The 104,442-nt window shown below is 28.9% G+C and carries 95 protein-coding genes, 1 other RNA gene and 1 pseudogene (1 of these 97 cut by a window edge); 87 read left to right on the top strand and 10 right to left on the bottom strand.

The window, feature by feature from the left end; translation table 11 throughout:
• The first annotated feature begins 403 nt into the window (after positions 1–403).
• The 3 genes from BUB83_RS03535 (at position 404) to BUB83_RS03525 (ending at position 3,420) form a co-directional block, all read left to right on the top strand.
• Positions 404–586, top strand: coding sequence for a hypothetical protein (locus BUB83_RS03535; protein ID WP_073337059.1), 183 nt, complete (start codon positions 404–406; stop codon positions 584–586).
• 156 nt (positions 587–742) lie between these two features.
• The gene (locus BUB83_RS03530; protein ID WP_073337058.1) at positions 743–2,410 is read left to right on the top strand and encodes a glutamine--tRNA ligase/YqeY domain fusion protein; all 1,668 of its coding nucleotides are present in this window, start codon (positions 743–745) and stop codon (positions 2,408–2,410) included.
• Between the two features lie 365 nt (positions 2,411–2,775).
• Positions 2,776–3,420: a CBS and ACT domain-containing protein gene (locus tag BUB83_RS03525; RefSeq protein ID WP_073337057.1), complete on the top strand. Its 645-nt coding sequence runs from the start codon at positions 2,776–2,778 to the stop codon at positions 3,418–3,420.
• Positions 3,421–3,442: 22 nt separating this feature from the next.
• On the opposite strand, the gene BUB83_RS03520 is transcribed toward BUB83_RS03525, so the two are convergent.
• The 3 genes from BUB83_RS03520 to BUB83_RS03510 form a co-directional block, all read right to left on the bottom strand.
• Positions 3,443–3,676: a hypothetical protein gene (locus tag BUB83_RS03520; RefSeq protein WP_073337056.1), complete on the bottom strand. Its 234-nt coding sequence runs from the start codon at positions 3,674–3,676 to the stop codon at positions 3,443–3,445.
• 297 nt (positions 3,677–3,973) lie between these two features.
• Entirely contained in the window at positions 3,974–4,450 is a 477-nt protein-coding gene (locus BUB83_RS03515; RefSeq protein WP_073337055.1) for a ferritin family protein, read from the bottom strand.
• A 69-nt stretch (positions 4,451–4,519) separates the two neighbouring features.
• On the bottom strand, positions 4,520–4,960 hold the full coding sequence (locus tag BUB83_RS03510; protein WP_073337054.1) for a CBS domain-containing protein: 441 nt from the start codon (positions 4,958–4,960) through the stop codon (positions 4,520–4,522).
• Between the two features lie 233 nt (positions 4,961–5,193).
• Between BUB83_RS03510 and BUB83_RS03505 the strand changes: the two genes are divergently transcribed.
• The 5 genes from BUB83_RS03505 (at position 5,194) to BUB83_RS03480 (ending at position 10,820) form a co-directional block, all read left to right on the top strand.
• Positions 5,194–5,655, top strand: coding sequence for an LURP-one-related/scramblase family protein (locus tag BUB83_RS03505; protein ID WP_073337053.1), 462 nt, complete (start codon positions 5,194–5,196; stop codon positions 5,653–5,655).
• A gap of 151 nt (positions 5,656–5,806) precedes the next feature.
• Positions 5,807–8,038, top strand: coding sequence for an EAL domain-containing protein (locus BUB83_RS03495; RefSeq protein WP_084133381.1), 2,232 nt, complete (start codon positions 5,807–5,809; stop codon positions 8,036–8,038).
• A gap of 104 nt (positions 8,039–8,142) precedes the next feature.
• The gene (locus BUB83_RS03490) at positions 8,143–9,303 is read left to right on the top strand and encodes a CapA family protein (RefSeq protein ID WP_242950622.1); all 1,161 of its coding nucleotides are present in this window, start codon (positions 8,143–8,145) and stop codon (positions 9,301–9,303) included.
• Positions 9,304–9,529: 226 nt separating this feature from the next.
• Positions 9,530–10,237: a radical SAM protein gene (locus BUB83_RS03485; RefSeq protein ID WP_073337052.1), complete on the top strand. Its 708-nt coding sequence runs from the start codon at positions 9,530–9,532 to the stop codon at positions 10,235–10,237.
• Entirely contained in the window at positions 10,230–10,820 is a 591-nt protein-coding gene (locus BUB83_RS03480; protein WP_084133380.1) for a QueT transporter family protein, read from the top strand. Before BUB83_RS03485 ends, BUB83_RS03480 begins: the two co-directional genes overlap by 8 nt.
• Before the next feature lie 39 nt (positions 10,821–10,859).
• Here the strand turns inward: BUB83_RS03480 and BUB83_RS03475 are convergent, their stop codons facing one another.
• A complete protein-coding gene (locus BUB83_RS03475; protein ID WP_073337051.1) occupies positions 10,860–11,330 on the bottom strand; it encodes a 4Fe-4S binding protein in 471 nt (156 codons plus the stop codon).
• Between the two features lie 355 nt (positions 11,331–11,685).
• Here BUB83_RS03475 and BUB83_RS03470 point away from each other — a divergent pair, with 355 nt between their 5' ends.
• From BUB83_RS03470 to rfbG, 9 genes are all read left to right on the top strand, one after another.
• A complete protein-coding gene (locus tag BUB83_RS03470) occupies positions 11,686–12,606 on the top strand; it encodes a DMT family transporter (RefSeq protein ID WP_073337050.1) in 921 nt (306 codons plus the stop codon).
• A 17-nt stretch (positions 12,607–12,623) separates the two neighbouring features.
• Entirely contained in the window at positions 12,624–13,319 is a 696-nt protein-coding gene (locus BUB83_RS03465; protein WP_073337049.1) for a lysoplasmalogenase family protein, read from the top strand.
• A gap of 104 nt (positions 13,320–13,423) precedes the next feature.
• A complete protein-coding gene (locus tag BUB83_RS03460) occupies positions 13,424–13,855 on the top strand; it encodes a hypothetical protein (RefSeq protein ID WP_073337048.1) in 432 nt (143 codons plus the stop codon).
• Between the two features lie 23 nt (positions 13,856–13,878).
• Positions 13,879–15,240 carry an MATE family efflux transporter gene (locus tag BUB83_RS03455; protein ID WP_073337047.1) on the top strand — a complete coding sequence of 454 codons (1,362 nt, stop codon included), beginning with the start codon at positions 13,879–13,881 and terminating at the stop codon, positions 15,238–15,240.
• A gap of 19 nt (positions 15,241–15,259) precedes the next feature.
• A complete protein-coding gene (locus tag BUB83_RS03450) occupies positions 15,260–16,567 on the top strand; it encodes a M18 family aminopeptidase (protein WP_073337046.1) in 1,308 nt (435 codons plus the stop codon).
• 145 nt (positions 16,568–16,712) lie between these two features.
• The gene (locus BUB83_RS03445) at positions 16,713–17,456 is read left to right on the top strand and encodes a sugar phosphate nucleotidyltransferase (RefSeq protein ID WP_073337045.1); all 744 of its coding nucleotides are present in this window, start codon (positions 16,713–16,715) and stop codon (positions 17,454–17,456) included.
• Between the two features lie 46 nt (positions 17,457–17,502).
• On the top strand, positions 17,503–19,761 hold the full coding sequence (locus BUB83_RS03440; RefSeq protein ID WP_073337044.1) for a hypothetical protein: 2,259 nt from the start codon (positions 17,503–17,505) through the stop codon (positions 19,759–19,761).
• 13 nt (positions 19,762–19,774) lie between these two features.
• The gene (locus BUB83_RS03435; RefSeq protein ID WP_073337043.1) at positions 19,775–20,716 is read left to right on the top strand and encodes an NAD-dependent epimerase/dehydratase family protein; all 942 of its coding nucleotides are present in this window, start codon (positions 19,775–19,777) and stop codon (positions 20,714–20,716) included.
• A gap of 19 nt (positions 20,717–20,735) precedes the next feature.
• Positions 20,736–21,812, top strand: a complete 1,077-nt coding sequence (gene rfbG / locus BUB83_RS03430) for a CDP-glucose 4,6-dehydratase (RefSeq protein WP_073337042.1) — start codon at positions 20,736–20,738, stop codon at positions 21,810–21,812.
• 19 nt (positions 21,813–21,831) lie between these two features.
• Here the strand turns inward: rfbG and BUB83_RS03425 are convergent, their stop codons facing one another.
• Complete coding sequence (locus BUB83_RS03425) at positions 21,832–22,380, bottom strand: class IV adenylate cyclase (RefSeq protein ID WP_073337041.1); 549 nt, start codon at positions 22,378–22,380, stop codon at positions 21,832–21,834.
• A gap of 187 nt (positions 22,381–22,567) precedes the next feature.
• On the opposite strand from BUB83_RS03425, the gene BUB83_RS03420 reads away from it, so the two are divergent.
• Positions 22,568–23,065, top strand: coding sequence for a hypothetical protein (locus tag BUB83_RS03420; protein WP_073337040.1), 498 nt, complete (start codon positions 22,568–22,570; stop codon positions 23,063–23,065).
• Between the two features lie 85 nt (positions 23,066–23,150).
• On the top strand, positions 23,151–24,188 hold the full coding sequence (locus BUB83_RS03415) for a nucleoid-associated protein (RefSeq protein WP_073337039.1): 1,038 nt from the start codon (positions 23,151–23,153) through the stop codon (positions 24,186–24,188).
• Positions 24,189–24,248: 60 nt separating this feature from the next.
• Here BUB83_RS03415 and BUB83_RS03410 read toward each other — a convergent pair whose 3' ends face one another.
• Positions 24,249–24,629 carry a DUF4363 family protein gene (locus BUB83_RS03410; RefSeq protein ID WP_073337038.1) on the bottom strand — a complete coding sequence of 127 codons (381 nt, stop codon included), beginning with the start codon at positions 24,627–24,629 and terminating at the stop codon, positions 24,249–24,251.
• Entirely contained in the window at positions 24,626–25,318 is a 693-nt protein-coding gene (locus BUB83_RS03405; protein ID WP_073337037.1) for a DUF421 domain-containing protein, read from the bottom strand. The genes BUB83_RS03410 and BUB83_RS03405 overlap by 4 nt, the downstream gene beginning before the upstream one ends.
• A 171-nt stretch (positions 25,319–25,489) precedes the next feature.
• Between BUB83_RS03405 and BUB83_RS03400 the strand changes: the two genes are divergently transcribed.
• From BUB83_RS03400 to BUB83_RS03195, 45 genes and pseudogenes are all read left to right on the top strand, one after another.
• Positions 25,490–27,145, top strand: coding sequence for a nucleoside kinase (locus BUB83_RS03400; RefSeq protein ID WP_073337036.1), 1,656 nt, complete (start codon positions 25,490–25,492; stop codon positions 27,143–27,145).
• A 30-nt stretch (positions 27,146–27,175) separates the two neighbouring features.
• Positions 27,176–27,856: an L-serine ammonia-lyase, iron-sulfur-dependent subunit beta gene (sdaAB, locus tag BUB83_RS03395; protein ID WP_073337035.1), complete on the top strand. Its 681-nt coding sequence runs from the start codon at positions 27,176–27,178 to the stop codon at positions 27,854–27,856.
• Entirely contained in the window at positions 27,856–28,731 is an 876-nt protein-coding gene (gene sdaAA / locus BUB83_RS03390) for an L-serine ammonia-lyase, iron-sulfur-dependent, subunit alpha (protein WP_073337034.1), read from the top strand. Before sdaAB ends, sdaAA begins: the two co-directional genes overlap by 1 nt.
• 124 nt (positions 28,732–28,855) lie before the next feature.
• Positions 28,856–29,917: a calcium/proton exchanger gene (gene cax / locus BUB83_RS03385; protein ID WP_073337033.1), complete on the top strand. Its 1,062-nt coding sequence runs from the start codon at positions 28,856–28,858 to the stop codon at positions 29,915–29,917.
• 51 nt (positions 29,918–29,968) lie between these two features.
• Complete coding sequence (locus BUB83_RS03380) at positions 29,969–30,298, top strand: hypothetical protein (protein WP_073337032.1); 330 nt, start codon at positions 29,969–29,971, stop codon at positions 30,296–30,298.
• A 56-nt stretch (positions 30,299–30,354) separates the two neighbouring features.
• Positions 30,355–30,786: a CBS domain-containing protein gene (locus BUB83_RS03375; RefSeq protein WP_073337031.1), complete on the top strand. Its 432-nt coding sequence runs from the start codon at positions 30,355–30,357 to the stop codon at positions 30,784–30,786.
• 146 nt (positions 30,787–30,932) lie between these two features.
• Positions 30,933–31,838: a YegS/Rv2252/BmrU family lipid kinase gene (locus BUB83_RS03370; RefSeq protein WP_073337030.1), complete on the top strand. Its 906-nt coding sequence runs from the start codon at positions 30,933–30,935 to the stop codon at positions 31,836–31,838.
• Between the two features lie 49 nt (positions 31,839–31,887).
• Positions 31,888–32,526 carry a hypothetical protein gene (locus BUB83_RS03365; protein WP_073337029.1) on the top strand — a complete coding sequence of 213 codons (639 nt, stop codon included), beginning with the start codon at positions 31,888–31,890 and terminating at the stop codon, positions 32,524–32,526.
• 415 nt (positions 32,527–32,941) lie between these two features.
• Complete coding sequence (locus tag BUB83_RS03360; RefSeq protein WP_073337028.1) at positions 32,942–34,204, top strand: magnesium transporter MgtE N-terminal domain-containing protein; 1,263 nt, start codon at positions 32,942–32,944, stop codon at positions 34,202–34,204.
• Positions 34,205–34,406: 202 nt separating this feature from the next.
• Positions 34,407–35,129 (top strand): spore cortex-lytic enzyme, encoded by a 723-nt coding sequence (gene sleB / locus BUB83_RS03355; protein ID WP_073337026.1) that lies wholly within the window; start codon positions 34,407–34,409, stop codon positions 35,127–35,129.
• A gap of 202 nt (positions 35,130–35,331) precedes the next feature.
• On the top strand, positions 35,332–36,324 hold the full coding sequence (queG, locus tag BUB83_RS03350) for a tRNA epoxyqueuosine(34) reductase QueG (protein ID WP_073337024.1): 993 nt from the start codon (positions 35,332–35,334) through the stop codon (positions 36,322–36,324).
• 53 nt (positions 36,325–36,377) lie between these two features.
• A complete protein-coding gene (locus tag BUB83_RS03345; RefSeq protein WP_073337022.1) occupies positions 36,378–37,097 on the top strand; it encodes a lysophospholipid acyltransferase family protein in 720 nt (239 codons plus the stop codon).
• Between the two features lie 3 nt (positions 37,098–37,100).
• Positions 37,101–37,736 (top strand): endonuclease III, encoded by a 636-nt coding sequence (gene nth / locus BUB83_RS03340; RefSeq protein ID WP_423231136.1) that lies wholly within the window; start codon positions 37,101–37,103, stop codon positions 37,734–37,736.
• Between the two features lie 210 nt (positions 37,737–37,946).
• Positions 37,947–39,443 carry a VanW family protein gene (locus tag BUB83_RS03335; RefSeq protein ID WP_073337018.1) on the top strand — a complete coding sequence of 499 codons (1,497 nt, stop codon included), beginning with the start codon at positions 37,947–37,949 and terminating at the stop codon, positions 39,441–39,443.
• Positions 39,444–39,617: 174 nt separating this feature from the next.
• Positions 39,618–40,445: a Cof-type HAD-IIB family hydrolase gene (locus BUB83_RS03330; RefSeq protein ID WP_073337016.1), complete on the top strand. Its 828-nt coding sequence runs from the start codon at positions 39,618–39,620 to the stop codon at positions 40,443–40,445.
• A gap of 99 nt (positions 40,446–40,544) precedes the next feature.
• Positions 40,545–41,021 carry a tRNA (uridine(34)/cytosine(34)/5-carboxymethylaminomethyluridine(34)-2'-O)-methyltransferase TrmL gene (trmL, locus tag BUB83_RS03325; protein ID WP_073337014.1) on the top strand — a complete coding sequence of 159 codons (477 nt, stop codon included), beginning with the start codon at positions 40,545–40,547 and terminating at the stop codon, positions 41,019–41,021.
• Positions 41,022–41,226: 205 nt separating this feature from the next.
• A complete protein-coding gene (locus BUB83_RS03320; protein ID WP_073337012.1) occupies positions 41,227–42,345 on the top strand; it encodes a BMP family lipoprotein in 1,119 nt (372 codons plus the stop codon).
• A 241-nt stretch (positions 42,346–42,586) separates the two neighbouring features.
• The gene (rpoN, locus tag BUB83_RS03315) at positions 42,587–43,945 is read left to right on the top strand and encodes an RNA polymerase factor sigma-54 (RefSeq protein ID WP_200801424.1); all 1,359 of its coding nucleotides are present in this window, start codon (positions 42,587–42,589) and stop codon (positions 43,943–43,945) included.
• 136 nt (positions 43,946–44,081) lie between these two features.
• Complete coding sequence (locus BUB83_RS03310) at positions 44,082–45,125, top strand: sugar-binding transcriptional regulator (RefSeq protein WP_073337008.1); 1,044 nt, start codon at positions 44,082–44,084, stop codon at positions 45,123–45,125.
• A gap of 56 nt (positions 45,126–45,181) precedes the next feature.
• Positions 45,182–46,180, top strand: a complete 999-nt coding sequence (gap, locus tag BUB83_RS03305) for a type I glyceraldehyde-3-phosphate dehydrogenase (RefSeq protein WP_073337006.1) — start codon at positions 45,182–45,184, stop codon at positions 46,178–46,180.
• A gap of 109 nt (positions 46,181–46,289) precedes the next feature.
• The gene (locus BUB83_RS03300) at positions 46,290–47,468 is read left to right on the top strand and encodes a phosphoglycerate kinase (RefSeq protein ID WP_073337004.1); all 1,179 of its coding nucleotides are present in this window, start codon (positions 46,290–46,292) and stop codon (positions 47,466–47,468) included.
• A gap of 24 nt (positions 47,469–47,492) precedes the next feature.
• Positions 47,493–48,245, top strand: a complete 753-nt coding sequence (gene tpiA / locus BUB83_RS03295; RefSeq protein ID WP_073337002.1) for a triose-phosphate isomerase — start codon at positions 47,493–47,495, stop codon at positions 48,243–48,245.
• An 89-nt stretch (positions 48,246–48,334) separates the two neighbouring features.
• Positions 48,335–49,873, top strand: a complete 1,539-nt coding sequence (gene gpmI / locus BUB83_RS03290) for a 2,3-bisphosphoglycerate-independent phosphoglycerate mutase (protein ID WP_073337000.1) — start codon at positions 48,335–48,337, stop codon at positions 49,871–49,873.
• 34 nt (positions 49,874–49,907) lie between these two features.
• On the top strand, positions 49,908–51,209 hold the full coding sequence (gene eno, locus BUB83_RS03285) for a phosphopyruvate hydratase (RefSeq protein WP_073336998.1): 1,302 nt from the start codon (positions 49,908–49,910) through the stop codon (positions 51,207–51,209).
• A gap of 248 nt (positions 51,210–51,457) precedes the next feature.
• The gene (secG, locus tag BUB83_RS03280; RefSeq protein WP_073336996.1) at positions 51,458–51,685 is read left to right on the top strand and encodes a preprotein translocase subunit SecG; all 228 of its coding nucleotides are present in this window, start codon (positions 51,458–51,460) and stop codon (positions 51,683–51,685) included.
• An 81-nt stretch (positions 51,686–51,766) separates the two neighbouring features.
• Entirely contained in the window at positions 51,767–53,791 is a 2,025-nt protein-coding gene (locus BUB83_RS03275; RefSeq protein WP_073336994.1) for a sodium-translocating pyrophosphatase, read from the top strand.
• A 199-nt stretch (positions 53,792–53,990) separates the two neighbouring features.
• Entirely contained in the window at positions 53,991–56,156 is a 2,166-nt protein-coding gene (rnr, locus tag BUB83_RS03270; protein WP_073336992.1) for a ribonuclease R, read from the top strand.
• Positions 56,157–56,264: 108 nt separating this feature from the next.
• A complete protein-coding gene (locus BUB83_RS03265) occupies positions 56,265–57,290 on the top strand; it encodes a branched-chain amino acid aminotransferase (protein ID WP_073336990.1) in 1,026 nt (341 codons plus the stop codon).
• Between the two features lie 271 nt (positions 57,291–57,561).
• On the top strand, positions 57,562–58,032 hold the full coding sequence (gene smpB / locus BUB83_RS03260; protein WP_073336988.1) for an SsrA-binding protein SmpB: 471 nt from the start codon (positions 57,562–57,564) through the stop codon (positions 58,030–58,032).
• A gap of 121 nt (positions 58,033–58,153) precedes the next feature.
• Positions 58,154–58,485, top strand: a transfer-messenger RNA (tmRNA) gene (gene ssrA, locus BUB83_RS03255).
• Between the two features lie 426 nt (positions 58,486–58,911).
• Positions 58,912–59,067: a hypothetical protein gene (locus tag BUB83_RS03250; RefSeq protein ID WP_207649323.1), complete on the top strand. Its 156-nt coding sequence runs from the start codon at positions 58,912–58,914 to the stop codon at positions 59,065–59,067.
• 306 nt (positions 59,068–59,373) lie between these two features.
• Entirely contained in the window at positions 59,374–65,718 is a 6,345-nt protein-coding gene (locus tag BUB83_RS03245) for a DNRLRE domain-containing protein (protein ID WP_073336983.1), read from the top strand.
• 21 nt (positions 65,719–65,739) lie between these two features.
• Positions 65,740–66,309, top strand: coding sequence for an imm11 family protein (locus tag BUB83_RS03240; protein ID WP_073336981.1), 570 nt, complete (start codon positions 65,740–65,742; stop codon positions 66,307–66,309).
• Positions 66,310–66,387: 78 nt separating this feature from the next.
• Positions 66,388–66,783, top strand: a complete 396-nt coding sequence (locus tag BUB83_RS03235) for a hypothetical protein (RefSeq protein ID WP_073336979.1) — start codon at positions 66,388–66,390, stop codon at positions 66,781–66,783.
• A gap of 218 nt (positions 66,784–67,001) precedes the next feature.
• Entirely contained in the window at positions 67,002–68,096 is a 1,095-nt protein-coding gene (locus BUB83_RS03230; RefSeq protein WP_084133378.1) for an RHS repeat domain-containing protein, read from the top strand.
• The gene (locus BUB83_RS03225; protein WP_073336977.1) at positions 68,093–68,422 is read left to right on the top strand and encodes a hypothetical protein; all 330 of its coding nucleotides are present in this window, start codon (positions 68,093–68,095) and stop codon (positions 68,420–68,422) included. Before BUB83_RS03230 ends, BUB83_RS03225 begins: the two co-directional genes overlap by 4 nt.
• A gap of 217 nt (positions 68,423–68,639) precedes the next feature.
• A pseudogene (locus BUB83_RS22390) lies at positions 68,640–68,774 on the top strand (RHS repeat-associated core domain-containing protein); the annotation flags it as partial.
• 21 nt (positions 68,775–68,795) lie between these two features.
• Positions 68,796–69,068, top strand: coding sequence for a hypothetical protein (locus BUB83_RS22385; RefSeq protein ID WP_242950623.1), 273 nt, complete (start codon positions 68,796–68,798; stop codon positions 69,066–69,068).
• 18 nt (positions 69,069–69,086) lie between these two features.
• Positions 69,087–69,320, top strand: a complete 234-nt coding sequence (locus BUB83_RS21490) for an AHH domain-containing protein (RefSeq protein WP_143160464.1) — start codon at positions 69,087–69,089, stop codon at positions 69,318–69,320.
• 16 nt (positions 69,321–69,336) lie between these two features.
• Positions 69,337–70,287, top strand: coding sequence for a YncE family protein (locus BUB83_RS03215; RefSeq protein WP_073336970.1), 951 nt, complete (start codon positions 69,337–69,339; stop codon positions 70,285–70,287).
• Positions 70,288–70,644: 357 nt separating this feature from the next.
• Entirely contained in the window at positions 70,645–70,791 is a 147-nt protein-coding gene (locus BUB83_RS21835; protein ID WP_159434041.1) for a hypothetical protein, read from the top strand.
• A gap of 26 nt (positions 70,792–70,817) precedes the next feature.
• The gene (locus tag BUB83_RS03210) at positions 70,818–71,084 is read left to right on the top strand and encodes a hypothetical protein (RefSeq protein WP_073336968.1); all 267 of its coding nucleotides are present in this window, start codon (positions 70,818–70,820) and stop codon (positions 71,082–71,084) included.
• 229 nt (positions 71,085–71,313) lie between these two features.
• A complete protein-coding gene (locus tag BUB83_RS03205) occupies positions 71,314–72,867 on the top strand; it encodes a glycoside hydrolase family 32 protein (RefSeq protein ID WP_073336966.1) in 1,554 nt (517 codons plus the stop codon).
• Between the two features lie 72 nt (positions 72,868–72,939).
• Positions 72,940–73,812 carry an ROK family protein gene (locus tag BUB83_RS03200; protein ID WP_073336963.1) on the top strand — a complete coding sequence of 291 codons (873 nt, stop codon included), beginning with the start codon at positions 72,940–72,942 and terminating at the stop codon, positions 73,810–73,812.
• A gap of 184 nt (positions 73,813–73,996) precedes the next feature.
• The gene (locus BUB83_RS03195) at positions 73,997–75,262 is read left to right on the top strand and encodes a sensor histidine kinase (protein ID WP_073336961.1); all 1,266 of its coding nucleotides are present in this window, start codon (positions 73,997–73,999) and stop codon (positions 75,260–75,262) included.
• 109 nt (positions 75,263–75,371) lie between these two features.
• Here BUB83_RS03195 and BUB83_RS03190 read toward each other — a convergent pair whose 3' ends face one another.
• Complete coding sequence (locus BUB83_RS03190) at positions 75,372–75,914, bottom strand: LytR/AlgR family response regulator transcription factor (protein WP_073336959.1); 543 nt, start codon at positions 75,912–75,914, stop codon at positions 75,372–75,374.
• On the opposite strand from BUB83_RS03190, the gene BUB83_RS03185 reads away from it, so the two are divergent.
• Positions 75,895–76,134, top strand: a complete 240-nt coding sequence (locus tag BUB83_RS03185) for a low molecular weight phosphatase family protein (RefSeq protein WP_143160463.1) — start codon at positions 75,895–75,897, stop codon at positions 76,132–76,134. The two genes, BUB83_RS03190 and BUB83_RS03185, sit on opposite strands and share 20 nt — an antisense overlap.
• Positions 76,135–76,329: 195 nt before the next feature.
• On the opposite strand, the gene fba is transcribed toward BUB83_RS03185, so the two are convergent.
• Entirely contained in the window at positions 76,330–77,193 is an 864-nt protein-coding gene (fba, locus tag BUB83_RS03180; RefSeq protein ID WP_073336955.1) for a class II fructose-1,6-bisphosphate aldolase, read from the bottom strand.
• 239 nt (positions 77,194–77,432) lie between these two features.
• Here fba and BUB83_RS03175 point away from each other — a divergent pair, with 239 nt between their 5' ends.
• The 15 genes from BUB83_RS03175 to BUB83_RS03105 all read left to right on the top strand — a co-directional run bounded on the left by BUB83_RS03175 (position 77,433) and on the right by BUB83_RS03105 (position 95,782).
• Positions 77,433–79,115, top strand: a complete 1,683-nt coding sequence (locus tag BUB83_RS03175) for a LytS/YhcK type 5TM receptor domain-containing protein (RefSeq protein ID WP_159434040.1) — start codon at positions 77,433–77,435, stop codon at positions 79,113–79,115.
• A complete protein-coding gene (locus tag BUB83_RS03170) occupies positions 79,112–79,852 on the top strand; it encodes a LytR/AlgR family response regulator transcription factor (RefSeq protein WP_073336951.1) in 741 nt (246 codons plus the stop codon). The genes BUB83_RS03175 and BUB83_RS03170 overlap by 4 nt, the downstream gene beginning before the upstream one ends.
• 154 nt (positions 79,853–80,006) lie before the next feature.
• Positions 80,007–81,398, top strand: a complete 1,392-nt coding sequence (locus BUB83_RS03165) for a carbon starvation CstA family protein (RefSeq protein WP_073336949.1) — start codon at positions 80,007–80,009, stop codon at positions 81,396–81,398.
• Between the two features lie 216 nt (positions 81,399–81,614).
• The gene (locus BUB83_RS03160) at positions 81,615–83,504 is read left to right on the top strand and encodes a sigma-54-dependent Fis family transcriptional regulator (RefSeq protein WP_073336947.1); all 1,890 of its coding nucleotides are present in this window, start codon (positions 81,615–81,617) and stop codon (positions 83,502–83,504) included.
• 256 nt (positions 83,505–83,760) lie between these two features.
• Positions 83,761–85,581 (top strand): aldehyde ferredoxin oxidoreductase family protein, encoded by a 1,821-nt coding sequence (locus BUB83_RS03155; RefSeq protein ID WP_073336944.1) that lies wholly within the window; start codon positions 83,761–83,763, stop codon positions 85,579–85,581.
• Positions 85,572–85,796 (top strand): MoaD/ThiS family protein, encoded by a 225-nt coding sequence (locus tag BUB83_RS03150; protein WP_073336942.1) that lies wholly within the window; start codon positions 85,572–85,574, stop codon positions 85,794–85,796. Before BUB83_RS03155 ends, BUB83_RS03150 begins: the two co-directional genes overlap by 10 nt.
• 6 nt (positions 85,797–85,802) lie before the next feature.
• Positions 85,803–86,483 carry a HesA/MoeB/ThiF family protein gene (locus BUB83_RS03145; protein ID WP_073336940.1) on the top strand — a complete coding sequence of 227 codons (681 nt, stop codon included), beginning with the start codon at positions 85,803–85,805 and terminating at the stop codon, positions 86,481–86,483.
• A 172-nt stretch (positions 86,484–86,655) separates the two neighbouring features.
• The gene (locus BUB83_RS03140; RefSeq protein WP_073336938.1) at positions 86,656–87,525 is read left to right on the top strand and encodes a sensor histidine kinase; all 870 of its coding nucleotides are present in this window, start codon (positions 86,656–86,658) and stop codon (positions 87,523–87,525) included.
• A gap of 74 nt (positions 87,526–87,599) precedes the next feature.
• Positions 87,600–89,210 carry a tetratricopeptide repeat protein gene (locus BUB83_RS03135; protein WP_073336936.1) on the top strand — a complete coding sequence of 537 codons (1,611 nt, stop codon included), beginning with the start codon at positions 87,600–87,602 and terminating at the stop codon, positions 89,208–89,210.
• Between the two features lie 196 nt (positions 89,211–89,406).
• Positions 89,407–89,895, top strand: coding sequence for a hypothetical protein (locus BUB83_RS03130; RefSeq protein WP_073336934.1), 489 nt, complete (start codon positions 89,407–89,409; stop codon positions 89,893–89,895).
• A gap of 145 nt (positions 89,896–90,040) precedes the next feature.
• A complete protein-coding gene (locus tag BUB83_RS03125; RefSeq protein WP_073336932.1) occupies positions 90,041–90,382 on the top strand; it encodes a hypothetical protein in 342 nt (113 codons plus the stop codon).
• 17 nt (positions 90,383–90,399) lie between these two features.
• Positions 90,400–90,720 (top strand): hypothetical protein, encoded by a 321-nt coding sequence (locus BUB83_RS03120; RefSeq protein WP_073336930.1) that lies wholly within the window; start codon positions 90,400–90,402, stop codon positions 90,718–90,720.
• 121 nt (positions 90,721–90,841) lie between these two features.
• Positions 90,842–93,388, top strand: coding sequence for a glycosyltransferase (locus tag BUB83_RS03115; protein ID WP_073336928.1), 2,547 nt, complete (start codon positions 90,842–90,844; stop codon positions 93,386–93,388).
• Entirely contained in the window at positions 93,385–94,608 is a 1,224-nt protein-coding gene (locus BUB83_RS03110; RefSeq protein ID WP_073336926.1) for a polysaccharide pyruvyl transferase family protein, read from the top strand. The genes BUB83_RS03115 and BUB83_RS03110 overlap by 4 nt, the downstream gene beginning before the upstream one ends.
• 82 nt (positions 94,609–94,690) lie before the next feature.
• The gene (locus BUB83_RS03105) at positions 94,691–95,782 is read left to right on the top strand and encodes a tetratricopeptide repeat-containing glycosyltransferase family 2 protein (protein WP_084133377.1); all 1,092 of its coding nucleotides are present in this window, start codon (positions 94,691–94,693) and stop codon (positions 95,780–95,782) included.
• A gap of 71 nt (positions 95,783–95,853) precedes the next feature.
• Here the strand turns inward: BUB83_RS03105 and BUB83_RS03100 are convergent, their stop codons facing one another.
• Positions 95,854–96,216 carry a hypothetical protein gene (locus BUB83_RS03100; RefSeq protein WP_073336924.1) on the bottom strand — a complete coding sequence of 121 codons (363 nt, stop codon included), beginning with the start codon at positions 96,214–96,216 and terminating at the stop codon, positions 95,854–95,856.
• 281 nt (positions 96,217–96,497) lie between these two features.
• On the opposite strand from BUB83_RS03100, the gene hcp reads away from it, so the two are divergent.
• From hcp to BUB83_RS03070, 7 genes are all read left to right on the top strand, one after another.
• Positions 96,498–98,210 carry a hydroxylamine reductase gene (gene hcp / locus BUB83_RS03095; RefSeq protein WP_073336922.1) on the top strand — a complete coding sequence of 571 codons (1,713 nt, stop codon included), beginning with the start codon at positions 96,498–96,500 and terminating at the stop codon, positions 98,208–98,210.
• Positions 98,211–98,359: 149 nt separating this feature from the next.
• Positions 98,360–99,844 carry a GTP pyrophosphokinase gene (locus BUB83_RS03090; RefSeq protein ID WP_073336920.1) on the top strand — a complete coding sequence of 495 codons (1,485 nt, stop codon included), beginning with the start codon at positions 98,360–98,362 and terminating at the stop codon, positions 99,842–99,844.
• A gap of 137 nt (positions 99,845–99,981) precedes the next feature.
• Complete coding sequence (locus tag BUB83_RS03085) at positions 99,982–101,079, top strand: 6-phosphofructokinase (RefSeq protein WP_073337074.1); 1,098 nt, start codon at positions 99,982–99,984, stop codon at positions 101,077–101,079.
• A gap of 303 nt (positions 101,080–101,382) precedes the next feature.
• A complete protein-coding gene (locus BUB83_RS21830; RefSeq protein WP_159434039.1) occupies positions 101,383–101,550 on the top strand; it encodes a hypothetical protein in 168 nt (55 codons plus the stop codon).
• 375 nt (positions 101,551–101,925) lie between these two features.
• Positions 101,926–102,543 carry a hypothetical protein gene (locus BUB83_RS03080; RefSeq protein WP_073336918.1) on the top strand — a complete coding sequence of 206 codons (618 nt, stop codon included), beginning with the start codon at positions 101,926–101,928 and terminating at the stop codon, positions 102,541–102,543.
• A gap of 318 nt (positions 102,544–102,861) precedes the next feature.
• Positions 102,862–104,169, top strand: coding sequence for an HD-GYP domain-containing protein (locus BUB83_RS03075; RefSeq protein WP_073336916.1), 1,308 nt, complete (start codon positions 102,862–102,864; stop codon positions 104,167–104,169).
• A gap of 1 nt (position 104,170) precedes the next feature.
• A protein-coding gene (locus BUB83_RS03070) for a DUF5317 family protein (protein WP_073336914.1) crosses the window boundary here: on the top strand, positions 104,171–104,442 show its 5' portion. It continues 265 nt past the right edge of the window; 272 of the gene's 537 nt are visible here — the first part of the coding sequence; it begins with the start codon at positions 104,171–104,173; the stop codon falls past the right edge of the window.

Below are 104,442 nucleotides of genomic sequence, written 5' to 3'. Positions count from 1 at the left end.
AGTTTTGATAAGATTCATGAGAAACATATTTAGGTTTCATTTGTAACACCCCAATCACAGTTAGTAAAGGAAATAATCCCTTCAATGCGATTATTGGGTTGATTTTCAAAAGTCAAGTGTTTTTTTGAGTTTTAATAATATTTTTTAGAAGTGAAATTTCCAATTTCACTTTAAGAAAATAAAAAACTTCCTACTAAAAGTAGGAGGATTACAACTAAAGTGTTTTGAGGAAACCCTTAAAACATAACACTCGGTTAATTCCGAGAGTCTATTAAAATATGAGGAGGAAATGATTTTGGATATTAAAATTTCTGAAAAAGTTATTAAGTATCTAGAAAAGAAAAATTCTAATGTTATAACAGTAAAATTATTAGAAAGTGGTATTTGCTGAGGAAGTGCAGCTATGCCTGACATAGCTATTACTGAGCCGGTGGCTCAGGAAAAATTTATGTATAATTATTACTTAGTTGATGGAATCCACATATATATTAGAAAAATATTCTCTTTAAAGGAAACTATATCATTTTCATTATCATCTCTAGTATTTTTAAAAGAAATAACGGTTCATGGAATCAAAATACTTTAAAAAGCTGTTTTTTGAAAATTCCATTATCATAAAATACTTTATTTATGGTATAATAAAACTTATGAAAAATAAGGATTTAGTAGCAAAATTAGATGTAATACATACATTGTATAGTTTATTATAATCTATCAATAGTAATGGGTAGGAGGAATAATTATGAAAATAAATGATAATATCATAGAAGAAGTTAAGTCATCCAATTTCGTAGAAAATATTATTGAAGAATATTTAGAAGCAAATCCAGGTGAAAAAGTACATACTCGTTTTCCACCTGAACCAAACGGATATTTACACATAGGCCACGCAAAATCTATTTGTTTGAATTTTGGGGCTGCAGAAAAATATAAAGGCATGTGTAATTTAAGATTCGATGATACCAATCCTACTAAAGAAGATGTGGAATATGTAGATTCTATAAAAACAGATGTTAAATGGTTGGGGTTTGACTGGGAAGATAGAATGTACTATGCATCAAATTATTTTGAAAAAATATATGATAGTGCAGTTCAACTTATAAAAAAAGGCAAGGCTTATATTTGTGACTTGACAGCAGAAGAAATAAGAGAATATAGAGGAACATTGACTATACCAGGTAAAGAAAGTCCTTTTAGAAATAGAAGTATAGAAGAAAATTTAGAACTATTTCAAAAAATGAGAAATGGTGAATTTGAAGATGGTTCAAAAGTACTTAGAGCTAAAATCGATATGGCTTCTCCAAATATGAATATGAGAGATCCAGTATTATATAGAATCGCTCATGCTCATCATCATAAAACAGGAGATGAATGGTGTATTTATCCAATGTACGATTTTGCACATCCTTTATCAGATGCATTTGAAGGGATAACTCACTCTGTTTGTACCTTAGAATTTGAAGATCATAGACCATTATATGATTGGGCCTTGGAAGAGCTTGGATTTGAAAATCCACCTCATCAATATGAGTTTGCAAGATTAAATCTTACTAATACTATAATGAGTAAAAGACATTTAAAAAAATTGGTGGATGATGGCATTGTAACAGGTTGGGATGATGCAAGAATGCCAACTATATCAGGCTTAAGAAGAAGAGGCTTTACACCAGAATCTATTAGAGATTTCTGTGAAAGAATTGGAGTGGCAAAAGCAAATAGTTTAGTAGATGTTGCTTTGCTAGAACATTGTATAAGAGAGGATTTAAAAGAAAAAGTTCCTAGAGTTATGGCTGTTCTTCGTCCTATAAAAGTTATTATAACAAATTATCCAGAAGGAAAAGAAGAATTATTAACAATAGAAAATAATTCTGAGAATCTAGATATGGGGTATAGAGAAGTGCCTTTTTCAAGAGAACTTTATATTGAAGAAGAGGATTTCATGGAAAATCCACCTAAAAAATACTTTAGATTGACTCCGGGTAAAGAAGTGAGATTAAAAGGTGCTTACTTTATTCAATGTAATGATGTCATAAAAGACGAAAATGGTAAAATAGTTGAAATTCACTGTACTTATGACCCAGAAACTAAAAGTGGAACAGGATTTACAGGGCGTAAAGTAAAAGGAACTATTCACTGGGTATCAGCAGCAAATGCAATGAATGCCGAAGTTAGACTTTATGATCATTTAATGATTGAAGATGAAAATCAAGAAGGTGAAATGATTTTAAATCCTAATACTATAGAAGTTTTACCAAATGTAAAAATCGAGCCAATTAAAGATGAGCTTTTAGTAGGAACAAAATTTCAATTTTTAAGAACTGGATTCTTTTCAGTAGATGATGATTCTACTTTAGATAAACCTGTTATTAATAGAATTGTGTCTCTTAGAAGTTCCTTTAAAATCAAGTAAAAAATAAAATGTTGAATATAAAAGCTGCTACTATTTTTAGATAGCAGTTTTTGTTTTTTTAGGGAATTTTAAAAATAAATTAAATAAATATCTAAAAAAAATTGAATTGTACCACCTTAATTTGGTATAATATAAGTACAATATAAAAATAAATATTATAAGATAATAAGTATAGATTACTTCACTTAATACTAAAAAACATTTATAGTTTCAATATAATTTAAATGATGATTTCTAAATATGGAATAGTTATCAATTAATATTAATATGAATATCAATATATAATAAAGTTAGTTTTATTAATTTTGCATTTAATGCTTTAAACATAAAGTAATATGAAATTAATATAAATAGGAGCTGATACTATGTATGTAAAGAATGAAATGACTAAAGATGTTTTAACAGTAACAACGGACACTCCAATACTAAAAACTCTTGAGCTATTTAAAAAAGCTGGATATTCACAAATACCAGTTATCGATGGTGAAAATAAAGTTGTTGGATTAATTACAGAGAGAATTCTTAGAGATGTAACTCCTTCTAAAGCTACAAGCTTGAGCATATTTGAGATAAACTACCTTCTTCAAAAAACTTTGTCTGGGGATGTTATGCAGAAACATGTAGTAACAGCTAGAGAAAATATTTTATTGGAAGAAGCTGCAAAAGTATTAAGGGATAATGATATTGGATCTTTGCCAATTGTAGATGAAGAAAACAAATTAGTAGGTATGATAACAAGAACAGATATTACCAATGCTTTTATTAGATTAATGGGATTTGATAAATCAGGTACAAGGATTTCTGTAGAAGCAGAAGATCACCCAGGTGCACTTCATGATATTACAGGTATTATTAAAGACTTAGGGTTAGATATCAATAGTATTAGTACCTATGAAATTGATAATACAAAATATGAAGTTATATTTAGAATAAAGAGTTATGAAATAGAAGGGCTTGTAGAAAAATTAGATAAAATGGGATATAAAGTTTTAGATGTGATGAAACATTAATAAAAGCAGCCTATGGCTGCTTTTAAATTTTCTTCTCATTTATTTTATTAGTTTGATCACATTTTAAAGCATTCTCAATATAGGTTCCAATTTGATGACCTTTTATATAAGAGTTTAACTGTTTATCAGGAATACTAGCTTTGTTCTCCTCGGAATTTAGTAAACAGTCTATTATACCTTTTTTAGCAGAAGGTACATCACCTACATGAATTTCTTTTAAATTCTCAAATTTAAAGTTAAAATTGTTTTTATCCATAAAAAAACCTCCTTTTTAATCTAGTATTATTTTGTCCAAAATGTATTTTTCAATTCAGATTTAGATTTTTGAACAAAAATAATACCAGTCGGGAAACTGGTATTATTTAAAACTAGTAAGGAGTTTAAAAAATATTAAAGTTCGGGGAACATGAGTTAAAAACTCATTAAAGTGGATTTATAAATATTATGCTAAGGGCTTAGTTAATAATTGTTTACGTTTACTTAACTATATTTATATTATAATAGAAAAATAATACAATGTAAAGGTTTTTTTGGAAAAAAATTAGAGAAATTTTTATAAGCTTAAAGAAAATAAAAATGAATTCTTTTGGGTTTCTAAAACATATTTCAAGTGCTTTTTCTCTTCATTTATTATTAATTCAATTTCTTCTTTAGGAATATCAGGTAGTAATTTTTGAATTTGAGTATAAAAAAGGATACTATCTTTTTCAATTTTTTCTGCTACATTTAAAGCATCACTTTTCTTATATCTATCTCTAACTAGTTCATTAACAAATATATTAGAACTTAATAATAAATCAGTATATTCCGCTTCTTCGTATGGAATTTCAACAAAAGTGTTTTCAGATAAAGAATTAAGAATAGAAGAATACATATCTTTATGTCTAATTTCATCTTGAGACATTTTGAGAAAAAGGTTTTTGGCAGCAGGATCTTTTACTTGCTGAGCGAATATACTATACATTTCAGATACATGTTGCTCAGTTTTGATAACTGCTTTTAATACTTTTGAACAATCATAACTTATCATAGAAAAACCTCCCAATAATTAGTATAAAATTATTATAACATAAAGTAATTTCATAATAAATATTATTATTTAATTTTGATTCACCACTAAAGTATTTAACTCAGAGCTATTATAGATCATGTTAAAGCAATAATTTATAATGTCACTTCTTGTAATGATACCAATAAAGATTTGGTTATCATCAACAACAGGAACAAAGTTTTGAGACTTTGCCAGGTCTATTAAACCCTCTATATCTGAATTGATCTTAACAGGTTCGATTTTTGTGCTTAAAGGTATATCTTTTACAAGTATTTTTTCTACATTCCTAAAACTAAAATCTTCGGAATTTTTAACTTTCCATAACAAGTCTCCTTCAGTAAGAGTGCCCACATAATGTCCTTTGGAATCAATTAAAGGTATAGCTGTATAGCTATGATATTCCATTCTCTCAAGAGCCTGTCTCATTGTAGCAGTATGTTTTTCGTAAATTACCTCACTTTTTGGAGTTAAAAAAAATGCTATATTCATTTATTCACCCATCCTTATTATTTTTCAATAGTTGAACAATTGTATTCATTTAATTATAACATTTTTTTGCTGAAATATCTTTAGTAAAAATAAACAATGTATTAAATATTGTTAAAATTTTAGTAAATTCTAAATTATTTAATTATTATAGTAATTTCTATATACAAATGATAAAATATAAAAAGGTGAAATAAGATAAACTAAAGATTTTAAATGTGAAAAGGAGATTAAAAATGGAGTATAAATTAAAAAAAGAACTTTTTTCAATAGAATCCCTGTATGAGGTAAATAGTGAGGATAATACAAAATATACAGTAAAGGCTATTAATGATGAAAACATAAAAGAAATTCGTATTTCTAGTGTTGAATCTGGGGAAGTAGCTAGAATAAATGAACTTGATGGATTATTTAAAATTTATCTTTATGGAAGAATGGTTTTGAAAATCAATGTTGAGATTAGTGAAGAAAAAAGAATAAACTTAAGAAGTATTTATGGTGAGGAATATGAAGTTGTTGCGCATAAAGGAACTATTGAAAATAGTAGTTTTATTATAAGAAAAAATGGATTAAGAATAGCAAAAGCTTTTAGAAATAGTTTAGAACCTATGAAAGATTATCATATAGATATAATAGATGCAGAGAACCAAGTATTTGTTTTAGCAATTGCAATGGTAGTATCTGAGTGTTATAAATAAAAAGTATTCAACTGAATACTTTTTTGTTATATTTCTTACTATAAAATATAAAAAAATATAGATTTATGTCGATAATCATCAAGAGAGAGATATATCATCAAATAAGCAGTTTAAATAATAGCATAATAAAAAAAATAAAAGTGGTGATAAAATGGACTATAATTTTCTGGAAATATTAGAAACAGAAACGATTAAAAGATTATTGGCAAGCTTGAAAACTTATACAAATATACCTTTAACAATTATAGATGCTAGAGGGAATTTTATATTTGAAACAGGTTGTAGTAAAATTTGCGAAAAATTTTATAAGAATAATGAAGTAACTAGTAATATGTGTATTGAGAGTTATAGTGATTGTTTAAGAAATAGTAATGACAAAAACTATCTAATAACTAAATGTAGAAACGGGCTTAATCAAATAATTATTCCCATTGTTGAAAACAATAAACGTGTAGGTACGGTAATACTTGAACAATTTTTAATTGATGAAAATCAATCAAGTGATATTTTAATAAAAGCAGATGAACATGGATTTTTAATAAAGGAATTTAAAGATGCTTTGAAGGAAGTTCCTTTGTATAAAGAAGAAGAAATTTTTAGTTTGGTTGAACTTATAATAGACATAAAAAATGTTTTAATTGATTTTATCAAAGAAAAACAAAACTCAGAAAATTCATATAAGGAATTAAAATTAAAAAATTATTTGCTTGATAGAGTTGAAAAAACACAAAAACTGCTTTTAGATACTTCGCATGCGGGATTATATGACTTAAATATAGTTACTGGAGAATTGTTTTTATCCTCTACTTGGAAAGAAATATTAGGATATAATAAAGAGTATCACCTCAATCATATAGATGATTGGTTAGAGATGATTCATCCTAATAAAAGACAAGTCATAAAAACAACCATAGATAATAATTTTAAAAGTTGTAAAGAAAATTATTATTCAGAATATATGATAAAAAATAGTAGAGAACAGTTTATTTGGATTAAAGATAAAGGCATTATAGTTAGAGACGACAATGAATTTGCAATTAGAGCCGTGGGTTCTATTATGGATATAACTGAAAATAAAATGTTTGAAAAAGCCTTATATGATGCATCATTTTTCGATTATTTAACTGCACTTCCCAACATAAGTTATTTTAAAAGAACATTAGAACAAAGTTTTGAAAAATTAATAAGCGGGGTTGTATATTATATTGATTTAGATGATTTTAAAAAGGTAAATGATTTAGTAGGACATAAGCTAGGTGACGAATTATTAATATTAGTTAGTGAAAAACTAAAAAGTATTTTTAATAGTTATGATTTTATATGCAGATTTGGGGGAGATGAATTCCTTGTACTACAAGAAAATGTAACAGATAAAAATATGGTGGAAAAAACAGCAGATAAAATTAAAAAAGCATTCAAAGAAAGTATTGAATTAAATGGATTAAAATTTCATGTAACAGCAAGTATAGGGATAACTTTTTTTCCGGAGCAATCATTGGATGTGAATGAGGTTTTAAAAAATGCAGATACAGCGGTTAATAAAGCAAAAAGAAAAGGTAAAAATAATTATGAATTTTATGAAAGTGAAATGTTTAGTGAAATTTTAAACAGAAGCGAAATAGAAAAATATTTAAGAGAAGCATTACATAGAAATGAATTTAATTTAAATTATCAACCTATAGTGGATGTTAAAACTGGTGAAATTAGAAGTTTTGAAGCTTTAATAAGATGGACAAATCCAAAGTTAGGATTTGTTTCTCCTAGTGAATTTATACCTATTGCGGAAGAAACAGGATTAATTATTGATATTGGAAATTGGGTTATGGAAAAAGTATGTTACCAAATAAAAGAATGGGAAAAACAAGGATACGAATTTGAATATGTATCAATTAATGTATCAGAACTTCAATTTCAGCAAGATGATTTTGTTAATATAGTAAGAAAAACTATTGAAAATAATTCAATAGATGCTAAACATTTAGCCCTGGAAATAACAGAAAGTATGATGATTAAGTCTATGGAAAAAAATATTGAGTTATTAAAAGAACTTAATTTTTGGGGAATTAGAACAATGTTAGATGATTTTGGTACAGGTTATTCCTCTTTGAATTATTTGATGAAAATACCTATTAATACTTTGAAAATAGATAAATCATTTATAGACAACATATGTGGCAATTTAAAGCAAGAAGCTATTACAGAAGGAATAATACTATTAGCTCATAAAATAGATCTTGAAGTTATAGCAGAAGGTGTTGAGGAAGAAGACCAAAAAAATATTTTGTTGCAGAAGAAATGCGATAAAATTCAAGGATATTTATATAGTAAACCTGTTTCTGGAGAAGTAGCAGATAATATGTTAAAAGCTAAAAGAGTTATTTGAAAATTAGTTCCCAATTAAGGGAACTTTTTTTCTTATAAACTTGAAAAATATTGAAATATATAATAAGCTTAAGTAGGACAACAATATTGTGTGGAGGGATAATTTTGGATAATTTGAAAGAAAGAAGAGAAAAAAGATTAAAAGAAAAGAAGAAAAAAAGAAAATATTTTTTTGGTATTCTTTTTATTATTGTTGCTTCTATTATGCTATTTAGTATGAAACACTGGTTTTATGGAAATAAAACTGAAGTACCAGTTGTAGCAGAAGTAGAGGCAGAAGTGAAAGAAAACAATTCAGATATTAATGGAACCTCTACACCTAAGCCAGATTCAGAACCAGAAGTAAAGCCAGAACCAATTAAAATAGCTATTACAATTTCTGCAGCAGGAGATTGTACCCTTGGATCAGATATAGATTATATTAGTGGTGGAAGTTTCATGAATGAATTTAAAAAACAAAATAATTATGCTTACTTTTTTGAAAATGTAAAATATATATTTGAAAAGGATGATTTGACTATTGTAAACCTAGAAACTACTCTTACAGAGGCTACTGCAAGAGCAGATAAAAAGTACAAGTTTAAAGGAAGTCCAGAATTTACAAATATATTAACTGAAGGAAGTGTGGAGGCAGTAAATATAGCCAATAATCATTCACATGATTATCTTCAAAAAGGATATGAAGATACTATTAGTAATTTAGAAAAAGCTAATTTGACTTACTTTGGCTATGATAACAAAAGTATACAGGATGTAAATGGAATTATGGTAGGGATGCTTGGCTATGAGGGGTGGAGTGATACTCAAGCTTTAAGAGATGAAATATTTAATAGTATAAATGAATTAAAAGATAATGGAGCTCAACTTGTAATAGTTAGTTTTCATTGGGGCATAGAAAGAGATAATTATCCTAATTCTACTCAAAAAAGTTTAGCACATTATGCAGTTGATGCAGGTGCAGATTTGATACTTGGACATCATCCTCATGTTGTACAAGGTATAGAAGAGTATAATGGTAAAAATATAGTATATAGTTTAAGTAATTTCTGTTTTGGTGGTAATAAAAATCCATCTGACAAAGATACATTTATTTTTCAACAGACATTTAATTTTACAGATGGTGTAAAAATAGAAGATAACCAAAAGAACATAATACCTTGCAGTATATCTTCTGTAACGCATAGAAATGACTATAAACCTACTGTTAGTGAAGGCTCAGAGAAAGAAAGAATTTTAAATAGAATAAATAAATACTCAATTTTTTAATATATTTTTATTGAATTATTATAGATTTTATGTTATTTTATAATAGCTGTATGAATAAACTTTAATAAAATCAAATAAGACAGTTCGTAAGCCTCCTGTCCCAAAACAAAACTAAGGCATCAAAACTTAATCACATTATGAATTTTTATGTGGCTGCTTTTGTTGCAGCCGCATTTTTTGCGTCCAAAAATATTTATAAGATTATTTAAAAGAAAGGAGCGAGAGTTTGGAATTAGAAAGATATAGCATTATAAACAATAAAAATAGTAGAGAAATAGTACTACTTAAAGCTTTTCCCTGTGAATGGGGGAGATGTAGCTTTTGTGATTATATAGAGGATAATTCTACTAAGGAAAAAGAAATGGTGGATTTAAATAAAAAAGTTTTGAGCCAAGTTACTGGAAAGTACAAAGTTTTGGAAGTTATTAATTCAGGAAGTTGCTTTGAATTGCCAAAAGAAACGTTAAGGGATATAAAGCAAGTAATTAAAGAAAAAGCTATAGATAAGCTGTATTTTGAAAGTCATTGGATGTATAGAAATAGATTAAAAGAAATGGAAGAATATTTTGGTATACCAATAATATTTAAATGTGGAATCGAAACCTTTGATAATAATTTTAGAAATAAGATTCTGAAAAAAGGTATAATATTTCAAAATCCGGAAGACGTAGCAAGATATTTTAAATCAATTTGTTTAATGGTGGGAATATATGGACAAACAAAGGAAAGTATAGATAAGGATATTGAATATTTATTGAAATACTTTGAAAAAGGCTGTATCAATATGTATATTGAAAATTCTACATCTTTAAAAAGAGATGAAAACCTAATTAAATGGTTTTGTGAAAAGTATGCTTATCTTGAGAGCAATGACAATATAGAAATTCTATGGAATAACACTGATTTCGGTGTGGGAGGAGAAGCAAATGTTTAGTAATATAGATGCAGTAACGGCTATAGTGTGCATAATTTTAGCAATAATAGTTTTTGGAATTTCATTAATATGGGTAGGTAAAAAGACAGACAGCAAAAATCCTAGAATAAAGACAAGAAAAATAGCTTATATAGGAATGGTGGCAGCACTATATGCTGTAATGACTTGGGCTATTGCACCTATGAGCTATGGACCAATTCAATTGAGACTTTCAGAAATACTTGTTTTATTAGCATTTATAGATGATACTTATGTCCCAGGATTATTTTTAGGATGCATTGTAGCTAATATCGCAAGTCCCTATGGAGTTGTAGATGTAATAGTTGGAAGTTCTGCAACTTTGTTAAGTGTTTACTTGATTAATAAATCTAAAAATTTATTTGTGGCATCTTTATGGCCTACAATAAATTGTGTGTTTATAGGAGCAGAAATTTTCTTTTTATACCATGCTCCATTTTGGGCAACCTCAGCAACTATAGCTTTAGGAGAATTAATAGTTGTAACAGGTATTGGTTATCCATTATTTAAGTATGTTATATTTAAGAATGAAAGATTGGTTGAACTATTAAAGATTAGTGAATAAAATAAAAGAATATTTTAAAATATATGAAAAAAAGCGGTACTATGCCGCTTTTTTTGCTTTTGTAATCAATTCTGCTGCATAACCCATGGGGCAAACCTGACACCAACTTCTTGGTTTAAATATTACACCCATTATAATTCCTAAAGCGAAAGAAGCAGTCATAAATCTAAATAAAGCAAAACCAATTCTGTATATATTAGGGCCAGCATGGTACATTGAAAAACTAAATAATATGATCATTATAGTTATTAATACCTTTTTACCATGTTTTCTAAAGGGAGTGGGTAAAGTATTATTAAAGCTAATTTCTTTTAAGAATTTTTGTAGTATAGAGCCTCTAGGACAATAATGAGAGCAATGAATTTTTCCTCTTCCTTTTATAGCATGATACATTGGCATAGTCATGCATATGAATCCTAATATTCCAAATCTAATATCCAATATTGAAAGTAAAATAAATAAAACCATAAAAATCCATGACCAACTTTGATGTGATTTTCTTTTTTTCATAAATACCTCCTAGGTGTATAATTAATTCTTTATCATTATACCTATAGGGGGTATGGTTGTCAATACAGAATTGAGAAAAATTGCGAACTAACTGGTAGGGGGCGGTTTCCACGCCGCCCCGCTATGCCTATAAATTACATATATAATATTGATAAAAAATACAAAATACAGAAAGTAGTATAATATTTTCATTACGATTTTACTGTAATTGTAATTTTATTAGGAAACAGCAGGCGGGCATGGAAACCCGCCCCTACAAATACTTACTTCGCCTTCTAACCTTATGGTGTTAATAATATATTTATGTGGTATAATTTTGAAAGAAGTAAAATAGCATAGAAAATGAGGATTTTAAATGGATAGTAAAAAGTTTTTAACTAAAAAATCAAATGTAATAATTTTAGCAATTTTTTGTTCGATTTTATGGGGAAGCGCTTTTCCTACTTTAAAAGTAAGTTATATCGAATTGAGTATGAATAGTGCAGATATGATTGGAAAAATAGTTTTAGCAGGAATGAGATTTTTTATTGCTGCAATAATGATTTTTTTATTTTTAATATTTGTATTAAAGAAATCTATAAAAATAAGTAAAAGTGATATTATTAAACTTTTAATTTTAGGACTTATTCAAACTACTTTTCAATATTTTTTCTTTTATACTGGAGTTTCTAATACAACGGGTTCTAAATCTTCTATATTAACATCAGTGGGATCTTTTATAGTTGTTATAATTGCACATTTTTATTACAAAGATGATAGAATCAATAAAGAAAAATCTATAGGATTAATATTGGGCTTTATAGGTATAGTAATTATAAATTTAGGAAATGGTTTTAATGTGGACTTTAATTTTTATGGAGAAGGATTTATCATTATTTCTACTACATTAGGATCTGTAGGAACAATAATGGCTAAAGAGTTATCAAAAACAATTAATCCTTTTGTAATAACAGCTTGGCAAATGCTATTAGGGGCAACTATACTTTTAATATTTGGACTTCCTCAATTGTCGCCAGAGGCTATAACTTTTACTTTAAAAGGATGGATTTTATTAATTTATGCTGCTATTTTATCAGCTACTGCTTTTTCTTTATGGTACTCCCTTTTAAAATACAATAAAGCGGGAGAGATAAGTATATATAAATTTGTTATACCAGTTTCAGGATCTATTTTGTCTATTATGTTTTTAGAAGGAGAAGTTTTTACAATAAATACTTTTATTGCTTTGATTCTTGTTTCATTAGGTATAATGGCAATTAACTATAAAAAAAGTTAAAAAAGAGGCGAGAGTAAGTGTGTTTTTTAAATGTTAAACAAAAAATATATGTTGGAATATTAATGGTAATCTATATAATATTTTTATTAGGTGATTTTTGGAATATTTTTAATACAAATAACTTTAAATTTATAAGTATAATATTATGTTTTTTTATGACTTTTAATTATAAAGAATATATAAGTAAAAAAGATATTCTTTTATTGAGAGTAGCAAAATTTCTTACAATTATTACAGATTATTTACTTTTATTCACTAATTATTTTTTCTATGGAGTATGTATATTCTCTATTATACAAATTATATATATTTACAGGCATAATGGTACAAAAAATAAAAGTAAAGGTGATTATATATTAAAGTCTTTATTAGTAGTAATAATTAGTATATCTATTTTAAATTTCTTGGGATTTTTCAAGAACGAAAATATGTTGATTATCACAAGTATATATTCAATTTTAATAATTGGTGGAACAATTATTGCATATTTAGCACCAGCTTATTATAAAGAAAATTATATAAATAGAAAATTGGTTTTTTATGGTATGTTTTTGTTTTTATTATGTGACATAAACGTTGGAGTAAGTAATTTATCAAATTTTGGATTGTTTAGTGAAATATCAAATAATATAAAAAATTATTCCTTTGATTTGATTTGGTTATTTTATCTTCCTTCACAAATAATACTATCTATGAGTGGAAGAAAATATTAGTATGATTTTATAATAAAATAATTTATAAATTTCAGTAGTTATATTTAATGATACAAAGAACTAATCTTTATGATAAAATAGATAACTATAAGGGGGTTTTAAATATGATAGAGATGCTTAAATTAATGAGCAGTATATTAAATGAAATCCATGATATTTTGATAAGAATTTTTAAACAATTAGGGTTTAGTTTTAATGATAAAGAGCTACATTTCATTATTATAGGAATTATTGGAATGGTATTATATTTAATTGTAAACGCAGCTTTTAAAAAAATAGTTAAATTAAGTGTAGAAGTAATATCCTTTATTTACACAGCAACAGTATTACTGGTTTTAGTTTTTGCAATAGAAATTGCTCAAAAGATAACTGGTGGCGGAGTTATGGAATTTGAAGATGTTGTGGCAGGGGTATGGGGTTTTATTTATATTTTTGCAGTGTATTTAGCTATTCGAATGGGAAAATATTTAACTATAAAAGGATACAAATATTTAATTAGAAAAAAAGATGTTAAAGTTAATAATGAAAACAAATAGTTTAAAGACACCTGGAGGGAAAAATGAAATTCAAAGGCGAAAAACATGAGAATTTTTATGGGAAATTACTATTAATAGCAGTACCGATAGTTATTCAAAATTTTATTTCTTCATCATTGAATATGGTGGATACTGTTATGATTGGTAAACTAGGGGATGAAAGCATTGCAGCAGTTGGTTTAGGAAACAAGATTTTCTTTCTATTTATAGTAATTTTATTTGGAGTATACAGTGGAGCATCTATATTTACAGCTCAATACTGGGGAAAAAATGATATTAAGAATGTAAGAAGAGTTTTAGGGGTTAGTTTGGTTTCGGGTATTTTAATTGCTTTTGTTTTTACTTTGGCAATAATAATTTTCCCAAAAGGGATTTTAAAGATTTTTTCAAAGGATGTAAAAGTTATTGAGCTAGGTGCTCAGTATATTTCAATAGTAGGAATAAGTTATGTTTTCACAGCTGTTAGTTTTGCTTATGGTTTTTCGGCTAGAACAATTGGACAAGGGAAAATACCTATGGCTGTAAGTGCTATATCACTTGGAATAAATACTTTATTCAACTATATGCTTATATTTGGAAAGTTTGGAGCTATGCCATTGGGGGTTAAAGGTGCAGCTTATGCTACATTAATCGCTAGAATAATAGAATTTATATTAATTCTATTTATAGTGTACAATAGTAACATAGCTATTGCTGCAAAGTTATCAGAACTTATGGATTTTTCTAGAAATTTTGTGGTGAAAATATTTAAAACAGCACTTCCAGTAATATTAAATGAGTTTTTTTGGTCTTTAGGAATGACTACTTATGCAGTTTTTTATGCAAGAATGAGTACTGAGGCTATAGCATCTATACAAATTGGGGATACTATAGTGGGATTATTTTTTATCTTATCTATTGGTTTAGGTAATTCCTGTGCAGTTATGTTAGGAAATGAAATTGGAGCTAATAATTACGAAAAAGCCATTAAATATTCTAAGAAATTTTTCCAAGTTGGAATTGTTTTCTCAGTTATATTAACTTTTGTTTTGTTTGTATCAGCACCAGTGATAGTGTCATTTTTCAACGTAAGTGATGGGGTGGCAAATAATACTATATTAATATTAAAAATCATTTCATTGTTTTTAATTGTAAAAACTTGCAATATGATTATAATTGTAGGAATATTGCGAAGTGGTGGAGATACAAAATATGCAATGGTAATAGAAATGGGCTCAGTATGGCTTATTGGAGTGCCATTGGTATGGCTTGGAACTACATATTGGCATTTACCTATATATATAATTGTTTTTCTTGCAAATATAGAGGAAGTAATAAAATTAGCAGTTGGTATTCCAAGGGTTTTATCAAAGAAATGGGTAAAAAATTTAGTTAATCATAGTTAAATTGAAGGGAGATACAATAATGGAAACAAATAAAGAAATAGAGTTAGCAAAAGACCTCATAAATTTTATAGAAGAAAGTCCTACTGCTTTTCATGCAGTAAGTGAGGCAAAAAAACTATTAGAGGCTAATGGTTTTAAAGAATTAAAAGAGGAAGAACAATGGGTAATAAAAGAAAATTCTAAATACTTTACTATAAAAAATAATTCAGCTATGATCGCTTTTGAAATAGGAAATGGCAAAATCAGAAAAAAAGGATTTAAAATAGTAGGTGCGCATACAGATACTCCTTGTTTTAGAATAAAGCCAAATGCAGAAATCATTAAGGAAAATAGCTATTTGAAATTAAACACAGAAGTATATGGTGGGCCTATTCTTAACACTTGGTTTGATAGAACATTATCTTTAGCAGGAAGAGTTATCTTAAAAGGTGAAAATATTATGGAGCCAAAGATAAGTTTTATAAATATAAAAAGACCTCTTATGGTAATACCTAATTTAGCTATTCATATGAATAGAGAAGTTAATAAAGGAATAGAAATTAATCCTCAAAACGATACTTTGCCTTTATTAACAATGGTGAATGAAGAACTAGAAAAAGAAAATGTTCTTTTAAGACTTATAGCACACGAATTAAAGGTAGATTATAAAGAAATTTTAGATTTTGATATATTCTTATATGAATATGAAAAAGGAAGTATAATAGGATTGCAAAATGAATTTATTTCTTCATCAAGACTAGATGATTTGGAGGCAGTTCATGCAGGTTTGAAAGCTTTACTAGAATCGGGAGTTAATGAAGGTGTTAATGTATTAGCACTTTTTGATAATGAAGAAATAGGAAGTGCTACAAAGCAAGGTGCAGACTCAAATTTATTATCAAATACTCTTGAAAGAATTGTATATTCATTAGGTGGAAATAGAGCAGAATTTTTTAGAGCTTTAGCAAATTCTTTTATGATATCAGCGGATGGAGCTCATGCGGTTCATCCTAATAATGTGGATAAAAGTGATCCAACCAGTAGGCCTATTATAAACAAAGGACCAGCTTTAAAAGTAAGCGCAAATCAAAAATATACTTCAGATAGTTATTCATCATCAATATTAATACAGATTTGTGAGAAAGCTGAAATTCCTATGCAAAAATTTGTGAATAGATCAGATGAAAGAGGGGGCTCAACAATTGGACCAATAAGCTCAACACATTTAAACTTAAATGCAGTTGATATAGGAATACCAATGTTAGCCATGCACTCTATAAGAGAAATGGTTGGAGTTAAAGATCATTATTATATGTATAATTTATTGAAAGAATTTTATAGTTTATAATTCAAAAATAAAAAAGGTATGTCATCTATTGATGACATACCTTTTTTATTGATTAATAAGGTACGACCTTACAACAAAATACATATTATAACAGTAGGTATTAAAAATCTATAAACTATACTATAAAAAAATGGGTGTGATAATTTTGAAAGTAGTTATTTTATGTGGAGGAAAAGGGCTTAGAATGAGGTCAGGATATGAGGATTTACCAAAACCTATGGCAATAGTTAATGGAAAACCTTTAATATGGCATGTTATGAAGATATACAGTGAATACGGATTTAATGAATTTATTTTGCCATTAGGATATGGTGGCGAAAAAATTAAAGAATATTTTATGGATTATAAATGGAAAAACTCAAATTTAACTAAAAGTTTCGATAAAAACGAAATAGAGTACTTGGATGAAATTGACATTAGTAAATTTAAAATTACTTTTATAGATACTGGAATAAATACAATGACTGGTGGAAGGATTAAAAAAATTGAACCTTATATTGAAGGTGATACTTTTATGATGACTTATGCTGATGGGTTATCAGATGTAAATATAGCTAAGGTATTAGATTTTCATATGAAAAAAAATACTATAGCAACTTTAACAGCAGTTGATAGAAAAAGTCAGTTTGGAATTTTACAGATAGAAAATGGAATGGCAAAATCTTTTGGAGAAAAATCAACTTTAGATGGTTTGATTAACGGAGGTTTTTTTGTTTTAAATAAGAAAATATTTCATTATCTAAGTGATGATACTTGTATTTTTGAAGAAGAACCATTAAGGAATTTAGTAAAAGAACAACAATTATCTGTTTATGTTCATAATGGATATTGGAAGGCTATTGACACACAAAAGGATTTGAAAGACGTAAATGAACAATGGAAAAATTAGCGGTGGTAAATCAGTTACAAAATATTGAGAAAGGAGAAAAAATCAAGTGAATGAAATGATTTTTTTTATTGAAACTTTAATTAAAGCAGCTGAAAGTGGAAATTTGAGTAATTTTCTTAAGTTGATATTTTTACTAAGTGATTTAGATGAAAATGAAAGGAACGTTTTTTTAGAAAAATTTTATGAAAACATTGAAGAAAGAGAAGAAATAGATAGTGACTTAGATGAAAGTAGGGGTTATTATTCTATAAAAACAGAGGGAAAAGGTCTTTACAATACCCCCGAAAATAACAGGATTAATCCAAAGTATAAAAATGATTTTTATACTACAAGACGATACGAAAATAACAAATATAATGAAAAAAAAGAATTTACGTCTTCATTAGAGAAGAAAAATAGGGTTTGCAAATTTTGTACTCTTGCAGGTAAGGAATATTTGATCAAAGTTTTAACTTTTTATAGATCTGTAATTAGCAGTAATAAAAATGCTAAAGTTTGGATTTGTTGTATGGACGATGAAGTATATAAAGCTTTTAGAAGAATGGATTTAAGAAATTTGATAGCTTTTAGATTGCAAGATTTTGAAACAGAAGAATTAAGAAATGTTAGAAATGGAAGAACGGATAGTGAATATTGTTGGACATTAAAGGGATCTTTGATTGAGTATATAATGGACGAGTATAAGGTGGATTCGATTTTATACTGTGATTCGGATTTGTTCTTTTTTTCAGATCCAATAGTCATTTTTGATGAATGGGGAGATGATTCCATCTTTTTATGTCCTCAAAGAGACCTTCCTAGAATAGAAAAAGATTATGGATCATATCAAGCGGGCATGATAGGATTTAAAAATAATGAAAATGGAAGGCAAGCTTTAACCTGGTGGAAAAGAAAATGTATAGAATGGTGTTTTTATAAAGTAGAAGAAGCCGAAGAACGCTGGGCAGATCAAAAATATTTAGACAAAGTGCCTAAATTATTTAAGGGAGTTAAAATTTCTAAAAATTTAGGGGTAAATGCAGCACCTTGGAATATTATTTATAATAATGATTATAAAGTACAACCTACAGATAAAGGTATTTATATAGAAAAAGATAAATTAGTGGCCTTTCACTTTGCTTTATTTACAATTTTCAACAAAGATGAGTATGATATTTGGAATATAAGCAATTTAGAAATGAACTCTATATTTAAAAAATATTTTTATGCTAGATATGTGGATGAAATAAGAGAATCTATTGATATTTTAAGGGAAAATATTAATGGAGTTGACAATTATATTTTTTCAAAAACTAGTAAAGAAAAGGTGAAAAATTATTATGTTTACAATGATATAAGAAAAATAATGAATGAGCACGATAAATTTTATACTTTTTGCTCAATTGCCTCTAAAGATTATGTTGTAAAAGTTCTTACTTTATATAAATCTTTGCATAGAAGAATTGAGAATTTTAGATTATTTATTTGCTGCACTGATGATATTTCTTATAAGGTTTTGAAAAAGGTGTCTTCAAAAAATATAACTTTGATACCTGTTTATGAAGTAGAAAGAGAAACTCCATTGTTGATCAATGTTAAAAAAGATAGAAATATGAAAGAATATTGTTGGACACTTAAATCTCCAGTTATTAAATATGTAATGGACCACTTTGGAATACAATCTGTTATGTATTTAGATGCTGACCTTTATTTCTTTGATAAGCCAGATAAAATTTTTGATGAATGGAAGGATTATTCTATACTTATGTGTACTCAAAGAGGGTCTTATGAGTTAGAAAGTAATCATGGATGTTATCAAGCAGGCTTATTAGGGTTTAGAAGAGATGGGTACGGAATACCTTGCTTAAATTGGTGGAAAGATAAATGTTTAGATTGGTGTTTCGATGAAATTGATAAAAATAATAATAGGTGGGGCGACCAAAAATATTTAGAAAGATGGCCATATGAATTTAATGCAATAAAAGTAGTAAAAGATTTAGGTATTGATGCTGCACCTTGGAATACGGCTTTCTATAATAATTTTAAAATAGAAAAAACAAATAATGATGTGTATGTAGATAAAAGTAAATTAATATTATATCACTTTGGTAGTTTAGATATTTTTGATAATAATGAATTTGATTTGTGGAGACTCCACCCTGTTGCTTTTGATAGAGAGCTTATAAAAAATGTATATAATCCTTACCTTGAGGATTTAATCCAAACTATTGTGGCATTAAGAAGAAAAGAAATTAATACTAATGAATTAGTTTTCCCTAAAATATCACCACAAAATTTATATAGATTGAGTTATGGAAAGAAGTAAAAGGAGTTTAAATATGGGATGTTTAAAAAATGAAAAAGTTCTTGTGACAGGTGCGGCAGGTTTTATAGGATCACATCTTTTAACAAGATTAATAGTGGAAGAAGCAGATGTAGCTATCATTATTAGAAAAAGTACTGATTTATGGAAAATAAAAGATTTACTCAATAATCTAAAGGTATATTATTGTGATATAAATGATAAAGAACAGATTGAAAAGATAGAATTAAATTGTAAACCAGATTATTTATTTCATTTAGCAGCTTATGGAGTGGATTCAAAAGATAAAGATTATTATAAAGCTATCAATATAAATTTTCTAGGAGGAGTAAATGTTATAAATCCTCTTACTAAAATAGGATGCAAGAAAATAATTAATATTGGTAGTAGTTCAGAGTATGGTAAATCTAAATTTGAGGAAAATGGATGTCTTGAACCATTAAATATATATGGAAGTACAAAAGCGGCATCTACAATAGTAATGCATCAAATCGCTAGAGAAAATAACTTGGATATAATAACTTTAAGACCTTTTGGATTGTTTGGTGAAAGAGAAGAAAAGCATAAAATATTCTCATATATAATTACAGAAGCTTTAAAAAATAAAGATGTAATGCTAACATCTTGTGAACAATTAAGAGAGTATTTATATGTGGAAAACTTAATTGATGCAATTATTCTAGCTACAAAAAGCGATTTAAGAAATGAAATTTTCAATATTGGAACAGGTAATGCAAGAAAACTTAAATACTATGTAGAAAAGATATTTGAAAAAATCAATACAAAAGCCAGTCCAAGATATAATTATTATTCTCAAAGAACAGGAGATATGTGGGGTCCTTGTGCTAATGTGGAAAAGATAAAAGATTATCTACATTGGAAGGAAAGAATTAATTTTGAGGATGGTTTAGAAAAAACTATAAAATGGTTTGAGTCAAATTTAAAATATTATCCATAGTATATTATGAGGTGATAAAATGGATTTTGATTTACTGAAAAGTTATAAAAATAAAAATGTATTGGTAACAGGGCATACAGGATTCAAAGGATCATGGCTAACTATTTGGCTATTAAGTTTAGGTGCAAATGTAATAGGATATTCATTAGATCCAAAAAGAAATGAAGATAATTTTGTAAAAGCTAATATAAAGGATAAAATAGTTGATATTAGAGGAGATATTAGGAATGTAGATAAGTTGAAAAAAGTATTTGAAATATACAAACCAGAAATTGTGTTTCATTTAGCGGCACAACCATTGGTAAGGTATTCTTATGCTAATCCTAAATATACCTATGATGTTAATATATTAGGAACAGTTAATATTTTGGAGTGTATTAGAGAATGTGAAGAAACAAAAATTGGAATAATTATAACTAGTGATAAATGTTATAAAAATAACGAATGGGTTTGGGGATACCGTGAGAATGATAGAATGGGAGGATATGACCCCTATAGTTCTAGTAAAAGTTGTGCAGAACTTATAGTTTCCTCTTATCAAAACTCATTCTTTAATCCGGAAAAATTCGATAAACATGGAAAAGTTATTGCCTCTGTAAGAGCAGGTAATGTTATCGGTGGAGGAGATTGGTCAGAAGATAGATTGATTCCAGATTGCATAAAAGCTCTTCAAAAGGGGAAAAAAATAACTATAAGAAGTCCTTATTCTATAAGACCATGGCAACATGTTTTAGAACCTTTAAGTGGATATTTATTGGTGGGAGCAAAGTTAGCAAGTGATGGTATTCAGTATGCAGATGCATGGAATTTTGGACCAGAGTATAGAAATATGATAAATGTTTTAGAAATAGTAGAAAAGGTTGTAAATGGATGGGGAAGCGGAAGTTATTCAATAGAGAATATTAAAAATAATTTTCATGAAGCAAAATTGTTAAGTTTAGATATAAATAAAGCTAAATACTATTTACAATGGTATCCTAGATGGGGTATCGATAAAACTATTGAAAAAATAATTGAATGGTATAAAAATTATGAAAATGTTGATGTTTATGATATGTGTATCAAACAAATTGAAGAATATTGTGAAAAGAATTAAGGTGTTTGTAAATGTCGACTTAAACAGTGTCGACATTTACAAAATTCTCTATTAGCTCATATATGGTCTTGGAAGTGGTATCTTCAATAGAGTATCCTAAATACTCTACAATTTCTAATAATTCATCTTCCTGTGAAGTTTCTATTTCTATATAAGGAAAAGGGCAAAAGTTTTTATCATTAATATCTATCTCAACTAAGCTATTTTTATATTTATAGCTTTCTCTATATTTTTTTATTGACTCAATACATATAAGACCTAAAGATTCAAATATTTTCTGGCCTTCATCAGCATTAGCTATAAGAGTTTCATTTTCTTCCATAATTTTATATTTTTCTTGACTAATCATTTTTTTTGTAGTCATATAATATTGGGTTTTATTATTTATTAAATCCTCAACAATTCTAATTCGAGCATATCCTTTGTCAGAAAGTAATCTTTTATCAGGAAAGTCGAAAATATTATTTATTTGATTTTCACATTTGACTTTCTGAGCATTTAATTCCTTCATTTTAGTTCTAATAAAATCTACATCGATATTTATGATTCTTGTTTCCATTTCTTTCATTGTAGTAATCTCCTTTTATAAAATAGTAAATAAACTAATTTTTGTGATTTGTTACATTAATGTTTTATTAATTTCAATTATATATTTATCTGTGTTATAATATTTATTGAAGATATAAAACTATTTTTAATAGTTTTATATATATCTTATTGGTAAATGAAATATTTTGCAACAGGAGGAGTATAAAATGGATCAATTTTACGAACAATTAATAGTAGGGAAAAAAACTGGGGTTTATAATTTAGCGAATTTTGGTGTGTACATATTAGGAATACTAGGGTTTTTATTTATTTCTGTAAATCCTATAATAGGATTGATACTTGTCATTGCAGCAGCTGGAAGTTTTTTTTATAAAAAGAATTTATATGTTGAGTATGAATATGATTTTACTAATGGAGAAATAGATATAGATAGAATATTAGAAATGAAAAAAAGAAAAAGAATAATTACTTTTAGCATAAAAGATGTAGAACTTTTGGCTGAGGAAAACAGTACAATTGTAAAAGATTTTGCTAATAAGCCTAAAGATGTAGTAACTTTTCTGCCAAGTGGATATGATGGAAAGATTTTTGTGGCTATGTTAACAAATGGAGCTGAAAGAAAAATGATAAGATTTGCACCTAATGATAAATTTTTAGATTTATGTTTTAAATTAAATCCTAGAGCAGTTAAAAAATTTATGTAGTTTAAAAATCCAATTACTTGTAATTGGATTTGTTTTTTCACAAAAATCATGTAAATTGAAGATTTAAATAAGGAGATAATGGTAAATGGAATATATAACAGAGATAAGTATAAACGAAGCGGTATTGCATATTTTAGATAATAACTCAGATGAACCTATATTAAATGAATTTAAATTAGATATAAATGAGGAATTATACAATTATTTAGATAAGCATATTAACAAATGTTTAAGGGATGAAGAATTAAGATATGCACAATTTAACAAAGAAAGAAATATTGTAAAAGATCTTTCGCAAGAATATTTAAATGGTGTTAATGATATTATGGAAGTTTCTAAAGAACTAGCAAGACAAATGTTTATTATAATGAGGTCAAAAGGGAATATACCTTCTTGTGATTTAATGGTGGTTTCTATAGTTACAGAATTTGGACCTATGTTATGTATATTAAAAATGGATTATATAAAGAATTATATGCATACTGTGGATTTTGTGGATGATAAAATTGGAATTAATATAGTTACTCAATTTACAGGATTACCAGCATCAGGTCAAAGATTACAAAAATGTGCTTTTATTAAGGTTATGAAGGAAGAAAATAAATTTGATTTAATGGTTATAGACAAGGTTAATAAAAAAGATAAGAATCAAGAATACGGTTCAAATTACTTTATCGGGAATTTCTTGGGATGCACTATTGTTGACAATGAAAGAGATTTAACTAAAAGCTTTATAAATGCAGCAGAAAAATGGACTAGAGCAAGTTTTGATGAAAATGCTGATGAACAAGAGAAAATTAGAAGAAAATTAAAAGAACATATAAAAGAATCAGATACTTTGGATATAAAAGAAGTGTCTCAAAGTTTGTTTGAAGAAAACGAAGAAGCACAAAAAAGTTTTGTGGATTATGTAAAAGAACAAGGAGTTACAGAAAATATTGGAATAGATAAACAATGGATTGAAAAAAAATTAAAAAGAGTTCGATTAAAAATTGATAAAGACATTGATATTTATATAAATGAAGAAGCTTATAATGATATATCACGTTTTGAAGTAAAAAGAAATGGTGATGGAACTATAAACATGGTAATCAAACATATTAGCAATTACATGGAAAAATAAATAAAAACAATAAAAATACCACTTTTGGTGGTATTTTTAGTTGGTGAATTTGATATTTTTTTAAAATATATTTTTAACAGTTATTTTTTGAATATAAAGGGCTATTTCTATGTACAGTTTGCTTTCGTTACAAGAAAATAAAGCGGCCTCTTTATTTTCTTGTTTCAAATAGAATAAAGTATTTTCTAAGGAATTCATAATAGTTTCAACCAATTCATTAGTAACAATAAAAGAAACAAAGACTGAGTTTTCTTGGAAATCTGATAAAATATTATTACATATTTCTCGGGAAGTTTCCCAATTATTAATTTGTATAGAGTTTTCAAGAATTCTAAAAGATTCCAAATAGGAATTAAATTTTTTGTTTAATAGATACCTAGAAGTAAAACATAAAAATACAAGTATAATAAAAATAGTTATTGAAACTAAAGTATTCTTCATACAACATCACCCTTTTTATTTTGTTTTAATTGAAAAAAGAATCTATTTTTAGTATCTAATACTCCAATAAAAACATTATTTATATCCATAATTTTATTTTCTTTAAGCTGGTTTTTTAACCATTCATCATCTTTATGTATAATTTCTAAATTTGATTTATTTATTTTGCCATCTAAAATCAAAGTTATGGGCAGGAAATCCTGAGCAATATGAATATTTAAATCTCGTCTAGTTACAGGAATTAATTCAGTTTTTGGAATTATAGATAACTGACCACTAGTTTCAAATATAGCAAATTCAATATCATTAATATTATAAATTCCCTTTAATCTAAGTTCCTCCATCAAATCATCAAAGGTTAATTTTTGTTTTTTTAACTCACAAATATCTAATTTACCGTGTCTAATAATCAAACTAGGAGAACCACTAACAATTTTTCTGAAAGATTCACTTTTTAGTTGAAGAATTGTTATAATTGTTTGAAGAAATAGCAAAGTTAATATAGGTATAATACCATAGAGTATAGGGACTTTTAGATCCTGCATAGGCACGGAAGCTAAATCTGATATCATTATAGCTATAACCAATTCAAAGGGCTGTAATTGACCTATCTGTCTTTTACCCATTAATCTCATTGTGAAAACAACAACAAAATACAATATAATTGTTCTAAACAATACAGTAAACATAAAAACACAACCTCTTTTATAGTATTTGCTCTTATTTAGTATAGTTTTTTCAAAAAACAAAAAAATATAAGTATAGTACACAATTTTTTTTCTATATCGTATAATAGGAGGTGAATAAAAATATTAGTTCATATTACAAAAATATGAACTAAATAAGCTCGGAGGAAACCAATGGAAAAAATCAAGATAACATTAGAAAATAAAAAAGAAATATTAGTGGATAAAGGAATTGAAATAAGTGAGATTATAAAAGAAAATCATAATAAAGACGTTCCAATAACTATGGCAAAATTTAATGGCAAAATAGTTGAATTGTATAAACTAATATTTGAAGATGGAAAATTAGAATTTATAGATATAAGGAATTCTATTGGTATGACAGCTTATATCAGAACGGTACAATTTATTTTTATAAATGCTACCTTAGACCTTTTCCCAAAAGCAAGAATTTCTATAGAACATTCACTAGGTGGAGGACTTTATGGAGAAATATATAAAGAGGAAGATTTAACAGAAAATGATTTGATAAAAATTGAAAAAAGAATGAGAGAGATAATAAATGGGAATCATAGAATAAAAAAAGTGAATGTAACAAAAGAAGAGGCAATAGAGATATTTAGAAATTATGGCATGGAAGATAAATTAACTCTTTTAAAATATTCTAAAAATAAATTTCTCAAGCTATATTATTTATGTGGAAGATATGATTATTTTTATGGACAGATGGCTTATTCAACTGGTATAATTGGTAAGTTTGAAATTATGTATTATAAGCCAGGGTTTATTCTTAGATATCCAACTATTCATGAACCTAGTATAATACCAAAATTTAAGGAACAAAAGAAATTAGCTAAAATCTTCCGTGAAACAGAAGTTTGGGGAAATATTCTTAATGTGGCAAATGTAGGGTCTTTAAATGATATTGTAGTAAGTGGTGAAATAAATGAAATGGTAATGATATCAGAGGCTTTTCAGGAAAAAAAAATCGCTAATATAGCTGATTTGATTTTTGCGGATGAAAAAATTAAAATAGTTTTAATAGCAGGACCATCTTCTTCTGGTAAAACAACTTTTACTAAAAGATTAGGGATTCAATTAAGAGTTAATGGATTGATACCTATTCAAATTTCTCTTGATGATTATTTTGTGAATAGAGATCGTACTCCAAAAGATGAAAATGGGGATTATGATTTTGAGTCTATTTATGCATTAGATTTAGAATTATTTAATGCTAATTTAACTGAGTTGTTAGAAGGAAAAAAAGTTAAATTACCAAGGTACGATTTCTTGACAGGAGAAAGAGTGTGGGGAGATAAAGAAATATATATACCAGAAAATGGAGTGCTATTAATTGAAGGCATTCATGGATTAAATGAAATTCTTACTTCATCTATAAATAAAGAAAATAAATTTAAGATTTATATAAGTGCATTAACTCAATTAAATTTAGACAATCACAATAGAATAGCAACCACAGATGTTAGAATAATTAGAAGAATAGTTAGAGATTATTTGTCTAGAGGCTATAAAGCTGAAGATACTTTGAAAATGTGGCATTCTATAAAAAAAGGGGAAGAAAAGAATATATTTCCTTTCCAAGAAGAAGCAGATGTTATGTTTAATTCTACTTTAGTTTATGAGTTATGTGTTTTAAAGAAATATGCTTTGCCAGAATTAAAAAAAATTAATGAAGAAAGTACCGTATATTATGAAGCAAAAAGATTGATAAGTTTTCTTAACTTCTTTAAAACAGTTGATGCTGAATTAGTTCCGGGAAATTCGATTTTAAAAGAATTTACTGGAGGAAGTGTTTTTTATAAATATTAATCAATATGATTATTTTAGGATGGTGAAAAATTGAAAAGTTATAGTTTGTTTGATATAGTGGGTCCTATTATGATAGGACCCTCTAGTTCACATACTGCAGGTGCTGCAAGACTTGGAAAAATAGCTAGTATTATTGCAGGTGAAGGCATTGAGAAAGTAGATTTTTATTTACATGGATCTTTTGGGAAAACCTATAAAGGTCATGGTACAGATAAAGCTTTAGTGGCAGGGATTCTTGGAATGGAGCCTTGGGATGATGATTTAAAAGAATCATTTAATTTAGCTAACAAAAAAGGTTTAATTTATAATTTTATAGAAGAGGATTTAGGAGATGTTCATCCCAATACTGTGAAATTTAATATTTTAAAAAAAGATGGAAAAATTTTTGAAGTAATAGGATCTTCTGTTGGCGGAGGAAATATTAAAATCATCTCAGTAGATGGATTAAATGTTGATATAACAGGAGATTATCCAACTATAATTATTAATCATATAGATAATCCAGGAGTAATTTCTAAAGTTACTGCTTTGTTATATAATGACCATATTAATATAGCTTTTCTAAAAGTATTTAGAGCGGGTAGGGGATCAAAAGCTACTATGATAATTGAAACAGATTCTAATGTTTCACAACAATTAATAGAGAATATTCAAAACACTAAGGATATATTAAGTGTAAAATATATAAATCCAGTGGGAGAGGGAGAATAATGGCTTTTGTAAATAGTGGTAGTGAATTGATAGACATTTGTAATGAAAAAAAAATAACCATTGCTGAGTATGCAATATTATGCGAAATTGATGAAACAGGACATTCACGTGATGAAATATTTGAGAGAATGAGAAAAAATCTTTTAGTTATGAAAGATTCCGCTGAATTTGGATTACATAATGAAACTAAATCTATAAGTGGATTGATAGGTGGAGATTCTTTAAGAATAAATAATTATGTAGATAAAGGAAATACTTTATGCGGTGATTTCATGGGAAAAGCTATGGCAAGAGCTATATCTTGTTCCGAAGTTAATGCAGCTATGGGTAAGATTGTTGCAGCACCAACAGCGGGGTCCTGTGGAATTCTTCCAGCAACGATAATAAGTGCTGGTGAAAAATTAAACAAAAGTGAAGATGAAATGGTAGAGGCATTAATTACTGCTTCAGGAGTAGGAATAATAATTGCTCAAAATGCTACTTTATCTGGTGCAGAGGGTGGTTGTCAAGCAGAATGTGGTTCTGCTGCTGCAATGGCTTCAGCAGCAGTTGTAGAAATGATGGGCGGAACTGTAGAAATGGCACTTAATGCAGGGGCTATAGTTATAAAAAATATTTTGGGGTTAGTATGTGACCCTATAGCTGGTCTAGTTGAAATTCCTTGTGCAAAGAGAAATGTAGCTGGTACTGTAAGTGCTTTAACAACTGCAGATTTAGCTATGAGTGGAGTTAAAAGTAAAATACCCTTTGATGATTGTGTTGAAGCAATGTATAGAGTGGGTAAAAGCATGCCTTGTGAGCTTAGAGAAACAGCTATGGGAGGACTTGCAACTACAAAAACAGGAAAAGCTCTTAATGCTATGATTTATAAATAAAATATTTATGGCATTAATTATAGCCGAATAGATTAAGGTTACTTAGGTATGTCTATATCTTTGGTAACTTATTAATAAAATAGGCATAGACTATTAGAGAACAAATAGTGTAAATGAGGATGTTATGAAAAAATACTTATTATATATTATATCTATACTAGTAGTCTTGTTTTTTAGCTGTAACAATTATTTAATAAGCGTTATAGTATTTTCAATTTTTATTATACCTATTGCTGCAGTTCTAGGCAGAGGAACTTCAGAAATTGCTGAATATATAGGTGAAAAACTTAGTGGATTGTTAGCTTCTACCACTGGTAATATGCCAGAACTAATGATGGGAATATGGGCAATAAAATTTGGTATGTTGGATTTAGTAAAATCATCAATGATAGGGTCTATTATTTGCAATCTGCTTTTAGTTTTAGGCATAGCTATTTTCGGCGGAGGAATTAAATTTAAAGAGCAAAGCTTTAACAAATTAATTGCCAGAACAAATTTTAATATGTTATTTTTAGCTATTGTGGCTTTTATAGTCATGGCTTATATGAATAACTACAGTTCACTTGATTATCAAAATTTATGCGCTTTAAGTTTAAAAATATCTGTAGTGCTAATAGTAATATATGTTATGGGTTTGATTTTTTCATTGTATACCCATAGAAACTTATTTGGAGTTAGTGAAAATAATGAAGAAATTGCGACAAAACTTTTAGGAAAAAAAGAATTAAAAAAAAGAAATATAATTATCTTTAACATTATAGTATGTTCATTAATACTTTTTTTTATCAGTGAAAAATTAACCTACAATATAAAGCAATTAATTCAAGTATATAATTTGTCAGAAGAATTTATTGGTATTATATTAATTCCTATTTTAGGTAATGTAGGAGAAAATTTTTCGGCTATTATGTGCGCTTATCAAAATAAAATTAATTTGAGTATTGAAATTGCAATTGGATCATCTATTCAAATTGCTTTATTTGTAACCCCTTTATTAATAATATTTGCTTTTTTTACAGGAACAAATATGAGTTTGGTTTTTAATAATTTTCAAATAATTATGAGTTTAATAGCCCTTGCAATTTCTTATTATGTTTTTCAAGATGGTAAAACCTATTGGCTTGAGGGAGCAATTTTATTATCTGTTTATATTATATTAACCATGGCCTATTATTATTTGGCATGAAATCAATATAAACTAATATAATTAACAGAAGAGTATTTTTGAGGTGATAAAGTGGGTAATAGACTTGTAGTTCAAACCTATTATGGAGATATGAATAATCTTGTTACTTATTTAAATCAACTAGTGAATGCTTATAGGCTTTTGATAGGATCAGCAGGAGATTTAAATGGCATAGCATTGGCAAAAAAAAGTGAAGTAAAAGATGCTTTAAAAAGAGCTGAAAAACTTGGAAATATTATTGATGAAGTTATAGAAACTATTGATAAAACTGGTTATTGTTACAGTGATTATTGCAAAACCAAATCTGATATATTAAAAGAGAAAATAGAGTCAGGATTTATAGTTACAGAAATTGAACAGCAGCTTTTTTTTAAGGATTAAAATAAGCTATAAATAAAATATTTAAATATGGATAAAATAAATACGGAGGTGTTTTTATGTTAGTTAAAGAAATAATGACTAAATCCGTAGTTTCAATAGCACCTGATGATACTATTGAAAAAGCAGCAAAATTAATGAAAGAATATGATGTAGGCTCAATTCCAGTTTGTCGAGGAAATGAAATAGTAGGAATTATTACTGATAGAGATATTATAGTAAGGTCCACTGCAAATGGATTAAAATGCAATGAAAAATTAGTTAAGGATATTATGAGCAGTAATCCTGTTCTTGGAAATCCAGATATGGATACAAATGATGCAACGAGAATTATGAGTGAAAGACAAATTAGAAGGTTACCTATTGCAGAAAATAATAATTTAATTGGAATGATTTCCTTAGGAGATTTGGCAGTTGAAGCTAATTTAACAAATGAAGTAGGAAGTACATTAAGTGATATATCAGAACCATGTAGCCCAAAAGTTCATTAAAATTAAAACAATAAAATACTAAACTCTTTATTAAATCTCACTAAATCTTTCAAGTGGGATTTTTTTTAAAGTATAAAAGTAGTAAAATATGTAGTAAAATATAAATTATAGATTATAGATTATACTAAAAAAATGGGGGACTATTTATGAAAAAAGTAAAATTTATATACAATCCTTATTCAGGAGAAAATACAATTTTATCGCAATTAGATACAGTTATAAGAGTGCATCAAAAATATAATTTTGAAATAGTACCATTTAGGATTTCCAGAAATTCTTTATTAGAAAAAGCTTTTGATGATATAGATGATAGTTATGAGTACATACTAGTTGCAGGTGGAGATGGAACAGTAGATAGTGTTGTAAATATAGTGAAAAACATGGGGATAACTCTTCCTTTAGGTATTTTACCAACAGGAACAGCAAATGATTTTGGTAAATTTATTGGAATGCCTCATGATATAGAAAAAGCTATTGAGCAAATTCTTAATTCGGAAGTGCAACAAGTAGATATTGGTAAAGTTAATGATAAATATTTTATTAATGTTGCTAGTGCGGGGTTATTTACTGATATATCTCAAAAAACAGATGATAATTTAAAAAATGCCATAGGAAAATTAGCTTATTATGTAAAAGGAATTGAGCAAATACCTAACTTTAGAAAATTAAAAGTTAAGGTAGAATCAGCAGAAGAAAGCTTTGAAGGACATATGTATTTAATGCTTGTTTTTAATGGAGCTACAGCAGGAAATTTAGATTTAGCATATAAATCTAATATAAGTGATGGTATGTTAGATGTTATTATAATTAAAGCGGATGTTATAAAAGATATAATTCCTTTTTTTATTAAAATGATTAAAAAAGAGCATCTTGAATACGATAAAGGAGTTGTCTATTTCAAAACTGATAAATTATATATTGATTGCCACGAAAATATTGTTACAGATATTGACGGAGAAAAGGGACCAGATTTTCCTTTGATAATTGAATGCGATAAAAAAGGATTGAATTTACTTGGAGTTAAAAATGTGGAAGTAAACAAGCATATTTAGCAAAAAATAAGAGTAAGTATTAGTAAAGCAATTTTAAAGGAAGAGAGAGTTGGCCAACATATATTTAACTTTAATTATTTTTATTTCAATCATGATTTACGAAGGAATTAAAATATGCAACAAAAGAGCTCCCCATAAAATCAAAATTTATTGCAACATAGTATTTACTTTGTTTTTTATGAGATATTGCATTCTAAATATAATGTTTCTTGTAAACGGAATAAAATATTTATATTTAGTAATTCCTTTGATTTTCACTAATTATTTTTGTGTTATTACATCAGCTATAGTTATTATTTATATTCTACAAAGAAATGATAAAAAGAAGTTTACTTACGCTTTGTTTTTGCTTTTGCTATTTCTATTAGCTTATATTCTATTGGTTTTTAAATTTAAAGCAATTATAGGAATAGATAAACTTTACGGTTACATCACTTATTTAAATAATTATAAAATTATAAATTATGTTTACTTTATAATTATTTCTATAATAATGGTATACAGTATTGTTAAATATGAAAAATTTAAAGATAAAATCAGCTTTAATATTTTAATAGGAACAGAATTGGTCTCTTTGATTGAAATAGGTCTTTTTATAGTTAACATAAAGATATTTCCCCAATTAATTTTAACTGATTTATGTTGGATTTTATCTCTTAATTATATATTAAACAAATTCAAAAGGTAGCGTAAGCTACTTTTTTGCTTAAGGGGATAGTTATATGAATAGTGTCCCCAAAGATTGTATTTAGCATAATATAACTATTAGAGAATGATATTTATTTAAACATAGTAATAAAAAGTATTGTAATTTTATTGGGGAGATTTTATAATTAAATAAAGAGTAGTTTCTAATGGTTCCTAAATAGTGCTTAATTCATACGGTTGCCTATTTAGGATTTTTGTTTGTAAAATTAATGGTTATTAAAAAAAATGAGAGGTGAAATAAATGGACGCTGGACCTAATAGTCCGAGTAGTAAGGAAATAAAATTAAATAGTTTCAAAGGAAGACTTTAATTGAATAGTTTATTGAATATATTGTTTAATATTTTGAATAAACCATTCAATTAAAGGGAATTCCTTTGTATAAGGAGGAATATCTATGAATAAAATTAATAGTTTTTATTTAAGTAAACTGCTTCATAGAGATATATATGATGAGTATGGAGATTGCATTGGTAGAGTGTGGGATATATATGCAACTGATAGAAGTGGATACCCTAAAGCCATCGGATATCAAGTGAAAAAAGATGGTGAAATTTTTAATTATGAATTTAGACACGCAGAATTTTTTGAGGATAAAGGTAAGTTAACTGTTAGAATAAGAGGGGCTAAGGATATTATACCAAGAAGGTTTTCTTTTCTTTTGTCTAGAAATTTATTGGACAAACAAATAGTAGATGTGAATGGTAAAAAAGTTGTAAGAGTTAATGATCTTAGATTAGCAGATTTTAATGGAGAACTTCGTGCAATCGCAGTAGAAACTGGTATTCTAGCATTAAGTAGAAGATATAAATTAAATATTTTTCTTGAGACTTTTTATAGAATTATAAGAAAAAAAATCACAGATACAGTTGTCATGTGGGATGATGTTGAATCTCTTGAGGTTTACGGAGATAATTTGAAAATTTCTATTCCTTATAAAAAAATATCAAAATTACATCCAGCAGATATTGCGGATATAATTGAAGGTGTAGATTTGAAATATAGAAATAAAATTTTTGAAAGCTTAGATGAAACTACTGCTGCAGATACATTAGAAGAAATTGAACCAGAATTTCAAGCAAGAATTATTGAATCTTTAAGCGATTCTAAGATTAAGGACGTTGTTGTAAACATGTCTAATGATGAAATAGCAGATTTAATGGAAGAGGTAGATAAAAATACTCAAGAAAAAATATTGTTAAGCTTAGAATCAGAGGATGAAGAAATTGTACGTGGACTTATGAAGTATGAAGATGAAACTGTAGGAAGTATAATGAATACGGATCATATTTCATTCAGTTTAAATATAAAAATTGGAGAAGTAGTAGAAATACTTAGAGAATCAAGGCCAGAAGAAAAAGCACTACACTATATTTATATAATAGATGAGGAAGAAAAAATTCAAGGGGTTATTTCTATAAGAGAGTTGTTGCTATCAGATCCAGAAAAATGGATAAAAGAAGTAATGGATAAAGATGTTATCACCGCTGTAGACCATGAGAAAATTGACAATGCATTGAAAAAATGTATTAAATACGATCTTACTGCAATACCAGTAGTTAATGATGATAAAAAGTTGCAAGGAATAGTTATAATTAATGACATAATAGATGAATTTTATTTTGAAAAAGGTAAAAAGATTTTAAAAAAAGCTATTTAATATATTGATAGTTATTTTATTTATCACAAAAGCATGTGTATTTTAAAGTTATTGTATCCAATTGAAACTTTGTTGGTGGGAACTTTATAATTATATATGCTTTTGTTTTTTTATGAGTAATTTTTGTTTATTTGCATAAAATACTTTTATGAAACCTTGGAAAAATAAATAAGAAACTTAAGAGTAATTTGGAGGTTTTTTTATGATTAAAAGTATTGATAAGAAAAGGAAAATCATTTTAGTTTTAGCATTAATATTTTGCTATAGTGGAACTGAACTTTTAATGATTCCTTACCAAAGGGCTTTAGAAACAGTTGTATATAAATATGGTTCTAGAGGTGATGAGGTAAAACAAATTCAAACTAAATTAAAAAATTGGGGGTATTATTTTGATGGAATAGATGGAATTTATGGATATAAAACTTATACTGCTGTGAAGTATTTTCAAAGCAAAAATGGACTTACTTCAGATGGAATTGCAGGAAATCAAACTTTAGCAGCTATGGGTATTAGTACAGAAACAAGTAATTCAACTGCATCTTCATCAGGAGGTGAAAATAAGTCATCTACATCAAATCAGAATGCGGAATTATTAGCTAGATTAATAAATGGTGAAGCTAGAGGCGAACCTTATGAGGGGCAAGTAGCGGTGGGTGCAGTAGTTTTAAATAGAGTAGGAGATTCAAGGTTTCCATCTACCATTGCAGGAGTAATTTATCAACCAGGAGCTTTTACCGCAATAGCTGATGGGCAGATTAATGCAAAAGTAGTTCAAAGTTCTATCAATGCTGCAGAAGATGCTTTAAATGGATGGGATCCATCCGGCGGGGCGGTATACTATTTTAATCCAGATACGGCAACCAGTGCTTGGATTTGGTCAAGACCATTGATCAAAGTTATTGGAAAACATAGATTTTGTAATTAATAAAGTTGACAATTGAAGTTTATAATAATATAATAAATATAAATCACAGTATTTTACTGTGATTTATATTTATTAAATAAAATTATAGGTATACTTTGTTTCTAAAAGTCAAGAAACAAGGTTTTTTGTTTTTATAAATTGAGGTAAAAATTTTAAGTAAAGATAAGATATTGATTAAACAAATGAATGTGGGGGTTAATAATTGAAATTTAATGTTGAAATTCGTAATTTTTGTGAATCATTAGGATTGGATTTGGTAGGGTTTTCAGAGTGCAGAGAGTTTAGTGAATTGAATAGTTATTTTGAACAAAGAAAAAATAATAATTTGATTAATGAATTTGAAGAAAAGGATACACTTTTAAAAATAAATCCATTTCAAATCATGAAAGATGGTAAAACTATAATTTCTATAGCCTTCCCTTATAAATTCCCCATAGATACAGATAATGATGCTATAAAAGACAAATCTATTTATTTTTCTAGATATACATTAGGACAAGATTATCATAAAGTGGTAAAAAAATATTTAGAAAAAATAGCTTTTTTTATTAACGAAAGATTTGGTGGAAAAACTGAAATTCTTGTGGACAGTAATGCTCTTCCAGAAAGATATATTGCTTACTTAGGGGGAATAGGTTTTATTGGCAAGAATAAGATGTTTATAACTGAAAAATATGGGTCTTATGTGTTTTTAGGTGAAATAATAACTGATTTAAAAATGGAATGGGATAATCCGTTAAAAAATAAATGTGAAGAATGTTTTTTATGTTTAAATGCATGCCCAAGTAAAGCTTTGATTAGTGAAGATTTTAATAAATGCTTATCTTATATAACTCAAAAAAAACAGATAGAAAATAAATGGTTTAGCAAATTGGATAAAAGAATTTTTGGGTGTGATACATGTCAAGAGATTTGTCCTTATAACAAAAATGTTACTTTCTCTAATTTGATAGAATTTAAGCCTTTGGAATTTATGGAGAAATTAGATAAAGATGATTTATTAAACTTAACTGAAAGCTCTTTTAAAGAAAAATACAAAAAATCCTCTTGCGGATGGAGAGGCAAAAATATAATTAAAAGGAATGTTCTTATTAATTTATATAAACAAGGATATATAAATAAAGAGAATTATAAATCAGATTCACCTTATTTGATGGATTATTACAATAGACTTTTAAAAGAAACCAATTTATAATATACTAGAAAGAGTGTTTTGTATAATCGAATATTTGGAAGGGTGGAAATTTTATGATATCTCCATGGATGACAAAAATTATTGGAAAATTACCAGAGGGTTTATTGAAGTATATTTCAAATAAAGTAATGTATGGATACATAAATAAATATGCTGATTTAACTGTTAAAGGTGACGAAAATTTAGATAATATAAAAAAACCAGTAATTTACATATGTAATCATCTTAGCAATGCCGATGGATTAGTTTTAAATAGTATTTTAAGAGAAAAAGATGATGTTACATTTGTAGCTGGAGTTAAACTTAACAACAATTCTCTTACTAATTTAGGGATGCATGTTGTTAAAACTACCCCTGTAAAACCCAATACTCCTGATAAAGATGGTTTGAAAAAAATCATTAATATTGTAAAAGAGGGAGGGAGTATTTTGATTTTCCCGGAAGGTACTAGAAGCAGACAAGGAAAGTTAATAGAAGCTAAAAAAGGAATAACTTTAATAGCCAAATTGACAAAGGTTAATATTGTACCTATTGCTATAACTGGTACAGAAAATCTTCTGCCTATAAGTCAATCAGGAAGGATGGAACGAGAAAAATTCCAACATGCAAAAGTAACTGTAACAGTGGGAAAAGAGTTTGTGTTGCCAAAGATTGAAAAAGATGAGGACAAGAAAGATTTTGAAGAAAGATGTTTAAATACATTTATGTATAAGATTGCAGAAATGCTTCCTGATGAGTACAAAGGAGTTTATAATAAATCAAACTTGGGCTAAAGCTTGGAGGTGAGGACATTTAATAAGAAAACCTTAAACAACATAATAAATATTCTAAGTGAAACATATGAGGGTGCACAATGCGGTTTGGTTTTTAATTCTTCTTTTGAATTATTGGTAGCTACTATGTTATCAGCTCAATGTACAGATGAAAGGGTTAATATAATTACTAAACCTTTGTTCGAAAAATATAACACGCCTCAATCAATGATTCAGTTATCACAATTAGAATTAGGAGAGATTATTAAGAGTTGTGGTTTATATAAAAATAAAAGTAAAAATATAATTTCTACATCTAAAAGCATAATAGAAGAATATAATGGTGAAGTACCAAATACTTTTGAAGAATTAATAAAGCTTTCGGGAGTAGGAAGAAAAACAGCTAATGTTGTTTTAGCCAATGCATTTAATGTACCTACCATTGCTGTTGATACTCATGTTTTTAGATTAGCTAATAGAATTGGTTTATCTAAAGGAAATACTCCAGATAAAGTTGAGCAAGATTTGATGAAAAGTATACCCAAAGAAAAATGGATACAAATGCATCACTATTTGATTTGGCATGGAAGAAAGATTTGTAAAGCTAGAAAACCCCAATGCGAAACTTGTCCAATAGCTTTATATTGCGAATATTTTTAGCTACATGGGAATAAAAAATGCTTAATGATACTATTTTGTAATAACCTCTTTGGAATTTTATGATAAAATATTATTGAAATATAAAAGGCAACTAGGAAATTTGTTTCAAAATAAATAAAATAAAGATGGCTTTTGATTTAGTTAAAAGAATAAATGGAATTTCACTTAAGATTACTTGATAATACAGCATATAGAAAGAGGGGGAGTAGCATGGAAAGCAATACGGAAAAAAGAGGTAGAAGATCAAGCAAAAAAAGTAAGAAAAATAAAAGAAAGAGAATAATTGCAGTAGCTGTTTTAGCTATCGTAGCTATAGCAGCAGGTATATCTGGATATGAGTATTCACAAGTTAAAAAATGGGATACTTTGATGATGCCTAAAGTTATTATACAAGGAGTAGATTATACAGGTAAAACTAAGGAACAGGTATTAGATGATTTAACTGCCGCTTATGGTGATGAAGTGGGTAAAAAGCAGGTTGAAATTAAGGCAGGGGATAAAACCTATACAATTGGTTATTCAGAATTAGATGCTAAGTATAATATAGTTGAAACTTTAGATGAAGCTTTTTCTTATGGGAGAGACTTAGACTTTATGGAAAAGTATAAACTAATCAAAAATCCTGAAGAAAAAGAATTTAATCTAAATTTTACTTACAATGAAGAGCCGATTAAAGATGTAATAGCAACTATAGAATCAGAAATTAACAAGGAATCTGCAGAAGCATCAATTAAATACCTAGGTAATGGTAAATTTGAAGTACAGGACGATATTGAAGGTGCCAAATTAGATTCTGAAAAACTTTCTATGGATATAAATGAAAAAATTCAAAGCGAAACTGACGAGTTAGTTGTTGAAGCTCCAATTGAAGTGTTAACAGCTAAAAAAACAGGGGAAATGCTAAGGTCTATTGATTCAAATGTGGGGTCTTACAGCACAAGCTATACAACTTCTAGTTATGAAAGATCTACTAATATTGCTTTAGCAACTAAAGCAATTGATGGCACTTTATTAATGCCAGGAGAAGAATTTAGTTTCAATGATGTAGTTGGACAAAGGACGGCTGCAAAAGGATACCAAGTAGCTCATGTTATATTAAATGGAGAGTACGTGGATGGTATAGGCGGAGGAATCTGTCAAGTTTCTACAACGCTTTATAATGCAGTTTTAATAGGGGGATTAGAAATTACAACAAGAAGACATCATACTTATCCTTCAACATATGTTCCTGTTGGACGAGATGCTACTGTTGATTATGGAAACTTAGATTTTGAATTTAAAAATAACAAAGAGTATCCTATTTATATTAATGCTTATACAAGTAATAAAAAGGTTTATTTTACAGTATACTCAAATAGTGAACTAACTAAAACAAAATATGAAGTTACTACAGATGTTTATAAAACTTACACAGCAAGTTATAAAATAATAGAAGATCCAACTTTAGAAGTTGGAAAAGAAGTAGTAGATAAAGCGCCACACACTGGATATAAAGTGAACGTATATAGAACCTCATATGTTGATGGTAAAAAAGTTGATTCTGAAACGGTGTCGTCTGATTACTATGTTCCTGTGGATGGAGAAAAAAGAGTTGGCACAAAAGTAGAAGCTCCAGTTGTAGAAGAAACAACAGAACAAGCACCAGCAACACAATCTGTAACCCCGGAAACAACAACAACAGCTCCAGCAGCAACATCAGAACAATAAAAGAACATGCCATAGGGCGTGTTTTTTTTCATTGGAAAATATCAATGGAATATTTTTGATATAATTTATATAATTGTTATGAAATAAATTTTAGTATATAATAATTATAGGATGAATTTTTAAATAGAAAAATTAATTAATCAAACATTATTATAAACGAAGGAGTAAAGAAAAATGAAATATAAATTAATTTGTATAGATATGGATGGAACTTTACTTAATGATGATAAAGTTATAAGTGAAGAAAATAAATTGGTTTTAAAAGAGGCACATGATAAAGGAGTTCATATATCGGTTTGTACAGGAAGATTATTTACTTCAGCAAGAAATTTTTCGGAAATGATAGGGGTTAAAACACCTATAATAGCTTCTAATGGCGCTTATATTAGAGAAAAAGACGAAGAAAAAGTTATTTATAAAAAAATATTACCAAAAGAAACTTGTCGTAAAATATATGAGATTATGAGAAACTTTGATGTATATAAATTTTTTAATACCTTTGATATTGTGGCTTCAGAAGGTGATTTTCCAGATTGGTATACTTACACTAGATTTAACGAAGGTTTATCAGAAGAACAAAAGGTTAAATTGGAAGTTTATTCTGATTTTGATGATTTTATAGAATCACAAGATGAAATGTTAAAATTTGTTGCAGTATCCAAAGATATAGAAGAATTAAATAAAGCAAGAAAAGCATTAAGCGTATTAGATGATATTGAAATAGTTAGTTCAGCACCTTTGAATTTTGAAATAAATGCAAAAGGAGTTTCAAAAGGAGATGCAGCTGAACAATTAGCCAAGATTTATGGCTTAGATAGAAATGAAGTTATATGTATTGGAGATAGTGGTAATGATTTGTCTATGATTAAATATGCTGGACTTGGTATTGCTATGGGCAATGCAGAAGATGGAATTAAATTAAATGCAGATTATATCACAGATACAAATAACAATGATGGAGTAGCAAAAGCCATTAGAAAATTTGTTCTGTTGGATGAATAATAATAGCATTTGTTAAATAAGTTCTTTACCCCAAGAAGTATTTGATGTATTATATTAGTACCATTAAAAGAAAAAATATAAAATTAGGGAGAAAATAAAATGAATGAACCAAATTTAAATATTGTATTATTTCAGCCAGAAATACCTCAAAATACAGGTAATATTGGAAGAACTTGTGTTTTGGTAAATGCAAATTTGCATTTAATAAAACCCTTAGGTTTTAACATAGAAGAAAAAAAAGTTAGAAGAGCTGGGTTGGACTATTGGCCGTATTTAAATTATGAAATTCATGAGTCTTTTGAAGATTTTCTTAGTAAATACCCTAAGGCGAGAATATTTTTGGCCACAACAAAAGGAAGCAAATACTATAGCGAGGCTAAATATGAAAAAGGTGATTTTATTGTGTTTGGAAGAGAATCATCAGGATTACCTAAAGAAATAATGGAGAAATATAAAGAAACAGCTATAAAAATTCCAATGATAGATACAACTACAAGGTCATTAAATTTATCCAATACAGTATCTATATTTGCATATGAAGCTTTAAGGCAAATGAATTTTCCTAATATGAAATAATAAAAGTTTGTTTGAATAATTTGTAAAACATACTTAATATGAGGATAAAGGTATTGATTTTTGGATAAAATTATCGTATATTCAGTTTGTAGTTAAAGATTTAGAATAAAGCTTATCTTAATTAGTAAATTGAATAATTATATAGGAGTTTATTAATAATAACTATATAATTATTTAATTAATAGATTTTAGGGGGTAATATTTTATGAAAAAAAGATTAGTAGCGATTGTTGCTTCAGTAGCTGTAGTTGCTACATTATTAGCTGGTTGTGCAGGTAACAATAATGCAGAAACAGAAAATAATGCAGCTAAAAACAATACTGCAACAGAAGAAAAAGACGAAAGAACAGCAACAGACATTACAGTAGGTTTATCAACTGATGCTGGTGGTAGAGGAGATAAATCATTTAATGATTCTGCTATTGCTGGATTGGATAAAATTGAAACTGAGTATACTGTAAAACCTGTTATTTTAGAATCTCAAAGCCAAGATGATTATGTTCCTTACTTAACTCAACTTGCAGAAGATAATAACTTAGTATTTGGTGTTGGTTTCTTGATGCAATCTTCAGTAGAAGAAGTTGCTACAGCGGCTCCTGATACAAATTTTGGTATAATTGACTCTGTAGTAGAATTACCAAACGTTGTTTCTATTGGATTTAAAGAGCAAGAAGGTTCATTTTTAATGGGCGTTATCGCTGGTAAAATGACAAAAACTAATCAAGTTGGATTTATTGGTGGTATAGATATGCCTTTAATTCAAAGATTTGAAGCTGGATTTATTGCTGGTGTTATGTCTGTAAACCCAGAAGCAGCTGTTAAATTAATGGATAGATCTAATGTTGCTTATACAGGAGCTTTTGATAACCCACAAGCTGGTCAAGAAGCTGCTAAAAAATTATATAGTGCTGGAGCTGATGTAATTTTCCATGCATCAGGTGCATGCGGACTAGGTTTATTACAAGAAGCACATGAGCAAAGAGCTAATGGAAAAGATGTATGGGCAATTGGTGTTGATTCAGACCAAGCAGCTATAGTTCCAGAATATGCAGACGCTATATTATCTTCAATGATGAAAAGAGTAGACACTGCAACTTATGATGTATCAAAAGCTTTAATTGAAGGAAACTTTAAAGGTGGAGAAGTTGTTGTTTACGGTTTAGCAGAAGAAGGTGTTGGTTTAGCGCCAACAACTGATAAAAACACTCCTGCTGATGTAGTAGCTTTATGCGAATCATACAAAGCATCTATAGTTAAAGGCGATATAGTTGTTCCAGAAGATTTAGATGCAGCAAAAGCTTTTGTACCAGTTGAAGTAAAATAATAAATAACAAAAAAAGAGTTAGGTGCATTTGCATCTAGCTCTTTTTTTAGGGGAATAATAATGTAAAAGTCGAAACAAGATGGCTGAGAGTTTTTTTCAAAAATGAACTACTAAGTTTCTTAATTTAATACAAAATCAAAAGATAAAGAGTTACAGTATCAACAATGTTTTTAAATTATGATATAATGTAAGAGGTACGTAAGCGCTAGAAGAAATTATTGAGTGGTGATAATATATGAAGATGGAATTTGATTTACGGATGACTCAAGAACAAAAATTAATAATGACACAACAGATGCAGATGTCTGTGAAAATTCTTCAAATGACTAATATGGAAATGCAATCTTATATAACTAAAGAGATTGAAGAAAATCCTATATTAGAAACCGAAAAAAAATCAAAAGAGAAGAAAGATGATATAGACTATAAAGAACTTATAAAATATTTAGATGATGATTTTAATTATTCCAATAAAAATTATTATGTAAATAATGAAGAAGAAGTATCGCCTTTTACTTTTATAAGTGCTAAGAAATCATTGAAAGAATATTTAATAGAACAAGTAATCGATTTAAATTTAAGTGAATCTTTAAAATATCTATGCATGTATATAGTGGAAGATATTGACTCTAGGGGATATCTTTATACAAATAAAAATATTTTAGCTGAAGAATTAAATGTAGAAATAAGTACAGTTGAGGAAGCTTTAAAGGTAATACATTCTTTGGATCCACCGGGAATAGGTGGGGTTAATTTAATAGAGTGTTTAAAAATACAATTGAACAAAAAGCAAATAACGGATAAGGAAATTTATCTAATTGTAGAAAATTATCTACAATCAATGGCTGATAACAAATATGCAGTAATAGCAAAAGAACTTAATATTTCAATTCAAGAAGCGCAAAGATATGGAGATATAATTAAAACTTTAGAACCAAAACCTTCAAGAGGTTTTTATACAGGGGAAGAGACTAATTATATTTCACCAGAGGCTCACATAAAAAAAATTAATGATGAGTATTTTGTTATTATGAATAATGATGAAATACCTAAATTAAATATTAATAAAACTTATAAAAATATAATTTATAATGATGAAGACGAAAAAACGGTTAAGTATGTTAAAGATAAGATAAATAGTGCTTTGTTTTTAATTAAAAGTATTAATCAAAGAGAAAGCACCATATTTAGAATTCTAACTAAACTTGTGGAAGTTCAAAGAGATTATTTTGATATGGGAGAGAAATATTTAAAACCTTTAACTTTAAAAGAATTAGCGGAAATGCTACAAATTCATGAATCTACAGTTAGTAGAGCTATAAGAGATAAGTATGTATACACTGATAAAGGAACAATAAAAATTAAAGATTTATTTATTACAGGAATAGCTCAAAATAATTATGATGACAATGTTTCTACACTAATTATAAAAAAAGAAATAAAGAATATTGTAGAAAGTGAAGATAGTAAGAAACCTTACTCAGATCAAAAAATCTGTGATTTGTTAAAAGAAAAGAATTTCAATATATCAAGAAGGACTGTAGCTAAATATAGAGAGGAATTAGAAATAAAATCTTCTAGTAAAAGAAAGAGATATTAACAAAAAGAATTCTTTTTGTTAATTTTTTTTTTTTTTTTCAAAAAACTATTTAAAAATTTCTCTTTATAGCTTATAATAATATTCATGGGACATAAATGTATATCCCGGGACAAAAAAAAGCCAGGGAGTGTTTGAAGTGTATGAAATCTTAAGTTTACAGCAAAAAATTATGCCGGAACTTTTAGAAGTTCTTCAAAAAAGATATTCTATACTTAGAACTATTTATTATAATGCTCCTGTAGGAAGAAGAATGTTATCAAATTTATTAGGAATGAGTGAAAGAATAGTTCGTACCGAAATAAATTTTTTGAAAAAACAGAATTTAATAGATATTACTTCAGAAGGTATGAAAGTTACTGAAGAAGGTGAAGAAGTAGTAGATAAATTAAAAGAACTTATACATGACCTTAGAGGATTACATGAAATTGAAGAATTTTTAGAAAAAAATTTAAATGTAAAAAAGGTATTTATAGTTCCAGGAAATGCAGATGATAATGAGATAGTTTTAAATGAAATAGGAAAAACTGCAGCAAGTTACATAAAAGAAAGATTAAAAGATAATAATATAATTGCATTGACAGGAGGGTCATCAGTAAAAAAAATTATTGATAATATACCCCATATTAGGTCAAAAAATGATATAATGGTAGTGCCGGCTAGAGGTGGTATAGGTGGAAATGTTGATGTTCAATCTAATACTATAGCTGCAAAATTAGCTAATAAGCTAGATGCAAGATACAAAATGCTACATGTTCCAGATAATCTAAGTGATTCTGCTTTAAAAACAATACAAAAAGAAAAAAGTATTATGGAAGTATTAGATTTAATTAATAATGCAGATATACTTATATATGGTATTGGAAGAGCTACAAAAATGGCAGAAAAAAGAGGATTAGGTAAGGAAATAGTTGAAAAATTAGAACAATTAGGAGCAGTAGGAGAAGCATTTGGCTGTTACTTTAATATAGAAGGTGAGATAATTTTTTCTACACCAACTATAGGTATCAAAAATGAACAAATGACAAACGTGGAGACTTCCATTGCTATAGCTGGTGGTAAGAGAAAAGCAAAAGCCATAATTGCCACAGAAATGTATAGTAAGAATAGCATATTATTCACCGATGAAGGTGCAGCTATGGAAATTATGAAAATTTTAAGTGAAAGAGAAACATCAAACTAAGTTATGTATAAACATTAACATAAATTTATTAAACAAATATTAGGAGGTAATTGTAAATGGTAAATGTAGCGATTAATGGTTTTGGAAGAATAGGAAGATTGGCATTAAGATTAATGATTAACAACCCTGAGTTTAATGTTGTTGCAATCAATGACTTAACAGATGCTAAAACTTTAGCACACTTATTTAAATATGATTCAGCACAAGGAAGATTTGATGGAGAAATAGAAGTTAAAGAAGGATCTTTCGTAGTTAACGGAAAAGAAATCAAAGTTGTTGCAGATAGAAACCCTGCAAACTTACCATGGGCAGAATTAAAAGTAGACGTAGTTTTAGAGTGTACTGGATTCTTCACATCTCAAGAAAAAGCTGGTCTTCATTTAGAAGCTGGCGCTAAGAAAGTTGTTATTTCAGCTCCTGCAACTGGAGATTTAAAAACAGTTGTATTTAATGTAAACAATGATGTATTAGATGGAACAGAAACTGTTATTTCTGGTGCTTCTTGTACTACAAACTGTTTAGCTCCAATGGCTAAAGTTTTAAATGATCAGTTCGGAATTCAAAAAGGATTTATGACTACTATCCATGCTTACACTAATGACCAAAACACTTTAGATGCTCCTCACGCAAAAAATGATTTAAGAAGAGCTAGAGCAGCTGCTGCATCAATAGTTCCAAACACAACTGGTGCTGCTAAAGCAATAGGATTAGTTATTCCAGAATTAAAAGGAAAATTAGATGGTGGTGCTCAAAGAGTTCCAGTTATAACTGGTTCATTAACTGAATTAGTTGTTACTTTAGATAAAAAAGTAACTGCTGAAGAAATCAATGAAGCTATGAAAGCTGCTAGTAACGAATCATTTGGATATACTGAAGAAGAATTAGTATCTACTGATATAATCGGAATTAGCTTTGGATCATTATTTGATGGAACGCAAACAAGAGTTATGGAAGCAGGCGGAGAGCAATTAGTTAAAGTTGCTGCTTGGTACGACAATGAAATGTCATATACTAACCAATTAATCAGAACTTTAAAATATTTCGTAACAAGATAGTTAAATAAAAGTAATTAATACTTAGTATAGACAATTTTATAGGTCTGGTTTTGTAGTTAAGGCTATAAGGCTAGACCTTTTAAATTTTAATAATGAGGAGTGTATTCTAATGAGTTTTAATAAAAAGACTATTGAAGATGTTCAAGTTAATGGTAAAAAAGTTTTAGTAAGATGTGATTTTAACGTACCATTAAAAGATGGTGTTATAACTGACGAAAATAGATTAGTTGGAGCTATGCCAACAATTAAATATTTAATAGATAATAAAGCAAAAGTTATACTTTGTTCACACTTAGGAAAAGATGCTTCTAAGACTTTAGCACCAGTTGGCGTAAGATTAAGCGAAATGCTTGACCAACAAGTTGTTTTTGCAAGAGATGAAGAAGTAGTTGGAGAAAATGCTAGAAAAGCTGTTGCAGAAATGAAAGACGGAGACGTTGTACTATTAGAAAACACTAGATGTAGAAAAGAAGAAAGTAAAAATGGAGAAGATTTATCTAAAGAATTAGCAAGTCTTTGCGATATTTATGTAAATGATGCTTTTGGAACTGCTCACAGAGCTCATTCATCAACTGAAGGAGTTACTAAATTTGTAGATACTGCTGTATGTGGATATTTAATTCAAAAGGAATTGAAATTTTTAGGAGAAGCAGTAAATACTCCAGTTAGACCTTTTGTTACTATATTAGGTGGAGCTAAGGTTTCAGATAAGATTGCTGTTATAAACAATCTATTAGACAAAGCCGACACTATAATCATAGGTGGAGGAATGGCATATACATTCTTAAAAGCACAAGGATATGAAATAGGAACTTCTTTAGTTGAAGCAGATAGATTAGATTATGCTAAAGAAATGATTGAAAAAGCTGAAGCTAAAGGTGTTAAATTCTTACTACCAGTGGATCATAGAGTTGCTTCTTCATTTTCAGATGTTGAGGCTGTAGTTACTGATAATGAAAATATTGAAGCTGGATTTATGGGATTAGATATTGGTCCTAAGACAGAAGTTTTATATGCTGATGCTATCAAAGATGCTAAAACTGTTATTTGGAATGGTCCTATGGGAGTATTTGAATTTGAAAACTTCAATAAAGGAACAATTGCAGTTGCACAGGCTATGGCTAATGCAGATGCAACAACAGTTATTGGTGGTGGAGATTCAGCTGCTGCAGTTAATATATTAGGATTTGGTGATAAAATGTCTCACATCTCTACTGGTGGTGGAGCTTCACTAGAATTCTTAGAAGGTAAAGACTTACCAGGAATTACAGCTTTAACAGATAAATAATACTAATATTTAGGAGGGTTTAAAATGAGAACACCTATAATTGCAGGAAACTGGAAAATGAATAACACAGTTTCTCAAGGATTAGAATTAATAGAAGCTTTAAAACCATTAGTTAAAGATGCAAATTGTGAAGTAGTAGTTTGTCCTACTGCTGTTAGTTTGGATGCTGTAGTGAAAGCTACTGCTGATTCAAATATAGCTGTTGGAGCTCAAAATATGCATTTTGAAGAAAATGGTGCTTTCACAGGAGAAATTGCTCCATCAATGTTAGCAGAGCTTGGAGTTAAATATGTAGTTTTAGGACATAGTGAAAGAAGAACTTACTTTGGAGAAACAGATGAAGCTTTAAACAAAAAACTTAAAAAAGCTTTTGAACATAAATTAATTCCTATTTTATGTATTGGAGAAACTCTTGAAGAAAGAGAAGGAAACATTACAGAAGAAGTTTTGGGAAAACAAATTAAAATTGATTTAGCAGGTCTAGAAGAAGCACAAGTAGCTGAAATGGTTATTGCATATGAACCAATTTGGGCTATTGGAACAGGAAAAACAGCTACATCTGAGCAAGCTAATGAAACTATTGCTTTTTGTAGAAAAACTGTTGAATCTATGTTTGGTGGAGAAGTTGCTGAAAAAATTAGAATTCAATACGGTGGTTCTGTAAAACCAGATACAATAAAAGAACAAATGACTCAACCACATATAGACGGTGGATTAATTGGTGGAGCTTCTTTAAATGCAAAAGATTTTGCAGCAATAGTTAATTTTGATAAATAAACTGTTAAATTTAGCAGAAAAACGCCAAAAATCTTAAATATATGTTATTATATAAATGAAATAAAACAAAAGAACATGGGGGTGGGAAAATGACTAAAAAGCCAGTAATGCTTATGATATTAGATGGTTACGGATGCTCTAATGAAGAAGAAGGCAATGCAATCAAATTAGCTAACACAAGTAATTTTGATAAACTTTGGAATGAGTATCCTCATACAAGTATCGGAGCTAGTGGACTTTCTGTAGGATTGCCAGATGGTCAAATGGGTAACTCAGAAGTTGGTCACTTAAATATCGGGGCAGGTAGAGTTATATATCAAGCACTTACAAAAGTTACTAAGTCCATAAAAGATGGAGACTTTTTTGAAAACGAAGCTTTATTAAAAGCGGTAAATAATGCAAAAGAAAATAATTCTTCACTACATCTTTTAGGATTACTTTCAGATGGTGGAGTGCATTCACATCTTGAGCATGTTAAAGCACTGCTTAAACTTGCAAAAATCAATAACTTAGAAAAAGTATATCTTCATGCTTTTTTAGATGGAAGAGACACACCACCTTCTTCAGCAGCAGGATTTATTGAAGAAATAGAAGCTTACATGAAGGAAATAGGTGTGGGTAAAGTTGCTACTTTGAGTGGTAGATACTATGCTATGGATAGAGATAATAGATGGGAAAGAGTTGAACTTGCTTATAACGCATTGGTTAATGGAGAAGGAGAGTTCTCAGAAAGTGCAGTAAAAGCAATAAAAGATTCTTATCATGATAATAAAGAAGATGAATTTGTATTGCCTACAGTTATTGTTGAAGATGGTAAGCCACTTGATACAATAAAAGACAAAGATTCTGTTATTTTCTTTAATTTCAGACCAGATAGAGCTAGAGAAATAACTAGAGCAATAAATGATAAAGTTTTTGAAGGCTTTGAAAGAAAAACTTTAGACTTAACTTATGTAACATTAACTCAATATGATAAAACTATGGAAAATGTTTATGTAGCGTATAAACCTGATGATTATACAAATACTTTAGGTGAGTATGTAAGTAAATTAGGATTAAACCAATTAAGAATAGCTGAAACTGAAAAATATGCTCATGTAACTTTCTTCTTCAATGGTGGAGTTGAGGCTCCAAATGCCAATGAAGATAGAGCATTAATAGCTTCTCCAAAAGTTGCAACTTATGACTTGAAGCCTGAAATGAGCGCATATCAAGTAACAGATGAGTTATTAAAGAGAATAGATTCAGACAAATATGACTTAATAATTCTTAATTATGCAAATCCAGATATGGTTGGTCATACTGGAGTAATAGAAGCTGCAGCTAAAGCTATTAGCGTTGTAGATGAGTGTCTTGGAAAAGTAGTTAATAAAATTCTTGAGAAAGATGGAACAGTATTTATTACGGCTGACCATGGTAACTCAGAACAAATGATTGATTATTCTAATGGAAAACCAATGACTGCTCATACAACAAATCCTGTACCATTCATTTATGTATCTAATGATGCAAAAAAGGAAACTTTAAGAGAAGGTGGTATCTTAGCTGATATCGCACCAACATTGCTTCAAGCAATGAAACAAGAAGTACCAGCAGAAATGACTGGAAAATCTTTAATAGCTGAGTAATAAAAAATTAATATAAAAATTAGGAGGAACAAAAATGAAATTACATTTAGAAATTATGGACGTTTATGCTAGACAAATCTTAGACTCAAGAGGGAACCCAACAGTTGAGGTTGAAGTTACTTTAGAAGATAACACAGTAGGAAGAGCAGCAGTTCCATCAGGAGCATCTACTGGTATATTTGAAGCAGTAGAATTAAGAGATGAAGATGATTCTGTATACGTAGGAAAAGGTGTTTTAAAAGCTGTTGAAAATGTAAATACTTTAATTGCTGATGAAATCATCGGAATGAACGTTATGGATCAAGTTGCTATCGATAAAGCTATGATCGCTTTAGATGGTACTCCAAACAAAGCTAAATTAGGTGCTAATGCTATGTTAGGTGTTTCTTTAGCATGTGCTAGAGCAGCAGCTGAATCTTTAGGAATGAGCCTTTACCAATACATAGGTGGAGTAAATGCTAAAGTATTACCAGTTCCAATGATGAACATCATGAATGGTGGATCTCATGCTGATAACAACGTGGATTTACAAGAATTCATGGTTATGCCTGTAGGAGCTGCTTCATTCTCAGAAGCTTTAAGAATGTCTGCAGAAGTTTACCACGCATTAAAATCATTATTAAAGAAAAAAGGATTATCTACAGGAGTAGGCGACGAAGGTGGATTCGCTCCAGACTTAGAAAGCAACGAAGCAGCTATAGCTATAATCATTGAAGCTATCGAAAAAGCTGGATATACTCCAGGAAAAGATATCTATATAGCTCTTGACCCAGCATCTTCTGAGTTCTTCAACACTGAAACTCAAATGTATGAATTAAAAGGAGAAGGTAAAACTTTAACTCCAGAGCAAATGGCTGATTTCTATGTTGATTTAGTAAACAAATATCCAATTATCTCTATTGAAGATGGTATGGCTGAAGAAGATTGGGCTGGCTGGAAGTTCATAACTGAAAAATTAGGTGGAAAAATCCAATTAGTAGGAGACGATTTATTCGTTACTAACACTGAAAGACTTGCAATGGGTATTGAAAGAGAAACAGCTAACTCTATCTTAATCAAATTAAACCAAATCGGTACTTTAACTGAAACTTTAAATTCTATCGAAATGGCTTCTAGAGCTGGATATACTTCAGTAGTATCTCACAGATCTGGTGAAACAGAAGATTCTACAATAGCTGATTTAGTTGTAGCAACAAATGCTGGTCAAATCAAAACTGGTGCTCCATGCAGATCTGAAAGAGTAGCTAAATACAACCAATTACTAAGAATTGAAGAAGAATTAGGCGTTATGGGTGAATATAGAGGAATGGATGCATTCTTCAGCATAAAAAAATAATTTACAATTAATATGAAAGCTAAAGGAAATCACCTTTGATTTTCTTTAGCTTTTTAAACAATAAAAAGTATGATTTTTGATATGTTTTGATATATACGTTGATAAATTAAACAAAGGTATTTATAAGAAAATTGCAATGAAATAAATACATTGTAATTTATTTTTTCGTGTGATAAAATAAAGTTTGATAAATATTAATGTGAGTATAATACTTACTATTTTGCAATTAATTGAGGAGGTGTATATCAATGCATACATTTTTAGTTGTTTTATTAGTAATCGTTTCAGTGCTTTTAATAATTTCAGTGATGCTTCAACCATCTAAAACAGACGGATTTAATTTAGTATCATCAGGTGCAGAAACTTTTCTATCTAAAAATAAAACAAAAACAAAAGAATCAATGTTAGCAAAAGCAACAGTTGTCTTAGCGGTACTATTTATTATTTTAACTAGTCTTATAAGTATAGTAAAATAAAGGTATATAGTAAAAATAATAAGGTTATGTAGTGAATGTAATAAGGTTATAAAATAAGGTTATATATAAGGAGGAATTAGGGTGAATTATTTATTACCATTTGTGTCAGCAATTTGTGCTTTAATTTTTGCTGTTGTATTAAGCAACGGTATTACTAAAGAAAGTGCTGGAAATGAAAGAATGCAAGAAATCGCGGGTTACATACATGAGGGTGCAATGGCTTTCTTAAAAAGAGAGTACAAATACTTAGCGATTTTTGTAGCAGTAGTAGCAATTATTTTAGCTATTTTTATTAATTTAACAACAGCTATATGTTTTATTTTTGGTGCTTTATTCTCAATAGCAGCAGGATACTTCGGTATGCAAGTTGCTACAAAAGCTAATGTAAGAACTGCTGAAGCAGCTAGAAGCGGACAAAGCAAAGCTTTAGAAATTGCTTTTTCTGGTGGTGCTGTAATGGGTATGGCAGTTGTTGGTCTTGGAGTTCTAGGATTAACAGTATTTTATATGTTATTTGGAACAAAAGATATTTCAGTTATAACAGGTTTTGGCTTAGGAGCTAGTTCAATTGCATTATTTGCTCGTGTTGGTGGTGGGATTTATACAAAAGCTGCTGACGTTGGAGCTGACTTAGTTGGTAAGGTTGAAGCTGGAATTCCAGAAGATGACCCAAGAAACCCTGCAGTTATAGCAGATAACGTTGGAGACAATGTTGGAGACGTTGCTGGTATGGGTGCAGACTTATTTGAATCATATGTTGGTTCATTAATATCAGCATTAACTTTAGGATTCTTTTTATTTGAAGGAGATTCAAACAAAATATTATTCCCACTTGTTTTGGCTTCACTTGGAATATTTGCTTCTATAATAGGTATATTTATAGCTAGAAAAAGCAAAAGTGAAAATCCTCAAAAAGCATTAAACTCTGGTACATATATTGGTGGAGTTCTTGTTATAATTGCTGCAGCTGTTTTAAGTATGACTACTTTTAATAGTATGAGAGCTTTTGGTGCTATAGTTGCAGGACTTGCAGTGGGTATGTTAATTGGTAAAGTTACAGAAATGTACACTTCTGACCAATATAAATATGTACAAAAAATTGGAAAACAAACAGAAACAGGAGCTGCCACTACAATAATCTCTGGATTAGGAATAGGTATGTATTCTACAATGTTACCTATCATATTTATTGCTGTAGGAGTTTTAGTTGCTTTCTATATTATGGGTGGCGGAACTGATGCTTCAATGGGTTTATATGGTATAGCTTTAGCGGCTATTGGTATGTTATCAACAACTGGTTTAACAGTTGCGGTTGATGCATATGGTCCGATCGCTGATAATGCTGGTGGTATTGCTGAAATGGCTGAGTTACCTCACTCTGTAAGAGAAGTAACAGACAAACTTGACTCAGTTGGTAACACAACAGCAGCCATTGGTAAAGGATTTGCTATTGGTTCAGCAGCTTTAACAGCATTAGCATTATTTGCTTCTTATGCTCAAGCTACTAAATTAGATAAAATTGATTTATTAACTCCAGTTACTTTAGTTGGATTGTTAATAGGAGCTATGCTTCCATTTTTATTTGGTGCTTTAACTATGGAATCTGTTGGTAAAGCAGCATTTGAAATGATTGAAGAAGTTAGATATCAATTTAAAAACATTCCTGGTTTAATGGAAGGTACTGCAACTCCAGATTACAAGAAATGTGTTGATATTTCAACTACAGCCGCTCTTAAAGAAATGATGTTACCAGGAGTACTTGCAATAGTAGTTCCTATAGCGGTTGGTTTCTTATTAGGAGTTGAAGCACTAGGTGGTTTAATAGCTGGGGCAGTAGCTTCAGGTGTTTTAATGGCTATAATGATGGCTAATGCTGGTGGAGCATGGGACAACGCTAAAAAATACATCGAGGGCGGAGCTCACGGTGGTAAAGGAAGCGATGCTCATAAAGCAGCAGTTGTTGGAGATACAGTAGGTGACCCATTTAAAGATACATCAGGTCCTGCTATGAATATATTAATAAAACTTATGACTATAGTTTCTTTAGTATTCGCACCAGTATTATATCAATACGGCGGAATATTAATAAAATTATTCACTAAATAAGCAGAAGCAGCCCGAAAGGGTTGCTTTTTTAATGTGAAAAAAGACAAAGTGAATAGTGTACTGTGAATGGTGCACTATCTTTTATTGTGGCCGTTTACTAAAAAATGGTGTATACTATAGATATATTTAAAGAAAAATTTGTATATTTATTTTAAATAGGTTAAAAATAAAGAGAGTATGTAAAATAGGAGGAAATATTATGGATATGAAAAAAATCATTTTAGCTTTCATGGAAGAACAGGCTTATAAACCTATGAATCTAAAAGAATTAGCATATATATTTGGTATTAAAAAAGGTGAAATAGAAGATTTTAAATCAACTTTAAGAGAAATGATAGAAGAAGGATTGGTAATAAAAAATAGGAAAAAATTATTTGGATTACCTGAAAAAATGGGCTTAGTTGTTGGAAAACTACAAGGGCATCAAAAGGGTTTTGGATTTGTAATTCCTCAAGATGAAAGTCCGGATGTATTTATAACATCATCATTTATGAATGGTGCTATGAATGGTGATAAAGTAATAGCTAAAGTAACAAGAGAACAAAATAATGGTAAAAAACGCGAAGGTGAGATTGTTAGAGTAATTGAAAGAGCAAATACAAGAATTATTGGAACTTTTGAAGAAAGTCAAAATTTTGGATTTGTAGTGCCAGAAGAAAAAAGAATTTTTCAAGATATTTTTGTGGCTAAAAGTGATACAAAAGGAGCTTCTCATAAGGATATAGTAATTGTTGAGATAACAAGTTGGCCCGATAATAGAAGAAACCCTGAAGGAAAAATTGTTGATATTCTAGGTAAAAAAGGAGAACAAGGTATAGATATACTTACAATAATTAAAAAGTATAGTTTGCCAGAATATTTTCCGGAAAAAGTTCAAAGATTTGCAGAAGAAATACCATCTGAAATACCAGAAAAAGAATATAAAAGAAGAGAAGATTTAAGAGAAGTAAGAATGATAACAATAGATGGGTCAGATGCAAAAGATTTAGATGATGCAGTATCCATCGAAAAATTAAAAAATGGAAATTACTTATTAGGAGTTCATATTGCAGATGTATCTTTTTATGTAAGAGAGAAAAATCCTTTAGATAAGGAAGCTTTAAAAAGAGGAACTTCAGTGTATTTAATAGATAGAGTTATTCCTATGTTACCAAAGGAATTATCAAATGGGATATGTAGTTTAAATCCAAAAGTAGATAGATTGGCACTGACTTGTTTTATGCAGATTAATAATGAAGGTAAAGTAGTTGATTCCAGAATAGCAGAAACAATTATTAGAACTGATGAGAGAATGACTTATTCTGATGTAACAAGCATTTTAAGAGATAAAGATGAAGAACTTATAAAGAAGTACGATTACTTAATAGAAGATTTCAAAACTATGGAAGAATTATGTAAGATTCTTAATGGTAAAAGATTAAAAAGAGGAGCCATTGATTTCGATTTTGAAGAATGTAAAATCATTTTAAATGAAATGGGAAAACCAATTGATATTAAGCCATATGAAAGAGCTATTGCTAACAGAATTATAGAAGAGTTTATGTTAGTATGTAATGAAACTATAGCTGAATATATGTATTGGTCCAATACTCCATTTGTTTATAGAATTCACGAAGAACCTAACGAGGAAAAACTACAAAAATTTAATGAATTCGCATATAACTTAGGCTATTCGGTAAAGTTTAAAAACGAAATTCATCCAAAAGTACTTCAAAGTGTTGTAGAAAAAGTTAGAGGGCAGAAGGAAGAAACTGTTGTAAACACATTATTGCTTAGATCTATGATGAAAGCCAAGTATTCACCACAATCAGTAGGTCACTTTGGTCTTGCAGCAAAGTATTATTGTCACTTTACATCTCCTATTAGAAGATATCCAGATTTAATTATTCATAGAATAATTAAAGAATTTATTAATGGAAGTATAGATGAGAAAAGAACAATAAGTTTGAAGAGTGCAGTGGAATATGCTTCAGTACAATCTTCCGATATGGAGCGTATAGCACAAGAAGCAGAAAGAGAAGTTGATGATTTAAAGAAAGCTGAATATATGAGTGAAAGAGTAAATAATACTTATGAAGGTATAATTTCCTCAGTTACTAATTTTGGTATGTTTGTAGAACTACCTAATACCGTAGAAGGTTTAATTCATATAAGTAGTTTGGAAGATGATTATTATATTTTTGATGAACAACATTTATGTTTAATGGGTGAAAGAACTAAGAACGTCTACAAACTTGGTGATCCAGTTAAAATTATAGTTACAAGAGTAGACTTAGATAATCATGATATTTATTTTGATCTTGTTAAAGAAAAAGATGATTTGATGGATATTATGGAGGATGAAGAATTAGATTTGGAAGAATAATCATAAATATGTTGAAATTATATAATATATGTAATAGTATATATAGTAATAATTTATATTTTTAATTTAGCAGGGGTTATAATTAATAAAAAATGGAGGGGATATTTTATGGCAAAAGAAGTGAATATTGATTGGAGTAATTTGGGGTTTAGTTATATTAAAACTGATTTTCGTTATATTTCAAGATGGAAAGATGGAGAATGGGATGAAGGTCAATTAGTAGAAGATAATAAATTCTATATAGAAGAAGGTGCTACAGCCCTTCATTATGGGCAACAATGTTTTGAAGGTTTAAAAGCCTATAGAACAAAAGAAGGAAAAATTCAACTTTTTAGACCAGATCAAAATGCTAAAAGATTAAATAATTCCTGTGAAAGAGTAATGATGCCAGGAATGTCAGAGGAAAAGTTTATTGACGCTGTAAAACAAGTAGTTAAAGCTAACGAAGCTTATGTACCTCCTTATGGTTCCGGTGCTACATTATATTTAAGACCATTTGTAGTAGGAGTGGGAAACACTATAGGGGTTAGTCCTGCACCAGAATATATATTCTATATATTCTGTATACCAGTTGGACCTTACTTTAAAGGTGGATTAAGCCCAGTTAATTTCACAACAAATGATTATGATAGAGCTGCGCCACATGGTACTGGAGCTGCTAAAGTTGGGGGTAATTATGCTGCTAGTATGATGCCGCATAAAATAGCAGTAGATAAAGGTTTTGCAGATTGTATATACTTAGATCCTAAAACTCATACAAAAATAGAAGAAGTAGGAGCAGCAAATTTCTTTGGAATAACTAAAGATAATAAGTTTATAACTCCAGATTCGCCTTCAATTCTTCCAAGTATAACAAAATATTCTTTATTGTATCTTGCAAAAGAATATTTAGGAATGGAAGTTGAAGAAAGAGATGTACTTATTGATAACTTAGATGAATTTAAAGAAGCAGGGGCATGTGGTACTGCGGCAGTTATTACTCCTATTGGAGGAATAAATCATAATGATAATCTTCATGTATTCCATAGTGAAACAGAAGTTGGCCCTGTAACTAAAAAATTGTATGATACACTTTATGGAATTCAATTTGGGGATGTAGAAGCTCCTGAAGGTTGGATTGTTGAAGTAGAGTAGGGAGAAATAAGTTGACAGTTGAGAGTGTACAATTGACAATAAAGGCGGATTTTCTTCAAAAATCTTCAAATTTATAAAAGATTAAAAGAATATTATTTTTATATTGTATTGAGGATTTGTAGGGGCGGGTTTCCATGCCCGCCCACTATTAATTTATCAATAATATTTACAATATTTTATTTTGTTAGAAATTAAAGTTATAAATATTGACAGTTAAATACTAGAAGTGTATAATTTAATACTGCATACTAAAAGAGAAGTAGGTGATATGATGGATAAGAAAAGTAGTGAAGGAAAAAGGCTAGCTCAAAATAAAAAGGCTTGGCATGATTATTTTATTGAAGAAACTTATGAAGCAGGATTAGTTCTTGTAGGTACGGAAGTAAAATCAATAAGAGCTGGAAAAGTTAATTTAAAAGAAAGTTATGCACAAATTAAAAATGGTGAGCTATTTATATGTGGAATGCATGTTAGTCCATATGAGCAAGGAAACATATTTAATAAAGATCCATTAAGAGAAAGAAAACTTCTTCTTCATAAATCACAAATTGATATGTTGGCAGGATTTACTTCTCGTGATGGATATACTTTGGTGCCTTTGTCTTTATATTTAAAAAAGGGTAAAGTAAAACTAGCGCTTGGAGTAGCTAAAGGTAAGAAAAATTATGATAAGCGTCAAGCTATTGCAGAAAAAGATGCAAAGAGAAATATTGACAGAGAAATGAAAAGTAGGATGCAGTAACATAAAATTACAGTAGACAAAATCATTCTTATGTAGTAAACTAGGTCTTGCAGTAAACTTTTTAAAATTTAATAAAGATTTTTGTTTACAAAAACTCTATTAAACCTAACATGGGGGCGTATATGGCTTTCGACGGGGATTTGTGGAGCTTTGGAAGCGAGCTGAGGGACCTGGTCCCGCATCAAAAAACTAGGAACAATTATAAACGGAAACGATAATTTAGCGTTAGCAGCTTAGCATAGCTGCTCGTCCTACCCGGGAGGCCCACGGCTTGGGATTAGGGCGTCATGAAGTGGGGAACCGAGCCTAAGAAAGCTTTGACTTAGGAACGGAATTCATGAAGCTACTGAAATCTGAATCCTGTCAGTAGGAGTCAGATAGAGGGAATGTCAAATTACTGACTGCGCTCGGAGATGCCAAAGTGGCACTGTTTTCGGACAGGGGTTCGATTCATAAGAGTCGCCTTATGGAGTGATTCATAAGTGAAAATCTGGCTTTATTGGTGAAACCGTAACGTTAAGACGACGGCAATACCAAGTGGTATGTGAGGAAACTCAACAGCTACTTATCGACTTATAGACTTCTAAGTTATCCTTTAAGATAGTAGGGAGTACTAGGATGGAAGTTCAAAACTATAATATAACTTCTATAAGATGCCAGAGCAGTTTCTTTAATTAGAAAGTGAAAGATATAGTCAGCACTATTGGAAACAATAGAATATGTGTCCCCTCGCCTCCACCATAAAAGAACGATAATATTGATACAATGCAAAACCCTTGATTTCAGGGGTTTTCAGTGTTTTTTGGAGAATTTGTAGTAGGAATTTTTAGGATTTTAAGCTTGGATTTTAGGGATTTTATAATTTGGATGCACACCCTTATGGATTTTGAAATAGGGGTGTGCATTTTTATGGTGGGGTGTGCACTTTTTAGCAGAATTATAAAAGCTTTATTTGATACGGATTTACTTTTTAGGATAATAGATAAGATGACAGTTAATGATGGAGGTAGATTTATCGTTAATCTACTTGACTAGGTAGAGGGAGAGGTTTTAATTGAAAAGAGAATTTATAGAGCTAGTTGGAGTGATGGGGAATCACTTTGACTAGCTTTTTTAGATTAAGAAAATAAAATTGTTGTCGTGATATAAAGCTTCGTGTAATTTTTATCTTAAAAAAAGCGTCCAATATAATTTGCTCAGAAAGTCCTATTATATGGAGATAAAATTAAAATACCATGAAATATATTGATATATGTGTAATTATTGGTAATAAGCATTTACCTATATATTATTCTACAATATTTTTATAGAATTCATATATAAAACAAAGGGGGAATTAAATTGAAAAACATCAAGAACAATTTGGCTATAATCCTTCTCAGTATTTTCTTGTGCAATATTTTACCTGTTACAGTATTGGCACAAAATCTGAATAAAGATTATGTTGAGCCGCAATTTAGTAGCGCTGAAACTAATGCAAGTAAAAAAGATGCTAAAATTATTAAGGAGGTTACTGAAAAGCGAGAAAGAAATGTAAAGCACTTTTTTATGGAAAATAATACATATCAAGCTGTGATTTACCCATATTCGGTTCATTATGATAATAATGGTAAATGGGAAGAAGTTGATAATTCATTAGTTGAGACTACTGATGAGGATAATAATAGTGTGCTTCAAAATAAAAGTAACAGCTATAAAGTAAAATTTGGTAAGACAATTGATTCTAATAAATTAGTTAGTATAAAGAAAGATAAGTACGAAGTATATTGGAATTTAATAAATGATTCTAATGAATCTGAAGCAAATAGCCAAAATGAAATAAATACCAGTGAAACTTCTTCTGATGTAGAGAGTATTACCGAAAATAGTGAAGAAACTACTACAGAAAGTACTACAGAAAGTACTACAGAGAATATTACTGAAAATAATGAAGAAATTAATACTGAGAACACTCCAACTGTTGACCAACAGGTTAGTGAAATAAATGAAACTAGCCAACCTAATACAAATGAGCAGGAAGTATTAAATGAAAGTATTGAACCAAATGCAAATGAAGAGCAACAGACAGAGGATATGACAGAAGGGACTACAGAACCTGAAAATAATTCTGGGATAGAAGAAAATTCAGAGATAGAAGATAATAATTTAGTACAGGAAGAAAAAACTAATAAAGCATCTGATAAAAAAGAAAATCCTAAATTTTATGATAACTTAAATAAAAACAGCCAGATAGAAATTGTTGCAAAAGATTTGGGCAAGCTAAATAATCTAAGTGAAAACGAAAAGAAGAGAGCAGTAACTAAAGCTGAGTCTAATGTTATATTCAAAAATATTTATAATAATATTGATTTAACATACAATGTTGAGCCTGATAAATTTAAAGAAACAATAGTTATTAATGAGAAAACAAGTAATCCTGAATTCAGATTTAATTTATATGCAAAGAACTTAATTGCACAAATCAATGAAGACAAAAGTATATCTTTTTATGATAGTAAAGATAAACAGAATATTATATTCGTGATTGATGCACCATTTATGTATGACTCAAATGGAGAAGAAAGCAAGGATATAGATATCAAATTAGAAGAAAATGAGAAGGGCTATGAGCTAATAATAACTCCAAGCAATGAATGGGTAAACAGTGAAGATAGAGTTTATCCAATATATGTAGACCCTACATTAACAACATCTCTTGATGTTAATGATATATATGATGCGCATGTATCTCAAAATTATGCCGGCACGAATTATCAAACTAGTGCAATTTTAAAGACAGGATATGGATCTACTTCTGGAATAAATAGAAGTTATATGTCCTTTCAACTGCCAACGGAACTAACAACTGCTGATTTAATTACAGATGCAGAGCTGGTATTATGGTTAAATAATGATGCGTCTACTACAAGGCAAGTAGATTTGCATAGAGTAACAGGAAGCTGGAGTTCATCCACAATAACATGGAATAATAAAGCAGCTTATGATTCAAAAATTGAAGATTATCAACTTGTAAATGGAACTGCAGGACAATATTTTTCCTGGGATGTTACAGCCATGGTTAAAGAATGGCATTCAACTGGAACCAATTATGGTTATATGCTAAAAAACCATGACGAATCAACAGGTTATACTGAATATAGATCCTCAGATACTACAATACCAGAAGCAAGACCGCAAATTGTAATAAGTTATGTAAACAATTCAGGACTTGAAGATTATTGGACATACCATTCCCAAACTGTAGGGAGAGCAGGTACAGGATTTGTAAATGATTATAATGGTAATTTAATATTTACTCATAATGATTTATCCATGAATGGAAATTTAATGCCTGTAGCTATAAACCATGTATTTAACAGCAACGATAGGGACACAGATATAAAATATGGTCTTGGGTGGAGATTAAATTTAAGTCAAACCATAAAATGGGAAATGATAGAAGGGGTAGAATATTACGTTTATACGGATGAAGATGGCACTAAACATTATTTAAAACGTAATGAAGCAGAGAATAATTATGAAGATGAATCCGGATTAAATATATCACTGACTTATCATTCAGAAAGTACCAATGAGAGATATAGAATAAAAGACAAAGGTGATAATGAAATCACTTTTACAAGTGCTGCACAACTTTATAGAATATATGATAATAATGGAAACTACATTCAACTCAATTACACTAGTGGAGCCTTAACATCAGTAGTAGATGGTGCAGGTAGAACAACCACTTTAACAAGAAATGGGGATGGCTCCCTTAAAGAAATAGTAGATCCAAGTAATAGAAAGACAACCTTCGGTTATACAAGCTCTAAATTGACATCAATAACTTATCCAGACACTAAAGTTACTAATTTCTACTATGACTCAAATAATAATTTAACAGAAACTAAAAATTATGATGGGTACAGAATGACCTACTCATATTATACAGTAAAGCCATATCGTGTAAAAAAAATAGCCGAAAGCAATATAGATGGGACTCTTGGCCAAGAATTAAACATTGATTATGGATATAATACTACAGTGTTTACTGACTATACTGGAGAAAAAAATATTTATCAATTTAATGATGCAGGTAATACTATTTCTATTAGGGATGATGCAGGAAATGCTCAATACTACAAATATGATAATACTGGGTTTAATAACAACAAATTAAGCAATCAATCAAAATTACAAAGATCAGTAATGAATTATGTAAAGAACCATAATGTTGAAGCAGCCGGGGATTGGACTGTGGGTTATTGGACAGGATCTACTGGTTCAGGAGCAATTAGTACTACCCATAGTTATTCAGGAAAACAATCTTTAATGATAAATAAGACGAATACATCTAGTAGACATTTTTATCAGCAAATAATGTACCCTGACAAAGGGAAAACTTATACTCTATCTGCTTATGTGGAAACTGAGAACATCTCCAGTGGAAAAGGTGCTGCTTTATTTGTAAATTATCAAGATAGCACAGGAGCATGGAAAACCATAGAATCTAACTATATAAGTGGAACAAATGACTGGCAAAGGCTTCAAGTTACATTTGACTTACCAGCAGATGCTCTTACTGGTGCAGTATATGCAAGATTAGGGGTAATAGAAGAAACAGGTATAGCTTATTTTGATGCTATACAATTAGAAGAAGGTACTGTTGCAAATAGATATAATCTGCTAGAAAACCCAAATTTAATATATGGTACAACAACTCCAACTTTCTGGAACAAAAATGCGGCTACTGATAGTGGAGATACGCTAGTAACTTCTAGTGATTCCACATATCCAACAAAGCTAGATTCTCAAAAGAAAGTTTTTAAAATCAACGGTAACTCAGGATTAAGCAAAAATGTTTATCAAACCTTAAATATGTCAGGTAAAGCAGGTGATGTATTTGTAGTAGCAGGTTGGGCAAAAGGAGATTCTGTAAAACTTAGCGCTGGTAGATACTTTGCTATGGATGTAGGGATTGAAAAAAATGATGGTACATGGCAATGGGAAGTAGTTACATTTAATCAGGATTCAAATGATTGGCAGTATGTAGCAGATAGAATAGTTGCAGATGCAGATTATAAAAGCATAAAATTCTATTGCTTATACTACAAAAATGAAAATACAGCTTATTTTGATGGATTGCAACTATATAAAGAAGAATTTGGACAAAGCTATGTATATGACGCTGATGGAAATTTAACTTCAGTAAGTGATTTAGCTAAAGAAAATAGTACATTTGAATATAATACAAATAATGATTTAGTAAAAGCTACAAATGCATCAGGAAATAATTTTAATTATAATTATGATGATAATCATAATATTTTAGATGCAACATCAGCAGAAAATATAGTTTATTCCTTTACTTATGATAGTAATGGTAACCCGCTTACTTCAAAAATAGGGAATGACACATTATTTATAAAATCTACTGCAACCTATACTGCAAATAAAAACTATATAGACACATTAACTGATTCATCAGGAAACACTGTAGACTATAATTACAATGAAACAAAAGGCACTTTGGATAATGTTGTAGATGCTAAAGGAAATACAACTTCCTATGGTTATGATCCTAACCTAGACCGCCTTGATTCAGTTTCAAAAACAGTGGATGGGCAAGTTATAACAAACAGTTATGGATATAAAAATGATGAACTTGAAACAATAACCCATAACGGATTCAATTATAAATTTGAATATGATTCTCTTGGGAACAACACTTATGTAAAAGTAGGAACTCAGAATCTAATCCAAAATATATATGAAGCTAGAACAAGTAAATTTCTAAAATCAATCTATGGTAACGGGGATTATAAAGAACCTGTTTATGATGATGAAGACAGAGTAATTGGAGAAAAATACAATGGCGTAGAAGAATTCAAATACCAATACTACGCAGACGGAAATCTTGGGTATCATGAAGATTTAGTCAATGGAATTAATTATAAATACATCTATGACTTATCAGGAAGGCTTGGAAAAGTAGTTGAATCTGATGGAAATAGTGTGAAATATGATTATGACATTGAGGACAATATTAGTAATATAGCAGAAAATATTAATGGAGCTTCATATTCAACAACATATCTTTATGATAAAGATAGTAAATTAAAGAATATCGCTTATGCAGGAAATAACCTTGGCTTTAACTATGATATACTTGGAAGGCTTACCTCAAAAACAATCAATACAGGAACAGCGATCTTTGTTACAGGTTATGCATATGAAGCAGGAACAGTGGCAAACTCAACGACTACAAGAGTGAGTACTATAACAAACAATGGTAATGGAATCACTTATACGTATGATGCCAATGGCAATATTGAAACCATTACCGAAAATAGTAAGGAAATTAAATATACTTACAATGAACTAAATGAATTAAAAAGAGAAGATAATCAAGTTCTCAATAAAACAATAGTTTACACTTATGACGTAGGTGGAAATCTAACAAGCAAAAAAGAATATCCTTATACAACAGGAACACCAGGAACGGCAACTAAAACCTACAGCTATACCTATGGTGAGGCTAACTGGAAAGATAAACTAACAAACTTTGATGGAAATGCTATAACTTATGATGCAATAGGAAATCCATTAACTTATGATAACTGGGTATTTGATTGGGAGCATGGAAGACAACTAAAATCCATGAATGGGAATGGTTATACAATTTCTTATAAATATAATAATGAAGGTATCAGAACAGAAAAAACAATTAATGGAGTTACAACAAAATATCATCTTCAAGGAGATAAAGTAACTTTTGAGTCAAATGGAACGGATTCAATTTATTACACCTACGATTCTGGAGATAACCTTGTATCAATGAATCTTAATGGTGTAGAATATTACTATATTAGAAATACTCAAAGAGATATCATTGGACTATTTGATAAGAACGGAGCAACTGTAGTACAATATACTTACGATTCCTGGGGAAAATTAGTTTCCACTACTGGAAGTTTGGCGAGTACTGTTGGAGCTAAGAATCCTTATAGGTATAGAGGATATCGTTATGATACAGAGACTGCTTTGTATTATTTACAGTCAAGGTACTATAATCCTTCTTGGGGTAGGTTTATTAATGCGGATGCGATAGCTGGAAATATAGGTATATTATTGTCGCATAATGTTTTTGCATATTGCGTTAATGCTCCAGTTAATCAGTCTGATGAAGGCGGATTTATAGCTCCTGCTATAGTATACGCAGCATATATATATGCAACGGCTGTTGCAGCATCACCAGATACACAACTAGATTTACAGCTTGTATCTATGGATTTAGCAAAAGGAGACTATATATCAGCTGCACTAGACTTAATAGGAATTCTTATACCTGGAGGAACTGGATTTGGACAATTGTCAAAACCAGGACAAAAATTAATTGGAAAGCTACTAAGGGGAGTATTTAAGCCTTTACAAATGCACCATTTTGCTACAAATAAAAATAAATTATTCACACCACAGTTTAAAAAAATTGTAGGTAAGTATGGCTTAAATTTAAATGGAGATTGGAATAAAGCATTGATGCCTCATCAGGGAAGACATACTAATGCGTATCATAATTATATTCTCAAAGAAATTAAAAGAATTCATTCAATTGCAAAAGGAGATAAAACTAAATTTTTAAAATTATTTAATAGGTTAAAACAGGATGTTATAAATGATCCAAATATTTTATATAAAAAGTAAGAAATTGGAGGGAAATAATTTATGAAATATTACGAGATACTTTTTGACTATGAAAATCATGAGGATATCATTATTTGTAGTTCTAATGAATTATATGGTTTTGAGCAGTATGATGTTGAAAGTGGAATTCGTATTGAAAAATGGGATGATAGAATTACTTTTACATATGATCCTAATGAAGGGAACAGAGCAACTGATTTTCTATGCAATGATTTAGATTGGTTTCTTGTTTCGAATAGATTTCGGAATATTATGGAGAGTAATAATATTGAGGGAATTCAATATTTGAATATTACTGTAGAAAATCAATTAAATCAAAAGAAATTAAAAGGGTATTCTGTTTTAAATATATGTAACTTATTAGATGCATTGGATTTGGAACATTCCATATATGATGAGTTTGAGATTGATGAGAATGAAAAAGTTATTTTCGTAAAACAACGTACTTTAAAATCAGAGGTAATTAAAGGTAATGACATATTTAAGTTAAAAGGAGATAATTTTGTTAATTTTGTTTCTGAAAAAGTAAAGAATCTTATAGAGAATAATGGATTAACAGGGTTCGATTTTTCAGAAGTTAAGATAATTTAAGATTAACTTTGGTTATTAAATGAATTAAAAACTACTTGAATTATATATTTGAAATTAGTAATAAATAGGAGGTCGAAAATGATTATTACCAAGGAACATGCAAATGATTTTAAAATATTTTCTGATTGGTTAAATAGCATTTTAGGACAGAAATTAGCCAGCGGAATCATTGCTTTTAATTTTAATTTGTATGAAGGAGAAGAAGAAACTTACGATATTCAGTTAATTGGTTCTGATGATTTTGATGAAAACGATGCTGATTGGGCTTGTACAGATTATTTTACAACTGGTGAAGATATCTGTTATATCAAAAGGACTAAAGATATTGAGTCTTGGGAAAAGGGATTGGAGTATATCACTAGTATGGTAATAAGATATCTTAATGAAGGCAAATATGCAAATATCCTTAAAGAGGTATTTGCAATTGGAATTGGATTTGTTGATGGAGGTATTGATATTATTTATCATACATGATGAATAAGTATTAATGGCATAATTAAATAGTACTAAAATGACATTTTGATACTTCTAAGTTGTGCGATACTTTCCGAAATATGTAATGATTTGAGAGGTTGGACTCAGTTAAAAAACAAGAGTTGCAAATAGATTAAAACCTAATTTATTTGCAGTCTTTTTTATATCTTTATAATGGATGGACATTTGATTGGGAGCATGGAAGACAATTAAAATCCATGAATGGAAATGGTTATACAATTTCTTATAAATATAATAATGAAGGCATCAGAACAGAAAAAACAGTTAATGGAGTTACAACAAAATATTATCTTGAAGGAGATAAAGTAACTTTTGAGACAAATGGAACAGATTCAATTCACTATACTTATGATAGTAATGGTAGATTAGTGAGCATGGACCTCAATGGAACAGAATACTATTACATCAGAAATGCTCAAGGAGATATTATTGGGTTATTTGATAAGAATGGGACAACTGTAGTACAATATACTTATGATAGTTGGGGTAAATTAATTTCAACTACTGGAAGTTTGGCTAGTACTGTTGGAGCTAAGAATCCTTATAGGTATAGAGGATATCGTTATGATTCTGAGACAGGTTTATACTATCTTCAATCTAGGTATTATAATCCAGAGTTTTGTCGCATGTTGAATGCGGATGCATTAGCAGGAAATGTTGGAGATTTATTATCTCATAATATATTTATGTATTCTAAAAATAATCCCGTTAATATGAGTGATCCTTCGGGGTTTAGAGAAATGATTAGTGCTACAGTTGCTGAAGAGACCCAAGAAATGAGAGAAGTTTCTTGTGAATTAATGAATCCTGCTATAGCAAGAAATAAAGAGCAGAAAGCATTGAAGAAAAATGTTAAAGTAAATACTGCAGTAGGTACTGGGAATGTAATTGCGGGTTTAGTAAAGGAGTTAAAATATCATAAAATAGAAACATTACCATCAGTGAAATATTATTTAAATAATAAAATGCCGATTAAGGAAGTTTTTAGAAAGTGGGGCAGCAGAGCAGGTTATATTGGTATCGGTTATGGAATATATGATGTGGGTGAAGATCTTGTACAAGGAAAGATAGTGGGGGCATTAATTGATGCTGCTTCTTTTGGAGCATCTGCAGCGGCTGGTTATTATATAGGAGGAATTGGAGCATCTGTTGTTATTGCAACAGGAGCAGTTGGAATAGCAGCAATAGGAATTTCAGGATTAGCTGTTGTGGGTGGTATTGTAGTAGGTGTTGGCATAAGTTATGTTGCTGAAGAAACAAAAAAATGGTGGTATAGGAGGAAAAATACTTGAAGAATTTGAAAAATATAGGCATATTATCAACTATTGTAGGAATGATATTATATAATGTAATGGGTAATTATTTTGGCGTCAGTGGTCAAAAATTAGTAATGTATGTAGGGATGTCAATATGTTTATTGATTCTGCTAGGTTTAGTCTTAATGAAAGAATTTGTAGCAGCATTTTTTAGTTTAATAATTATTTTACCAGTAGTTGTGATGGCTACGGGGATGTACCTTGATAATGCATTGGTAGTTGGTGTTGGAATAATTTTATTATTCATACTGATAGCGGTAGGATATAAAATTTTGCCTAACTTTTCAAATGGTAAAAGATAGAATATAAACAATATATTTATATGAAATGTAAGCCTAGCAGAAACTTGTTTTTTCTACTGGGCTTACTAATATACAAAACAGTCAAGTATATTTTCAAAACATAAAAAATCAGATACTTTTATAGAAGTAAAAATAAATTTAATAGATTGGAGTTACTAATGTGGTTTATAATAATGGAATGAGTTACCATTATTATAAACCATACCTTACATAAAATATGCGACAAGTTGCACCGTACTATAATCCGGAGTGGGGTAGGTTTGTTAATTCTGATGGATTGATTGGTAATACAGGTGAGTTGTTATCACATAATGTTTACGCATATTGTGTGAATAATGCAATAAATAATATTGACTCTGATGGCGAGATGACAATGGCTTTGGCCAGTGCTTATGCTATTGGCGGTTCAAATGCATGGAATCCAATGGGTGTCTTGATACTTGGCGTTGCTACTGTCGCTACTATAGCAGTTCTTGTCCCGTGGGATAAAGTCGGCCGTAGTATATCAGGTGGATGGTCTTGGATAGCTAAGCAAGCAAGAACCGTGGCAAAAAGAGTATCGGATAGCTTCGCAAGGGCTGTACCAAGAAAATATCGTTCGCCAAAGGAGGTACATCATTTAGTTGCTCAGGGAAGAACTAACTAAAGGGCAAGGCAGGCGCAAATTATTTTAGATCGTGTAGGGATTAAATTAAATAGTTTGGCGAATTTGGTTGCGATTAAGACTAGCCTACACAGAAGATTGCATACAAGTGACTACTATGGTTATGCAAATAGCATGGTTATAAGTGCATTTAATAGAGGGAAAACAGTAGTAGAAAGAAGAACCAATGTTTATGCTGCTCTTGCATTATTAAGAGCTTTTGTTAAGACCTTAGATGCTGCTGCCCCATGGTAAAAATTAAGGAGGATTTATGGAGAGTTTTAACTATATAAAAAAGTTCAAAAAATCAAATTATCTTCAATTTTCACCACATGAGGAATTTATCGTAAGTGTATCAGGTAATCAAATCGTTGTTGTAGATGTGAAAGAACTAAGTGAAGTTCATAGTTTTAAAGAAATCAAGCAACCAGGTAAGATAGCTTTTGCATTTAATAATGAGAAATTATTTGCATCAGAAAGTACTATTAAAAAACTTGGAGTTTTTAACATAGAAAGTGAATTTTCATCTATAATTCATAAAGTTACAAATTCTAGTGATTATCAAAACTATAATATCTATTTTACACCTGATAATAGAAAAATTGTTTTGGGAATATACAATTGTTACAATAATACGATATCAACTCTTGATTTAGAAACTTCCGAAGTAAAAGATTTAAAGCTATTAAAAAATAGTTTCGTAAATAAAATTGAATATTGCAATAGCGACAATTCTTACTTATTTTCTATTTTTGAGAGGGACATGCAGGTAATAAATGGAAACAAATACTCTACATCATATATTCTTAAGTGGAAATATCCATTTGAATTGAATGAGCCAATGGAAATAAGGACTGAAATATTATTGGAGTGGTGGGATATAAGCTATAATGCTGTCTCAAAAAAGTATGCTTTATATGATTTGGATAACCAGCACTTAATATTGACAAATGAAAATATGAGTAAAGAGATATCAAGGTACATCTTAGATGATAAAAGGTCGGGATATTTTAGTAATTTCAATTGGTCACATGACGGAGAATATATAGTTATAACTTACTTGAACTCAGTTAAAATAATTAGAGTTAGGGATGCAAAGTGTATTAAAGAATTCAAAGTAGCTAGTGGATTATATTCTGAGTTTTCAAAAGATAGTAAATTATTACTTATAGGAACTGCTAAAAATGGTTATATAGTTGATATTAGTACGTTTTTAATGTAGTTAGCAAGTCAGAACTTGTCCGCTCCACAAGCAAGCTCGTCAGCAAAGATTTCTCACTATAAGAACCGGTCCTGGTAAATAAAATGCTAATTTTAATCTTTTAGTGAATAAATATCTAATAATGGATTTTTACTTGGTGATTTGACTTTATAAATTTTATACCTAGTTATATCAAGAAGAAGTAATATTTATTAAAAGCCTAAGACTGTAAATAGATTTGAAAATCGAATTTATTTGCAGTCTTTTTTATATCTAATAATAAAGAATTATCTGTAAGCGTCAAAAATTAAGTACCTAGATATAATGTGCTCTCATTGATAAAATCATCTCATAAGATTATTGATGGGAGGATAAACTATGGCTAGAAAATTAGATAATGCAACCTGGGAGGAATATATAAATAAATTTGATTCCCTTCAAGGCTCAAAAACAGTAAAAGATTTTTGTATTGAAAATGAGCTTACAAAAAGTCAGTTTTACTATCATAAAAATTTTATAATTTAAATAGAAAATGAAGGAGTTGGAAAGTTGTGAAGTATATAAAACCTAAAATAGCAAAGAAAAAAGTTACTTGGAATATATCAGAAAAAACAATGACTATACTTACATACTATTCTAAATATTCTAAATATAAGGAAGAAGAAGTTGTAGATATGTTCTTAGAAAATTTATTGACTGATCATGGTTTTGTTTACTGGATTAATAAACAAAGGAATAAGAAAAAGATTGAGGCAATTCTTCGAGATTGTGAATTAGTAAATGGATTAGAAGGTTTAAACCAAAATGCTGAGACTTAAGAACATATATTTTATCCATTGAGCTGTAATTTGGTGTTTTTGAGCTCTCCCCAAAATCTCTGAAGAATGAATATTTTACTCGGCTCAATGTAAAGTTTTTACTGCAAAGTATATAGATAAATGATAAGATATAAATAAATTTATATGAGTAATTGGTTTCCGATGTTAAAGAATTTCTTGGTGGGATTTTACTAATATAAAAATATTTCATGAGCAAGTGGAGGACATTATGGGAGAAATTATAATAGAAAAAATTAATGCTAATGATGTAGCAATAGATTATAAAGAAGAATATAGGGGTCAATTTCATTATTCACCTTTAAAAAATTGGATGAATGATCCTAATGGATTAATTTATTATTTAGGTGAATATCATATGTTTTATCAATACTATCCACATGATACGGTTTGGGGTCCTATGCATTGGGGGCATGCGGTTAGTAAAGATTTAATTCGTTGGGAAGAATTACCTATAGCACTTGCCCCAGATAAAAATGGAATGATATTTTCAGGAAGTGCCGTTTGGGATAAAGATAATACATCAGGACTATTTGATGATGTTGGAGAAGGGATTGTTGCAATTTTTACACATGCAGACAATAAAGTTGTTCCAGGTATGGATCAAGCTCAAAGTATTGCTTATAGTAAAGATAAGGGTAGAACATGGACAATGTATGAAAATAACCCAGTTTTACTTCCAACCAATACAACGGATTTTAGAGATCCAAAAGTTTTCTGGCATGAAGAAACATGCAAATGGATTATGCCCTTAGCAGTTCAAGATAGAGTTGAGATTTATACATCACCAAACTTAATAAATTGGACATTTGCAAGTTCTTTTGGAGCTGAAGAAAAGTATATACACAGAGGTGTATTTGAATGTCCAGATTTAGTTCAAGTACCAGTTAAAGGTTATGAAGAAAAGAAAAAATGGGTATTAATGTTGAGTGTTGGAGATAACAATGGAGTAAATAAAAAAGATTACGAAACGCCTGCTGGTGGTTCAGGTATGTTATATTTTATTGGAGATTTTGATGGTATAACTTTTACAAAGGATGATAAAGCAATGAATAAAGAAGAGATTCTTTGGGTTGATTATGGTGCGGATTTTTATGCCGCGGTTACTTGGAGTAATGTTAAAGTTGAAGAAAAACCTATCTGGATTGCTTGGATGAGTAACTGGAGATATGCTAGAGAAACTCCTACTACTAATTGGAAAAGTTCCATGAGCATACCTAGAACTATAGAACTCATTAATACGAAAAAAGGATTAAGGTTATCACAACAGCCTATACAGCAATTAAGCACTTTAAAAGAATCTATCTTTAAGGGTGAGGATATTGAAATTGAAGCAGGTACAGATATTCTAACAGGGATTCAAGGAGAATCATTGGAAATTGTTGCAAGATTTGAAGTGAAAGATGCAATAGAGTTTGGGTTTAAGGTTTTAAAAACAAAAGAAAGTGAAACTGTGATTGGATATAAATCAAGGGAAAATAAATTATTTTTGGATAGAAGAAATTCAGGAAATACTAGTTTTGATCCAGCTTTCCCAGCAGTTCATGAAGTAGAGTTAATGGAAGAATATAATGAAATTGAATTGAAAATATTTGTAGATGCATCTTTGATTGAAGTATTTGGAAATGACGGTATGTATGTTATTTCAGATCAAGTATTCCCCAATTGGGGTAAAGAAAAGAGTGTAGAAGTATTCAGCAAAAACGGAAGTGTAAAATTAAGATCCTTAGAAATCTTTAGAATGAATTCCAGTTGGAACCAATAAAGAGTTGTAAGCCAAGTAATTGATAAAATTTAATTTTAAGTAATAAAACAAATCATGTTTGGAGGTAGTATTATGTTATTTGCAGCAATTGAAGCAGGGGGCACAAAATTTGTTTGTGCTATTGGAAATGAAAAAGGAGAAGTACTTGAAAAGGAATCTTATCCTACAACTACACCAGAAGAAACTATGGCAAAGGTAATAGAGTTTTTTAAAGATAAGGAATTTGTTGCAATGGGAGTAGGGTCCTTTGGACCAATAGATCCAGATAAAAAAAGTCAAACTTATGGTTCTATCACTTCTACACCAAAAGTAGGTTGGTCCAATTATAATATAATTAAAGAGTTGAACAAACATTTTAATGTTCCAAAGGCATTTGATACGGATGTAAATGGAGCGGCATTAGGCGAACTTACTTGGGGAACGGCTAAAGGACTTCAATCGTGCTTATACATAACAGTTGGGACAGGTATAGGTGCAGGAGCGGTGGTAGAAAATAATCTGGTTCACGGATTGCTTCACCCAGAAATGGGACATATATTTGTAAGAAGACATAAAGAGGATACCTATGAAGGAAAATGCCCATTCCACAAAGATTGTTTAGAAGGGTTAGCAGCAGGACCAGCTATTGAAGCTAGATGGGGTGTAAAGGGACATGAAATACCAAGTGATCACCAAGGATGGGATTTTGAAGCTTATTATTTAGCTCAAGCTTTAGTTAATTATATTTTGATCTTATCACCACAAAAAATAATTATGGGTGGAGGAGTTATGCAACAAAAGCATATATTCCCTAAAATAAGAGAGTATGTTGTAGAGCTTTTAAATGGATATGTTCAAAAGAATGAAATATTGAAAAATATTGATGAATATATTGTATATCCAGAACTTGGTCAGTCAGCTGGTACATGTGGTGCTATTGCTCTTGCAATGAAGGCTCTTCAATAGAAAAATACTTTGTTTTTTCTGTAATTCCTTTAATAGTTTGATTTATTCTATAAAATAATATAAAATTATATTAAATTCACCTAAAGGTTGCCTATATTGAAGGTGATATTTAAGAAGTGGTTAAGCATATTAATAACTTGAGAGTTTTATAGAACTAAAATATTAAAGTGAGGTGGAAAGGAGTATGGATTTAATCGGAATTGTACTTACTCTTATTTTTGCGACAATTGTAGTATGTATGCTTATAGACTTTGAAGTTAAACACAAGAAAGACCTTTATTTTATGGGCTTGTTCGTGATTTTAATGATTGTCATTGATTCTTATGTTTGGATAAATTTTGGATATGAAACTTTTATGAAGCTATATACCTTTCTAGCACAGATTCCACTATATATAGCCTTTATTTTTGTATCAAAGTACAAAGGAATAAAGTTAGCATTTGTACATTTGACGGTGATTGCTTTAGTTTCATCAATAGTTTTAATAGCGATTTTGATTTCCAGTTTTTTTGGTTTGAGTTTGGAAATCATGTACGTTATTTCCTTAATACTATATATACCTACTGGTTTTATTACCTACAGGTATTTTAGACCATATATTCTTTATATGTTGCGTAACACAGATAAAGGTTGGTTAGGTTTTTGCGTTCTACCACTAACTTACTCAATACTTACTTATTCCTCTGGTAAGTATAATTTGGGCGATGTGATATCACAAAACACTTTAGTGCCAAGCATACGAGGACTTATATTTACAATTGTATCTTATATTTTGATTTTATGGCTTTTTAAACAAACAAGAGAACAGCTAACTCTACAAAATGAACAAAACTTGCTGCAAATGCAAATAACTGCATCAAAGCAAAACTTGGAAGCATTAAAAGAATCTCAGGAAAAAACTATCATTTACCGACATGATATGAGGCACCATCTTAATCTTATAAATGCTTATCTTGCTGACAACAACAAAGAAGCCGCACAAAAATACATTACAGAGGTTGAAAAAAGTATTGATAGTATTACAGTTGAAACTTATTGCAGTAATTATTCACTTAATTTGATTATGCATTTCTATGTTACAAAAGCAAAGAAAGAGCACATAGAAGTTGAAACTCATATTGAACTTCCAAAGCAATTAGCTATATCAGATATGGATCTTTGCCTTGTGTTTTCAAACGCCATTGAAAATGCTATAAATGCTTTAGTTAATATTGAGAGTACAAATGATAAAATCTTAAAAATTATCTGCAAAACTAAAAAGGATAAGTTATTTATAAAAATAACTAATAGCTTTGAAGGAACAGTCATGTTTGTTGATAAAATACCAATAAATGAGTCCGAAAATCATGGCATTGGTACAAAAAGTATTGCAGCTATAGCAGAAAAATACAATGGGGTATGCTCCTTTACATCAGAAAATGGAATCTTTAAAACAAACATCATCTTATAAATTATTAAGTTTTAACAAATAAAAATAAGCCTCAGCTCTGCTGAGTCTTATTTTTATTTGAAATATACTTTTGATTTTGCTAATAATTTACTTATGTACATTGACCTTATTAATCTTCTTGCTGAAAGGAATAATTTATATATGCCTGCTTTGCCTCTTTAAAAGCATTTCTTGAAATAGGTATAAGATGGTTGTTTGTCATAGTAAAGCCATTCTGTGATAAATTCTTGATATAGTCTAAATTAACAATATATGAACGATGAGGCTTTATAAAACGTTTATCTTTTAATAAAACTACTTCAGCTTTAGAAAGAGTAGCAATGCTTTCTATTACAACTCCGTTTGTTTGATGAAAAAATGTAGTTCTTTTTATAATATCAATATATATTAGCTCATGCATAAATATTTTAAACAAACCCATTTGTGTTTTGACAATGATATATTTTTTTGTTTCGCTATAAATATCATTGATAGCTTTTCCTAAAACAAAAGAGAGTTTGTTCTTTTTAATAGGCTTTAATATATAGTCAAAAGCACTGACAGAATAAGATTCTACTGCAAATTCCGGACTTGAAGTTAAGAATATTATTTTTCTAATGGAATCTTGATTTATTATATCGGCAGCAAGCTCAATGCTGGTTATACCGGGCATGACTACATCCAAAAGAAAAATATCAAAACAATTAAATAAGAATGGAAGTACTTACGAATTTCGTATGGTAGTAAAGAAAGGGCTAGATCAAGACCAAGATACAATAGATTTAATGAAAGAAATTGGGTTAGATTTATCACAAAACGTATTTAATGGCGAAACTGTAGACGTTCATCTTTGTGACGATGCCCTTGAAACATTGAGAGTTGTGGTTTATTAAGATAGAACGATAATAATAAAATAAGGGAAGAAAAAAATTGTATAAATACAAATTTTTCTCCCTTATTATTTATATGTTTAGAAAAGAAAACTTAAAACAAAAACAACCTAAATTTATCTTATAAAGAGAAGATAAATTTAGGTTGTTTAATTTTTAACTAATTTAACTGCTTTTATAATCTAAAAGCTAATTGAATTATGCTTGGTTAGTTGAACCAAATAAATCCATTTTAATTTTAACCATATCTTTTATTGCTTCAAAACCAGGAGCTAATACTTTACGAGGGTCAAATCCTTTTCCTTGTAAGTCTTTTCCAGCTTCGATGTATTTACGAGTAGCTTCTGCAAATACTAATTGTAATTCAGTGTTAACATTTATTTTAGCAACTCCTAAAGAGATAGCTTCTTTGATCATTTCATCTGGAATTCCTGTACCACCGTGTAAAACTAGTGGAGAATTTCCAGTAGCATCTTTGATAGCAGCTAAAGCAGTAAAATCAAGTCCTGCCCAGTTTTCAGGGTATTTTCCGTGAATATTTCCGATACCAGCAGCAAGCATTGTAACGCCTAAATCAGCTATTAATTTACATTCAGCTGCATCAGCGATTTCGCCAGCACCAACAACTCCATCTTCTTCTCCACCAATTGAACCAACTTCTGCTTCTAATGAAATACCTTTAGAAGCTGTTAAAGCTACGAACTCTTTTGTTTTTTCTATATTTTCTTCGATTGAATAGTGAGAACCATCAAACATTACTGAAGAAAATCCAGCTTCGATTGTTTGGAAAACACCTTCATAACTACCATGATCTAAATGTAATGATACTGGAACTGTAATGTTTAATCCTTTAAGTAATCCATTAACCATTCCAACTACAGCATCATATCCACCCATATACTTGCCTGCGCCTTCAGACACACCAAGGATAACTGGTGAATTGTTTTCTTGAGCAGTTAATAAAATTGCCTTAGTCCATTCTAAATTGTTGATATTGAATTGACCCACCGCATACTTACCATCTCTAGCTTTGTTTAACATTTCTTTTGCTGAAACTAACATAAGTAACCTCCATAACCTTAAATTTCAATCAAATCCTGTTGGAAAATAATTGATAAATTTTTTTTACTCCATGCTTATTATAAGCTATAATCATAAAAAAATAAATGGAAATTTTGAATTAGTCAAGTATTTCAAGCTAATTTCTTGTATTTTAAATATAAATACCAAATACTAATAGAATAAGATATAATTATTAATATAAAAAATATATTTACAAAAGAAAAATAGGAGGAATGAAGGTGATACTTACTCTATCAATTAACTTACTTGAAAGACTTGGGCTAATAATAATGTTTGCTTTTTTTATATCTAGAACAAAGTTTTTTAAGAATTATGTGTTAAAAATAAAATATACATTTAAGGAAAATATAATTTTCGCTATACTGTGGGGCTTCATGGGTATATTAATGACAATGCTTGGAACACCAGTCTCAGGAGGGATAGCAAACTCAAGAACAATACCAATTGTGGTATCAGGCTTATTGGGTGGGCCAGTTGTAGGAGCAGTTTCTGGCTTGATTGCGGGGATTCATAGAGCCTTCTTTGCTACAGGAGGGGACCTTACATCAATTTCATGCGGAATTTCTACTTTGCTTGGGGGGATTATAGCAGGGTATGCAAAGGAATATATAGAAAGCAAAGATAAGAAGTGGATTTATGGTATTTTTGTAGGTTTAGTTGTTGAAATATTACAAATGATTATTATATTGATTATTGCAAAACCATATTATGAAGCTTTAAAATTAGTTAAGATAATATTTATTCCAATGACTTTTTTAAATGCATTAGGGATTGGCTTATTTTTTCTTTTTATACAACAAATAATTATGGAAAATGAGAATGCAGCAGCTCTTAAAGCGCAAGTTTCTCTAGAAATAGCCAATCTTACCTTGCCATATTTTAGAACAGGGCTTAATGAACTCACTGCTGAAAAAGCAGCTAATATAATAAAGAATATAACTAAGTATGCAGCAGTATCCATTACAGATACGGAGAAGGTCCTGGCTCACATTGGATTGGGGGCAGATCATCACAAAGCTGGGGGAGACATTTGGACGAATATTACAAGAAAATGTATAGAAACGGGAGAAATAAAATTTGCAGTGAGAAAAAACCAAATTGGATGTGAGAATACTGAATGTTCTTTAAAATCTGTTATTGTTGCTCCGCTTAAAATGAATGATTCAGTAATAGGTGTTTTAAAAATATATAAAAACAAAGAGAATGCTATTTTAAAATCAGATATTGAATTGCTTAAAGGCTTAGGAAATTTATTTTCTACTCAAATTGAATTGGGAAATATAGAAACTCAAAAACAACTTAGAGAACAAGCAGAATTGAAGGCTTTAAGAGCTCAAATAAAACCCCATTTTTTATTCAATTCTTTAAATGCAATAATGTCTATAACTAGAACCAATCCAGAAGAAGCAAGAAGATTATTGCAAGAGTTAAGTATATTTTTGAGAACTAGTTTTAAAAATAGTGATCCCTTTATTCCTATAGAGGAGGAAATTCGTTATATAGAAGCATATCTAAGTATTGAAAAAGCAAGGTTTCCTGATAAATTGTTTATTGAATATGATATTGATCATAATATTAATATGATGATTCCTCCGCTGATTTTCCAACCCTTAGTAGAGAATGCGGTGAAACATGGAATTAGAAATAAAAATGGTAAGGGGTTAGTTAAAATATGTATAAATAAACAGGAAAATCTAATGAAATTTAAGGTTGAAGATGATGGTATAGGTATGGAAAATATAGAAATAATGAATAATAATAGTGCGGATAGAGGAGTAGGACTTATAAATGTAATTTCAAGACTTAAATCAATATATAATGAAGAATTAAAAATCACTACTAATAAAAATGTAGGAACCACAATCACTTTTGAAATTCCAATGAACGGAGGTAGGTTATGATAACAGTAATTTTAGTTGACGATGAAAAGCCATCCCTTGATGAATTAGAATATATAATCTCAAAGTTTGACTATGTGGAGATACTAGGAAAGTATTTAGATTCCCAAGAGGCTTTAGAAAAAATAAAAATTCAGGAGCCGGATTTAGTTTTCTTAGATATAAACATGCCTGTTTTAAGTGGACTAGAGATTGCAGATAAAATCAATAAGCTTAATTTGACTACCTCAGTAATTTTTTCTACAGCTTATGATCAACATGCCCTTAGTGCTTTTGAAAAGAATGCTGTGGATTACATATTGAAGCCTTATGATTGTGACAGAGTACTTCAAGCAATAAGGAAATTCAAAAGAAGATTAGGTGATAAAAATGAAAGAATATCCAATTTAGAAAAAAATCTTAATACAATAAAAAAAATGCCCATATGGAAGGGTGACAAAATAGTATTCGTTAATATTGAAGACATATTATTTTGTAAAGTTGATGAGGGAGAAGTATTTATCAATACTTATACAGATACTTATACTATTAATGAAAGTTTATGTAGTTTAGAGGGCAAGCTACCTAAGGAGGTCTTTTTTAAGACTCATAGAAGCTATATAGTTAATATAAGTAAAATTGAGGAAGTTACCCCATACTTTAACCATACTTTAATGATTAAAGTAACTGGCGCAAAGGAATTGATACCTGTGAGTAGAAGTAATGTAAAAGCCTTTAAAGATTTTCTTAAAATAAGCTGAAAAAAATATATTCAGAATTAAATAGTTATGAAATGCATTTCAAGTTTTAAATAGGGTATTTTAAATTGCAATTTTGGCATTTAAAAGAGAAAACAAACTACTTTTTATTTAAGATGGTACAATTAAATTAATCTTAAATCAGGAGGTAATTTTTATGATAACGTTTTTATTATCAATTCTAGCACTAATTTTAGGTTATATGTTTTATGGTAAGTTTGTTGAAAAAGTATTTGGGGCTGATGAAAATAGACAAACCCCAGCTAAAGAAAAAAGTGATGGTGTAGACTTTGTAGAAATGGATTGGAAAAGAGTATTTTTGATTCAATTTCTTAACATTGCAGGATTAGGACCAATATTCGGTGCCATAGCAGGAGCGCTTTGGGGACCAATAGCATTTTTATGGATTGTTTTAGGGTCAATATTTGCAGGTGCAGTTCATGATTATTTTTCCGGTATGTTATCAGTAAGACATGGTGGAGCAACTGTTGCTGAAATTGTTGGTAAATACTTAGGTATAGGCGCACAAAATGTAATGAGAGTATTCTCAGTAGTCTTATTAGTACTTGTAGGTGTAGTATTTATTAGTGGACCAGCTGGTTTACTTGAAAACATGACTGGGATCAACAAATATATCTTCTTAGCAATTATTATCGTATATTATCTATCAGCTACAGTGCTTCCAGTGGACAAGCTTATCGGTAAAATCTACCCTGTATTTGGAGCAGCTTTACTAATAATGGGTATAGGTATCATGGTTGGTTTATTTACAAAAGGTTATGCAATACCTGAAATGACTCTTACAAATTTACATCCGGCAGGAAAATCAATTTTTCCATTCTTATTTATTACCATAGCTTGTGGTGCAATTAGTGGTTTCCATGCTACTCAATCACCAATTATGGCAAGATGTATGAAGAGTGAAAAAGAAGGTAGAAGAATATTCTATGGAGCGATGATAGCAGAAGGAATATTAGCTTTAATATGGGCAGCAGCAGCAATGAGTTTTTATGGTGGAACAGCGGGACTTGCGGGAGCAGGAGCACCAGCAGTAGTAGTAAATCAAATTTCTTCAACTTTAATGGGTCCTATTGGTGGAATACTTGCAGTTTTAGGAGTTGTAGCAGCACCAATAACTTCAGGAGATACAGCTTTTAGAAGTGCAAGACTTGCAATAGCGGATGCTTTTAATATAAAACAAGAAAAGATAGCAACTAGATTTTTAATAGCAGTTCCATTATTTGCAATAGGAATAGCTTTATGTTTCATAGATTTCACAATTATTTGGAGATACTTCGCTTGGTCTAATCAAACGTTAGCAACTATTATGTTATGGACTTCAGCTGTATATCTTTATAAGAATAAGAGAAATCACTGGATTGCAACTATTCCAGCAACTTTTATGACTTCAGTTATTACTTCTTATATATTAGTAGCAGGAGAAGGTTTTGGACTAGCAGAAAGTATAGGTATCCCAGTAGGAATACTTTGTGCGGTAGTAGCTTTCATAGCTTTCATGAATAAAACAAGAAAAATAAGTCAAGTATAAAAAATTAGAGAAATTAAAGAATAAAAAAAAGGCTTATGTTAATAATTGTTAACATAAGCCTTTTTTTAGTGTAGAAATTTATAATTATTTCTTAGTTTCATCAAGATAATAAATTAAGAACTGAAGATAATATCTATTTATATTATAAGTTGACAATAAAAGATGTGTTAAGTAAACTTTATTATATGAAATAGGTAACATTAAGGGGGGTCTCTTATGCATAAGGATTTTATTTTAAATTCTCATAAAAGGTGTTCAGAATGTGGGGTTAATGGAAATATAGCATATAGTAATAAAATTTTAATAGGTAATGAGTTGAAAAATAAATTGGAAGAGAATAGACAGTTTATTCTAACTGCATATCCTTTTATGGAACATATATATAATTTCGTTAAAGGTTCTCATTTTTTTGCTATCCTTACTGAACATGAAGGATGTATTTTGAATGTATTTGGAGATGAAAAGATAATTGAGGAAGCTTATAATCTAAAAATGATTCCTGGCGCTTATATGGATGAAAAATCTATAGGCACAAATGCTATGAGTTTGGTATTAACAGAAAAAAAACCAATACAAATATCTGGGGAGGAGCATTATATTAATGCATACCACAAATGGACATGTTCAGCCGCACCTATTAAAGATAGCACTGGCAAAATTATTGGTATATTAAATCTAACAGGGTATTGTAAAAATGTACATTTACATACACTGGGTATGGTAGTAGCAGCTTCTTACGCCATTGAGGCAATGCTACAATCTACTAAGGATAATAATAGCCTCACAAAAGCTAAAAAACATATAGAACAAGTATTTGATTCTATTTCAGCAGGTATTATTACAACAGATTTAAAAGGGGATATTCTAAATGTTAATAAAACAGGTTTAGATATGTTTGGCTATGATGAGAAAACCATGAAAAAATTTAAGATATGGCAACTGCTTAATGGGTATCATAGTATTATTGAAGCTATAGAGAAAGGTAAAAAATTTACAGATGAAGATGTAAACGTTAAAACGAAGAAAAATAAACTTCAATATAATTTAAGTGTTTATCCTGTACGTTTAACTAGTGACATTATAAGTGAGTATACCTTTGTATTTGTGGATGTGAAAAGAAGAAGAAAATTAGCAGGAAAAATTTTGAGTAATGGTGCTATTTATACCTTTGATAAGGTAATAGGAAATAATGATAAATTCTTAAAAACTATAGATTATTCTAAAAAAATTGCTGATAGTAGTTCCACAATTTTAATATCAGGAGAAAGCGGTACAGGTAAAGAAGTTTTTGCTCAATCAATACATAATTATAGTAATAGAAAAGAAATGCCTTTTATTGCGGTTAATTGTGGTGCTATACCAAGAACGTTAATAGAATCAGAGTTATTTGGGTATGAAGAGGGTGCTTTTACAGGTGCAAAAAAAGGAGGGAATCTAGGTAAATTTGAATTAGCTGATGGAGGAACCATATTTTTAGATGAAATTGGAGAAATGCCAAGTGATATGCAAATTAAATTGTTAAGAGTAATAGAAGAAGGTATTATTACAAAAATAGGAGGTAGGTCATCTCTACCAGTAGATATAAGAATAATAGCAGCAACTAATAAGAACTTAAAATCAGAGGTAGATAAAGGAAATTTTAGGAAAGATTTATTCTATAGATTGAATGTATTACCTTTGCTTTTGCCACCTTTAAGAGAACGAAAAGATGATATAGCTAACCTTATAGAATACTTTATGAAAAAAACATGTAAAAGATTAAATAAAAGAGAAGTAAAGATTACTGAGGAATATATGAATGCTTTAAGAAATTATCAATGGCCAGGTAATATAAGAGAACTTGAGAACTTAGTAGAACTTATTGTAAATACTGAATGTTTATCTGGAATAGATTTAAGTAAGCAAAGTGATTTAGCAGATATAAAGCTAGTTTCTTTAGATCTTAATGTTGGAGATGAGGAATTATCATTGAAAGAAGCAGAAAAAAAACATATCACCAAGGTACTAAATAAATATGAAGGAAACGTAGCTTTAAGTGCTAAAGCGTTAAAAATAGGAAGAAATACTCTTTATAGAAAGGTGAAGGAGTATAATATAAGATTCTAAATAAAATTGTTCCATTATGGAATTTTGTTCTATAATGGAACAATTTTATTCATTATATGTTCCTTAATGGAACAAATCACTACATAGATATAAATGAATTTTTATTAATTTATGATTTTTATTATAGGTATTCTAGATACATAATATTTTCACTAAACACATAATGTTTTGGCATGATAATTGCTTAATTAATATAGTATAAAGCAACTATAAGGATATATTTAGTTGTAATAAATATATAAATGGAGGGTTATCTATGTACGGATATAATGGTAAAGTTTTAAGAATTAATCTTACAGATAGAACAATAAAAAGAGAAAGTCTAGATTTAAACATGGCAAAAAAATTCATCGGTAGTAGAGGAATAGGTGTAAAAACTATGTTAGACGAAGTTGACCCAATGATAGATGCATTAAGTGAAGAAAATAAGATAATTATTGCAACAGGTCCTTTAACAGCGGCACCGGTACCTACCTCAGGAAGATATATGGTTATAACTAAATCACCTTTAACGGGCACTATTGCAATATCTAATTCGGGTGGTAAATGGGGAGCAGAGTTCAAAAACACAGGTTATGATATGCTTATTTTAGAAGGTAAATCAGAAAAACCAGTTTACATTAGTATTGAAGATGACAAGATAGAATTAAAGGATGCTACTCATGTATGGGGAAAAGTTGTAACAGAAACTGAATCATTATTAAAAGCAGAGAATAATCCTAAATCTAAGGTACTAAGTATAGGCCCAGCAGGTGAGAAACTGTCATTGATTGCTGCCATAATGAATGACCATGATAGAGCGGCAGGAAGAGGTGGAGTTGGAGCTGTAATGGGTTCTAAAAATCTAAAAGCTATAGTTGTTAAAGGTAGTGGAAAAGTAAAGATTAAAGATGCGGAATTAGTTAAAAAAATATCTACAGAAAAAACAACTATTCTTAGAAATGACCCAGTAGCTGGAGGAGGATTACCTTCTTATGGAACAGCTGTTTTAGTTAATATAATAAATGAAAATGGAGTACATCCAGTTAAAAATTTCCAAGAATCCTACACCGATAAAGCAGATTTAATTAGTGGAGAATCTTTGGCAGAACAAATGTTAATTAAGAATACTGCTTGTTATAGGTGCCCAATAGCATGTGCTAGATATGTAAAATTAGATGATGGCACAGAATGTGGTGGACCGGAGTATGAAACTCTTTGGTCTTTTGGATCTGATTGTGATATTTATGATCTTAATGCCATAAATAGAGCTAATATGTTATGTAATGAATATGGCTTAGATACTATATCAGCTGGAGCTACTATTGCAGCTGCTATGGAATTGAAACAAAGAGGAATTATTAAAGACCAAGATATATCAGCAGATGGAGTATCATTAGATTGGGGAGATAGTAAGGCTATAGTTGAATGGACAAAAAAAATGGCACTAAGAGAAGGTTTTGGTGATAAATTAGCAGATGGTTCATACAGGCTATGTGAAAGCTATGGAGCAACTGAATACTCTATGACTGTAAAAAAACAAGAAATACCAGCATATGATCCAAGAGGAATACAAGGCCACGGTATTACTTATGCAGTAAACAACAGAGGAGGATGTCATATAAAAGGATATATGATAAATCCAGAAATATTAGGTTATCCAGAAAAGTTGGATAGACTTGCGTTGGAAGGAAAGCCGGCTTATGCTAAAGTATTCCACGATTTAACTGCTGTAATAGATGCTATGGGTCTTTGTATATTTACTACCTTTGGATTAGGAGGGCAAGATTATGTGGATATGTTTAACTCAGTTGTAGGAGAAGAAGTTTATAATGTAGAAACATTATTAGAAGCAGGAGATAGAATTTGGAATCTTGAAAAAATATTTAATTTAAGGGCTGGAATTGATAGTTCTCAAGATACTTTACCAAAAAGACTTTTAAAGGATGTTATTGTAGATGGCCCATCCAAAGGACATGTTCATAGATTAGACGTTCTTCTTCCAGAGTATTACGAAGTAAGAGGGTGGAGCAAAGAGGGTATACCTACCAAGGAAACTTTAACTAAATTAGGATTAGAAGAGTATATATGCGATTAGAGGTAAGGCTATTTGCTTATTTTAGAGAAGGAAGAGGAAAAAAAATTTTTATTGATGATGATAATATCAGCACAATAAAAGAAGTCTTAGAATTTATAAACCTTGGAGAAGAAGAAATTTCTTTATTATTATTAAATGGCTTTGATGGAACTGTGCATAGACAATTAAAGGATGGAGATGTTTTATCATTATTTCCACCAGTTGGTGGGGGGTGATATTTTATGGAGAGATATAGCCGAAATCTTAACTCTATATCTTTAAATGATAATAAAATACTAAAGAAAAGTAAGGTATGCGTAGTAGGCTGCGGAGGCTTGGGTGGATATATTGTTGAGCATTTAGCAAGAATTGGAGTTGGAAATATAACTGTTGTGGATGGGGATATTTTTCAATGTTCAAACTTAAATAGACAATTATTTAGTGATGAAAAATCTTTAGGTAAAAATAAAGTTTTAAAAGCAAAAGAAAGAATAACTTTAGTTAATTCAGATGTAAAACTTACTCCTATAGCACAAATGTTAAATAAAGAAAATGGGTTAAGTATAATAAAAGATCATCATGTGGTAATAGATGCTTTAGATAATATCAGTACAAGGTTGTTACTTGAGGGGTTGTGTGAACTGCAGGGAATCCCCTTGGTTCATGGAAGTGTTGCAGGATGGTATGGTCAAGTTACTACTATTTTTCCGGGAGAGAAAACCTTAAGTAAAATATACAAAAAAGAAGTAGACAAAGGTGTGGAAAAACAATTAGGAAACTTATCTTTTGTAGTAGCAAATATTGCATCTATTCAAAGTAGTGAAGTAATCAAAATACTGTTATCAAAGGAAAATCCTTTAAGAAACAAAATACTTGTTGTGGATATGATTGCTATGGATTATGAAATTATGGAGATTAAATAAAAAAACAAAAAACAAGTTAGGATATTATCAATAATCTAGCTTGTTTTTTGCTTTTATAAAGAAAACTCAAGTGAAATTTAAGATAAATCTACAAAAAAATAGAAAAATATAGAAAAATAATTTATTTTGCAATATAATAGTATTATATGTGAAAAAAAGTGGGTGTTAATTCTTGAGTAATAATTTAAGCGTATCAAATACGGATAAGGAACAAATGAAAGAATTTATGGTAAATATAAAAGATGATTGTGAAATAGATAAAGTAAAAATGGATTTTTTTGCTAATATATCCCATGAATTTAAAACACCTTTAAACATTTTACTAGGATCTATGCAACTATTAGAGCTTTATTCAAATAATGGTACCATAATAGATCCACAACTAAAATTAGAGAAATATCTAAAAAGCATGAAAAATAACACACTTAAATTAGTGAGGCTTGTTAATAATATAATTGACTTATCTAAAATAGATTCTAACTATTTTTATTTAGAAAAACACAATTATAATATTGTTGAAATGGTAGAAAGTGTTTTAAAATCAATAACAACATATTCAGAAATGAAAAAAATTAGTATAGTACTTGATAAAAAAATTCATAGAAAAATAATAGCTTTTGATATAGGTAAGATAGAAAGAGCTTTATTAAACTTATTATCAAATGCTTTGAAATTTACGGATGAAAGTGGATGTATTCAAGTTAGCGTAGACGCAGATGAAAAATGGGTATATATATCAGTTAAAGACGATGGTATAGGAATGCATGAAGAAAAGATGCATATAATATTTAACAGATTTTCTCAAGCTGAAAAATCTTTTATAAGAAATAATGAGGGAAGCGGTATAGGCTTATCTTTGGTTAAATCAATTGTAAAAATGCATGGAGGGAATATAAAGGTTTATAGTGAATATGGAAAAGGAAGTGAATTTATTATAGAACTTCCTATAAACATAGTGGAAAATGATGAGGGTAACCAATATTATTCACAGTATGAAGATAGTAGAGTGGAGAGATTAAGAGCGGAACTTTCAGATCTTTAAAAATATGAATAATTAATACAAATGATTTTATATTGAAAAGGGAGCATACAATTAAAAAAATTGTATAAATAGATATGAATAAAGATTATATGATAGATAGGTATATAAAAGAAGCGGATGCTATGGAAAAAAGAAATCAAATTAATTTAGCCATAGAAACGCTTGAAAAGGCAATAGATGTTTATAATAATGAAAAAATGGATGAAAGACTTTTTAATATAAATATGAAGTTAGGAGAATTGAATGGAATTATTGGACAAACTGATTATAGCTTACAGTTTTATAATAAAGCCTATGAAAATTCCATTATTTTAGAAAATAAATTGTATATGGTGGATGCTTTGGTTAAAATATCTCAGATATATTTTCATATGAGAATGATAGATAAAAGTATTGAAATTACAGAAAAAGCTGAAAATATTTTAGAAGATATAGATTATATTCAGGGTAAGTTAGAAGTTTACTTGCAATGGATTAGTGTTTATTATGTAAAAAATGAATACTTTAAAGCTAGAGAAATAGGAAATATAGCTTTAAAGCTTTGTGGAGAAGATTCTCTGATTTATAAAGGAAGAATACTAAATTATTTAGCAAGATTATATTCTGATATAAGTAGTTTAGATGAGCATTTGAATTTGTTAAATCAAGCTTTAGAATGTTTTGAAAAGCTAGGTTTAGAAATGGGTATTTTAGGGATAATAAATAATTTAGGAACTGTGTATTCTGAAAAAGTACAAGATAATGATAAAGCACTTGAATACTTTTATAGTTTAAAAGAAAAAAGTGAAAATACTAATTATAAAGTTTTAAATATATATGCTTATAATAACAGTGCTGAAATTTATCTAAGAACTTTTAAATATGAAAAATCCATTTTATATGGTAGTGTAGGTAGAGAGAGAGCAGAAAAATCTAATGCAACTTATGCTGAAATTTATGCTTATGCTCTTTTAGTAAATGCAAATATAAAGATTTTTGATTACGAGAAAGCGTATTTTAATTTACAACAAGTAGATGAAAAGGTAAAAAAGTATCCTAATCAAGCAACAGAGATAGCTTGGTATTTTAAATCTTTGGCTATATTTTATAGTAAAATGGGACAATTAGAAAAAGCAAGAAAATTTATTGCAGAAGCATTAAAAATGCTTGAACAAGAAAAGTCTATTATTAAATGGGATTGTATTCTAATATCAGAAATTATAAATATAAAAAAAGCTAATAAAAAAATAGATATTTTAAATTCTATTGAAGGAATCAAAAGTAATCTTTTAAATTATAAAAGCAAAGATATAATATTAAATAATGTTTATGAGGTAGTCATAAAGTTAATTAATAAAGGATACAAGGAAATAGCTTTTGATTTTCTAAAAGAATATAATATATACTCACCTGAAAATAAAAGAGTTGAAATAAAACAAAGGTATTTAAAAGCTCTTCAATGTGATAAAAGTGAAGAAAAAATAAATATTTTAATGAATACCTTAAAGGAAGCAAAAGAAACTAATGATTTAAAGATATATTGGATTACTTTACAAGCTATAGCAGAACATTATAAAGAAAAGAATGATAAAGAAAAATTTACTAAGTATAATGAGGAAACAATTAAAGCAGCAGAAGATTTGCTTTCAAGAGTTCCAAAAGAATTCAGGCAATCTTTTATTTCTTATAATAATATGTATAACTAAAAAAATGCGTAAGAACAAAAAACAAGAGATAGAACCTAATAGAATCTAGAAGGTTCTATTTTTGTTTTTTGTAGCTAAATAATTTGAAGAAACGTATTATATAACAGGATATTATATAACAGGATAGTATATAACATGGTTATATTTTGTTCATAGTAACGTAGGAAATCTTATTTATAAAAAGAGGTGAACAATTATGGCGAAAAATTGCAAGTGTAATGGCTCAAATTTAGGTTGGTGTATGGCATGGCTTTGTGATGAAGATGTTCCTCCTGAAACAACTTGTGATGTGGGGTATTTCTTTAGTTATGAAGAAGGAAAGCAAGATCCAGCAACAGCTTTTGATTTTCCAGAAACGGCTATTACTAGAGGTGGGATAACTCAAGGAGCTAATACTACTGAAGTTAATATAGCAAATACTGGAGTGTATGAGGTGACCTATATAGTTACAACAAATAATGCTAGTGCTGTAAGATATGGTGTGCAATTAAATGCAGATCCAATTATGATGCAAACAATTTATGCTGGAGGACAATCAAAGTATAGAGGAGGGCAAGCTTTTATTGAAGTTACCACTGCTCCTTCTATATTAAAACTTATTTCTATTGATGATATAACCTTAGATTCTGATGGTGGGCAATATATAAGTATTTCATTAATAATTAAAAAAGTATGTGAATTATAAATTTAAATTATTTTATAAGTATCAGTGTAACAAGTTATGACTAACTTCAATATTATATAAATAGATGTGGATTGTTAATACACTTTAATGGATACATCTACAGCATTAAAAAATTTATACAATTTGAAACGGAGGTAAATTAGATATGCCAATAGTAACATTAGCAGAACTAGATTCATTTGAAAGTATAGATGCTATAGCAGAAGCAAAAGCTGGGATAATTCAATGTTTAAGTAATTTGTTTTATTCTGCAGAAGTAGATTATGTACCAGCGGAAGGAACAATTTTGTCAAATATAGAAATAGTAACTCCAGCAGAATTAACTGATAAAGTTGAATTCATGAAAAACACTTTATGTGCATATGCATGCGAAGAACTTTCTGCAGCTAAGTTAATTGAAGCACTTGCTTGTAAACTTGCAGTAGAAAAAGGTTTAGTTGGTGGAGCAAGTAGTGGTTGCAGCGATTGTTGTTGCTTAAAAAAGTAGAATAGGAGGAAAAAAATATGGCAGTTTTACCAGTACTCACAGATCCAGAATCAATGGATGTTATAATGGAAGCAGAAGCAAATGTAGTTCAAGGGATGGCGCAATTTTTGTGTTCAACTTTTGTACCAAGTTTACAAGAAATAGTTGTTATACCTGCAGAACCAACAGTAAACCAAGTTACTGCACAAGTTACAGCTATTAAAACATTGCTTTGTGGTTACGTAGCTAAAGAATGTGCTATGGCTGATTTAGTTAAAGCTATTGCTAAGAAAACAGCAGTTGATAACGGTGTAGACCCAACAGTTGTTTGTGCTTGTAGTTGTAATGGTGCAGAGTAATAGTAAATTATTTTTAGAATTAATATGATAGCTCCTTAAATAAAAGAGTTATGTTTATATAAATAAAAGAGCGAATTCTTCGCTCTTTTGTTATTTAAAGTAATTGTTAAGGTGGGTAATAATGAAAACAAGTATTATAATTTTAACTTATAATAAGCTAGGTTATACTAAACTTTGCGTAGAAAGTATAAGGAAATATACTGAAAAAGATAGCTATGAAATAATTATTGTAGACAATAATTCAACTGATGGAACGATTCAATGGATTGAAGAGCAAAATGATATAAAAGCAATTTATAATAAAGAAAATAAGGGTTTTCCTAGGGGCTGTAATCAAGGTATTAAAATATCTACAGGAGATAATATTTTATTATTAAATAATGATACCATAGTAACTTATAACTGGCTTAGCAATTTAACTAATTGTTTATATAGCAGTGATGATATAGCAGCGGTGGGACCAGTTACAAACAATTGTTCTTATTTTCAAACAATAGCTGTAGAATACAAATCCACAAAGGAAATGTTAAAATTTGTAGAAAAAAATAATGTGCTTAATGCTAACATGTGGGAAGAAAGATTAAAATTAATTGGTTTTTGTATTTTAATTAAAAGAAAAGTAATAGATGAAATTGGATTTATTGATGAAATATTTACTCCTGGAAATTTTGAGGATGATGATTATTGTTGCAGAATAAGAAAATCTGGTTATAGGCTGATTTTATGCAAAGATTCTTTTATTCATCATTTTGGAAGTGTTACATTTAAAGATAACAAATCACAATTTGGCAATCTGCTATATGAGAACAAGAAAAAATTTATTGATAAATGGGGTTTTGATATAGAATATTCTTCAAATATTAGATTTGATTTAATAAATTTCATGTATAAACCTATTAAAGATGAGATAAATGTATTAGATATAGGCTGCGCTTGTGGAGGAACACTACTACAAATAAAGAATATATATAAGAAAGCAAATTTATATGGCATTGAAATAAATGAGAATGCCGCTTTTATGGCTAATAATTTTGCAGATATAAAAATTGCTAATATTGAGAATTTAGAATTAAATTATGAAGAAGGTTTTTTTGATTATATTATTATGGGGGATATAATTGAATTGCTACATTATCCCAATATAGTTCTTTCAAAGATAAAAAAATATCTAAAAGATGAAGGACAGCTAATAGCTAGCATAAGTAATTCAATGAACTATAGTGTTATATACAAATTAAATAATGGGGATAAAAAGTTATTTGATAATATAGGAACAAAAGAAAATCATTTCCCATATTTAAGCTTAAGTAATATTAAAGAATTATTTAATGATCAAGGCTATATGATTGAAGATATAGATAGAAGCTATAATGCTTATAGTATAGAGTGTGATAGAATAATAAATTCATTAAACAATCTGACAGATAAAGATTTACGCAATGAATATAAAACTAATAAATTTATTTTAAAAGCTATAAAAGAAGAAGAATTTTATAAAAAACAAAATATAAGTTTTGATAAAAATAAAGTTGAATTGCTTATTAAAAGAATTGACCAGGATTCTTTTGTAGAAGAAAGTTCAGAAGAATTAGTTAAGATGCTTTTAAATGCAGAAGTAAGTATTAATATTCTCAATAAATTGATAGAAAATAAATGCAATAATAAGGAAAAAATCATTCGTTTATTAATAAATAAAATAGAAAACAACCAAATAGAGATAATAAAAACAAAAGAAACTTTAGAAGAGAATAAACCTTTAGTTAGTATTCTAATACCGGCTTATAATAGAGTTGAATATTTAGAATTAGCTTTAAATACCGCTTTAAATCAAACTTATAAAAATATTGAAGTGGTTATTTGTGATGATAGCAGTGAAGATACTGTAGAAAAAATGATAACTGAAAAATTTATTGGTAAGTATAAAAATTTAAGATACTATAGAAATAAAGAAAATCTAGGACAATTTGAAAATGATTTAAAACTTTTTGGGTTAGCTAAAGGTGATTATATAAATTACTTAATGGATGATGATGTATTTGAGTTAACTAAAATAGAAAAAATGATGAAGTATTTTATTAGCGATGTGAATGAAGAAATAAAACTAATAACATCTCATAGACAGATGATAAATGAACATGGAGAAAAACTTTCTTGTGTAGGAGTTACTGAAAAATTATTTGATGAAGATACTTTATTAGATGGGATAATTTTTGGTAATTTTGTATTAATAAATAATTATAATTGTATTGGAGAACCAACTACAGTTCTTTTTAGAAAAAAAGATTTAAAAGAACCTTTTGGAACTTTTAATAAAAGGAAATATGGATGTAATGTAGATATGGCCACTTGGTTAAATTTATTAGCAAAAGGGAAGATGGTGTATATTGCAGAAACATTGAGTTATTTTAGAATTCATCCTAATCAACAATTAAATAGTGATAAAATGATTCTTCTAGGTAATCAAGATTATGCTCATGAAATTCTTACAGCTAGAGAAAAGGGATTTTTACAAGATAAGAATGATTATATGAAAGCAATAAGCAATTGTGAAAGATATTGTTCCTTTATACTTGATAAATTTATAAAATCAGGTTTATATAATGAGGAAAGTCTTGAAGAGTTAAAAAATTATCATGAAGAATTAAAAAGTAGGTTTAGATTAGTATGATAAAATTTAAAATACTTGGAGCCGTTGATAGATTTAATTATGGAGATTTATTATTTCCTATAATACTTCAACAGTATATTGAAAAATATATAATAGATAAAATAAATAATTATGAGATAAAAGTTTATTCATTAGAAAATAGCGATTTATCCAATATAGGAGCTTTAAAAACAAAAGCTATGAAAGAGTTTTATAGAGATTGTAATGAAGATAAATATAATTATATAATTCTGGGGGGAGGAGATCTACTTCCGGTTAGAATTATTTACTCATATATGGATACTTTAAAAGAAAGTAAAGATGTTATTGCATTGAATAAATTAATAAGTAGTGGATTTGCAGCAGATGTGGAACTTTTTTTGATTGACCATTATGATTTGAAATCTAAATTCCCATGGATACCTGATAAAAATTCAATTCCAATAAACTCAAAGATTGTTTATAATGCCGTTGGAGGCTCAACATTAAATGAATTAGGCAATAAAGAAATTGAAGTTGTAAGAGAATTATTGGATAAAGCAGATTATTTGTCTGTTAGAGATAGCAAAACCAAGGAGAATTTAAATAATTTATCTATTCCTTGTGAATTATATCCAGATAGCGGGGCTATTATATCAGATATATTTACAAAAGAAAAGTTAGAAACTTTAGCAAATGAAAAATTAAAAGAAAATTTAAAAGCTTATAAGGGATATATATGTTTTCAGATTAATTTAAGATCTACATGGAAAAAAGAAGAAATCCTTATAAATGAATTAAATAAAATTTATGATACCTATGGATGCCCCATAGTATTATTACCCATAGGTTTAGCTGAAAATCATAATGATTTAAAAGCTCTAAAGATAATTTATTCTAAATTAAAAATTCCGAAATTATTATTACTGGAAGAAGTGAATTTATTTGATATAATATTTACAATTGCAAATTCAGAATTTTTTATAGGAAGCAGCTTACATGGAAATATTACAGCATTAAGTTATGGGGTTAAGCATCTAGGAATTAATAAAAGCATAAAGAAATTAAAAAGTTATTTAGAAACTTGGGATTCGAAAGAAAATGATATGTGTATAGATGTAGAAGAAATCTATGAGCAATTTGTAAAAGTAGAAGCTATTGATAAATCAAAAATTGTAGAAATAGGGAATAATATTAAAAATCTTGCTTACAAGAATTTAGAAGAATTATTTCAAGGTTTATTTCAAGACTTCCTAAAGTAATTTTAAAACACAAAACCACATTTCACACATAATATAATTAGTATGGATATTGTTTATTTAATTATTATTATGAGGTGAAAATGTGGTTACAATAAGTTTATGTATGATTGTAAAAAATGAGGAAGAAGTGCTGGATAGATGTTTAAATCCAATAAAAGATGTTATAGATGAAATCATAATAGTAGATACAGGCTCTGATGATAAAACAAAGGAAATTGCAGCAAAATATACAAATAAGATTTTTGACTTTACATGGATTGATGATTTTTCAGCAGCAAGAAATGTTTCTTTTGATAAAACTACTATGGAATATATAATGTGGCTTGATGCTGATGATGTATTTCTAGAAGAGGATATAAACAAGCTAAAAAAGCTTAAAGAAAATCTTGATACAAGCATCAATTATGCAACCATGATTTATAATTTGGATTTTGACGAATTAGGTAATGTTAAATTAAGTAATAGAAGAGTTCGTTTGGTTAAGAAAGAGAATAATTATAAATGGTGTGGAGTGGTACATGAATATATAGATATAAGAAAAGATAAGAATTCAATTAATAGTGATGTTTGTGTTACACATAAAAAATTAAAGCCTTCTGGTGAACGAAATATAGAGATATATAGAAAAAAGATGAAAGAAGGAGAAGAATTTTCACCTAGAGATTATCATTGTTATGCTAATGAATTAGCTTATCGTAAATATTATAAAGAAGCAATAGAAGGTTATGAAAAATTCTTAGATCTGGAGTGGTCACTTAGAGATAAAATAACTGCTTGTAGCAGTTTGGCAGATTGTTATTTTGCTATTAAGGATATTGAAAAAGCAAAAATGACTAGTTTAAGATCTTTCCTTTATGGTACTCCACGAGCAGAACAATGTTGTAAACTAGGGTTCTATTTTTTTACAGAAAATAATCTAGATTCTTCAGTTTATTGGTATAAAGCAGCCTTAGAGTTAGAAAAACCAGATGAATCCTGGGAATTAATTAACGATGCATGTTGGAGTTGGTTGCCTCATTTGCAATTAAGTTTATGTTATATGAAATCAGGAGATTACGAACTAGCAAAACAACATAATGAAAAAGTAAAAGAAATTAGACCTAATGACAAAACTGTTGCTTTAAATGAGGGATTAATTGAAAAACTAATTAAATTAAGAAAAGATAAAGAATAAGAAACTGTATAGAAAAAAATAAGCTACTAAAGTGCAGTAGTTTATTTTTTTGTGGTAAAGTATCTTAGTGGTTAATAACAACAATTATTAACTTTATAATTGCAAATAAAGATTACAGCAATTAATCCTAATAGTAATAAATTTTCTGTAGATACATTACAGTTTTCTTTATGTGGTTTACAAGGAGGTTTTATACTATAACCATAATTCAAGGCATTTATTAAATCTGCCATGGATTTTTCTTTGCATGCATATGCACAAACTAAACTATGTGTTAAATTTACTCGCTTATCTAAAGGTTCAATTTTCTTTAGATCATCAACAAAACCTTCACAGAATAATTCTTGCAAGCAGCGTGCAATTTTTGCTTCAGACGAAAGTATATCTTTAATGTATCTTTCATAGGATGCATGAATAACTCTTTTTTTCTCCATAATTGCTACACCTCTTAATTAGTTTAGAGAAATATTGTAATATAATTAAATTATTTTTTATTTGCTAAGATAGTTAAAAAAATGAATATTGCTTTATTATCATAATATGATAATGATATTTAATATGTTCGTTATAAGAATTAACAAGTAAAAAAAAGCTTTGTAACATTTGTTACGGCTATACTGAAAGGATTCTTGTAAAATATGATTTGTAAAGAAACGGATTTCCAATAGATTATTATAAAATAAAAAATACAAAAGAAAAATTTGGAGGTAAAAATATGAGTATGTATTGTTATCAGTGTCAAGAAGCAGCAGGCGGTAAAGGTTGTACAGTTAAAGGGGTTTGTGGTAAGGATGAAAAATTAGCAAAATCTCAGGATTTATTAATATATGTATTAAAAGGTTTATCAGTTTATAGTGTAAAAGGAAGAGAAGTGGGGGTAATAAACAAAGAAGTTGATAAATTTATCATGGAAGGTTTATTTTCTACAATAACAAATGCAAACTTTGACAGAAATGTTTTTATAGCAAGAATAAAAAAAGGCTTGGAATTAAGAGAAGAATTAAAGAAAAGCTTAATTGTAGCAGGTGTTAAATTAGGAAACTCAAAATCAAACGAGACATGGGTAAAGAAAATACTTTCTTTTCTTGGGGTTAAAACTGAAGAAGAAGTTAAATTACCAGAGGCAGCTACTTGGTTTGCGGATAATGTAGAAGCTTTTGATTCAAAAGCGGGTAGTGTTGGAGTTTTAAGTACAAAAGATGAAGATATAAGATCATTAAGAGAACTTATAATTTATGGAGTAAAAGGATTATCAGCTTATATGGAGCATGCAAGTGCTTTAGGGTATAATGATGTAGCAGTTCATGGTTTTATGCATAAAGCATTAGCAGCTACTTTAGATGATACTTTAACTGTAAATGATTATGTAGCTTTAACTTTAGAAACAGGTAAATTTGGGGTAGATGGAATGGCTTTATTAGACAAAGCTAATACAGAAAGTTATGGTAATCCAGAAATCACAAAAGTTAATATAGGAGTTAGAAATAATCCGGGAATATTAATAAGTGGACATGATTTAAAAGATTTAGAGAAATTGTTAAAACAAACAGAAGGTACTGGCGTTGATGTTTATACTCATAGCGAAATGTTACCTGCTCACTATTATCCAGCTTTCAAGCAATATTCTCATTTTGCAGGAAACTACGGAAATGCTTGGTGGAAACAAACTGAAGAATTTGAAAAGTTTAATGGACCAATATTAATGACAACAAATTGTTTAGCACCACCAAAAGCTTCTTATAAAGATAGAGTATTTACAACAGGTGTAGTTGGATTTGAAGGATTAAAACATATAGAAGCAAATGCAGAAGGTGAAAAAGATTTTTCAGCAATTATAAACTTAGCTAAAAAGACTGCAGCACCTACAGAAATAGAAACAGGTGAAATAGTTGGTGGATTTGCACATAACCAAGTAATAGCATTAGCTGATAAAGTAGTAGAAGCAGTTAAATCAGGAGCTATCAAGCAATTTTTCGTAATGGCTGGTTGTGATGGAAGAGCTAAAAGTAGAGATTACTATACAAATTTTGCAAAAGAAATTCCAAATGACACAATAATTTTAACAGCTGGTTGCGCAAAATATAAATATAATAAATTAGAGTTAGGGGATATAGGTGGAATTCCAAGAGTATTAGATGCAGGCCAATGTAACGATTCTTATTCATTAGCTGTAATTGCAATGAAATTACAAGAAGTATTTGGTTTAGAAGATATTAATGAATTGCCTATTTCATACAATATAGCATGGTATGAGCAAAAGGCAGTTATAGTATTGCTTGCATTACTTCACTTAGGAGTGAAAAATATTCACTTAGGACCAACATTACCAGCATTCTTATCTCCAAATGTAACAAATGTTTTAGTAGAAAACTTTGGTATAGGTGGAATTACAAATGTACAAGATGATATAAAAATGTTTTTACAATAATAGAGTAAACAAAAGAAGTTCACAGTTTAAAATAAATTGTTGACTTCTTTTGTTTACTATTTTTTTCAAGAAAAGTTTTCACCTAGCTTTTATTGGTTTATGCTATAATCAAAACTATAGAGTTATTTTTTAGCAACTAGGAGGAAATTATGGAATTAAGATTATTTAGTTTTATAGAAGAAGTTACAGAACATTTAGAAAAGATGCAAGGGCAATTAGAAATAGCAGTGACAGATTTGGAATTATTTTTTCATGAAATATTGTTATCAAAGAAAATTCAATATTCTAATATAAATTCTAGAGTTAAATCTTGTGATAGTTTAAAAGAAAAAATAATAAGAAATACATATTATAAAAAATATGGCTGTGCCAATGAATTGTTTTCGAATTTATCAGATCTAATAGGGATAAGAATAGAATGTAGATTTGGAGAAGATGAAGGTAAAATATATAAAGCATTAAAAGAATATTTTGATATTGTGGATGATAGTGGATATTGCTATAACCAAATTGATGATTCTATAAAACTAGAATTAAGTAGCCCACAACCTCAGAATCAAAAGAATGGTTTTAAAATATATAGAATTGATGGGTATTATTTATATGCAGGAAATAAAATAAATTTTGAAGTTCAAATAAAATCCTTAGTTAATAGCTTTTGGGGAGAGATTGAGCATAAAGTAGTATATAAAAATAATAATTATATAGTAGATGATACATTTATAAAAAACATTTTAGGATCAATAAAGAAAAACTTGGCTATGATAGATAATCAATTACTTATGATAGACAATCAATATAACAAAATGAATTCAGCAAATCCAGATGTGAGAATGATTGAACTAGAATCGGTTTTATCTAAAATGATTTATGATATATTCTCAACAAGGATGAAAAATAATCTAGGTTTTATAGTGGAATTTAGAAATTCTTGCGATACAATTATGAAATATATTTTCAGAACAAATAAAGCAGAGAATTTAGATGATTATAATAAAACCTTGATAAAAACCTTAACTAGATTAAATGACATTTCTAAAAATACTATGGATTTTGATAGTGAAATAAAATTTGAAAGAAAAGTAAAATTTAAAGATGAGTTTTCTAGTATTTTAGGAAATGAAATCTTGAAATCTATCAACACTGATTTTGAATGGAATTTATTTTTTAGGATATTATTTGAAATTGAATTAGGTAATAATGCAGAAGATTTTGAGAAATTTATATCTTTTATAAAAAATAGATATTATAGTAATAAAAATTTACAAAAGTTAAAAGACAAATTCGACGAAAATCAAGCTCAATATATAATTGATGAGTTAATTATAGAAATTGCAAAAACATTAAAAAAGGTTGATTCAGTTAAATATATTTATGACAATAACGTTGAAAAAACAAATGGAATACTAAATTCTTTAATAGAAATTATATGTAAAGACATAAAAGATTTTAATAAATGGCAAGAAACTAAAAAAGTTTATATTGAATTTTTAAATTTAGAAATAGTAAATGAATTTGAAATTAATAAAATGTATATAGAATATGAAAAATTTATTGAAGAAATAAGAAAAATATATAATGAAACAAAAGAATATGGAAATATCCTGAAATTAGCTGAGAAAAAACAAAGGTAAGAATTTGAATTTTGTGAAAATTTACAAAATTACAAAAATAACATTTACAATAAGTGAATTTACAGTTATTATTATAATAGTATAGGAAAAATTTTATAATACTAAATAATATAGGCTAGCTGGAGGGGATTTTTATGATGAAAAATGGTGTTAAAAAAATTGCTTTGTTAACAGGTGGAGGAGACTGCCCAGGTTTAAATGCAGTTATTCGAGCCGTCACAAGAACAGCTATTTTGAAATATGATGTTGAAGTAATAGGTTATAAATTTGGTTATAAAGGGTTATACAATAATGATTTTATGCCGCTAACACTTAAAACAGTTTCAGGAATCCAACATATGGGAGGCACCATATTATACAGTTCTAATAAAGATAATTTATTTGACTATACAGTAGAAGAAGATGGAGTAGAAGTAAAAAAAGATGTTTCAGATGTTGCAGTAGAGAATATGAAAAAAGAGAATATAGATGTATTGGTTGTAATAGGTGGGGATGGAACTTTAACAAGTGCAAGAGATTTTGCTAGAAAAGGAGTTAAAGTTATCGGAGTACCTAAAACTATAGATAATGATTTGGCATCAACTGATGTTACCTTTGGATTTAATTCAGCATTAAATGTAGCTGTAGATGCGTTGGATAGACTACATACAACAGCAGCATCACACCATAGAATAATGTTGTTAGAAGTTATGGGAAGAAATGCAGGTTGGATTGGTTTGGAATCAGGAATAGCTGGATCAGCAGATGTTATTTTGATTCCAGAGATACCTTATGATATAAATAAAATTGTAGACAAGGTAAGAGAAAGAGAAGAAGAAGGTAAATTATTTAGCATAATTGTTGTGGCAGAGGGAGCAAAACCTTTAGGTGGAAATGTGGTTGTAAATAAAGTTGTTAAAGATAGTCCAGATCCGATAAGACTTGGAGGAATTGGTAATAAATTAGCTTATGACTTAGAACAACTTATAAAAAATCATGAAATTAGATGCACTGTTTTGGGTCATATACAAAGAGGTGGAATGACTTCAACCTTTGATAGAATTTTATCTACAAGATATGGTGTAGAAGCTGTAGAAATGATTAATAATAATAAATTTGGAAATATGGTTTGCTTGACAGGAAGAAAAATGAGTTATGAGCATTTGGAAAATGTTATAGGTGCTACTAAAGTAGTTAATCCTAATGGAGAAATAGTGGAAGCAGCTAAAGCTATAGGAATTTGTTTTGGAGACTAAAAAATAATAAATTAAAATAATAAAAAAACCATGAAAAGTTAATTTTTCATGGTTTTTTTATCAGGAAAGCTTTAATTTTTGAATTAAATTTTTGAAAAAGTTGCTATAAAAAGCTTTGAAATGAAGTAAAGTAACAATAAATTTGAAAACCAAGCATAGATTTACCACTAAGTATTTATTTATAGATTTATTGCTAAAAAGTAGGCATAATAACTCATTGTTATATAGCTATTCACGTGCTAAAATCATTACAAATAAGAAGTTGGGGCGAATTTCTTAAAAAAATAAAAAGGGGACTTTTAAATGAATGATAAATATAACGAAACAATGAGATTTAGTATAAGCGAAGAAAGAAATTGCGAAATTAATTCGGAAGCAAGTTATTTTGATTATATTAGAGAACTTAAATCTAATAGAGACGAAATTAACGAATGTGAAGATGAATATAATATTGCTTTTATGACATTATAAAGTAATGATGTATGTTGTAGAAATAAAAGAAGATTATTAAAATGGGTATATAAAGTTAAGATTTAACTTAAATATAGCCATTTTTTAATTTTTTGGTAACATAATATTTAAAATTAATTGTTAAATGATATTATAAATTGTATAATATATATTAATGACAAATGTAAATATATATATGTTTTTATAAATTAAAAGAATATGTAAAAAAATAAAGATATATATTGGAATGAAATATATAAATTTGTAAAAAAAAGCATATATTCAATAAAATACTTATATTTTAATTGTTTGCTAATGATGAATGTGATATAATTTGCATATACGTTTTACACTAATTTGGTTGTAACTACATAATTGTAAAGGGGTAGACAAACTATGATAGCTGAATATGAAGGAATTATTAAAAAAATTGACGGAGTTTTAAATGTTAAAATAATACATGATGAAAGTGAAATTAAAGAGGTACATATTTTAGCTAATAGAATGAGGGCGCCTAAACAAATTGTTAGAGATATTGAATCCTGTTTAATTGCAGTATATGATTTTAGAATAGATAGAAAAGTTATAAGTATAGCTCAAATTCAAACTGATGAATCCTTACAATTTAGAAGAATAAAATTAGATGGTATATCTATGAAGATTGAAGATAACGTGGTAGAGTGTACAGTTAATCTTGGCTATGAAGGAAATACATATGGAGCTACAGAGTTAGGGGTAAAAACCTTAAATAATAGACATAAATTAATAGCAGAATGTACCATTAAAGCAGTAGAAAAAATTATTGGACATACTATAATGTTTCATATACAGGATGTAGTAGTGAGTAAAAATAGAGATGTATCTTATGCCACTGTATTTGTAAATATGTTTACAAAAGAAAATGAAAAGGTATTGATAGGAGCATCTATTGACTCAAATGACATTAATGTTGCTATATGTAAAGCAACTTTAGATGCCATAAATAGAAAAATAGAAAAAAGCAACACCATGTAAATGCAATAAAGACCGATTATAATTTAATTATCATATCTAAGTTAAATTTATACTTATTTGATTTTCCTTTTACCTAAGCGGAGTGAACTATGGCAAGTTATAGCGAAGCCTTGTTAATACGCGACAAGGGAGGGATTTACAATGAAAATAAGAAAATATTTACCAGCTATAATGGCATTATTAGCATTAGCTGCTGCTGGTGGTTCTGCTACTTACCTAGGTTGGTAATTGTAATAATATTAGCATTGCCTAATAATTCAACTACTTGGAATTGTTGATAAATTAAGTTGTATTGGTCTTTATATATAGGAGGTTAATATGAAGAAAATACCCATCAAAGTTAAAAAATTCTTAATAATTCTATATTTGATAACATTTTTTTTGCTGGGAATATTTATCAAAAGTGATTACTTAATAGTAAAAATAATTGATTTTAAGCCATTCTTATTTTTTGTTTTTTTGGTTTTCTTAACAGAATCTTTAACAGTAGTATATAAAGATATTTCCATTAGTACAAGTTTTGCTATAATGGTTGCTACATATGTTTTATTTGGAGGCTTTAATGCAATTATAATTATAACAATAGGATTTGTTTTTCGTGTTGTAAAAAAAGGTGAGAAAGAATTCACACATGCTCTAAACACGCCTTTATATGGAACTATAGCAAATTGTTGTATGCTAATAAATCCAATAATGCTAGGTAACTGGGTGTACATCTTAATGGGTGAGATAATTAGTAATTCGAGTATAATTTGGGAAACATATAGAATTTTATTATTTGGAATAATATTTTTCTTAGCTAATACTGTATTAATGGCTATATTAGTTTCTTCATATTCAGGTAAGAAATTTATTTATATATTTTTAAATAATCTAAAAATAATGTTATTAAATACTATTGCGTTGATTCCTTTTGGTATATTGATAGCAGTTATTTTTGAAACATTTGGTTATTTAGGAGTACTTTTAATGCTTTGTCCAACTATCTTTGCCAGATACACATATTCTTTATTTATACAAACAAAAGATCAATCTATTCAATTGGTTAATACTTTATCAAAATCTCTTGAAGCAAAGGATGAATATACAGAAGGACATTCCCAAAGAGTAGCAGAAATAGCGACAGAAATTGCAAGAGAATTAAAATATTCTGAATGGAAAATTGAAGAAATAAGATTGGCAGCTTTATTACACGATATAGGAAAAATTGGGATTACGGATAATATATTATTAAAACCAGGTAGATTAGAAGATGAGGAATTCGATTTGATAAAAACTCACCCTGAAATTGGATATAACATTCTAAAAGATGTTAAAATTACAAAAGGTATAATTGATATAGTAAGATTTCATCATGAAAGGTATGATGGTGAGGGATATCCTTTAAAAAAATCTCATAAAGAACTTAGTTTTGAAGTGTTTATAGTTCAATTAGCAGATGCTATAGATGCTATGGCTACTGATAGGCCTTATAGAAAAGCTTTATCTGAAGAAAAAATCATAAAAGAAATCACATTCAATTCAGGAAAACAATTTCATCCAGAAGTAGTTAAGGCTTACATAAGTGTTATGGATAAAAGATCAAATATAAGTACAATGATTGGTAATGAGTTAGAGAGGTGTTAATATGAATTCTATAGCTATTATTTTAGCATTGATTATCGGTGTTTTGTCAAAGGGGAAAATTAGTAATTTGTGTAATATCCAATTGAAAAAAATTCATCTGATTTTTATAGCAATATCTTTAGAAATTGTTATTAAGATTTTACTTAGAAATGAAATTATTTATATAAACAATTTTACATTTGCTATTGATATAATTATGTATTTTATAATTTTCTTATTTATTTTTATTAATAGAGAAAATAAATTTATTCTTTTAATGGGGCTTGGATTTCT

The sequence above is a fragment of the Clostridium grantii DSM 8605 genome, assembly GCF_900129965.1.
Lineage (GTDB): Bacteria > Bacillota > Clostridia > Clostridiales > Clostridiaceae > Clostridium_AF > Clostridium_AF grantii.
Note: the sequence above shows the minus strand (reverse complement) of the source record. Positions and strands in the feature narration are given on the sequence as shown.

Coding starts and splice junctions, on each gene's coding strand:
- rfbG (WP_073337042.1), top strand. CDS start 20,736: ATGGATTTTGATTTACTGAAAAGTTATAAAAATAAAAATGTATTGGTA.
- BUB83_RS03410 (WP_073337038.1), bottom strand. CDS start 24,629: ATGAAGAATACTTTAGTTTCAATAACTATTTTTATTATACTTGTATTT.
- BUB83_RS03375 (WP_073337031.1), top strand. CDS start 30,355: ATGTTAGTTAAAGAAATAATGACTAAATCCGTAGTTTCAATAGCACCT.
- secG (WP_073336996.1), top strand. CDS start 51,458: ATGCATACATTTTTAGTTGTTTTATTAGTAATCGTTTCAGTGCTTTTA.
- BUB83_RS03360 (WP_073337028.1), top strand. CDS start 32,942: ATGAATAAAATTAATAGTTTTTATTTAAGTAAACTGCTTCATAGAGAT.
- smpB (WP_073336988.1), top strand. CDS start 57,562: ATGGATAAGAAAAGTAGTGAAGGAAAAAGGCTAGCTCAAAATAAAAAG.
- BUB83_RS03235 (WP_073336979.1), top strand. CDS start 66,388: ATGATTATTACCAAGGAACATGCAAATGATTTTAAAATATTTTCTGAT.
- BUB83_RS03420 (WP_073337040.1), top strand. CDS start 22,568: ATGGATCAATTTTACGAACAATTAATAGTAGGGAAAAAAACTGGGGTT.
- rpoN (WP_200801424.1), top strand. CDS start 42,587: ATGGAATTTGATTTACGGATGACTCAAGAACAAAAATTAATAATGACA.
- trmL (WP_073337014.1), top strand. CDS start 40,545: ATGAATGAACCAAATTTAAATATTGTATTATTTCAGCCAGAAATACCT.
- BUB83_RS03300 (WP_073337004.1), top strand. CDS start 46,290: ATGAGTTTTAATAAAAAGACTATTGAAGATGTTCAAGTTAATGGTAAA.
- BUB83_RS03090 (WP_073336920.1), top strand. CDS start 98,360: ATGGAATTAAGATTATTTAGTTTTATAGAAGAAGTTACAGAACATTTA.
- BUB83_RS03405 (WP_073337037.1), bottom strand. CDS start 25,318: ATGTTTACTGTATTGTTTAGAACAATTATATTGTATTTTGTTGTTGTT.
- BUB83_RS03415 (WP_073337039.1), top strand. CDS start 23,151: ATGGAATATATAACAGAGATAAGTATAAACGAAGCGGTATTGCATATT.
- BUB83_RS03515 (WP_073337055.1), bottom strand. CDS start 4,450: ATGATAAGTTATGATTGTTCAAAAGTATTAAAAGCAGTTATCAAAACT.
- rnr (WP_073336992.1), top strand. CDS start 53,991: ATGGATATGAAAAAAATCATTTTAGCTTTCATGGAAGAACAGGCTTAT.
- BUB83_RS03525 (WP_073337057.1), top strand. CDS start 2,776: ATGTATGTAAAGAATGAAATGACTAAAGATGTTTTAACAGTAACAACG.
- BUB83_RS03160 (WP_073336947.1), top strand. CDS start 81,615: ATGCATAAGGATTTTATTTTAAATTCTCATAAAAGGTGTTCAGAATGT.
- BUB83_RS03455 (WP_073337047.1), top strand. CDS start 13,879: ATGAAATTCAAAGGCGAAAAACATGAGAATTTTTATGGGAAATTACTA.
- BUB83_RS03190 (WP_073336959.1), bottom strand. CDS start 75,914: ATGCCCGGTATAACCAGCATTGAGCTTGCTGCCGATATAATAAATCAA.
- BUB83_RS03265 (WP_073336990.1), top strand. CDS start 56,265: ATGGCAAAAGAAGTGAATATTGATTGGAGTAATTTGGGGTTTAGTTAT.
- fba (WP_073336955.1), bottom strand. CDS start 77,193: ATGTTAGTTTCAGCAAAAGAAATGTTAAACAAAGCTAGAGATGGTAAG.
- BUB83_RS03155 (WP_073336944.1), top strand. CDS start 83,761: ATGTACGGATATAATGGTAAAGTTTTAAGAATTAATCTTACAGATAGA.
- BUB83_RS03425 (WP_073337041.1), bottom strand. CDS start 22,380: ATGAAAGAAATGGAAACAAGAATCATAAATATCGATGTAGATTTTATT.
- BUB83_RS03195 (WP_073336961.1), top strand. CDS start 73,997: ATGGATTTAATCGGAATTGTACTTACTCTTATTTTTGCGACAATTGTA.
- BUB83_RS03240 (WP_073336981.1), top strand. CDS start 65,740: ATGAAATATTACGAGATACTTTTTGACTATGAAAATCATGAGGATATC.
- BUB83_RS03205 (WP_073336966.1), top strand. CDS start 71,314: ATGGGAGAAATTATAATAGAAAAAATTAATGCTAATGATGTAGCAATA.
- BUB83_RS03505 (WP_073337053.1), top strand. CDS start 5,194: ATGGAGTATAAATTAAAAAAAGAACTTTTTTCAATAGAATCCCTGTAT.
- BUB83_RS03520 (WP_073337056.1), bottom strand. CDS start 3,676: ATGGATAAAAACAATTTTAACTTTAAATTTGAGAATTTAAAAGAAATT.
- BUB83_RS21830 (WP_159434039.1), top strand. CDS start 101,383: ATGAATGATAAATATAACGAAACAATGAGATTTAGTATAAGCGAAGAA.
- BUB83_RS03185 (WP_143160463.1), top strand. CDS start 75,895: ATGCTGGTTATACCGGGCATGACTACATCCAAAAGAAAAATATCAAAA.
- hcp (WP_073336922.1), top strand. CDS start 96,498: ATGAGTATGTATTGTTATCAGTGTCAAGAAGCAGCAGGCGGTAAAGGT.
- BUB83_RS03125 (WP_073336932.1), top strand. CDS start 90,041: ATGCCAATAGTAACATTAGCAGAACTAGATTCATTTGAAAGTATAGAT.
- cax (WP_073337033.1), top strand. CDS start 28,856: ATGAAAAAATACTTATTATATATTATATCTATACTAGTAGTCTTGTTT.
- BUB83_RS03150 (WP_073336942.1), top strand. CDS start 85,572: ATGCGATTAGAGGTAAGGCTATTTGCTTATTTTAGAGAAGGAAGAGGA.
- BUB83_RS03110 (WP_073336926.1), top strand. CDS start 93,385: ATGATAAAATTTAAAATACTTGGAGCCGTTGATAGATTTAATTATGGA.
- BUB83_RS03145 (WP_073336940.1), top strand. CDS start 85,803: ATGGAGAGATATAGCCGAAATCTTAACTCTATATCTTTAAATGATAAT.
- BUB83_RS03230 (WP_084133378.1), top strand. CDS start 67,002: ATGAATGGAAATGGTTATACAATTTCTTATAAATATAATAATGAAGGC.
- BUB83_RS03075 (WP_073336916.1), top strand. CDS start 102,862: ATGAAGAAAATACCCATCAAAGTTAAAAAATTCTTAATAATTCTATAT.
- BUB83_RS03370 (WP_073337030.1), top strand. CDS start 30,933: ATGAAAAAAGTAAAATTTATATACAATCCTTATTCAGGAGAAAATACA.
- BUB83_RS03330 (WP_073337016.1), top strand. CDS start 39,618: ATGAAATATAAATTAATTTGTATAGATATGGATGGAACTTTACTTAAT.
- BUB83_RS03475 (WP_073337051.1), bottom strand. CDS start 11,330: ATGAAAAAAAGAAAATCACATCAAAGTTGGTCATGGATTTTTATGGTT.
- BUB83_RS22385 (WP_242950623.1), top strand. CDS start 68,796: ATGGCTTTGGCCAGTGCTTATGCTATTGGCGGTTCAAATGCATGGAAT.
- BUB83_RS03530 (WP_073337058.1), top strand. CDS start 743: ATGAAAATAAATGATAATATCATAGAAGAAGTTAAGTCATCCAATTTC.
- BUB83_RS03345 (WP_073337022.1), top strand. CDS start 36,378: ATGATATCTCCATGGATGACAAAAATTATTGGAAAATTACCAGAGGGT.
- eno (WP_073336998.1), top strand. CDS start 49,908: ATGAAATTACATTTAGAAATTATGGACGTTTATGCTAGACAAATCTTA.
- BUB83_RS03450 (WP_073337046.1), top strand. CDS start 15,260: ATGGAAACAAATAAAGAAATAGAGTTAGCAAAAGACCTCATAAATTTT.
- BUB83_RS03495 (WP_084133381.1), top strand. CDS start 5,807: ATGGACTATAATTTTCTGGAAATATTAGAAACAGAAACGATTAAAAGA.
- BUB83_RS03135 (WP_073336936.1), top strand. CDS start 87,600: ATGAATAAAGATTATATGATAGATAGGTATATAAAAGAAGCGGATGCT.
- sdaAA (WP_073337034.1), top strand. CDS start 27,856: ATGGCTTTTGTAAATAGTGGTAGTGAATTGATAGACATTTGTAATGAA.
- gpmI (WP_073337000.1), top strand. CDS start 48,335: ATGACTAAAAAGCCAGTAATGCTTATGATATTAGATGGTTACGGATGC.
- BUB83_RS03115 (WP_073336928.1), top strand. CDS start 90,842: ATGAAAACAAGTATTATAATTTTAACTTATAATAAGCTAGGTTATACT.
- BUB83_RS03120 (WP_073336930.1), top strand. CDS start 90,400: ATGGCAGTTTTACCAGTACTCACAGATCCAGAATCAATGGATGTTATA.
- BUB83_RS03200 (WP_073336963.1), top strand. CDS start 72,940: ATGTTATTTGCAGCAATTGAAGCAGGGGGCACAAAATTTGTTTGTGCT.
- BUB83_RS03535 (WP_073337059.1), top strand. CDS start 404: ATGCCTGACATAGCTATTACTGAGCCGGTGGCTCAGGAAAAATTTATG.
- BUB83_RS03435 (WP_073337043.1), top strand. CDS start 19,775: ATGGGATGTTTAAAAAATGAAAAAGTTCTTGTGACAGGTGCGGCAGGT.
- BUB83_RS03460 (WP_073337048.1), top strand. CDS start 13,424: ATGATAGAGATGCTTAAATTAATGAGCAGTATATTAAATGAAATCCAT.
- sleB (WP_073337026.1), top strand. CDS start 34,407: ATGATTAAAAGTATTGATAAGAAAAGGAAAATCATTTTAGTTTTAGCA.
- BUB83_RS03510 (WP_073337054.1), bottom strand. CDS start 4,960: ATGAATATAGCATTTTTTTTAACTCCAAAAAGTGAGGTAATTTACGAA.
- BUB83_RS03165 (WP_073336949.1), top strand. CDS start 80,007: ATGATAACGTTTTTATTATCAATTCTAGCACTAATTTTAGGTTATATG.
- BUB83_RS03250 (WP_207649323.1), top strand. CDS start 58,912: ATGGATTTTGAAATAGGGGTGTGCATTTTTATGGTGGGGTGTGCACTT.
- BUB83_RS03335 (WP_073337018.1), top strand. CDS start 37,947: ATGGAAAGCAATACGGAAAAAAGAGGTAGAAGATCAAGCAAAAAAAGT.
- BUB83_RS03470 (WP_073337050.1), top strand. CDS start 11,686: ATGGATAGTAAAAAGTTTTTAACTAAAAAATCAAATGTAATAATTTTA.
- BUB83_RS03130 (WP_073336934.1), top strand. CDS start 89,407: ATGGCGAAAAATTGCAAGTGTAATGGCTCAAATTTAGGTTGGTGTATG.
- BUB83_RS03085 (WP_073337074.1), top strand. CDS start 99,982: ATGAAAAATGGTGTTAAAAAAATTGCTTTGTTAACAGGTGGAGGAGAC.
- BUB83_RS21835 (WP_159434041.1), top strand. CDS start 70,645: ATGGCTAGAAAATTAGATAATGCAACCTGGGAGGAATATATAAATAAA.
- BUB83_RS03170 (WP_073336951.1), top strand. CDS start 79,112: ATGATAACAGTAATTTTAGTTGACGATGAAAAGCCATCCCTTGATGAA.
- BUB83_RS03320 (WP_073337012.1), top strand. CDS start 41,227: ATGAAAAAAAGATTAGTAGCGATTGTTGCTTCAGTAGCTGTAGTTGCT.
- BUB83_RS03480 (WP_084133380.1), top strand. CDS start 10,230: ATGTTTAGTAATATAGATGCAGTAACGGCTATAGTGTGCATAATTTTA.
- gap (WP_073337006.1), top strand. CDS start 45,182: ATGGTAAATGTAGCGATTAATGGTTTTGGAAGAATAGGAAGATTGGCA.
- BUB83_RS03400 (WP_073337036.1), top strand. CDS start 25,490: ATGGAAAAAATCAAGATAACATTAGAAAATAAAAAAGAAATATTAGTG.
- BUB83_RS03100 (WP_073336924.1), bottom strand. CDS start 96,216: ATGGAGAAAAAAAGAGTTATTCATGCATCCTATGAAAGATACATTAAA.
- BUB83_RS03080 (WP_073336918.1), top strand. CDS start 101,926: ATGATAGCTGAATATGAAGGAATTATTAAAAAAATTGACGGAGTTTTA.
- BUB83_RS03215 (WP_073336970.1), top strand. CDS start 69,337: ATGGAGAGTTTTAACTATATAAAAAAGTTCAAAAAATCAAATTATCTT.
- tpiA (WP_073337002.1), top strand. CDS start 47,493: ATGAGAACACCTATAATTGCAGGAAACTGGAAAATGAATAACACAGTT.